Consider the following 115,343-nt stretch of genomic DNA (forward strand, 5'->3'; position numbering starts at 1 on the left):
TTATTTCAGGATAAAGCTTTGTATGATCTGGCACGCAACACTTCCCAGATCATGCAAAAACAATCCCAATACCTCAGTATTACACAGGAAGAAAATAAACGCCTTTACGAACAGTTGCAACAACTCCTGCAAGCCAGTCAAACAACCAATGAAAATCTCACGACCCTGCTCGAAAAAGGAGTCAGTAACGGAGAAAACCGTTCTCTCAGCGAACCGCCTACACCGGTAATGAAAGAAATCCTGCAGCAATTAATTGCCATCAAAGAGAATATTCACAAAACCGGGACGATACTCCACCCCGACGGAACCGTACAGGCAACGGAATTATTTCAGGATAAGGCTTTGTATGATCTGGCACGCAACACTTCCCAGATCATGCAAAAACAATCTCAATATTTAAGTATTTCCCAGGAAGAAAACCGACGCTTATACGAACGGCTAGAGACCTTGTTAACGGTGACAGAAGCTACCAATAAAAACCTCGAAACACTTTTAGAAAAAGGTATTAACCGTGGAAATAAAAAAATTACAGCACAGGTGGACGAACTTTCCCAGCTCGTAAAATCTACCGGGGAACAGGTTACGGTTCAAATTAAACAGATAAACGAAAAACGGGCCAAAGAAGCCAAAGAATTAATGCAATTCACCCAAACCCTGCAAAATATCATAAAAAAACTCAACCAAAGCCACAATGCTCTATACAAATCACCTGAAGAACAATAAAAATCATCAAAATTTGTAAGCCATGAACTCCTTTCAGAACAATGAAGAATCTTCTTGGGCAGTCGTTGCCGGAGTCACATTCGTGCTTATGCTAATTTTTTTATTTATCTCCGTTGGATATATGTCCAACGCCATACAGGATAAAAATAAAATTACAGCAGTTGCCAATAGTTATGAAAAAATTCAGGTCGAGCTGACAAACGACTTACGGGAAGAGTTTTCAGAAAATTTAAAAGAATGGAATGCCAGTTTTGATCCTTCCAATCTTTCCATCCGATTCGAATATCCAGAAATTTTATTCAAAGTGGGAAGTGCCGAATTGAACGATAAATTCAAAAACATTCTAACCAGTTTTTTCCCTCGCTTTCTACAAATCATAAACGATCCTAAATATAAAAACGATATCGAGGAAATCCGGATTGAAGGGCACACTTCCAGTGAGTGGGAAGGAGAATCCTCTCCCCGACAGGCTTATTTTAAGAATATGGAACTTTCACAGAACCGGACCCGGAATGTGTTGGAATATCTGCTTTCGAATATCCAGGATGAAGACCTGTTCAATTGGACTAAAAAATATGTGACAGCCAATGGGCTCTCTTCCAGCAAACCGATTTTAAACCCTGATGGACAAGAGGATAAAATTCATTCCCGACGCGTAGAATTCCGTATCAAAACCAATGCAGAAAAGCAAATTATTAAAATTATTGAACAAACACATCAGTAGCCATGCTTGTCCGTTTAAAAGAAAAAATTAAAAATAACCCTCCGTTAAAAACCTTTATCCACCGTCTGTTGGTTCATCCTATTAAAACACGCCCTCGTTTCTGGTTACGGTGCTGCCGTTTTTTGTATATCAAACGGGGCAAGGGCACTGTCATCTACCGGAATACGCGCAAAGATATCGTTCCCTTCAACGATTTCTATTTAGGCGATCATTCTGTTATCGAAAGTTTTTCTACCCTAAACAATATGGTTGGTGAAATCCGGATTGGCTCACGTAGCCGGATTGGCTTGGGAAACACAATTATAGGTCCCGTTCACATTGGCAATGATGTCAATCTGGCCCAAGGAGTTGTCGTCTCCGGCCTCAATCACAATTATGAAGATCCATGCCAAACCATTATTTCTCAAGGAATTGTCACCTCCCTCATTACAATCGAGGATGACGTATGGGTCGGTGCTAATGCCGTCCTCCTGTCCGGCGTTACAATCGGTCACCATTCTGTCGTGGCTGGAGGAAGCATTGTCACGCATAATTTTCCTCCTTACAGTGTCGTGGCCGGCAATCCGGCCAAGGTCATCAAATATTACGACCCCCAGCAAAACAAATGGGTAAAACCAAAAGCTTAAAGACTTTCTGTTCACCCTTTTTTCAATTGCTTAAAAAGAAATAGAGCAAAATTCCGGAATCGTATCTGTTTTACATATCTTTTCCGAAAACAGAATAACAAAAAAATCATCTTTTCCTGAAAGGATAAAGGCCATGCTATACTTAAAAACGCATTTAAAGTGATAGCCCGATGCTTATCTATCAAAGCTTTGATATCATCTTTCTGAGTCAAGGCAAATAAAGACAATTGCTCAAAAACAGTTTGATAACCGATACGATTTTTTCGGCTTATCTTTTTAGTCATTGTCGAAGCAGGACGAATACGACGTCTAAAAAATGAATTCTTGATATATCCCATTTGGATAGCATGGAGATAGACCATTACTGTAAACAATTGATCCTCATGTATAATACCACTGTAAAAAACAGGGCTCCATCGTTTTAATAAAGAAGCACGCAGCAACAACATACAGGGAGAAACACAAAATTGATTTGTATCCAACAAAAAATTCATCAATTCTATTCCCCCGTATACCCGGTCTTCCAAATCCTTATAATGATAATTAAAAGAAAAACGGGTTTCCTTGTCTTCGGTCAGCACCTCAGCTTCAAATATAACGGCATTCAAATCTTCCTCTTCGCACTTACGGTAACAACATTCTAAAGCATCAGCAGCTAATACATCATCACTATCCATAAAATAAACATATTTGCCTGTGATATATCGAAGACCTATATTACGAGCAACAGCTTGTCCCTCATTCGAGGCTTGCTTATAAAATTTTATACGGGAATCAGTTGAAGCCAATTGTGAGACGATTTCGCAACTATTGTCAGTCGACCCGTCATCCACAACAATAATTTCGATATCACGCAAAGTCTGATTTAGAATGCTATTCAATGCTTCTGCCACATATAATCCGGTATTATATACCGGCATAACTACACTCACCTTCGTCATCTCAAAAATTTCAAAAAGGACAAACAGCCAACAATTTCTCGGAATCGAACAAAATGGGAGACCAGTTTTTACGGAATTCCAATAATTCTTCCAAAGGATAAAAACGTTCTAACTTTATTGGCTTACTCCTCTCCTTTCCTACAGAAAGATAATAATCATTAAACTTAAAACTTTTATCGATATCGTCGCTAAACTCTACCCAACAATTGGGAATGCCGTAAGCATCAGAAAGAATAATTCCATGTAAAGAGCTGGATAATATAAATTCACATTCATTTACCCGATCGATAAAGGAAGACCAGCTCCCATAATTCTGGATATCGAACACATATACTTCCTTCATTTTTCTGTAATTATCCAGCCAAGTTTTCGCTTTATCGCAATAATGAGGAATAATCCCCAATTTATATTTCTTTTCCACTAAAGGTTTATAAAATCTGGGAAACAATAAAGCCGGATCACCGTAAATTTCAGGACAGTCAACCCCTTGTTCCAATAAAAATTTTCTCGTCAATGGTCCCCGGACAGCACATACCTTCATGGGCTTTTCCTGCAACTTCATCTTCGGCGAAATAGCCCCGCTTCCCCAAATTATTCCTTGTTTATTACTCAATTGGGCCACAATACTTCCAATACATAAATAATTTATCCGCTTTCCCGAGAAAAGGGTAAAACGCCTCGGTACAACTTTTTTACCGGAAATGAGTTCCGGAAGAATGAGATTTACATCGTCTCCCCAATTATAACGTCCCAACAACGACTGAGGAGGACACCAAAAATGGACCAATACAATATTTTTACAAAATAAATCCCGACAGGTATATTTCCCTATATATAAAGGATTCGCAAACAAGCGTTTATAAACTTTAAATAGAATAGCTGCTACCTTCATTTCATTATTTTTTGCTTGATTTTATGGAAAGGCTGAGCGATTAACATCCGTTCTTCAGTATTTAAACTAAATTTATACAATATCCCCAAATAGAAAAGACTAAATACCGCCACTCCTGCCATGAGCCCTCCCCAGGACTGGACATCTCTTATATTTAATAAATAAAGAGTTGGAAAAGGCAGCCAGCAAATTGGCAACATCATCCGTAAAATTTCCTTCCAAAAACGGATCACGTCCAGATGAATAACTTTACAATAATAAACATTCATAACGATCCCATGTCCTAACAGTAAACACAAGGAAGTAACAATGGCGCATCCTATTCCCCCGTATTGTTTCGTGATCGGGATCGAAAAAACTAAGCTCAAAATAGCTATACCCAAATATAAGTAAGCCCGGAATTTCAATTGAGCCTTAGCTTGCAAAATAGTATATCCTAAACTCTGCAAAAGAGGAATACTTAAAGGTAGCATCAAAATCAAAGCTATACTATAAGAAGAAGAATAATCCTCCCCGGCCCAACAATAAATAAACAATTTTCCAAAGGCAATAAAGCCAAACATAATAAATCCCAATACAATAAATTGAATCCTTCCCACCCGAATAAATAAATCTGACAATCTGCTCTCCGGGATATCACAGGCAATCATGGAGGTCACCTTCGGTAAAAAAAGAGTCGAAAGAGTATTGGCAAAACTCATATAATATCCTTTTAGTTGTATGGCGACTGCATAAATCGCAACGGCTATAGTTCCCGTATAAATCCCCAATATAAATTGCCCCGTACTCCAGTAAAGTTTATCGATAATACTCCCTATAAAAATGAAAAAGGAATAACCACAAACTTCTTTGAATAACTTTTTGTCCCACTTATCAAAATGAATTTTAATTTTAAGCTTCGAAATACAAAACCAACAATTTATTCCCAATACACACAAATTCATTATCGTCATAATAACAATCATCGCCACAGCTTTGTACCCCAATAATAAAATAATAATCATAATGCACGGCTGTAATACAATCCGTACAATATTAATTAATTGCTGCCATACAAAACATTGATAAGCCGTAATAATTGAACCTGAAATCCCAAAAACAAAAGAAACAGCCAGATTTACAACCATTAGTAAAACCATAATCTGCATCTGGTGTAATTGTCCAATATCCATGGTTTTACTAAATAATGTATCCACATTAAAATATAAAACCGTACCTGCACTTAAAGTAATAAGCCCTATGATCCCATAAAACAGAACAAACATACCAAATAAAGCCCATTGCTTTTCTTCTTTATTTTCTGCACGGTATTGAGCGGTATAACGAACGATCGCATTTCCAAACCCCATATCCAGAATAGTCAAATAACCGACGACCGAAGCTGCCAAAGAAAACATCCCATATTCCGATTGGCCCAACATCCGCAACATGAAAGGAGTATATAATATACCTACAATATTAGATAAGCCTATAGACAGATAAGATAAAACTGCACCGGCCTTAATTTGATTAACAGCCATTAATATACTCCTTTTAATAAAAATATTAAGTTACAAAGGTATCATTTTTAAATAAAAAGAAGAGAGATGGCGGAAAATATATAACTTTGTTTCCTAATCCCTAAAGCAATGAAAGCACTTTTTCTGATCTTTCACGATTTCGATCCGGCAAATGGTATCAGTAAAAAAATACAGTCACAAATCCGTGCCTTACAAGCGAACGGACTGGAAACTGATCTTTGCTATCTACAGGAGAATACTTTCGTCAAGCGCCGTATCGTAAACAATCAAGTAATTGCCGACTACGGAACAACCCTTAAAGGAAAAATCAGGAAACGAGTGGAATACGATTCCATTACCGATTATGTCATCCGTCAGCATATAGACCTGGTCTATATGCGTTCAAATCACAATGCTAATCCATTTACAATTCGAATGCTTCGCCGGATGAAAAAAGCAGGTACTCGTGTCGTCATGGAAATTCCCACTTATCCCTACGATCAGGAATACATCGAGCCTTTTATGAAAGCGGAATTATTTATTGACCGTTGTTTCAGGAAAAGAATGGCTCGCTTCTTAGAAGCTATTGTGACTTTTTCGGATTATAAAATTATATTCGGAGTACCTACCATACAGATTTCCAATGGCATCGATTTTGCAGAAATTCCCCTCAAAACACATCTCAACGATACAACCCACGAACTGCACCTTATCGGGGTGGCCGAAATTCACTATTGGCACGGTTACGATCGACTCATCCGTGGACTAGCGGTATACTACGAGCATCCCCAAACTTATAAAATATATTTTCATATTGTGGGGGAAATGAGCGGCCAACGGGAACAAGACGAAATTCTGCCCCTGATCGCAACATACCATTTAGAACCCTATATCATTTTTCACGGCAAACAATCCGGCCAAACGCTTGATCAAGTGTTCAACCAATGTGATTTCGGAATTGGCAGCCTGGGCCGACATCGTTCCGGCATCGACAAAATCAAAACCCTGAAAAACCGGGAATATGCCGCCCGTGGTATCCCTTTTATTTATTCCGAAACAGATGAAGATTTTGAGCAAATGCCTTATGTACTTAAAGCACCAGCAGACGAATCTCCTATAGACATAAAAAAAATGATAGACTTTCATTCTACTTTAGAAATGTCTCCCCAAGAAATCCGCGATTCGGTCAGTTCCCTCTCTTGGAAAGAACAGATGCGGAAAGTAATTCAACAAATCTTTACTTAATTCGCTTTAATAAAGCTTCTTTTTGAGGAGAATTCTTTAATAATGCTGTAAAATATACCGCATCCCGGCGATTGATTTCCGTCGGAAATTTTTCATACTGCTCGACAAAATGCGTAGCATGTTCAACCAACTTTTTCCGGCAATCTATATGAAACATCGTTCCTTGCCCATAACTCGCATAAGACAAACCTTTTACATTATCGTCGGCAGATACCGATAAAATAGCCGATTCTGGCATGCCTTCCAAGTTCAAGGTTACCGAAGGATAATAAAAATTCTCTTCTGCCGGTAGTGTAACAATTAGCTTTAAAGTATGTTCATCAACGACAACTTTTTTAATAATTCCATGTATCCGATAATAATTGTATTCATAATACTCCTCCAAGCTGGTAAACCACAACGAATCATCTCCATCTTTTCCATATTGATCATTCAACCACAAAAAGAATTCAACCCACTCTGTACCTGTACCATGCACTCCAACACACACAGCTTCCCGCTCTTCTTTTGCTAATTTTAATTGTGATTCTATAAACTCCTTGGTAGCCGCAATCTCAGAAAAATTACGATTTAACACAACTCCCCTCAAATCCTTTTTAACTTGAAAAGGAAATAATTTCTCCGCTTGCGTTTGAGCCGTCATTATCTGTATCGGAGCATACCTTTGAGCAGCCGTAATATAAGTCTTATTACCATTAGGTTCCGCCAGCACTTTAGATCTTCGTCCAGATAAATATTTTAAAATACTATCCTGCGCAGAAGCATAATGTACAAGAACAGAATCTGCTACATTGACAGCTTCTGTATTAACATCATGAAAAGCGATGCCTGTTCCGTAATTTACCATTTCTCTCACATTGTCCCACACCAAACCAGATTTCATGAAAAAACGATAATAATTTTGAGAAAAACCAGATGATACAACCGTCTTGGCATTCATAAAATCCCATTCCGGTGCTAAGGTAGTTGTAAAATTAAATCTCACTTCATTCCCAGCACCATCCGTTGAACCGAGAGTTTTTCCCAGCGTATAAACATCAGGAGGGAGATCGTCATTCAAATATTGACGGACATCATAATAATATTTTTTAGACAATGGCCTTCCATTTAGGGCTGCCCAAGTACAACAATAAGCAGCCTGCTTACAATCGTCCTGAGATAAAATAAATAACCAGGATTTATTATATTTCAATGGAGGTATCTCAACTTTTACTTGTTCCATATTTATACCTGCCTTGGTTTGTATAACCATTTCAACCGTTACACCCTGGTTCTCACTTGAAAAGGGATATGTATATAAAGGTTCTTCTATTACATCTTTCTTCTCCTGATATAAATTCCTATGTTTTAAACACGAACTAAACAAGAAAACAACAACAATAAGCACAAGTATCTGAAACTTTTTCATATAAAAACATTTTATCTTCCTATTAAATGGAGGTTTATTTTTGAATCAAACCAACGTTACTAAATTTAAGCTAACGGATTCGGCTAAACAGGTAAATGCCTAAGCATAAAATGTTAAAAGAAATTTGAGAATTATTATTATTTTTCTTTCCTTTGTAAAAAATAACCAAAATAAACCTCCCTTTAAAAAGTCAGATGTTTTCTTTTTAAGGTTGAAAATACTTATTCCCTCTGCATATAACTATTCTTAAATAGTTATATTTGCACAATAGCCAGATTTAACTTTCATGAAAATAAAAATAGCATATTGTATTCCCGGCTTATACTACCCGAGTGGAATGGAAAGAGTATTGAGCCTTAAAGCCAATTACTTAGCTTCTCAAAAAGACAAATATGAAATCTATATTATCCTTACAGAAGGAAAGGATAAAACACCCTATTATCCTTTATTACCCGAAATTCAACTCATTCATCTGGATATTAATTTCGATGATTTATATACTGTCTCTCCAATAAAAAAAATTAGCGGCTATCTTCAAAAACAAAAACTGTTCCGAAAACGGCTCACAGAATGTTTACATCAGATCCGGCCTGATATTACAATATCATTGCTTCGCCGGGATATCAATTTTATCAATAAAATAAAAGATGGAAGTATTAAACTAGGTGAAATCCATTTCAGCCGGGCAAATTATCGGGATTTTAAAAATAATCGCCTTCCTAGCGTTTTACAAAAAATTGTTGCAAAATATTGGACAAAACAATTGATTCGGGAACTCAAAAAACTCAAACGTTTTATTGTGCTCAGCCAGGAAGACAAAGCGAAATGGAAAGAATTAAATAATGTCTCTGTCCTCTATAATCCCCTTTCTTTTTTTCCGGAAACTACTTCTAGGTGTGAGAATAAAAAAGTAATTGCTGTAGGAAGATATATGCCGCAAAAAGGATTTGATTTGCTGATTGATTGTTGGAAAATCGTATCTGAAAAACATCCCGACTGGATACTCTCCATCTACGGGGATGGGATGCGCCAGGAATTACAGGAACAAATCAATCGGTTGGGTTTACAACATCAGTGTAGACTCGAACATTCCGTTTCCAATATTACTGAAAAATATCTGGAAAGTTCTATTTTCGTCTTAAGTTCACGTTACGAAGGATTCGGGATGGTGATTATCGAGGCAATGGCTTGTGGATTACCTACCGTATCTTTTGCCTGCCCCTGCGGACCAAAAGATATTATCAAAGACGGTAAAGATGGATTTTTAGTTGAAAATAGCGATATTGAGCAAATGGCTGAAAAAATCTGCCACCTCATCGAACACGAAGACGAACGTAAATGTATGGGCAAGAATGCCCGCTTAAATGTCGAACGTTTTAAAATCGAAAATATTGGCCCACAATGGGAAAAATTATTCGAAGAAGTTTTAAAATAAAAAATGTCTGTAAAGACTAACTGTTAGGTGGATGATAAATTAAAAAAAATAACTCAACGATGACTTGGTATAAAAAATATCTTGCTGTATATGAAAAACCTTTCAATGAAGCTCCACAAGCTGTTATTGCAGTAATAAAAGAAAATATCCGACATTTACAAAGCGACCATCCCCTAGTATCCGTTGTTGTTATTGCTTACAATGAAGAGAAACATTTATTGGCGAACTTATGGTCTCTCAGTGACACTCAATGTAAATATCCACTGGAAATTATCGGCGTAGATAATGAATCTGCCGACCGGACGGCCGAAATCTTTCAGGCTTGTGGCGTTCCTTACTATACCGAACATCAGCATAGTTGCGGGTATGCCCGCCGTTGCGGACTGGCTCATGCGAAAGGGAAATATTATATCTGCATAGACTCCGACACCATGTACCCTCCCAAATATATAGAAACACTCGTTCGAAAATTAGAACAACCCGATATTGTGGCTGTTTCTTCCCTTTGGAGTTATATCCCAGATAAACAACATCCTTGGCTGGGAGTGAAACTCTATGAATTTTTCCGAGATTCTTATTTATTTCTCCAATCTTTTAAACGCCCGGAACTCAGCGTACGTGGTTTGGTATTTGCTTATAATATAGCCTACGGCAGGAAAGTCGGTTATCGGGTGGATATCGTTCGGGGAGAAGACGGGTCCATGGCCCTGGGATTAAAAAAATATGGAAAAATCGGATTTATACGGAAACGGAAAGCAAGAGCCGTTACAGGATACGGGACAGTCGGAGCAGATGGTTCTTTTTTTAATAGTTTCAAAACAAGAGCTGTAAAAGCTTTAAGAAATGCAGGTAATCTTTTTATCAAAAAAGAAATATACGAAGATGAAGATTCCAATTTAATAAAATAATCCCTACCCATGAAAACAAGAACGCCACTCGACCGAAATGACTTACAGATTCAAAAAAAAGATAAAGTCATTGAAATTGGTTCCGGTCACAATCCCTCCTTCCGGGCCAATGTCATTGTGGAAAAATATATATACGATAATACCCAGCGATGTGATAAGGCCAAAATTTATCCCCACCAAACCTTTATCAATGCAGACGGAGAAAATCTGCCCTTTAAAGATAAAGAGTTTGATTATGCCATTTGCTGCCAGGTACTGGAACATGTCGAACATCCGGATATCTTTATTGCAGAACAATGCCGTATAGCCAAACGAGGATATATTGAAACCCCCAGTATGATAGGAGAATTCCTGTTTCCTAAAAAATCCCACAAATGGGTAATCCTGGATATCGACCAAAAATTAGTACTATTTGAAAAATCCCAGATGCCAGGAAATTACCAGAAAGACTATGGAGAATTGTTTTTGAATTATCTGTCTTACCAATCACTTCCTTATAAATTACTGGGACTTACCGAAGGAGAAATGATGCTCAATCGATATGAATGGAAGGACAATGTGGATATTATGGTGAACCCCCAAGAAGAATACTACCGTTCTTTCTTTCTTTCAAAATGGACCCGGGAAATGACCGAAAAGATTTTCCCTCCACGTAATTTAAAAACCGAGTTATTGCGAACTTCTACAGCTTTAATGCATATATTAAAACAAAAAATAAATCAAAAATTCAAAAAATCAGCTTCCCCCATAGATTTAGAAGAATACTTAAAACGGAAAGGATAATAAAGTTCTTATTTTTTGTTTTTATATCCCCTGATTATTCCTACTTTTGCAGGCAATTAACCCCTCAAAATGAACTGTAAAAAATGGCTGCACTCAGGTTCTTCTTTTATCTCTTGATGAAACCAGTAGCCTTAGGGATGGCATTCTTAGGCATTGCAGGCATCAATGCCCCCTATATCAGTCCGGTAAGTTGGTGGGTTCCGGCTTTCGCAGGACTTTTTATGCCCCTCATTATCCTGATCAATATTTTTTTACTTCTATTTTGGGGATTCCAGAAAAAATGGTGGGTTATTTTCCCGTTGATAACTATTTTAGGAAATTATAATTACTTTGTTTCAACTTTCCAGTGGCCCTGGAAAGAGTCCCTAAGGTATGCCAAAAACCAGACGTTAACTATCGGCAGCTATAACGTAGAAGGTTTTTACTGGATTGCAAGGAATGAAGAACAAAAACCTATTATAACGCTGGTAAAGGAATATCATATCGATATTTTGTGTATTCAAGAACATTGTGAAGAAAGTAATATCGATTCCATAACTTTGAAAAAAAGAATCGGCCTTCCGTTTCGGAAGGTATTCTTCAACCGACATACCAATTGGGCTAATTTCGGTATCAGTATTTACAGCCGTTATCCCATTCTCCGGTCCGGAGAAATAGATTTTAACTCTCAGAAAAATTGTAGCATGTGGGCTGATATTTTAGTCGGTCAGGACACCATTCGTATTATCAACAACCACCTCCAAACGACAGATGTCAACCCGAACAGAGCAAAATACGAGGCATACCGAAGCGTTAAAAACTGGAGCGGACAAGCGAGAACACTGGTCTCTATACTCGAACAATTAAAAAATAATTTTCAAATCCGGGCCCAACAAGCAGCACAAGTCCGGACTATCATAGATACCACCCGCTATCCGGTGATTGTATGCGGAGATTTTAACGATACGCCGATTTCTTTTGCCTATAATTATATTAAAGGGGATCGTTTACTGGATGGTTTTGAAAAATGCGGCAAAGGCTACGGACATACCTTCAACGGAATTAAAAGCCTTTTACGAATCGATTTTATTGCCTATGATTCCCTTATTACCGGTATAAATTACAGATCTCCTCATCTCCCCTGGAGCGATCATAATCCCATTATCATGAATTTATCTCTCCCTTAAAATGCAGATCTCTACACCTGTCATAAGTCGGCGGACTTCTTATCTTACCCGCATATCTGCCAAATAAGAATTGGCATTCCTCAAAAAATATTATACTTTTGTTCCTCCTAAGAGAAAGATATCCTGAATCTAAAAATTTAAACAATTAACGATGGTAGCCTATAACCAAAATAAAAATAAACGATTCCAGATGTACGGAACTTAAACAAAATCAGATAATCGTACAATCTTATAGCTCCATAAAAATCATTCATTTTACCCAATATTCAGCAAAAAGCTTAGCAATGGCAGCTCTCAGATATTTTTTCTCTTTACTTATGATTCCTGTCACCTTTGTGGCAGCAATAGCCAGTGGGCTGGCTTTTTTAGCCGCTTATATCCCGCCGGAAGAATCCGGAACTATAGCTTTCGCCGGCCTGGCCATGCCAGCCATCTTATTGGTTAATGTTCTCATTTTAGTGTATTGGGCCATACAAAAAAGAAAATGGGCTTTCCTTCCAGCAGCCGCTATTTTATGGAATATTTCCTTTCTGTTATCTATTTTTCAATTCCATTTTTCCACACCAGCTTCTCCGGAAAATACCTCTTTCCGTATAGCTACTTATAATGTAAGAGGATTCAGGGGCTGGGACAAACAGAATACACAATTTCCGATAACAGACTATCTTGCCGAACAATCAGCAGATATAGTGTGCTTCCAAGAATACTGGAATAGTCCCAAAATGCCCAGCGACTCCTTATGTCAATTATTACATCTGCCCTACTATAAGGCAAAATATCTGCCCGGATATCCCCATTCAGGATCTGTTATATTCAGTAAATATCCGATCATTCATTCCGGACAGATTCCGTTGGGCGTTACACAAAACGACGCCATGTGGGCCGACATCCAAATTGAGAATCAAACCTTCCGGGTGATCAGTTGTCACCTGCAAACGACCAATTTCAGCCAGAAACGAAAGGAATTGGTTCCTTCTGAATTATACAACAACGACCTGAATCAAATCCATAGTACGTTTCGGGATGTCCTGTCTACGTTGGAAAAAAATTTTAAAATACGGGCACAACAAGCTGACCTGATCCGGCATGTGATCGATACCACAACTTATCCGGTAATCGTATGCGGGGATTTTAACGACACCCCCGCTTCTTACACCTATCATCGTATTAAAGGCGACCTCACGGATGGCTTCCGGAAATGTGGCAATGGCTACGGATATACTTTCCGCGGCCTGAGAAACTTGCTCCGAATCGACTTTATCCTCTATTCTGCTCCCTTTTATGGCTTACAATATCAATCTCCGGATTTGCCCTGGAGCGATCATAAACCCGTTCTCATGGAACTGGAAATAAAACCGACTCATTAAACATTATGCTATGCACTTTGTAAACGCATTTGAAATTTTATTCTGGATTTGTATTTTTTTAGTCTTTTATACCTTTATCGGTTATGGTCTATTTCTTTACTTTTTGGTAAAAATAAAAGAAATCTTCCGTAAACCTCTCCCCCGGACCGAACCGAAAGACTGGCCTGAAGTGACGTTATTTATTGCCGCCTACAACGAAGAAGCTATTGTAGAGGCAAAAATGGACAATTGCCTCCAGCTGAATTATCCACCACATCAATTAAAGATCCTTTGGATCACAGACGGAAGTAACGACAAAACAAATGAAAAATTAGCTCAGTATCCGCAAGTAACGGTCTATCATATCCCTCAACGAAAGGGCAAAACAGCTGCCCTCAACCGGGGCATTCAATTTGTAAAAACGCCGTTCGTCATTTACACGGATGCCAATACAATGCTCAACAAAGAAGCCGTACGGGAAATGGTGAAAGAATTTTCGGACTCCCGCGTTGGTTGTGTGGCAGGAGAAAAGAGAATAGCCGTAGACGAAAAAGACCAGGCCGCTGCAGGGGGAGAAGGATTCTACTGGACGTACGAATCTAAGTTGAAAGAATGGGATTCCCGCCTTTACAGCGCTGTCGGAGCCGCAGGTGAACTTTTCGCTATACGGACTTCCTTGTTCGAAAAGATGCCAGAAGATACTTTACTGGACGACTTTATACTCTCGATGCGGATTGCTCAAAAAGGATATAAAATCGCCTATTGTAAATCGGCCTATGCCCTGGAAAAAGGATCTGCCGATATTCAAAATGAAGAAAAAAGGAAAATACGTATTGCTGCCGGAGGACTCCAATCGATAAAAAGGCTGGGAAATCTATTAATTCCCAATCCTTTCCATCTGGGGACATTGCGCTTTCAATATATATCTCACCGGGTATTGCGCTGGTCCGTTACTCCTGTAGCCCTTTTCCTCCTGCCTTTTCTGAACATCGCATTGGTAGTAGTATACCCCAAACCGATCTATATTATTCTTTTGATATTACAAATGCTATTTTATCTAGCAGCTTTCAGCGGCGCTCTGCTACAACAAAAAAAGATTAAAATCAAAGTGTTATTTATACCTTATTATTTTCTTTTTATGAATATAAATGTCTTGAAAGCTTTCTTTTCACAACACAAATACAAAGGAAAAGGAACTTGGGAAAAAGCCCAAAGAATACAAGGCTGATTTTTTCACAACTATACGCATCCGGGACCTGCACATTTCAGGTCTTTACCCTATTCTCCCGATTATTCCTTCGGGTAGCGGTCTGTCCTGCCTCATGCCAGCAAAGTACATTAGTTGTTACACCATTCTCTAAAGTGTTTATTTACAACCTTTTTACCTTCTTCATATTATCTTTCATTTTTTATCCTTATCTTTGTTCGAAAACAGCTAAATGATATGCACTCATACGAGCATTATTCCCGCCAGGAATTATTGGAAAAGATTGAAGAATTAGAAACGACTATAAAGCAACTTTCATCCGGTTCTCCTTTACAAAAAGAAGAGGATTTTTCCCTAACCCTGCATGTTGCTCAAGAAAAAAATATACATCTTTATAAAAAAGAAAACAGCTACAAGCTTTTGGATGCTCTTCCTGATATGTTATCCGTACTGGATCGGGAGGGAAATTATATAGACTTGGTTTCCGCCGAAAAAACAGTACATGTAGGAGAATCGTCCGCCCACATGATTGGCAAAAATATACGGGAAATCCTCCCTCCGGATGCTTACTCAATTATTAAAGCGAATTTAGAACAGGCAATAGCTACCCAAGCCCCTTCTGTTTCCCACCACACATTGAATATAAATAACGAAAACCATTTTTTTGAAAATCGGATGCTTCCTCTGGAAGACCGTAACGTACTTTGTATCTGCCGGGACATTACCGAAGCTATTAAAACGCAGGATGAGCTACAGATGCTAAAGTCAGTTATCAACAATTCTGTCGAAGAGATTTACGCTTCTACGACCGAAGGGGAACTTATTTTCGCCAACAGCCAGTTTCGTAAACACTATTCTTTAAAGGAAGAATTCTATTCTTACAAAATATATGAAATATACCCTGGAAGCAATAAGGCCCAATGGGAAAGATTTGTCTCCCAGCTCAAACGTCTTCAGCGTCCCTTTACTTATCATTCGACCCACCTAAACAAAGAGAATAAAATTGTTTCTTTAGAAATTACGAGTTATATCATTAAAAATCTGGCAGGTAAAGAAATCGTATGGACTTTTGCTCACGATACCTCGGAAACCAAACAACAACAAAAGAGGATAAGAGAATTGAATTATATCATGGACACGATTCTCAATAATATCCCCGTTTATCTGTTTGTAAAAGACACCGGAAATGAATTCCGTTATCTATACTGGAACAAAGCTTTTGAAGAACATTCTCATATTCCGGCAAGTAAAGTACTCGGGAAAACGGACGAAGAAATTTTTCCCTGTAAAGAAGATGCCCTTAAATTTAAAAAAGACGATTTACGCTTATTAAAAGAAGGCCAAAAAATTGAATTTCAGGAAGAATATTTATCAGCTTCCGGGGAAAAGAGAATTGTAAATACGATCAAAACTTTAGTACCTTCCGAGGACAAACCTCCTTTAATTATCGGTATCTCCTGGGATATCACAGATCTGAAAAATACGGAAAAGGAACTCATTGAAGCCCGTATCAAAGCAGAAGAATCGGATAAGTTAAAATCCGCATTCTTAGCCAATATGAGTCACGAAATCCGCACCCCTTTAAATGCAATTGTTGGTTTTTCCAAATTAATTGCGGAATCAGACGACCCGGCTGATAAACAACAGTATTATGATATTATTGATAAAAATACAGATTTATTGTTGCAACTGATTAATGATATTCTCGATTTATCCAAAATTGAAGCCGGGACACTGGAATTCGTACAAAAACCCGTCAATTTAAGGGAATTATGCCTCAATCTTTACGACATACATCATCCCCGCACCTCCCCCGATGTACAACTCATATACGAAGACAATTTCTCCGATATCCTGACGATTAGTGATAACAACCGTTTATCACAGGTATTATCCAATTTACTGACAAATGCCCAGAAATTCACCCGTAAAGGGGAAATACGGTTCGGTTTCGAGGTAAAAGAAAAAAATATCGAATTTTATGTAAAAGATACCGGGATAGGGATTTCCCAGGAAAATATAAAAAACATTTTCAACCGGTTTATAAAACTCAATACTTTTGTACAGGGAAGCGGTCTGGGATTAGCTATATGTAATACGATTATAGAAAATCTGGGGGGACGGATCTGGGTGGAATCAACGGAAGGAAAAGGATCCGTGTTCCGTTTTCTTATTCCTTACCATAGTATTCCGGGAAAAGAAGAAAAAACAAAGGAAAATACAGATTTCCGGCAAAAAGAGACCGCAGGGAATCAGAAAACCATACTGATAGCTGAGGATGTCGACAGTAATTACCTGTTACTGCAGGCATTATTACAGAAGAAATTCCGGTTGATCCGGGCCATAAACGGCTTAGAAGTTATCGATATGTTCCAACGTCAATCTCCTGATCTGATTCTCATGGATATTAAAATGCCCGAAATGGATGGGTTGGAAGCGACCCGCAGAATCCGGCAACAATCGACAATCGTTCCCATCATTGCGTTGACAGCCTTTGCTTTTGAATCCGATAAAAACGAGGCGATAAAAGCCGGCTGTGACGACTTTTTAACAAAGCCCTTGTCTTCTGAAAATTTGAAACAAGTACTGGAAAAATATATCTGATGTCTTTTATGAAGAAGTTTTGTTTAAATATAGGTGTTCCCGCTTTCTATCCGGCTTTGCGCCCCTTTTCTATTTTGATTGTATGCTTGGGGGCTATTTTATTTTCGGCACAGGCACAACAGTCAAAGATAGCAACGCCGGAAATAGTACAATTAAAAGTAGTCGATACTCATTCCAATCCCTTGTTTGGGGTATATGTGGTTAATAAAAATAAAAGTTATCTGCTGACAACGACTGATATTGACGGAGAATGTACCCTTCATACTCACTTAATAAATTCCTCTGACTCTATACAGTTTCAAGGGATGGGATATAAAACTGAAAGTTATACCCTGAAAGAGCTAAAAAACATCCGCCAGGTAGTTTTAGAATCTCTCCACTATGAATTGGAAGAAACAGTTATACAAGGCATATCGACAGAAGAACTTTTAGACAAAGTAAGTTCAAAACTCAAAAAACTTCCCCAGAATACACCTTCTTACTGCAATTTTTACGGAAAAGCCCAATACGAAAAAATAACAGAATACAGGGATTCCGTTGTCGAATACAGAAGAGAATACGGTTACTATTTCACTTCCGGGGATATACAGCCTAAAAACCATTGGGACAACAAATTCAAATCTTATTTTGTACCTGCATACAGTGCCAGAAGTTATAATCTCACCAATGACGGTACGGATACATTGGCTCTGATGTACATTACTACAGAAGGAATTCGCTTTGATGCCGGTAGCCGTAAAATTTTTACTTTACTCCGGACGGTCCAATTGTATGGTCCTCTCTTTTCCGGAACCGAATGCTACGATTTTACCCCTATCGATTCCGATAGCCTGGATTATGTATATACCTTCAAAACAAAGGCAACAGCCTATCCGGAACAAACCAAAATTTCCTGCAAAGGTACATTGGTCATTGATTTTCACCGCCACGTTCTCAAACGGATTACTTTCGAATATATCGATTACCAATTGTACAGACAAGTATTACTTACCAATCAGCGAAAGGCAAGCTCCCCTTTTTCAACCCAAGCGGAAATCGTATTGGACTACGATGAGGAAGGACATACATATATCAAATCCTGTAAACAAGAAAGCCGTTGGAAATACGATTTAGGAGATAATTTTGTAGTTATTGAACAACCTTCCCGTATGCATCCTGAAAAAGGAAATCTTCTCGAAAAAGAAGCCTTTTATTGCTACAATTACCAAGATATCAAAAAATCATTCCGTACTCCAGGAATCAGTACTAAGATCCACGTAGCCCAACGGAATCCAACCGGGCGTTACGATTCACTTCTTTTTGAAAAATTACCTCTTTTATTAGACCCTACCAAAGCCTTAAAAGACCTGAGCCGTTATGAGGATATTTATAAACAATACCGGGAGAATAGTAATAAAACGTATTACCCGGATAATTTTTTAAACGGATTTAACGGTTTTGTAGGTGCCGGAAGAGACGACAGAGCCTTCAGAAGCAATACACAGGCTGTACGTTTACAGGTTTTTGAACTCTTTTCCATACCGGTATTTCCTTAAAGGTAGCCTGGAAAAAGAAAGGATCAACGGTCTTTTAAACCTGTATGTCATTTTTTACGCTTTATAATATTTTAATCTTTATCCCTTAAGCGTAGTATCTCATTTAATTTTTTATAAATTTGTAAACATATAAAAATACAAATGTAAAAATGTAAAAATATCCTAACACTTCACGTGGTAACTATATTATTATCAAATTGTTGTAAGTGAGAAATTTATAAATTTTCTTCATCTTATTACGTTTAAACATTTTTATATTGGAAGGAATTCATCCCTTTATGGCAAAAATATGTAAAAATTGCGGAACAGAATTCTCAGGTAATTACTGCAATAACTGTGGACAAAAAGCAAAAGTAGGAAGGTTAACTTTCCGGTCCGTAATAGACAACTGGGCCTACGGCCTAACGAATTGCGATACAGGTATTCTTTATACCTGTAAAGAATTATTCACCCGTCCGGGACATATGGTGGCTGATTACATTCGGGGAAAGAGGGTTATTTATTTTCAACCTTTCCCCATGCTGTTTATTACAGCCGGACTTTACGGTTTAATTTCACAAATCTTTCTACCGGAAAAAGAGATCGAAGTGGCACCGATTGCAACCGAACTTACATTCTGGGGAAGATTTTTCCAATTACTAGCCCATTGGGCAAGCACCAGTATGTCTTTTGTGGCTATTGCAACCCTCCCTATTTTTGCCTGGGCAGCCCGCTATACCTTTTACACGCCTTATTTTCATCCTTTCAGACCGAGCTATAAGAAAAGTATCTCGGATTGGTTTTATTGTCATCTGGTCTCTCTGAAAATAAAGAAAAACTATACGCCTGTGCTATCGGATTATTGGTTCGTCTCCACCTATATCGACCGAATGAAATGTTTGGCTAAACTACAAAAGTATCCCTTTAATTTTACAGAATATATCTTCATTTTTGCCTATATAGCCTGTCAACGATTGATTATCGCCTTATTTATCGGCATTCCTCTAACTTTATATATGAGTGCAGATCAACCTCAAGTGAAAACAAATTTGCTTCAGATCGACAAAGAGGGCGGAGCAGGAATAAGTCTGTATTTACTCTATTTTGCTGTTATGGTGTGGGATATAAAACAACTTTTCAGACTGCGCTTCTTAAAAGCCTTCTGGAAAACTTTCCTTTTGTTACTTTATGGGGCCTTAATCATGCTTTTATTAACCCTGCTGCTTTCAGGAATTATAATAGGAATTATTTATATTTTAGGTACATTCGGTTTCATCCCCATGGAGCTTGTAAAAGATATTCTAAATTAGGTATTCCGTTTTAAAGCCGGAATTTCAAATGTATCTCCGTCGGTACAAATAAACGTATTGGGGAAAATAGCCCGAGCTTCCGCCAACAGACAAGTAGGATCCGGATAACGAGCAGAGAAATGCCCCAGCAACAGTTTTTTTACCCCCGCCAGGCAAGCTATACAAGCGGCCTGTTCGGCAGTACTATGAAAATTCTCTTTGGCCACCGCCTCTAATTCTTTTCCATAGGTAGCTTCATGATACAACAGATCTACTCCCCTCACCACATCAGCAAAACGTTCCCGGAAAAGAGTATCCGTCATATAAGCATATGACCGGGCCGGTGGAGGAGATACCGTAAGCCGGGAATTGGATACTATTTCTCCCTCCGGTGAAATAAAATCCGCTCCTTTTTTCAGGTATTGCATAAAAGCAATCGGTACTTTCCAAGCTTCCGCTTCTTTTTTTAAAACGGTCCTTTCCCGCTCTTTTTCCTGAAATAAAAAACCACATACCGGAGCATCTTTACGGTGCAACAAAGGAAAAGCCGTAACTGTCACTGACCGGTCTTCATAAATCCGCTCTTCCTTACGACTCAAATAATGAAAGAACAGAGGATAAGTGAACCGAGTTTTCATGATTTGGAGCTGGCCTTCTATAATCTTCTGCAAACGTTCGTCTGCATAGATATGCATCTCTCCTCTACGGTTTTGCATCGAAAGACTGGATAGCAAACCCATCAATCCAAAATAATGGTCCCCATGTAAATGAGAAATAAAAATATGGTTGATTTTATTATAAGGAATGTGAAAACGCCTTAATTGGTGCTGAGTTGCTTCAGCACAATCTATAAGAAAGTACCGCTCAAGTATATTCAATACTTGAGCGGCAGAATTTCTTTTGGAAGTGGGAACGGCAGAGCCGCTCCCCAATATAGTCAATTCAAATTTCACTGAATTTCCCGATAATATTTTCCAATTATTCTTCGGTTTTTACTTCTGGAGTTTCTTCCGGAGCCTCAGCAACTTCTTTTGCTTTCGGAGTCGCTTTTTCAGCTTTAGCCGTCATCTGATCCCTCAACGCTGCCAATTCAGAAATATCCCCTAAAGTTGTCTTTTCCAGTTTTTCTTTCACCTGTTTAACAGCTTTTTTGGTTGACTTTTCCTCGGCTGTCTTTTTGGCTTTTTCTTCCGATTTCTGAGCATCTTCGAAAATACGGGAATGAGACAATATAATCCGCTTAGCAGCTTTATTAAACTCAATTACCTTGAAATCCAGTTTTTCATCTACTTTTGCCTGAGTTCCGTCTTCCTTCACCAAATGACGAGGAGTTGCAAACCCTTCAACGCCATAAGGTAATGCAATGACAGCTCCCTTATCAAAGATTTCAGTGATCGTACCTTCGTGTACAGAATCTACGGTAAAGATCGTTTCGAAAACATCCCATGGATTCTCTTCCAATTGTTTGTGTCCCAAGCTCAAACGACGGTTCTCCTTATCGATTTCCAAAACCACTACGTCGATTTCAGCACCGATTTGAGTAAATTCTGCCGGATGTTTTACTTTCTTTGTCCAAGACAAATCAGAGATATGAATTAATCCGTCAACCCCTTCTTCTATCTCAACAAATACTCCAAAGTTGGTAAAATTACGTACAATAGCTTTGTGTTTGCTGCCTACACCATATTTTTCTTCAATATTCTGCCAAGGATCAGCTTTCAACTGTTTAATACCCAATGACATCTTTCTTTCTTCCCGGTCCAAAGTGAGAATGACAGCTTCTACTTCATCTCCTACTTTCATGAAATCCTGAGCAGAACGTAAATGCTGCGACCAAGACATTTCAGATACATGGATCAAACCTTCTACCCCCGGAGCGATTTCTACGAAAGCACCGTAATCAGCCATCACCACAACTTTACCTTTTACTTTATCCCCTACCTTCAACTCGGCATCCAAAGCATCCCACGGATGAGGCGTCAATTGTTTCAAACCTAAAGCGATCCGCTTTTTCTCATCGTCGAAATCCAAAATAACAACATTCAGTTTCTGATCCAACTGTACAATTTCATTCGGATGATTTACACGGCCCCAAGAAAGGTCAGTAATATGAATCAATCCATCTACACCGCCCAAATCAATGAATACACCGTAAGAGGTAATATTTTTGACTGTACCTTCCAGTACCTGTCCTTTTTCCAATTTAGATATAATGTCTTTCTTCTGTTGTTCCAATTCAGCTTCAATAAGAGCTTTGTGGGATACAACCACGTTTTTGAATTCCTGATTGATCTTTACGACCTTGAATTCCATAGTCTTCCCGACATAAATATCATAATCCCGGATCGGTTTTACGTCAATTTGAGAACCCGGTAAGAAAGCTTCTATACCGAATACGTCGACGATCATACCACCTTTCGTGCGGCATTTTACAAATCCTTTGATAATTTCATCTTTTTCCAATGCTTCGTTTACACGATCCCAACTCCGCATAGCACGAGCTTTTTTGTGTGAAAGGGTTAACTGTCCCTTTTTGTCTTCCTGTGTTTCCACATATACTTCAACCGTATCCCCTACTTTCAAATCCGGATTGTAACGGAATTCGTTCAAGGAAATGATACCGTCTGACTTGTAGCCAATGTTTACGACTACCTCTCTCTTGTTCATAGAGATAACTTTGCCGTCAACTACTTCACGCTCAGCGATCTGCGATAAGGTTCCAGCATACTTTTCTTCCAGTTCTTTTTTCTGGGATACAGGAGTTACATCATCATTCTCGTAAGCTTCCCAATCAAAATTATCATCTGCTTCTGCACTGGTTACAGGAGCAACTTTCTGAGTTTCTTTTTCAGCAGATTCAACCTGCATTTCTTTTTGTTCTTCTGACATAAAAATGAATTGTTTCTTACTTAATAAGTTAGACATTATATTAAAATACGGCTGCAAAAGTAGAAATAATTATCCGGACTACCATGTTTTTTCTAATAAAATTTAACAAAATGAATCCCCCAAACGAAGAGACATCTGTAAGCGATATAAAAGGAAGTTTTTAACCAGCTTTTTTATTTGTCCATTCAATTGTCCATCTCTCTGTTACAAAAAAGAGGTGGTTTTAAAATACCTTTATCTAATCAATTAGGGGAGCAAAAGATTTTGTGATGATTGCATGAGAGTACTCGGGGAAAAAAGGTTCTGTAAGAATGTCAAACCTCCTCTCTAACAAAAATACAAATTGACTTTTAATGTTTATACTATTTTATTATGAAGACCGTATTTATAACTGGTGGAGCTACCGGAATAGGAGCTGCGTCTGTAGAAAAATTTGCTACGGAAGGATGGCAGGTTTTATTTTTGGACACCGAGGAAGAGGCTGCTTTAAATTTATGCCGTAAGTTTAACGAAAATAGAGTAATTTTCCGGAAAGGGGATACACGGAATCGGGTAGAAATCCGGGAAGCTGTGAGTACAGCAATACTGATGTTCGGAGGAGTGGATGCTGTAATAGCCAATGCCGGAATATACCAGAAAAGTTCTCTATTTGATATACGGGATGAAGTGTTGGATGAAATGATAGACGTTAATATAAAAGGAACGATTCACACTTTACAGGTAACGATACCTTTTTTGAAAGAACGTTCCGGTAGTATTGTAATCAATGCGTCAAGTCAGAATTTTATAGGAAAACCCAATAGTTTTGTTTACGGCCTTACAAAAGGAGCTTTGGAAGAAATAACCAAAAGTTTGGCGGTAGAATTGGGCCCCTGCGGTGTAAGGGTAAACTCTGTCTGTCCGGGGACTATTCGTACACAATTGGCAAACAAGGCAATTTCCAACTGGGCAGAAATGACTGGTAAAACAGAGACTGAATGTTGGCAGGAAGAAGCTGCCTTGTTTCCTCTGGGAAGGATTGGTAAACCGAAAGAAGTGGCGGAATTGATTTATTTTTTAGCCAGTGATGCCGCTTCTTTTTGCACAGGAGGATTATTTCCGGTAGATGGCGGAATAAAGGCAAAATGAGAAATAAAAACGTTAAATGTATACCTTCAGCGTTCCAAGTGCTCCTCAATGAACCAAGAAGCTCCTTATCGTTTTCAGAGAAAATCGGAAAAACCTAGATTTCATTTGTTTCTTTACTTTTTCTTAAGTATTCCTCCGCCTTGTTTCGGGAAAGAGCTGGAGACTCCGTTCGCTATTTTGTATCGTCAGTCTCCCCTAAAACGCAGATGCTTCCTCCTTTTAGTCACACTTCGTGTGCCTAACGTCGGCGGACAACCCTGCGTTTTTTAACGGTACGTCTTCCTGACAAAATTACGCTCTCTCCCGTCATATCTCTTTCCCGAAACAAGGCTCCGGCTTCAAACACAGGAACTTTGAGAAAACATTTAAAGAAGCGACGAGGAGAGGGTTTAGCGGGCATCGGAGGTCATTTGTGTTTTTCAGTCATTGCGGGAAGGAGCGTCTTTCTGTGCGAAAGCGGAGTGTAAAAAACACCATTTGTCCGCCGACGTTAGGCAGGCAAAGCCTGTCTAAAAGGAGGAAGTTTTGGTGTTTTAACGGAGCTTGAGCTTACAGAAAAGCGAGTGAAGCACGACTGAAAAACACAAATGACCGGAGAAGGGGTACATATTAAATCTACCCTTTAACTTGTAATTTCCTTTACCCAATCATCCAAAGTGGTTTCTTTGGATAAGTTCAGTTTTTTCCGAATCCGATAGCGGGCTTTATTCACGCTCTCCCTGGAGATTCCCAAAGCAAAAGCAATCTCTTCGGAAGAAGAACCCCTATAAATCAACATACAAATTAATTCTTCATTTTTCGAAACAGCAGGAAAACGCTTTCTGAGCATTCTCATAAAATCAGGATATATTCCATTGAACGACTGACGGAATTTTATTTCCTCCTGCTCTGTCAATAAACGCGGATTTAAACTCCCTAACACCGACAGAATACCCGGTTTGACCCCTTCCTCTGTCGTAATCCTGTTTAAAGCCGACTCAATTTCTGCTCTCAATTCCTCATTTTTACGATTTAACTCCCATTGTGACTTCAAGAGATTATGCAATTCTTCCTCCTGAGCCTTAATCCGCATTCTATCTATCGTTCGTTTTAATTGCAAAGCCCGCTGCCGCATCCATAGCCAGATCAACAGGGCAACAGCCAAACAGATAAAGAACAATCCAAAAGCAATATAATATTGTATAGTCCGTTTATGTAAAGCCAACTCAGCAACCAAGATCCGATTCTGTTTTTCTTTTTTTTCTGTTTCAAATTTCACATTCGCTGCCACCATAAACCGGACTTTTTCCCGTTTGAAAAGAGTGTCCCGCACATTACGGTATAAAGGAAAACAATTTGCCAATTCCCGGTCAAATCCATTCCGGGCATAGTAATCTGTCAGAAAAGCATACACATAATCCTGCATTTCTACATCTTCCTGCTGTTCATACCAGGCCGCTGCTTCCCGTACCAAAGATAAGCCTTCTTTCCTATGCCCAGCCATCAATAATCCCCGCCCTAATTCAAATTGAGTGCTATATTGGTGTCTGAGAGGCAAAGCTTTAAACTGGTTGTCACCCATTACAGTTTGCAATATTTCTATTCCCCTCGCCAGGGAATCTGGAACATTCAAACGATATAATGCCCCATTCATTCGGGCAAATAAGCGGGCCCTCTCATTTCCCACTATTTTATAACAACTATCCGCTAATCTCAAACATTCCATCGCTTCCGAAAGTCGTTCCGATTCATTCAACCAGTTGGAACGCGCCCGGTATAAATCGGCCAAAACACTCGCCATCTCCCGTTTCTCTTTACAAACTTGAATAGCCTGACCGCTCCATTCCAAAGCTTTTTCAACCTCTCCCAACACTCCATAAAAATAAGCCAACTCGCTAGAAGCACGCGCTATGCTTTCTGTATTACCGGAATATTTTCCTGCCTCTAAAATTTTATAACACATTTCTATCCCTTCATCATATCTTCCCTCGGCACGATATATAGAGGCCAAACGTCCCATACACTGCATTCCCATACCCTCGGTATCCCCGTATTTTTCCATTGTTTCGATGGCTTTCTGAAAAGTTGCAATACTCCGTTCTTTCTCTTTATCACAAAACATATAAATTCCACCGGCAATGCGATAAAAAAAGAGAAGCCGCTCCGGGACCTCCTTGGCCGGATAAAGCTGGGCTTCCCTCAACAACTTCAAAGCCACACTGTCCCGATCCGCCTCAAAAGCCAACTGTGCCGCCGCAATCAACAACTCCCGCCGGTATTCGTTTCCTTGTTTTTCACTTCTACTCCTTTCTAAAAAATATTCCTCTCCCTTCTCCCTTTGCCCGGATAAAGTATATAAGGCCATCATCTGTCGTATTGCCGGAAAAACAAAGCTACCCTCCCCCGCTCTTACCAATGTATCCAAAACCCTTAATGCCTCTGTATACTTCTGTTCTTTACGCCATTGTAATCCCTGTTCCCAACGAAGACTATCCGTTCCCGATTCCGCAAATCCAACCTGTCTCTCCTGCTTATCACAGGCTATTAACAGTAAGGATACTGCTACCATAAGACCATAAAATTTTCTCATACTCTTCGTTTAAAACAAAACCCTCCTCGCGCGCTCGTAGAATACACTCTTTTGAGTATCCTGAAAGACAAACCTATTCTTCCAATAAATCCGGACGCAACAAACGCGTCCGTTCATAGGCTTGCTGCTCCTGCCATTCCCGTATCTTCGCATGATTTCCGGACAATAACACCTCCGGAACCCCCCAACCGTTGAATTCTGCCGGACGCGTATAGACAGGAGGCGCCAGTAAATTATCCTGAAAAGAATCACTTAAAGCCGAACTCTCATCACTCATAGCTCCCGGTATCAAACGCACAATAGCATCCGTCATAATACAAGCCGGAAGTTCTCCTCCGGTCAATACATAATCGCCTATCGAGATTTCGCGAGTAATCAGATTATCCCGTATACGCTGATCGATTCCTTTGTAATGCCCGCACAGTATCATGATGTTCTCTTTTAAAGACAATTCATTAGCCATCTGTTGATTGAATACAGGGGCATCCGGAGAAGTATAGATGATTTCATCGTAATTCCGCTGGGCCATCAATTCCCGGATACAATCGAAAACCGGCTGAATCATCAGTACCATCCCCGCTTCTCCTCCAAAAGGATAATCATCGACTTTTCTATATTTATCTTTCGACCAGTTCCGGATATTATGGATGTAAATCTCCACAATCTTTTTCTCTCGCGCCCGCTTAATAATCGAATGGTTTAACGGACTCTCCAATAACTCCGGAACCACACTTAAAATATCTATACGCATACTTTAATCAATCTTTACGGTATCTTTTACTGTCTACAGCTCCTCCACAAACATTTTCTTCTATGCCGTTCCATTAACCGACACAATCTTCTCTTCTTCAAGGGAAGAAAAATTATTCAAACGCCTGTTTTTCAGCTTTCCTGCAAAAAGAACAGGAATTTTCTATTTTAAATAATCTTCAAAATAATCCGTAACTTTCTGCATCAAATGAATCCGGTCTCTCCCAAATACATTATGCTTTGCACAAGGATAAGGGAAATAATCTACCTGTACCTGATTTTTTATACATTCCCGGATAAAACTCAGGCTATGCTGCCATAAAACCGTATCGTCGATAGCTCCCTGACAGATCAACAATTTTCCTTTTAAATCTTTCGCTTTGGAAAGTAAACTGACTTTAGCATATCCTTCCGGATTTTGTTGGGGGGTACTCATATAACGCTCTCCATACATCACCTCATACCATTTCCAGTCTATTACCGGTCCACCAGCCACCGCCACTTTAAATACCTCCGGATAATTGGTGATCAAGGAGATCGTCATGAACCCGCCATAACTCCATCCATGTACACCTATCCGGTCAGCATCTACCCAAGGCTGAGATTTCAGAAATTCAATGCCTTTCATCTGATCTGCCATTTCTGCCTGCCCACATTGTTTATAGATCGCTTTTTCATAGGCCGCTCCGCGATTTGATGTACCCCGGTTATCCATAACAAATACGACATATCCCTGCTGAGCCATGTACATCTCCCAACGTCTCAACTCCCCTTGCCAGGTATTTTTCACCATCTGCGAATGAGGCCCTCCATACACATAAAGGATCACAGGGTATTTTTTCGCAGGATCGAAATTCATCGGTTTGATCAACCGGTAATAATTATCAAACTGACCGTCGGCACTCTTGACTGTTCCTAAACTGATTTCTCCGAAATTATAAGTACGGGTCGGGTTTTCTGCTTTCAGGATTTCCTTTACCGGTTTCCCGTTTGTCTGCCGCAATTCGATCCTACGGGGAACATTCAGACTGCTATAATTATCTACAAAATAACGTCCGTCTTCACTCACCATTATAGTATGCCAACCTTCTGCTTCCGTCAACCGGCTCTTTTTTCCGGTTTTCAAATCCACCCGGAATAAATGATTCTCAATAGGGCTTACTTCTGCTGAAGTGTAATAGATATATTTTCCATCCTGTGCAATATAAGCCACATCAGCATCAGTGTCCGTCAAACGCCTCAGTTGTTTACCTTCCGTATCGCACAAATAAAGATTCCGGTAATTATCCCGGTTGTCCGTACGATAGATAAAACGGGAAGGATCACTTTTCAAAAATACCAATGGATCACTAGGCTCTACATAACGTTCATTTTTTTCCTCTACTAACGTCTTTATAAAGACCCCTGTCTTAGCACAATATTTATTCAGATGAACCTGATTTTGATCCCGGTTTACAACTTGGATATAGAGTACCTCAGATGCAGGTCCCCAGGTAATATTCGTCAGATATTGTTCCCGTCCGAAATCTGTCACCTCCATAAAAACGGTCTGTTGGGAAGCCAAATCGTATACCCCCAGACTGACTTGTTCCGAAGGCATACCTGCCATAGGATATTTTATTTCCTGTAAACTGCCGGTACGGGTAGTTATATCAAGTAAAGGGAAAGAACTCACAGCACTTTCGTCTTTCCGGTAAAAAGCCAGTTTTTTTCCATCCGGCGACCAGAAGATTCCCGTAGAAATACCCATTTCCCTTCGGCTGACCGTCTGACCATTGACAATATTCGGATCTTCGTCAGCTGTGACAGCAAATTCATTTCCCCTCTCGTCACAATAATACAAATTATTTCCCCGGGTAAAAGCAAAAGCATCTTTCCCATTAAAAGTGAGATCCATCGCTTTTTCAGGTAAAGAAATAGTCCGTTTCAACTGTTTACTTCCTACCTCTATCTCATAATATTTTCCTTTCCGGATCAAAGACAATGTTTGTCCGTCTTTCCAGGAATACTTCGGCCAACCTTTTAAATCGGCCTGAATCAAAGGATTTAATTCCTCTATCGTCATTATTACTTTTTTCTCACCTGTTTCTACCGCTTCCGCCCATAATTCTGTTCCCTCCGTCCAGGTCAAAATATTCCGGTCTCCCTGCCATTGCATATTCCGGGACTCAGGCCTGAGCTCATACCCCAATACAGCCTCTTCCATCGTTAAAATTTTGTCCCCTTTTTGAATCTCTTCTCCCTTTTTCATAGCCATTGCATGCTGAGTCTCAGACGTTAATACAGCCCCTAAACTCAAACAAGTAAATAATAAGTAATTCATAGATAATAAAATAGTTATTTATAAATATATCACTTTAATCCAGGTTCTCAGAAATAAGATTTATCTCGCACAATGAGCGGAATACGGGCTCACAATCTCCCAGACCCGACCGATAAACCCGCGGTTCTGCAATCTACTTTTTCCCCTCCGAAATGTTATCCTTCAAATTGAAACAGATCCCGATCGTCCAACACAGCGAACTTCTGCCGGAAAAGATTCAATTCTGCTTTATCCAGCTCTGTGAGAATCGTTTGCTCTTCAAAAGCCTTTGCTGTTCCGATCGTTTCTCCCCGGGCATTTATTACAACAGAATCTCCGGCATAATGCAAACCACCCTCGTCCGTTCCCACACAATTTACGCCAGCTACATAAGCTTGATTTTCAATGGCCCTGGCAACCAGTAAATTTTGCCATACTTTTCTCCGCGATTCAGGCCAATTAGCTATATATACAGCTAAATCGTAATGATCGGTGTTCCGGCTCCACACCGGAAAACGTAAATCATAACAAATAAATGTAGCTATTTTCCATTTCCGAAAGACAATACTCAAGTGTCTGTTTCCCGGAGTAAAATGTTCATTTTCGCCTCCCATCCGGAAACAATGCCTTTTGTCATAATACTGATATTTTCCATCGGGAAAAGCAGCTATCAGACGATTATAGAAACGTCCGTTTTCCTCATAAATAGTACTTCCCATCACAAGTGCGTCCTGAAAGACTGCCCATGCCGACATCCGTCGACATACTTCCGTATAATAAGAAGCTACCCTTATCTTTTCTGCATCCGCCTGTTCCTTCTCCTTTTTTACCATCATACAACCACAAGTAAACATCTCCGGCAAAAGCATAACATCGCAGCCGACACGTTCCGTCAGTTTCAAATCAAAACGCCTTAAATTCTCCTCTACATCCCCCCATACCAAAGCTGATTGTAATAACGCGACTTTCATTGGATATTGGTTTTTGAAAAAGATTTTTCCGTTCTGTCAGTCTTCTCCCCAAGAAAATTGTTCCGGATGTTTCGGGTGAGCATCCTTATAAGTTTGCATGATATAATTCAAGTCTGCCTCCACATCCTCTGTCGGATAAAAAAGAGGACCTATTTCGCAAAATTTCTCTTTATAATCAATACGCCCTAAATATACCGGTACGCCGGCCGCTTTAGCAATCACCAAAAAACCTTTTTTCCATTTTTTCCTTTTTTTCCGGCTTCCTTCCGGAGTGATACAAAGATACATGGAATCCCGCTTATTAAATTCCGCTATCATCTGCTGAACCAAATGACTGTCTTTTTTCCCCCGATCTACCGGAATGACACGCAGAGCCCTTAACAACAATCCCAAGGGAAAAAAGAAAAATTCTTTTTTCATCAAGATATAGGCTGGAATTCCCTGACTTAAAAAAGCCAGCTCCCCCCACACAAAATCCCAATTAGAAGTATGGGGTACGGAAATAATTACCGCCTTCTTCACCTGAGGTAGTTCTCCCTTATACCGCCATCCAGCTAACCACATAATAAAACGTGCCAAATATTTCATCTGTTTCCTATTTTCTTTTTAGTGGTTTTACGAAATCCTCCCCTTTTTCCAGACAGTAGCGGAGGACTTCCTCTTGTATCTGTTTTTCGGTTCAAATTTACGAAAAAGTATGGGAATTCTTGCATTCTCCTCTTTTAATGTCATTTGCCCTTCCTCTACTCTGTTCATTTAGTATATTCCTGAAATATTTTTTTGAACTCTTTTACCTGAAGCGGCAAAGCCATTCTCACTTTAATTTCCTGATAACCGTGACGGTTAAAACCTACAAATACGCCCAAACGACTGTACTCCTGTAATCCGATCGAATAACCACACTCCATGTAATTTCCGATTTCTGGCGTCCACAAATAACGCCCATGAATTCCCTCGTCAAACGTCATATTTTGCATAAAAGGCAACCGCTTTAAAAGCAAAAATGCCGAATTATAATTTATAGCTCCCCTCAACCATTTATCCTTGGTATGCCAGGCATAGTATTCTCCCAAGAAAAAATCCTCCGAAAAACGATCTGTACTATACACCCAACCGATGGTCGTAAAATGCATATAATCGGGGAAATAAATCTCTTTACGGGATAAAAATTGCCCTGCATTCACACTATAAGAGAAAGAATCGAATAACCCTAATTTTATGTTTTGCTTTATCCCTATATCCAATCGTTCAAAACGACTTGTATAGGTAGCATCTGTCGGTAAACCTCTGACATAACCGATAGAGAAAGTCGGCCAGGCTGACCGCTCGTATTGTTTCTGATGATTTTTTACAGTAAAGAAATAACAGGGAGTATACGTCAAACGAATGCCTGCAATTAAAGAAGTATTTTCAGGCATATCGACTCCTCCTTCCAATACAGGATCGTTGGGCTCAATATTTTTCCTGGAAATATGATTTCTCAGTAGATCCCGTCTCTCATACTGCCCCTCTACGGCAAAAGTAAGACCATTCGCAATATCAATCGAATGCTTCAAGTGAATAAAACGCCTTTCATAAAAACGAATAAAATTCTTCCTCAATTTTTGAAAGAAAAAAGAAGAAATGGAATTTTCAAACAAAGCCCCTTCTCCGGCATGTCCGTAATCTTCCGACATCTCACCAAAATCTAACTCCCATTGTCCCCTACTCATAGGAGCATAAAGCCAATTTGCATTCATTTTCCACAATAGCGTCTTACGAGCCGTTCCATAATAAAGGGAAGGACCAAAACTGATTTTCTTACCTTTATTCATATAGATATGCAATTGCACATTTTGTCCTATCCAAAGCCCGTCGACAACATTATATTGAGGAAAAATTTCCCATAATCCCCCCACTTCCAATCCCACTCTTTTTCTATTGTCTAAAGCAAAAGTATCTCCAAGCATTATTTTAGAAAAAATCATATCTGCCTTATTCGGAACGGTATCCGGCGGCCCGAATACTTTTTCCATAAATTTTCGCAAACTGTCCCTGCCCTCGTAACTTTTTATTTCTTCCTCCAATAAAGGTACAGTTCTTATCTTCTGCCAATACAGCGAATCTCTCTTTGTGACCATAGTATCCACTGTTACAGAATCTTTCAAACGCCGCAAAGGTATCTGGTAAGGCGAAACAGAATCAGACGAAGACCATTCCTGTAATCGTTGGGATAAACGGGCTAATTCATAAGCCTGCCGATTGGTTAAATCTTCTTTTTCGGATAATTCCTGTATTTTATGACGTATTTTTTGCTCCTTTTTACTTACGGCTCTCTTTCTTATACTCGTATCTTCTGTTGCCAAAGTTAATTGAATGGTGTCTATTTGTAATTCTTTATATTTTACGGAAGAAAAATATTTCGCTTCTCCCTCCAAACCCATCATATCCATACCGATTGCAATATTATAAGATGTCGGAAGAAAAATAGCAGCCGCTATCTCATTAAATCCCACTTGCATTTGAGCAGAAAAACCTTTCACATTATAACTAAAATCAAACCCAACCACACACCACTCCTCGTCTGCAATATAAATCCAGCCATTCCATAACCGATTATTATTAATCTTCGATTGTACTTCGATCTTATTGATCATTCGTTCTCCTTCCCGATAAGAATCTTCCAGACGAAATTTGTAAGAAGAAAATGCTCCCGGTGACAAAGGCGATAAGATACCCAAAATATCAGGGTCATAGATAGAAGAAGTGACAACATTCAATGCCTTTTCAGGCCCTATCTCTTCCGGAATAGTCGTATTAAAAGCCAAAATATTACGCTTATATCTATTGGGCGACTGGAATTTAATATCCATAACAGACTCCATTAACAAGGTCTTTCCCTTGATTGTATCGAACACCTCCCGCCCGGTTTTGCCCCATTTCAATATCCGGGGAAGATTGTCTATCCGGAAATTCCCCCTGCTATAAACTTCAGAAAAATATTCCTTCACTTTCCGTCGGTGATAAGGAGCTCTGGCTATGGCATTCCGCATAATGTAGTAGGCCGGATCTTCCCCTTTCCCGATTACCCTTACTTCTTTCAACATATACCTTATCGGCTTCAAACGAACGGATAAAGAAGCTTCCTTTTCGGTAATCTCCCATTCAATCAATTGTTTCTCATAGCCCAGGGCACTTATTTCTAAACTGTAATCTCCCGCCGCCAGATGAATCCGGAAATTTCCATTCTCATCCGCTACAGTTCCTTGCATAGTCTCTCTGATATATATCGTCGCTCCCTCTATTGCTCTTCCTTCTTCATCCGTTATTTGCCCGATCAATACTTGAGCTTTCCCCTGCATAATCAATGCTATAAAAAGCCCTATACTCAACCAAAATGATTTCATTCTATAAGATATTTAACGCTACTAAATAGGACACCATTCTTCTTTTCCTCTGCCTCCCTCTCCTTTATCTAAAATTGAAAACAAAATTAATTTTTTTAAACTGCCTTTTTCTTAATTTTTTTATAAATTAACGAACTTATCTTTATATTTCTAAAAAGAATTCGGACTAACTTTCCGGCTCCCGGGCATTCGTTTTCAGTTTTTATAAATATATTTGTTTCTCTGTAATTTTCCCCTGTAAGAGAATAAAGCCCTGAAACACGATGAAAACAATAAGGATAATGCTCGCGATTCTGTTATCGGTCAGCTGCAGCATACAACATCCCGTAAACAACAAGATAGTGGGAAGAGTCTACGGTGAAGATTTTGAGCGGACATTTCCTTATAAATCAATTCCAGTCCTTTTGGCCGGGGCCTATATTCAAATCATTCCCTCAAACAAAACGGGCTATCTCACAGATTCTCTAGGGTATTTTAAAATAGAAAATCTAACAAAAAAGAAATATCACCTGAGAGTCTCTTTTGTCGGTTGGGAAAGCCGTGATACTACGATAGTGCTACGAGTCCATTCAACCGATTCGTTAAATATTTTACTTCCTTTTTCCTATAATAAGGAAGCCTATTCTCTCCAACAGGCTCAAAAAGAGATCCGATCCGGACATCCCCTCTTGTTTGGCATAACGGAAACAATTCAATTAGATCAATTTACAACAGCTGTTTTTTGGAAAAAATACAAGGTCAATTTTGTTGTTTATGAAAAAGAGCTGATTCAAAAAGGTGTTCAAAACTTAGAGGCTCCCCTCGATATACTGCTTCGGTTTAATGAGGAAATTTTTAACTATTTAGACCAAACGTTTGGGGAAGAATGGCAGAAAGAAGCCCCTGCAGGTATCCTCGGTTTAGAAGATTGGGAAAAAGGACCGACAGCCGTGAAAATCAAAGAAAAATAAAGGAGAAAATCCTCCAAAATTAAGAATCAAACTCTTTGGTAATTAAAAAATATATACTACTTTTGCACCACGAATTTTCCTTAGGGGTACAATAAGCGGACAAGAGCCCACCCCATGGTACTAACATTAAAACAATTTAGAATGTACGCAATTGTTGAAATCGCAGGACAGCAGTTTAAAGTAGAGAAAGACCGTAAAGTGTATGTCCACAGACTTGATGCAGAAGAAGGTGCTCAGGTTGAATTTGAAAATGTACTTCTTGTAGAAGACGGAAGTGACATCAAGATCGGTACGCCGAAAGTAGAAGGCGCAAAAGTTACCGCAAAAGTACTGGCTCATGTAAAAGCCGATAAAGTGATTATCTTCAAAAAGAAAAGAAGAAAAACGTTCAAAAGAAAGAACGGACATCGTCAATGCATGACGCAAATCCAGATCGAAGCGATCAACGCTTAATTTTATTGATTCCGTTAAGGAATGGTTATCAAACAATTTGTAAACTTTAAAATTTTCAAAATATGGCACACAAGAAAGGTGTCGGTAGTTCCAAGAACGGCCGTGAATCCGAAAGTAAACGATTAGGAATCAAAATCTGGGGCGGACAAATAGCCAAAGCAGGCAATATTCTGGTTCGCCAGAGAGGTACTGTACACAATCCCGGACAAAATGTAGGTATGGGTAAAGATCACACCTTATATGCATTGGTTGACGGAGAAGTAGTCTTTACTAAAAAACAAAAAGATAGATCCTATGTTTCTGTTAAGCCTATTGCTTCTGCAGAAGTAGCTGAATAAGCAGGGATAAAGATTAAAAACTCCTGTATTCTGCATGAATACAGGAGTTTTTTTATATATTTACATTCTCAAAATAAGGGGCAATTTTTCGACCTTTTAAAGTTTGAATGTTTTATTCGGACAGAACCAGGAGAAAGAAAAGTTAAATTGTCCAGGACTTGAATGTTTCGGAATCGGAAGTACCCGAACGACAGTATTTACAGGACCGGGAAGTACCCCAGCCGGAAAGTCGTTTTTCGAGGACTCCTAACAAAATCTAAATAGTTATGTTGAATCTCAAATTTATCCAGGAAAACAAAGAAACTGTCATCGAACGCCTGGCCGTAAAAAATTTCGATGCCCGCCATCTCGTAGAAAAAATCATTACCCTCGACGGGGAACGGAAAAAAATACAACAATTATCGGAATCGAAACAAGCCCAAATGAACAGTATCGCCCGGGAAATCGGAGCGCTAATGAAAAACGGAAAAAAAGAAGAAGCGGAAAAAGCCCGTTTGGAAACAACAGAATTAAAAGAAGAAATCGCAGCTTTGGTTCCGCAACTCAATGCCATCACCGACGAGCTGACGGAAGTATTACTGCGACTTCCAAATATGCCACACAGCTCCGTACCCCGAGGAAAATCAGAAGCTGATAATCAAATCGCAAAAATTGTCGAAAGCATTCCCCAACGGCATGAAAACGATTTACCCCATTGGGAACTGGCAAAAAAATACAATTTAATCGATTTTGAAGCCGGAGTAAAAATTACAGGAGCTGGCTTCCCCGTATACAAAGGTCTGGGAGCCCGGCTGCAACGGGCTTTGATTCATTTCTTCCTAGAAGAAAATATAAAAGCCGGTTATGAAGAAATAATGCCTCCCCTTATGGTCAATGCAGATTCCGGTTATGGCACCGGACAGCTTCCGGATAAAGACGGACAAATGTACTATGTGAACGAAGATAAACTCTATCTGATCCCGACCGCAGAAGTTCCTGTAACCAATTTGTACCGGGATATGATCCTAGAGGGAGAACAATTACCGATTAAAAACACGGCCTATACCGCTTGTTTCAGAAGAGAAGCCGGTTCCTACGGAAAAGACGTACGCGGCCTGAACCGCCTGCACCAATTTGATAAAGTAGAAATCGTACAAATCACCAAGCCCGAAATTTCTTATGAAGCTTTGGACGGTATGGTAAAGCATGTGGAAAGTCTGCTGGTTAAACTCGGTTTACCTTATCGCATTGTGCGTTTGTGCGGAGGAGATATCAGTTTTACTTCAGCCTTGACTTATGATTTTGAAGTATTCTCCAAAGCCCAGGAAAAATGGTTGGAAGTAAGTTCTGTATCCAATTTTGAAGATTTTCAAGCCAACCGTCTGAAATTACGCTACCGGACCAAAGGAGAGAAAAAAACCAATATGGTACATACCTTAAACGGTAGCTCTCTGGCCCTTCCCCGGATCGTGGCGGCCTTACTTGAAAATTACCAATGCGCTGAAGGCATTCGTGTACCCGAAGTTTTACAACCTTTCATGGGCACCGAATTGATCAAATAGAATAAATTCTTTCCGGAGTTAGCCGACTCCGATCTATCTCCGGAAAGCAATTTTCTCCTTCCGTAAATCTATGCGACAATAATCATTGAAGAATATGCGTATTATTTTCAATACAACCTTTATCGTAAACGAATCGATAGAAACGGAATGGATTTCTTTCATCCGGAAATATTATCTTGCTTATCTGCGCCAAAACAGACTCACTCAAGACATTTTATTTACAAAAGTCTCTATCGATCAGCCCGAGGGAAAAACCTATTCTTTACAACTGGTTTTCGACAGTTCGGAAGCTTTGGATTGTTTCCTGAAAATTCATCTTCCTTTGATGGAAGAGAAAATCAGCGAAAAATACAAAAATTATTACCTTTGCTTCAGTAGTATATTGACAGAAATAGGAGAATCCCAATACTAAAAAATTATCCTCCAAACGCTCTGTTATCGTAAATCGAATACGAATCAGTAGTGTGCTCTCTTTAAGTCGGATAAAATGGAAAAATTAATCATGGGCATCGACCCAGGTACAAACTTTATGGGGTATGCCGTTATCAGTACCCAAGGTAAAATCCTGAAACCCCGGCTGATCGTATCGGGAGTACTTGACATGGACAAAATCCACGATCCTTACCTCAAACTCCAGCATATTTTTCAGCGTAGTTTACAGGTAATTGATAGTTATCATCCCGACGAACTGGCTATAGAATCGCAATTTTATGGCAAAAACGTACAATCCATGCTTAAATTGGGGAGAGCCCAAGGAGTAGCTATTGCCGCTGCCCTTCAGCGCAATATTCCCATTTTTGAATATGCTCCCAAAAAAATCAAAATGAGCATTACCGGCAACGGTATGGCCTCTAAAGAACAAATCGCTATTTTTCTGAGCAAATTTATGGACATCCGCACTACTTCCGAAAACCTGGATGAAACGGATGCCATCGCTATTGCTTTCTGCCACCATTTACAAGGAAATCTTCCCACTACTGGGGGTTCCAAATGTAAAAACTGGAGTGATTACATCAAAAAAAATCCGGATAAACTACTTTGAAAAATGGAAAATCCCGTCATTCAAATTCAAAATCTAAAGAAAAGCTTCAACCATCAGGAAGTTTTAAAAGGAATTGACTTAGAAGTAAATGCCGGAGAAGTAATCGGTTATTTGGGAAGTAACGGAGCCGGTAAATCCACAACAGTAAAAATATTATGCGGAGTTATACGCGATTTCGAAGGAGATATCCGGATTCTAGGTCATGATCTTAGGCAGGAAGACATTACGATCAAGAAACGCATCGGTTACATCCCGGAAAATGCAATTATGTATGAACAACTTACTCCCTTGGAATATCTCGAATTTACAGCCAGTCTCTACGGGATCACTCCGGATATTGCCCGCCAGAAAAGCACTGACTTATTAGAATTATTCGAAATGAAAAATTTTCGCAACGATCGTATGCTCCATTTTTCAAAAGGAATGAAACAAAAAATCCATATTCTTTCCGGGCTTTTACACAATCCTGATATTCTCTTTATGGACGAACCCCTGAATGGATTGGATGCCAATGCTGTCATTATGGTAAAGGAAATGATCTCCCAACTTTCCAAAGAGGGGAAAACGATTTTCTACTGTTCTCATCTGATGGATATTGTCGAACGAATTTCCACCCGGATTATCTTGCTTAATGAAGGTCAGATTATTGCAAACGGAGCTGTTGAAATCCTGAAACAACAATCCGGGTCTTCCTCCCTGGAAAATTTATTTTCTAAATTAACCGGACAGACAGATTCTACGGAAAAAGCTGAAAAAATTATTCATGTATTTGAGAAAAAGAACCAATGATCCGCTTTTTACTGTTTCTAATAATTCCTTTCCGCTCTTTTTTCAACAGCAGGGGTGTCAACTTTGAACAGCTCACCACTGTCATCCGTCTGAAATTGATGGTAGATAACAGAACTTCGAGAAGAATAAGTGGAAAAAATTCGGAAAAAATAAATTCTGCCCTTCTCCAACAAGGTTTCAGCCTACTATTTTTCGGTACGGCATCTTTCCTTATTTCCTATTCTAAAAGCGATATACAGACCGCAATCCTTTTATTCCATTCTATGATTCTAGTGATGCTGGTCCTTTCTCTCTTATCGGAATATACTCAAATGTTATTCGACCCGAGGGATATACACATTTTATCCCGCATGCCGGTAAATGCACTCACGCTCTCTGTGGCCAAACTGATTACCCTGGGTTATTATATATTCTTTTTAACCTTATGCGCAGCTATCATTCCCCTGTTTATTGTGGGGATCCGGCAAGGAAGCATTTCCGGTCTTCTTTTTCTTCTCTCTGCCTTGAGTAATAGCCTATTTGCTTTATTAATCACCAACTTAGTTTATAGGGGATGCCTTCATTTCCTATCAAAAGAAAAATTCCAGAATATTCTGAGCTATATACAAATCGGAATGGTGGTCTTGGTTGTCTGCAGCTATCAGATTCTCCTGCATACAGCGGATTTCTCCATCGGACTTTTCTCTTCTTTTTCTCTGGGGGCAATCCTATTACCTCCCGCCTGGTTTACTTCTATAAGCCTACTCGCTATTTCCGACCATCCTTGTATTTGGTATTACACCGGAATCGGAATTATTATTCCCCTACTTTCGGCCTATGTTTCTTTTAAATGGTTTACTCCTTATTTCTCCACTCCTCTGAATCCTTTGGAAAGCCAGCCCTCGACAAAACAGGAAAAGGCAAAAAAAGAAAAAATAGCTCAGTTTCTGACTTCTCTTTTCGCCCGCCACCCGCTGCAAAAATCGGGATTTATGCTTAGCTGGCGACTGACTTCCGGTAACCGGAAATTCAAAGAAGCCATTGTGCCTGCCATCACTTATATGCTGGCAATTATCATCATTCAGCTTATCTCTTTCTTCCAGGAAGGGAAGGATACCCCCTTTCTCTATATGCCTCTCTATTTTTCGCTGATGGTAGCCTACATGATTACCGACAATATGAAGTATAATGAACAAGGCAATCAGCTTTGGATTTATCAGGCACGTCCCCTTATTTACCCGGGACAATTCATCCTAGGAGCCTTTAAAGCCGTTTATATAAAGTATTTTATTCCTTTGTACTGCGGGATCGGCCTACTCCTTCTCTGCCTGGGAGGAATAAGACTTTTGGATGATATTGTATTTATATTCACCCTAATTACGTTGATAACCTTAGGAACGACACTGGGTATTTTCCCTTTTTTCCCTTTTGCTCAGGAAAGAAACAGTTTTGGGAAAGGGAAAATACTTCTTTACTCTTTTTTAGCTACCCTCCTCAGTTTCGCATTTATTTTCCTTCACTGGGGACTTCAAAATCTTCCCTACGGAATTCCTGTAGCGATTCTTCTTTTGTGGGGTTGCCTGTTGCAATTGTCTCGTCGTATGAAACGAATAAGCTGGGAGAAATTAGAAAAAAACTTCTGAAAAGTTATTCCTCTTCTTTTTTCTTCCGGAAAAGATTTCCAATCTTTCGGAAAAAACCTTTCTTTTCCTTCTTCACGACAGTATCAGTAGGATGAACCAAAGCTCTTTTTTTCAATTTTTTATTTCCGATCCGTTCAAATAAATTCATCTTTTCCTGAAAAATAGGGATATCCAGTTCCTTTTGTTCCGCCACAGGTACAAGTGGAAAAGAGAGGCTCTCCCAACGGGCATAGGCAGGATCTTTCAGACATTCCCGCATAAACAGGCCGAATATAGGCAAGGCCATATGAGCTCCTTGTCCCAAACGTATAGAATTAAAATGTATATTCCGATCGTTTGCTCCTACCCGTATGCCGACTACGATGCGGGAATTATACCCGATAAACCAGCCATCGGCCTGATTCTGGGTTGTTCCCGTCTTTCCGGCCAGTTCATTTTTTAAACCGTAAGTCGTCCGTAACCTCCTCCCGGTTCCTTCGTTGATCACCGCCGATAAAATGTTGCTCATCACGTATGCTTCCTGGGAGGGCAACACTTCTTTTGACTCCGGAACAGGAGCCTGATACAAAACCGTTCCCGACTGATCTCTGATTTCCAATAAATAATAAGGAGTCATTAATTTTCCGGCATTGGCAAAACACATATACGGCAGAATCATTTCTGATAGAGGGATATCCGCACTCCCAAGAGCAAGGGAAGGATACTGAGGCAACTCAGACTTAATCCCCAAATTCCGGGCATGCACAATGGTCTTCTCTATTCCCGTTTGCAACAAAACTTCCACTGCAATGGTATTGATGGATTTGCTCAAAGCTCCTTTCAGCGTATAATAACCGGTATAATCATTATCCGAATTCCGGGGCGTCCAATCCTCATATTCTTTATAGGTTTTCTGTTCGTTTTTATAATAAGCATCTAACTGTGCCCCGTTATGAATAGCCGCACTATATACCACCGGCTTAAAAACAGAACCAACTTGCCGGGGAGCTTCAACCTGATCGTATTGAAAATATTTATAATCCAAATCGCCTATCCATACTCGTATTTTACCGGAATTCGGCTCTACAGCTATCATTCCGGGATGTAAAATTTTCAAATAATGTTTGATAGAATCGATAGAAGACATTTCGGCCGAAGCTTCTCCCTGATAAGCACTATAAACCATCATCGCTTTTTTACGATTCATGATTTCAGCAATCTGTTTTTCATTGTATCCTTGTCCTTTTAAGCTAAGGTAAACAGGACTGTTTTGGATAGCCTGTTCCAACACCTGAGGTTTATTATACCAAGGTTCTCTATTTTCCCAATGACTATAAAACTCATGCTGGAGTTTTTTCATATGTTCCTTTACGGCCGCCTCTGCGTATCGTTGCATATCGGCATTTAAAGTCGTCGTCAGTATCAGACGGTCTTTGTATAAATTGTATGCCGTACCGTGAGTCGTATTATAGGCTGCAATAATCTCCGAAGCATCCCGTCGTATCTTTTCCCTTAAATAAGGAGCTAAACCCGTATAGTGATTGACAGCCTTATAATTCAATTCCAACGCAGTTTCCTTCGCCCTCTCTCCTTCTTCCTCATGGAGGAAATCATATTTTACCATCTGATGAATCACCGTATTACGGCGCTGTATAGCTCTCTCCGGATGCAAACGCGGATTATACCAGGATGGCCCTTTTAACATCCCGATTAAAGTAGCGGCCTGAGGAATGGTTAAATCGGAAGCAGAAACTGAAAAATATTTTTGAGCCGCACTTTCAATGCCATAAGTACGTTCTCCGAAAGAAACCGTATTCAAATAAAGTGTCAGAATCTCTGGCTTCGAATAAATCTGCTCTAAACGGTGAGCGGTAAATATCTCTTTCAGTTTGATTACAGGCATAAAAGAAACCTGTTGTTCTTCCCGGGGATATAAATTCTTAGCTAATTGCTGACTGAGCGTACTCCCTCCGCCGGAACTCCTGTCCCCCAATAGGAGCGTCTTGAAAAAAACCCGTAAAAGACTGATTTTATCCACTCCCTGATGCTCGTAAAAACGAACGTCTTCCGTTGCAATCAACGCATTTATAGCATTCGTAGAAATATTATTAAACTTGACATTCGTACGGTTTTCAATAAAATATTTACCTAATAACTCCCCGTCCTCACTGTAAAGTTCAGAAGCTTCATAATTCCGTATTTCTTTCAGCTCCTGATAATCCGGAAGAGGCCCCCACAGGCCGACATAAACAGAATAAACAAATAATCCGCACAAAAAACCTCCCAGCAAAATACTCCCCAATATATATTTTAATACACGTCTTTTACGTCCTTTTTTTGCCTTCTTTCTACGTGTGACCGATTTTCCTGACATAACTTTTGAATTGAATTTCAAAGATATAGAATTGTCTTAACAATTAAAATGTTTGAACGCTTTCCCCTTTAAACAGTTTCACATTCAAACATTTATACTTTTCAAACAGTTTCCTATCCGAATAGTTGAATAGTTAACTTCTTCTATTCCTTTACGCCATATACGTGTTGAGATATCTTCTTAACAGCGACTACGAAAAATCCGGTTAATATAAGATTCAGTACCAAACTGAGAATGGACACAATTACTGCAATTCCTCCCAATTGATAACTCAGCGCAATGACAATAATTCCGGCTCCTACCTCTCCACGGGTAAACATACCGATTGAAAGTGCCAAACGTTCCAATATATTCCGGTCCCGATAAAAAAACAAAGGAAACATTTTTCCGAGATTAGAAAGCAAGGTTACCATAAACACGTGAAAAGCTATAGTACCCCAACCGGGCATCTGGAAGCCGGAAGTAGCCGTATCGATCCCGATAAAGAGAGGAGTACTCAAACCGACCAAGAACATAAATAAATAAGAGATGAAACTGGCTACATTTTCTTCTGTCTTACCTGTTTTGTGGACAGTTTTCATTACCATTCCCAAGACAAAAGCCGGCAATAACACTTCAATATGTATAGCTCCTTCTCTTCCCATCAACGACTTGGTCAGTATATAAATACTTTCACACATAGCCACCAGACAAACGGCATAGAGGAGAATCGCTTTCCAGGATTGAGGTAATTCCAAACGACTCAGTTTCTTCCACCCAAATATCAATAACAGGCAAACGACCAATACGATAATAAACAACTGCCATTTAAAACCTATCATCAGTATCTGTAACGGAATCATCAATAAAATGGTATCCAAATCGTCAAAAATAGCCAATACCTGAGTTTTCTGGTATATCCATTCTTTTTTCAATCCGGCAGCAGCCAACATGGTAAAGAGAATCCCGGCAGAAGTAGGAGCAGCAAACCGGCTGACCAGCAGATTTTTATCCCAGGACAAGTCATTCGCCGGCAGGATATAGATATAATAAAAAGCAATTAACAACCAAGGAACGGCCGCTGTAGCCATTGCTATAAAATAATCCTGTGCATAAGATTTCCATCGGCTTTTGTCCAATTCAAACTCCCGCCCCACATTAATCATAATAAAGGCCAAGCAAACAAACATCAAATTTTTAAAAACCAATTCAAAATTAGAATAGGAACTTTCGAAAACTGAAGGTAATAATTGGGAAAGGAATAAACCGCATAATAAAAACAGGGAAAATAATAGAACTTTTTTCATTCGCTCATTGCTTTTAAGGTACTTATTCAGGACTCATCCGTTATTAAATAGCCTCATACAGTAAACGTACAGCTAACTATGATCTTGATTATTACCCGACTAAAAAGTAAAACTACGGTTAACTTAAATTCAAAATCATTACTGATTAGCCGACTTTCAGGAAGTAAAGGGCTAGCTTTTATTCGTCAGTCCTGTTTTATACGACAAAAATAGAATAATTACCGTCATTTTTGCAAAAAATCTCTCCTCTTTCCTTCTATTTTTTATTTTTCTTTAGAGAGATTCGTTTAAATGCGGAAAAAGTAAAAATAGATAAAGATCCGAACATCACTCATAAGGTATCACTCTGGGCTTATCTACCTGATAATCGTAAAAACCATTCTGCAGATTTCCGGACATGGAAGCCTGAAAACTTCTTACATCTCCGGGAACCCGGGGATAAAAAGATAAGCGGAGGGTAATATTTTTGAATACAATATTATCGTTCCTCAACGTTACAGCAGCTCCAAATCCCCAGTAAGTCTCACTTTTGAATATAGACTTTTTTTCCGGGGCTAAGACACCCACATCTATAAAACCTGTTAAGGACATACGAAATCCTTTTTTAATATAAGGCAGAAAAAAAGTAGCCGACAGGGAAGTAGAAAGCTTCTGATTCCCACCCAAAGTGTCGGAATCAAACCCTAAAATATCATAATCCTGAAAATGCAAGTAATCGGAAGGATATCGGCGAATTCCCGTAATATAATTCACATCGTTATAGAAACGGAAACGCCAGTTTCCGATAGTTTGCAAATTACTGATATGATGCAGTCCCACTTTAAAGAGTCCCCTTTCGAAACCTCCTTCATTGAGATAAGCCCCAAGTGCAGCATCCGCAGCGTAAAAACGTTCCGTATGGGAATTAAAATGAGAATAGCGGGCTTCATAACCGATATAACCCGAGTTTTGAAACTCATTCTTCTCAAATCCGAAAGTCAAAGCGGAATAAAATCCGGTAGGCACATCCTCGGTACGTCCGAAATCGTAAATAAGATTAGCTTTATAATATTTCAATTTCCGGTAAGTGAAAGCCCAAAAGATATTTTTCCGATTGTAATAAAACTGGTTTGTATCGGAAGATACGACAGGACGCTTATTGAATATAGTATTTAAAAAACGGGTCGTAAAATAGATATTCCGTGTGTACCGATGTCGTGTTTTCAACAAAAGAGATCTCCCTAACCAAATATCCTGAGAGTGATAATTAAAAGGTACTTTCTGGTGTTCTATGTTAATATCCGGTAACTCATCGGAACGAAAAATCCGGCTGAGGGTTATTCCCCCTGCCCATTTCACCCGGGAAGTCAGAAATTGTCGGTTTATTTCCCCCCAAATCTGTTTGGAAATATAATCGTTCTGATAATAACCCGTCACATCAAAGTGAGTCCCGAATATACTGTTTACTCTATATTCCAACATATTTCCCCACTTCTGTTCCTTTGTACCCCGGTAGCTAATCTGATATTCTACAATATGCCCTAACTTCATAAAATTCTTATTGATTAATTTCACCCGGGCATTATTCAAGAAATTAGAAGAAACTTCCGCTCCCCAAGAAAAATCGTCTTTGCAGATAATAGTCAAAATAACTTCCTGTGGATTTTGCGGATCTTCGTCCACCATGATCGTAACGTCATCGATATAATCCAGTTGCCGAAGCAGGATTTCATTTTGCACTAATTCGAAAGGGATCAAAACCATTCCGGGTTTTATCGTCAACTGCCTTTGCAGGGTTCGCTCCGAAGATTTCATATGAATTTTATTGGCAGCGTTTTTTAACCAGCCCAAATCCATCTCAGCATAAGTAGTATCATATACACTGGTTCCATAGGGAGGCAATACTTTTATATTGATTTTTTGGATGATCTTCCCCGCATAAGCTTCAAAACGGGCCTCACTGTTTTGAGTACGCATTACATTTACCCGGTTGCGTTTAGGATTGACAAAAATTAATTTGTAAAGTTCTTTTGTAAAAGAAGATTTATAGGCCGCATTTTTAATCCGGGTATACTCATAAGCCAAAGTATCCCGGATCAGGCTATCCGGACGATACACCACAGGCACAGAGAGGATGTTTTCTTTTTTTACAGAAATAGTATCCTGGGCGGGAACCGCAAAAAGGCCGGTAGAAAAAAACAATTCTACCAATAAAAATATTATCGTTCCGAATCTGCTTGCTCCCTTAGCCATCTCTATTTCTTCTCTCTTAACGCCTTCATTTTTTCTACTCTTCTTTAACAACCAAGTCTTTAAATTTTTCTGTCATCCAGACCTTGTTTTCCCCCTCCTGCTCGTATACGAAACAAACTTCTATTTCTGCATTGTTTTCCACAATTTTTTTACTTTCTTCCAATCCTAAGACCATAAAAGCTGTCGCATAGGCATCCGCTTCCATACAAGTCGGAGCGTAAACACTCGAACTGAGAATATCCCGCTGCACCGGATAACCGGTACGCGGATTAATGGTATGAGCATACTTTTTCCCTTCGTGTATATAATAATTACGATAGTTTCCGGAAGTGGCAATAGCACCTCCGGTAAACTGAATAATCATTTGTAATTCTCTCCCCGAGGCGGCTACATCGCCAATGGGTTTATCAATCCCGATTCTCCAGGGTCTTTCTTTATCGCTTTCTCCTTTGGCCCGTATCTCTCCGCCAATATCGACCATATAATTCCGTACTTTATGGCCCTCCAGAAATTCGGCCACCAGATCCACGCCCAAACCTTTGGCTATGGAACTGGCATCGATCTCCATCTCCTTCTTTTCTTTCAGCAAATGACATCCTGCTATTTTCAATTTCTCCATACCGATATATTGTAATAGAGAATCGATTTCTTCGGGCAAGGGGAAACGGTTTTGCTTATATCCAAATCCCCAGGCGTTCGCCAATGGAGCCACCGTAATATCAAAAGCACCCTTCGTCTCCCGGTTTATTTTTTCTGCTGCTTGAAACATCCGCATAAACAGGGAATCCACCTCCTCACTCTCTCCCCGATTCCATCTGGCAACGACAGAACGGGGATTAAACATCGATAGGGAAGCATTCACTTTCTCCATCTCAGCCTTCAGCTTTTCCGAAAAATCCTCTTTAGCTTCGTAAGTAATCCGATAATAGGTTCCGTATATCTTTCCTTCTATACGCCTGTATTGCTCGCGCACGCAGGCACTGAATAAACAGATCATCCCTATAAAAACAAAAAATCTCATCATTTTTTCATTAAATTATAGAATAGCACTTAAAAAACACCCATAAATTTATTTCTAGAAATAATATCCCAGATTAAAATAAAAGCCTAATTTTTTATCCCAGTTCGACAAACTAAACACCACATCTATCGGTCCGATCAAACTATCGTACGAATAAGACAATCCTCCTCCCCATAAATCCGTTCCTCCCAAAATATCGAAAAAACGGTCATCATCCTTGGCATAATTCACCATAGCTATGGCATAATGATTTGAACCTATGCGATATCTGAATTTCGCCTTCCACACCAATACGGTATTATCGAAAGTCTCCAAATGCTGAATACCCACAAAAGGCAGTTGCTGACTCCTATACCTTCCTCCGACAACCCCTCCCATGTAATTTAAATAAGCAAAAGGAATATCCCGGCCGATCAGTACCCTCCCATAAAAAGAAGGAAGTATAGAAAAACGGTTTGTAACCGGTACCACAGCAGCAAAACTACCGTCAAGAGCAGAGAAAGGAGCTCCGTGATCGTAATGTAATCCATTCGTTGTATAAAGAGAGTATTCTCCTTTCACAGAAATACCTCTTGTAGGATAATACCTCTTGTCAAAAGTTTCATAATGCGCCAAAGCATGATAACTGAAAAAGCCTTCCGGACGAGCTTTCACTGCATCATTGGCGGAAGCATATAAAAAAGAATTATAGTCAAAATACTCATAACGTAGCCCCAATACAAACTTGCAATTTTGAATATAAATATCCGAGAAATTCAATTCCGCCGTATGCTGGGAAAAAGTAATATTATCCAATTTATGCCCCTTCCGGTAAATGTCAATATCATTGTATTTATACATATAAACCAGACTGGCTCTCCTCAAAAAAGTATTTCCAAAGGAATATTCTACCCGGGCATACGGATTCTGACTTAAACGTCCAGTCAGAGACAATTGGAATCCCCGCAAATGCTTGTGAGAAAAAGTAGTATTCAATAAAATCGCAGCCATCTCCTCCGAATCGAAACGGAAACCGAAATTCAAAGAACTCATTGACCTTTCCTTCAGTATCAATGTCAGATCGTAAACGTCTGTCCCGCTTAGCGCATAATTTACGTAAGAAAAAGCCCCTGTACCGTATAGAACAGCAATTGCCCGATGCAAATCCTGGATTGAAATATAAGAATAATCCGATAAACCGGCTTTTTTCCTCACCCATTTTTCCTCCCGACTTCCCACTCCATGAATATAAATACGTCCAATCACCAACGAATCTGTCCGGATAAATTTATTATCTATTACTTTCTCCCCATCTTCTGTAGGAGTCAGCCCTATTTTTTCCTTTAACTGCATGAATTCATCCCATTGTGCCCGAGCCGCTCTTTCTCCTCTTAAAATCAACGTATCAATATCCACAGCGCTAAAACTAGCTGCTGAATAAGGCACGATATCCGGCTTAATATATATATCACATAATTTGATATTGTCCTCATATTTCGCCATTCCCATAAAAGAAGTCAACTGATCGACGATCTCAATAGCAGTATTCAGTTCATTCATTTTGCGAAGCTCTGAAGAGACATCTACCCCTATAATGATATCTGCCCCCATCGCCTTTCCCACATCTGTCGGAAAATTATTGGCTATTCCCCCGTCTACCAGCAGCATAGTATCCATGACAACAGGTGAAAATACACCCGGGATAGCCATACTGGAACGCATAGCCATAGCTAAATTTCCCTGATCTAAAATGACTTCCTTCCCATTTACCAAATTAGCCGCTACACAGGAAAAAGGAATCGGTAAATTTAAAAAGGAAACAGAATCGTGATAGCCTATAGTCAATTCGGAAAAAAGACTATATATATTTTGTCCACTGATAAAACCAGAAGGTACCTGAATCCCTTTTCCGCCGATCATGGGAATAGAAACCAGATATTTTTCGTCTTTTTCCTTTTCAGAAAACGGCAAATCATACCGATATACCCGGTTACTCAACAGAAAAGGCCATTGCTGTTTCCGGACCAAGGTGTCCAACATACCCGCATCGTATCCGATGGCATATAAACCTCCGACAATAGATCCCATACTCGTCCCTGCAATATAATCGATAGGAATACCAGCCTCTTCCAATACTTTCAGGACACCGATATGAGCAGCCCCTTTCGCCCCCCCGCCACTCAATACTAACCCGACTTTTTTCCGTTCTGCCTGAAGTCCCCCTCCTACTAAAAACAAAGCAACTAAAACCAACAAAACTTTCTTCATCGGGTTTTTATTAAAAATGAAACAATAGAACAAATTTAATTCTATTTTAAGAAATAATTTCAGCCTATAACGTTAAAAAAGGTAAGAAACTCTCTAAAATGTACATTCCTCGTACAATTTTTTGTATGATTCCTTTCTTTTTACTTCGTTCCGGAAATTTTAGCAATTTGAACCGGTAAATTAGCAGAATATTTCATTATTTTTGCCAATAAATGAAATAAAATTTCAATTTTTCACGATCTAAGAAAACTATTTTCTTTCAAAATGAAAATCACAAAAAACGACTATGGCAAAAATTTTAGTCATCGATGATGAAAGGAGTATCCGGAATTCGATGAAAGATATACTTACTTTTGAAAAACACGAGGTTCTCGTAGCTGAAAACGGTATGGAAGGTTTAATCGCCGTAAAAACAGAAAAACCGGATTTGGTTTTTTGTGATATCAAAATGCCGAATATGGAAGGAATCGAAGTACTGGAACGGATAAAAGAATTTTCCCGGGACACGCCTGTTGTCATGATTTCCGGCCACGGTACTATAGATACAGCCATTGAAGCCATCAAAAAAGGAGCTTACGATTTTATCGAAAAACCTTTAGACTTGAACCGAATTCTGATTACGATCAAGAATGCGACGGACAAAACACAACTTATCCAGGAAACTCAGACCTTAAAAAATAAAGTCAGCAAAAAATACGAGATGATCGGACACTCTGAAGCTTTGGAAAAAGTAAAAGAGATGATTGACAAAGTAGCGATTTCCGATGCCCGTGTCCTGATTACGGGACCGAATGGTTGTGGCAAAGAATTAGTATCCAGACAATTACATGAAAAAAGTAATCGCCGGGAAAATGCATTTATAGAAGTCAACTGCGCCGCTATTCCTTCTGAATTGATTGAAAGCGAATTGTTCGGACATGAAAAAGGTTCTTTTACTTCGGCTATCAAACAAAAAAAAGGAAAATTTGAACTGGCCAACGGAGGAACTATTTTTCTGGACGAAATCGGAGACATGAGCCTAAACGCTCAGGCCAAAGTACTGAGGGTACTGCAAGAAAACAAAATCAGCAGAATCGGAGGAGACGGAGATATACAAGTTGATGTACGAATCATTGCCGCTACCAATAAAAACCTGAAAGAAGAAATTACAAAAGGGAACTTCCGGGAAGATCTTTACCACCGTTTGAGTGTAATCATCATAAACGTTCCCTCTTTGCGGGAACGAAAAGAAGACATTGAAGACCTGATTGCGTATTTTATAAGCGAAATTTGTACGGAAATGCGCATTTCTCCCAAAACCATGACTCCGGAAGCCATAGAATTGATGAAAAGTTATGAATGGTCAGGTAATATACGGGAATTACGCAACGTAGTTGAGCGTCTGATTATCCTTTGCGGACCTGTCATTACTGCAGAAGATTTAAAACAATATAAATAACCAGAGTATGGAAAAACTACACATTGCTATTGTAGGCCGTCGTAATAGCGGAAAAAGTTCCCTCATCAATGTCCTTACCGGTCAAAAAGTGGCAATTGTATCCGATGTTCCCGGTACTACTACCGATCCGGTAAAACGGAGTTACGAAATTCCGGGGTTCGCTTCCGTTGTATTTATAGATACGGCCGGAATAGACGATACGGGAGAACTAGGCCGCCAAAGAATTGCTAAAACAACGGAAATCCTCCCCCAGTCGGATTTTATACTCCTCCTCATTACGGAAAATCGTTTTGAAGCCATGGAGGAAAATCTGGTTCGTCAAATTCAAAACCTGCATATTCCTTTTCTTATTCTACACAATAAATCCGATATTCTTTCTTTACATCCGGATGTAAAAAATACATTAGAAAGCCGGTATAAAACCCAAGTTATCGACTTTTGTTGTCGTCGTCCCGAAAATATTTCCGAATTATTCGAAGCCATTCGGAAATTAAAACAAATATCGACTTCCCCTTCTTTATTGGGGAAAATCATTCGTCCCCGGGACATTTTGCTACTGGTGACGCCGATAGATTCGGAAGTTCCGGTCGGACGTCTTATCTTACCCCAGGTACAAATGATACGGGATATTCTGGATAACCATAGTGTGAGTATTGTTTTACAACCGGAAGAGATTTCGTCTTTCCTGCTGACAACCGGCATCCGGCCTCGATTGGTAATCACAGACAGCCAAGTGTTCAAAAAAGTAGCAGAACAAATTCCTGCAAATATACCCCTCACCAGTTTCAGCATTGTTCTGGCCCACCGGAAAGGCTATTTTCAAGAATACATAAAAGGTACCCGGACGATAGACCGTTTACAGGACGGGGATACGATACTCCTGTTAGAATCCTGTTCCCACCATACGACCTGTGAAGATATCGGAAGAGTAAAAATTCCAGCTCTACTGAAAAAATATACCGGGAAACAATTGAATTTTGAATTTATTCCAGCCTTAGACCCTCTGGAAAAGTCACCCTCAGCCTATGCCCTGGTGATTCAATGCGGGGGATGTATGGTCACCTCCCAGCAACTACAAACCCGTCTCCGTCCCTTTATCGAATCAGGGATTCCCGTAAGTAACTACGGGATGACACTGGCTTTCCTAAACGGTATATTCGAACGTTCCATTCAGGAATGGGAAAAGGAATAAACAAATACTTATCCGGCTCCTACCTACAAAACAGTTGCCAAAAGTTCAAAGCAGATTTTTCCCGACCAATCTGCTTTTCCTTTATTCCATCGTTTTAAATCCTTCTCCCAGAATCTCTTTTGCTTCCATAATCGTCGTGAAAGCTTTGGGATCAATTTTAAAAATAGCCCGTTGCAAAGTAACGACTTCCTTCCGGTTGACAACCGTCATAATCATTTCCTTCTCGGAGCGATTAAACATTCCGTTCACAGGTACAATAGAACCTCCCCGATGCAACTCTGTCAAAATATAATGCCGGATTTCTTCTGTTTTTTCAGAAACGATAAAAAACGTCTTATCACTGGAATACCCCTGGATTACAATATCAATGACCTTACCCATTAAGAAAATGGTCAACCAGGAATAAAAAGGCACCTTCCAATCCTGAAATACGATCAGACCACACATCACAATAACAGAGTCAATCGTCATCTGCAACATGCCGATCGGTTTCCGTGTCAACTTATTCAAGATAGAGGATAACACATCCGTACCTCCGCTGGAAGAACGGGTTTTCAATATCAATCCAGCCCCGATTCCGATCACTACTCCTCCGAATATACTGGCTAACAAAACCTCATCCTGCAATTGAAAAGGGTCGTAAGGATGAGGATGTCCCAAAGCTTTTAATACAAGAGGCATACCATCCGCAAACATAGCCACCAATAAAAAACAAATAAAAGTTTTCACCCCGAATTGCTTTCCCAATACTTTTACCCCCCACAAACTCAGTGGCAAATTAAAACACAAAGCGGCCAAACCAATGGGAAAGCCCAACTGATAATGTAAAATAGTAGAAATACCATAAATACCACCCGGTACAATCTTATAAGGGGTCATAAAAAAAGTATATCCAATAGAAATGACAAAAGCACCTAACAGAAGGGTAGCATAGGTTTGAAACCAATGGGCAGAAAAAATTTTTTCCTTATAAAAGGAAATATTCATTACATTCATTTTGTAGATTATTTAATTCATTTGAATTATCGGGCACGCCCCTTTTTATTTCCGCGCGCAAAGATACTCCCCCCCCTTACAAAAAAATATGACATTTGTCATATTTTCAATTCTTCCCGAAATAGAATAAATTTAAGAGAAATACCACTTTTTACAGAAAAAAATGCGTATCATTGTGTAAAATTACCGGAAAAATCCGGTGATTTTTTTGAAAAATCCTGAACCCAATTGTTTACATTCTTTGTAAGTCATTACAGAATGAACAATTCTGTATAATACTTATAAATTTATAAACAATCCGAATGAGTAAAACAAAAAACAAAATTATCTCTGTAGCGAAAAACTTATTTCGTGAAATCAGTGTCTACAAAGCAACTATGAGTGACATCGCCTCTGCAGCTAAAATGAGCCGGCGTACCTTGTATACTCATTTCAAAAGTAAAGATGAACTTTATAAATATGTCATAGAAGACGAAGTAAATACAATCAATCAAATCCTTCAAAAAGCGGCCGATTCAAAACTCCCGCCAGAAAGAAAACTCAAGCTCTATATTTTACAACATTTCGGAGTTATCGACAGTCTCGTACGGAACAATCGTTACATACGTTACGATTTTCTTTTCAATAATATGCGTATCGAACATTTACGCAAAGACATCGATCGGAAAGAAATAGACCTGCTGACCGGAATCGTGCGGGAAGGAAAAGAAAAAGGAATATTCCGCGTAAGCGACCCGGTTATCTTTTCTCAAAACCTCCTACTGATGTTTAAAAGTCTCGAACAGGCCTTTATTCTGGCCAACCGAAAAGATAAAAATTCCCGTACTATTTTAGAATACATAGACCTCATGTTCTACGGTATCATTACACATTAGGGACGTGCCCTAATGTGTAATTTTTCCTTTTTCTTCCAACACATACAACTGTCCGGCCTGATATTTCACCACCTTTATTGTACTGCCTTTTTGAATATATTCCCCTTGCTCTGTCATGGCATCGTACACTTCCTCGTTGATTATAACCTTACCGGACGGTCTTAAATCCGTTAAAGCCACGCCTATTTTTTCAATCTCTCTGGCTGCCGTCATATCTACACCCACATATCCTTCTTCGGGCCGTTGTTCAGCCTGTAGTGCAAAAGCCCATCGACGGGAAGCAAACAATTTCCCTCCCAGCCATAAACTCAATCCCAAACCCAATAATGAACTGACCACTACCACCAATAAGGATTTCAGCAAAGCTCCTACAAAATCTCCCATAAACTCAAAAGAAAACTCGTCAATTCCGGCCATTACCAGTGCCATTATGATACAAATAATTCCGGCTATACCTGTCACACCAAAACCCGGTATCACAAATATCTCCAAGAGTAACAGCAAAACTCCTATAACAAAAAGAATAATTTCCCAATAACCGGCAAATCCTTCCAAATACAATGGGGCAAAATACAGCAGACATGCAACAGCCGCAGCCGCCAGAGGAAAACCAATTCCCGGAGTCTGCAATTCAAAATAAATACCTCCTATAATCACCATAATGAACAATCCCCTTACAAAAGGATTAATCAAAAAACCGATGATCTTATCCATAGCTGTAGGCGTGTACGTTGAAATCGTATAATGCTCTACCCCTTCCTCCTGCAGCACCTCTTCCACCTTATCCGCTATACCATCGCAAAATCCGTATTTCACGGCTTCATGCGGTGTAAAAGTTACCACCTTTCCGCTATCCGATACTCCGGCTATTGTAATAGTCTGATCTACCATAGCTTCAGCAATATGCGGATCCCGTTTCCAGCGGTAAATCGTATCTCTCCCCTCCACTATCGTATCTTTTCCATGGGCCTGAGCAGTCGATCGGATCATAGAACGCATATAAGACTGATATTTATCCGGCATAGCTTCGCCTGTTTGATTTACAACTGTAGCTGCTCCGATATTCGCCCCTTCTCTCATATAAATCTTATCACAGGCAATCGCAATCAATGCTCCTGCCGAAGCTGCATTATTATTGATAAATACCCAAACCGGTCGGGAGGAATTTAAAATCAGACTCCGTAAAGAATCGGCATACACCACCATTCCTCCATACGTATTCATATCGATCAATATATAATCTGCTTTTTCCTGCTCCGCTTTTTCAAAAGACTTCTTCACTAGTCTCCATATTTCAGGTCCGATTTCATCTTTCACATCGACCTTAAACACCAAAGACCGCTTTTCTTCGGCCATTCCTTTCAAAACAGTAAAGCCCAAAAGCATTATTAAAAAACACCATTTCCACCTCATTGCAATATACTTTAATATCTACAAATCTATAAAATTATCTTTATAAAAACAGAAAAAGAAAGACTTATCTGCCCGGAATAAAAAGAGACAAAATTTAAAAACAAAAGTCTAAACGATAAGATAATTACGGCCAGCCCGATACATTCTTCTTATTTTTTAAGTTCTATCTTTTCCGTTTCCTTTTGTGTAACTTGATGTACGGCCACCGTTCCCGCTATAACAGAAAGAATGGAAACAAAACTGCAAGCGATAATACTAAACCAGGGAACCATTAAAGAAAAAGCAAAAATCACTCCTACCCCTGTTACTATCCCCACATTTTTATTCACATAGCGAACACTTTGTTTTACATTAAAACGCTTCCGTTCGATGGCATAATCCACAAAAGAAAAACCATAAAAATAAGCAGACACCAAAAACAAAGCCACAGGCGACAGCAAACCAATTAGGGGAATAAAAGAACAAAAAAATAAAAATACGGTAAACAACAATTGAAAAATCATATTCCGAAACGCAATCAATATACCCCTAAAAATTTCCCAAATTAATTGGCGTAAACTAAAGGGATATTCTTTCCCGGAAAGATAGACTTCCGTACGTTCGGAAAGCCAGGAATACACCGGAGACATAATAATCAACACAATATATCCCCCAAAAGTAATAAACAGAAAAAAATAAGTTATTTTCAGAACGATCCTCACCAAAAAACCCAGCGTACTATTCAACCATTGTAACCAAGATATCCCTTCCACCCACTCAGCGATCTTTGCCTGAACGATTTCTGCCAGCCCGTCTCCAGCAAAAGACACCAGCCAACTGCCTCCCCAAAATAATAATACCAATGCCAAAGCCGGAAAGAAAAGAAATCCAAAAAATTTCCGGGTAAAGAGAATTTGGAAAGCTTTGCCATAAACTCCGATTCCTGCAAAAAATCCCTCGAAGATACTCATTTTACAAATTTCAAATGTTTAAAAATACAAATATTCCTAGGATCAACAGTCCTTCAAACCGAAACTATTCTTTGCCGGACCTAAATTTTATTCTTTCTGTCTTTGTCGGCAAACATTCGTTAACCCCTCATAAGAGTGTCAAAGATAAAATATTTTCCTTTTAACACAATTTTCAAATTTCAATTTTCAAATTTCAATTTCTTAATCCTATTTTTTGTACTTTTGTAAACCAGTAAAAAAGGGTGTATTTTTATTCTCTCGGTTATATAAATTAAAACAAGATAGTATGCAAGCATTAACTGCAATCTCACCTATAGACGGTCGTTATCGGGACAAAGTCGAAAGTCTTGCCCATTATTTTTCTGAAAGTGCGTTAATCCGTTACCGGGTAATGGTAGAAATTGAGTATTTTATTGCTCTTTGCGAACTTCCTTTACCGCAATTAAAAGATTTTACGCCTTCTCTTTATGCTTCATTGCGGGAAATATATTTAGATTTTACCTTGGAAGATGCTCAAAAAATAAAAGATATTGAGAAAATAACCAATCACGATGTCAAAGCTGTAGAGTATTTTATCAAAGAAAAATTCGATACCTTAAACTTACACCCCTATAAAGAATTCATTCATTTCGGATTAACTTCCCAAGATATCAACAACACGGCTGTTCCCTGCTCTTTCCGGGATGCCGTGCATCATGTATATTACCCGGTTATCGATGAATTAATTGCCAAGCTGGAAGAATTGGCAGAAGAATGGAAAGATGTTCCGATGTTAGCGAAAACTCACGGACAGCCGGCTTCTCCTACCCGTTTGGGAAAAGAATTAAAAGTCTTCACCTATCGTTTAAGCCGGCAGCTGGAATTATTGAAAAAAGTAGCAATTTCTGGAAAATTCGGAGGAGCCACAGGTAATTTCAATGCTCACCACATTGCCTTTCCCGAATACAATTGGGCTGAATTCGGCAACAGCTTTCTCACTCAAAAGCTGAAAATAGAACGGGAAACATATACAACCCAAATCTCCAATTACGATAACTTTGCCGCCTTATTCGACAATTTACGCCGCATAAATACAATTGTCATCGATTTAGACCGGGATTTCTGGACCTATATTTCTATGACTTATTTCAAACAAAAAATTAAAGCAGGCGAAGTAGGCTCTTCTGCCATGCCACATAAAGTAAATCCCATCGATTTTGAAAATTCAGAAGGAAATCTGGGCCTAGCGAATGCTCTTTTCGAACATCTGAGCAATAAGCTTCCCATTTCCCGTCTGCAAAGAGATCTGACAGACTCTACCGTATTGCGTAATATCGGAGTCCCGCTAGCTCACACCATCATCGCTTTTAAATCTACATTAAAAGGATTAAATAAACTGATTATCAACAAAGAAGCAATCGAAAACGACTTAGAGAAAAATTGGGCTGTCGTAGCGGAAGCCATACAAACTATTCTACGTAGAGAAGGTTATCCCAATCCTTATGAAGCGTTAAAAGCACTGACCAGAACAAACAATAAAATTACGCAGGAATCCATAGCAGAATTCATTGACACTTTAGAAGTTTCTGAGGAGTTAAAACATACATTAAAACAAATTACCCCGTCGAATTATACGGGTATTTAATAATAATTGTCCTTTCCGGCAGGATGTTTCACAAACATTCACCCGAAAGGGCAATTTTGACAGACTATTTATGCACGATTTACTGATCATTTTAAAACGATTTATCCCTCCTTATAAGTTTCGGGTAACTAAAAGTATCCTTTATAATTTTCTACATGCTATTTTTGGAAGTATCTCCATAGCTATGTTAATTCCCGTATTGGGTATTATTTTCGATAATCAAAGGGAAGTGACGACTTCCGTTCCTTTTGCTTTTGATACCAAAACACTCAGTCATCTGTTTAATTACTATATCACAGAGATCAAAGTAAATTACGGACAATCCGCGACCCTGGTTTTCGTAGGCTTAATTGCCGTCATAGCCACGGCTTTTAAAACGGGATTTGCTTATTTGGCTGCTTATGAACTGATATACATCCGAAACGGAGTAGTAAGGGATATCCGCCGCAAAATTTATGCGAAAATTCTCTCTCTTCCATTACCTTTTTTCTCAGAAGAACGAAAAGGAGATATCATTTCCCGTATGACAGGAGATGTACAGGAAGTAGAAGCCTCCGTCATGAGTTCTTTGGATATGTTTTTCCAAAGTCCGATACTCATTATCGTATACCTGGCTACGATGTTGATCATGAGTTGGCAGCTTACCCTATTTGTGTTTATCCTGCTTCCGCTCATGGGAGCTTTAATCGGCAAAGTCGGCAAAAACTTGAAGCGGCATTCCTGGGAAGGACAAACCAAAATGGGAGAAATATTGTCCCTGATGGAAGAGACATTATCGGGATTGAGAATTATCAAAGCTTTCAACGCAGAGAAAAAAATGACGCAAAAATTCTCGGAAGAAAATGAAGAATACCGGCGTATTCAGAATCGGCTGATGCGTCGTCGTTCCCTGGCTCACCCGATGAGTGAATTTTTAGGAACCATCGTCATTGTCATTATCCTCTGGTTTGGAGGTACGCTGGTACTCAAACACCAAGGCTCCCTATCTGCGGAACAATTCATTGCCTATATCGCTCTCTTTTATTGTATCATCAATCCGGCTAAAAATTTAACCAATGCGTATTACAGTATCCAAAAGGGATTGGCAGCCATGGACCGGATCGATGTAATCTTATCGGCAGAATCTTCTATTCAGGAAATTGTCCAACCGGTAAAAATCAAAGAATTCAAGCATCAGGTAGAATATAAACACGTTCATTTCTCTTATAATGAAAGCAAGCAAGTGCTGAAAGATATTAACCTGACGATTCCCAAAGGCAAGACCATTGCTTTAGTCGGCCAATCCGGCTCCGGGAAAAGTACATTTGTCGACTTACTCCCTCGTTTTTACGATGTCAACGAAGGGAGTATCTGCATAGATGGGACCAATATACGGGATATTTCCCTATACGATCTCCGGGGATTAATGGGAAATGTCAACCAAGATCCGATTTTATTTAACGATACGATATACAACAATATTGCCTTCGGAGTGGAAACTGCAACCCCGGAGGAAATTGAGAACGCAGCGAAGATCGCCAATGCCCACGATTTTATCATGCAAACAGAACACGGTTATCAAACGGTGATCGGAGACCGGGGAGGCAAACTCAGCGGAGGTCAGCGTCAACGGCTTAGTATTGCACGAGCTGTTTTGAAGAATCCTCCTATCCTGATTCTGGACGAAGCCACTTCTGCTTTGGATACAGAATCAGAAAAACTGGTACAACAAGCTTTAGACAATTTGATGAGAAACCGAACTTCTATTGTCATTGCTCACCGGCTTTCCACCATCCGGAATGCCGATCTGATTTGTGTGTTTCATGAAGGCGAGATTGTCGAAAGAGGAACCCATGAAGAATTACTCAAACAGAATGGAATTTACACCAAACTGTACAATATGCAAAACTTTTAACCCGCACCCAGAAAATCTCCCAAGGAATATACACAAACTTATGGAAGAAGAAAAACTTCTCGGTAAATCTATAGCATATCCTAAGACCTATTGTCCGGATATATTGGTTGCTGTCCCCCGGCACTTAAACCGGGAAATCTATCAAATAGACCCGGCGACTTCCTTTTTTTATGGTTATGACAGCTGGCATTGTTACGAAGCCAGCTTCCTCACTTCCAACGGATTACCAGTAAGCGGTATATTAAAACTGGTATACCCTGCCGAGAGTGAATATCTTGTCGAAAGTAAGTCTTTAAAACTATACTTAGGTTCTTTTCAGATGTATCGTTTAGAGGATACAGTAGAAGAAAGCATTTCCCTCTTTTGCCGTAAGGTTGCAGAGGATCTGGGAAAATGCTTACATACGTCAGTCGGTATACATTTTTATTCCAATAGCCCGGCAAATCTTCCCTTTGATTTTTCAGACTATGAAATCCTGGAAAATTTACCCGGTATATCCCAATGTATTTTCGCAGATTACCAAGAAAATCCAGTCCTTTTAAAAGAAAACTGCAGTCTTTCTCCGGGAGAAATAAAAGTTGGAAGTCATTTGCTGAAAAGCAATTGCAAGATCACTCGCCAACCGGATTGGGGAAGCATTTATATCCGTATGAAAGCCTCTTCTTTACCGGACCGGTTTTCTCTTTTAAAATACATTGTTTCTCTACGGGACGAAAATCATTTTCATGAAGAAGTCTGTGAAATGGTTTTCAAGCGTCTCACAGATTTCTTTTACCCTGAGATTTTATCTGTCGGTTGTTTGTATACCCGCCGCGGAGGCATAGACATCTGTCCGGTCCGGGCAAACCGGCCGGAATATCTTCCTCTTTATTTACCCTGTCCGGACATTCTTACCCAAAAAGAATTCAGACAATAAATTCTCCTCTTTCTCTTTATTTCCGAATTATCGGGAATTCTGTAATCCGTAAAGTAGTACATCCGTAAGGAATTAAGGTAATTTCCGTATCCGGTAATGCATCCGGATATACCGAATACATACGACTATAAGGCTGAGGTCCTGCCGTCTCATTATACAACTGCCACTGAGGAATTTTCCGCGCTTTTACCTTTATTTCTATAGCTGCATTTTCCAATTTCCAGGGAAATACCAGTTTTTGCTTTTCCGGGTCGATCTCCACTCGAAATACCTTTTCCGTTTCTGCAGGATTAAAATCGATCAAACCGTAATTCCAATCAGTTGTAGGATACACTTCATAATAAAATTTCCCGAATTTTTCCTGATGTTCCTCCACCTTCTTCTTCTCCCATTTCTCTCCTATCTTCAAGGCATACACCAGAGGTCCTCTTTCTACGGCAATTGAATTCTCATACCAAGTATCGGTTGTCACCTGCATAGGTAAAACCAGGGTGAGCTGGTCTTCTTCTTTCCAATGCCGGGTGATTACTTCAATCCGGTTTCCGCCGGCCGTTTTCAGCAACTTTCCGTTTATCTCAATGCGGGCTTCCCGGCACCAAGCCGGAATACGTAAATGCAAAGGAAAAGTCACTCCTTTTTTCTTATTTTCCAACAGATGGAAGCTAAAATTGATCCGGTCGTCCATCGGGTAAAAAGTTTCTTCCCGAATCTCCACCGTTTGTCCGTCGGCAACCTTGGCCCTCACGACTGAGGGGGAATAGACCAGAGCCGCCATCCCTTTGTCGGCGGTTGCATACCATAAATTCTGTGTAAACTTAGGCCATCCCTGATGCATATTGGAAGAACAACAAGGATAACCGCTCAACAACCCGTAAACCAGATCCGTCTCCCCGTGATCGATGTCAAAATTACGTTTATGGCGGGTAATCATGACCTGATTAGGCTGTTGAAAATACTGACGGGCCATAAAATCGTCCGTAATCTGGGTAGGTAAAGCATTAAAAGCGATCTTTTCCAGATGATCGGCAAACTGTACATCAGCAGTAATTTCCAGCATTTTCTCTAAAGAATACATGAGCTCGACAGCGGAACACAGTTCAGATCCCTGAGTAGGGTTATTCCCGTGTAAAGCTTCATCTCCTCCATACATTCCCTGAGGTTGTCCGTGAAATTGCCGGATATCTTTAAAAGCCTTTTTTACAGCCTGAAGATACCGCTCATCTGTTTCCTGCTGATAATAAATAACCGGTTCTTTTATCCCTTGCGCCAAATTTACGCAATGTATTGTATTGATGCGTGTCAGATCGTCCCGGTACAGGAACATATCGAGATAATCGTATCCCTGTCGATGAAGCAACTTACCCAAATCCAGCAAAAACGCATCCCCGGTAATGTTGTATAACCAATATACGGCCTGTAAATTATCGCAAGCCCGGTACTCTGCCCAAAAAGTCCAGTTGCCCAAAGGAACAGTCGGTAAAGTATTCCATTGATAACGGAAATACTGTGTCATAAACGCGATAACCCGTTCATCTCCCGTTGCAGAATAATACTGTTGCAGAATTTTCAGCACCACCATACGGGGCCACCAATCTTTCGAATTTGTCCGTTGTAGTCCGGGTTCCGGGCCGTAATCCCGGTCGGGACCGAAAAAACCGTTTTTCTGCTGGCTCGCCAACGTCCACTCAATCCAAGGCTGTACTTTTGCCTTCAATTCATCATCCTCCAGTAAATAAGCTAAAGGAAGTAATCCGTCGATCCAATATGGTCCCCTTTCCCACTGATCGCCGTCTCCCCCCAGCCAACCATTTCGTTTTCCCATCACTTCGGGATAGAGTACGTCCATCTGGGAAGTGGCTCCTTTTCGCTGTCGTTCGAGCATTTCCTGCAACCATCCCCGGGCTTTTATACTTCCCAGAGGCAACTCCATATATTCCTTTTGAAACAAAGGCGGGCGATTATTCCGGTAATTTTCTGTATTTTCGTTTTCTTTCCCTAGCATTGATATCGACAACACGCACATACACAACAAACTTAAAAATTTTAGACACATCATTCCGATTGTTTTTCTGTTTTATTATAAAAGAAATTTTATTCTCACTTTTCTACTTTAGTCCCGGTAATCTACCCATACTTTCATTTTTCCGGCATCCCGGTTATCCCAGGCGTAATAAGGAATAAATTTTATTCGCTCCTTTCCTTCTAAAGCCGTAATAGTAACCACACCGCCTAACAGTTCTTTTTCAAAAGCAGTTGTATAAGTAGTTGCTGAACTCAATCCCAGTTGATCAAAACCGGGATTATCCGTTTCTTCCATACAATACACCAAAGGCCCCCTTTGCAAAGCCCGCTTCCCGGCATTTGCTTTCACCCGAGGATCTGCAGCCACAACCTTTACAGTCATATTCATGTTCAATTCCATCACATCCCCCGCTGCCCAGAGCCGATCTATCACCACATATCCTTTTTCCTTTTTTCCTTCCTCTATTTGTCCGTTTACTTTTACCACATACTTTTCACACCAAGCGGGTATACGCAATTTCATTTTGAAATCTTTAGATTCCCGGGGATTTACATAAAATGTAACATTCCCATCCCACGGATAAAGAGTTTCCTGTTTTAAAGCCACTGTGACACCGGAAGTTTCCACTTCCGTTTCGCTACCGATATACAAATTAACCCATACCGTATTTTCCGAAAGAGCATAAATATAATTTCCGACAGAAGGCAAAAAACGGGAAATCTGACTGGGACAACAAGCCGTCCCATACCAGGCTTTCCGATGATGTTTACCGGATGAAGCCAAAGGATTCACGTAAAAAAAACGGTCCCCGGATAAAGAAATTCCAGCCAATGCTCCGTTATACATAGCTCTTTCCAACACATCTTCGTAGCGGGATTCCCCTTTCAACATATTCATCCGCTGATTCCAAAACACCATTCCGACAGAAGCACAAGTCTCACAATACGCCTCTTCATTCGGCAAATCATAATCCTCCGAAAAGCCCTCATTATGCCGGGAAGAACCAATACCGCCGGTAAGATACATTTTCTTTTCCACTACATCTTCCCAAAGCCGGTCCAAAGCTATTCTATAACCGCTATCCTGGGTAATAGCAGCGACATCTGCCATACCTGTAAACATATACATGGCCCGAACAGCATGCCCGCTGATCTTTGATAACTCCCTCACCGGTTTCAAATCCTGATAATAATCCTTTGCTTTCCAATCTCCTTTATGGTGCCCTCTCTGATCTAACAACCATTGAGCCAATTTCAAATAAGCAGAATTCTGAGTCGTGCGATACAATTTTACTAAAGCCAATTCTATCTCCTGATGCCCGGGTACCCATTCCTTCTTTCCTTCTCCAAAAGTACGGTTAATATGATCGGCATACCTTATTGCCACATCCAATAAAGCACGTTTTCCCGTAGCTCTGTAATAAGCAATCGCAGCTTCAATCAAATGTCCGCAACAATACATTTCATGCTTATCCATATTCGTCCAACGATCCGCCAGATTCCCTAATATGAAATAAGTCATCAGATAACCATCTTCCAACTGAGCTCCCTCGATTTTAGCAATCATTTCATCCAGTTTCTTTTCCAAAACCGGATTCGGATTATTCATCAGAGAATAAGAAGCCCCTTCTATCATTTTATATACATCAGAATCATCGTAAACAAAACCCCTGAATTCTCCCTTTTCCATACCCGCTGCTACGGCAAAATTCTTCATTCGGTTCGTTTCCTGTTCACATTGATTAATGCAGGCAGATAAAGTTACCTCTGCATGAGTCTTTAAACGAGGCTGCCAAAAAGAATCTGTAATCCTAACCTTTGAAAAATCCACCGGCTCATTTTTTTGAAAAATCATCTCCTCTTTTTCCCCCGTACAACTAATCAGTCCTACAAAAAAAAGTAATAGAATCTTATTTTTAAACACTTCGTTCATACGCTATCCTGTTCTATTTTACAAAATATTTATTATTCTCCTTTACTCAGGTTACACACGCTACAGAAACCAATGTATACAAATATATTTAATATTTTACAATTCAAAACATTTTTTATCCCTTAATTTGAACTAAAAACAGATACCCATCTTTCAGCTATTCCGATTTAAACATTGTCAAACGACTCCATTCAAACACATTGCATATCAGAAATTTAATTGTTCTACCAGATAATAGATTAAACCTGTTCTCAGCCGAATGCAATGCATTGATCTATTCTTTCGCAGGTTTCTAGGTAGGTCTCAACAGGAATAGGGGGGCATTAAGACAATTGAAGAGCTCCCTTACTTGAAGTGCATGCGGCAGTCCCCGTTTCATACGGGGACTGTACTCCAGGGTTACTTTGTGCGTTCCGGCAAGAATAGCCGTACAAGCGCAGGCTTTTTTCCAGTAACGACAGGAACGGTCCGAAGGTTTATCCAGACAAGGGACCGGTAAATTACATACCCGGTCGCCGTTCGTATAGTTTTTCGTCTTGTATTTGTGTTTAAGAAGCAGTTTCATTCTTTGACGCCATCATGTCACACCAAAGAACAGGGGCTAAGTCCGGTTTACAGTTTATATAACCGTACAAAAAATATCCCCTGAATAGTGCCGGCATATAACCATACGACTATTGATTTCTTTTGAACCGCATCATTCGTCGTTTTTCTTTTTCTGTCAATGCTCTCTGCACTGCAATATACTTTCTTCTGAATTGAGCGAAGGTATCCCGGGAGACTTCGAAATGTTTACAGACATCCGTTATCGACTTGTCATCTTTCAACATACTGATAACAATACTTTTATTGTTGACAAGTATATTCATTTTGGTATAAGAGCCTTTTTTACGTCCGAGCACCATTCCCTCGGCTTTGCGCAAGGCTAAGGCTTCTTTCGTGCGCATGGAAATCAGGTTGCGTTCGATTTCCGCCACCAAACCGAAAGCGAAGCAAAGTACCTTACTGTTAATAGAGTTATCAAAAGAATACTTTTCCTTAGTGGTGTAGAGATTGATCTCCTTGGCAAGGCACTTACCCATGATAGCCATCACATCGGTAAGCGTACGGCTCAGCCGAGAGATTTCCGTCACGATAAGCGTATCTCCGCTCTTCATACGACGGAGCAGGTAGGTGAGTTTCCGATCCCGTCCGTTTTTCTTTCCGCTGACAACCTCTGTTACCCAACTGTCTATGGCAAATTGTTTACTCTCTGCGAAACGCAGAATTTCGTCTTGTTGGTTAGCGAGATTTTGTTTACTCGTACTAACTCTCAAATAACCTATAATCATTTTCTTGAATATTAAATGAAAGCAACGTTGCCTTCACTTACTAAAAGATACAGGCTACATGAATTAAACGGTATATAATTATTAAAATTTTCTTAATTAACTGGTTTCTGTCACTCGGACAATATACTAAAATGTGAATTACACTCTCGGATAAAACCGCCACACGAGACCTCGCAACGAAGGCATATCACGCGGCAGGAACGATGTGTCGAAACGTACAGGAAAAGGGCTTGACTGTATTTCTTTTCAGTTTTCGGGCATAACCCTCTCTTTCAACTATATTTTTTCACATCAGACGGCGGGACGGGCATTTTTGGGGGTTCAACAACCCGAATTCGGCGAACTTTACCGGTTCGCGTTCCTCTAGCATACGGAATCATGTTTTTTATAAGTTCCCGATTTTCGCAACGCATCAGCCAACACTCCGTCTTCGTATCGCTTTCCGTTTACATACAGAAGTCCTTCCATTGCTCCGCTAATCGAGCCGCCTTCGCCCAATCTCACGTTGTATCCCTGCCCCACGAATACGAAGTCATCGGGAATGATCAGTTCAGTGGTTACCATGCTCCAGTCGATGTTCGTGAAGAGGCGGATGACCTTTTTCCCGTTCTCCTCCTTATAAAAACGTTCCGGAATGACCTTCCCCGATTGCAGGACAGCGAACAACTCTTGTGCATCCTCGGCCGTATAGATACCCGGCAGAGGGTAATGGGGTACCTCCTGTTCTGCTGCAATACTCCACTCGGCTATGGCAGAGCCGTCTCCGCCACCTCCTGCCGGACCGTCCTGCAACGTGACAATTACCCTCAGACAATCGCCAGGCCACAAACGTATGTAATCGTTCGTTCCTAACGTTTTCACGTTGAGATTCCCGGTATAAGTTCTATCCTTATATTGGATAATAAAAAATCCGGATTGATTTTCGGGCTTATTGTCCTTGCCGTCCCAGAACATGAACGTTGGCAAATAGATCGCTTGCGTTTTACTATTATGTTCATCTTCAGTCAAATGAGTCGGTTTTGGATACAAAGCCTTTTTCCAGGTCATTTTAATGCCTTTCTCATCACTATCAGTCAGACACAAGTAGTTACGGCCATTCATTCCCAGTGGTTGAGGATCCATGGTCACTTGGTTAACTCGATACATACGATCCAGATCAAACGTGGCCTTAGTCGGCAGGTTGGGAAATATGATTCTGCACTCTTCTACATTCTCGTTTTCCACGTCAGATGCATTTTTATACTTTATAGTCTTGAAGATAATCTTGCCTATCTGCCTCGCCATCGACATTGTCACCGTCTGGCCATTGGACAGTTTTTGCGGGCCGACAGTGACTCCCACAAAATACTCCAACCCGTTATCATAGCCCCCGAATGTTACCTCACCCTGTCCTCCACTCTCATATGGCATTTCATCGGTAAAAGTCACGCCTCCAGACCGTTCAATATCATTCCCATTGACCGGCACGGATATCGCCTCAAAAAAATATTCGGTTTCACTGTCCAACCAATATAAATGTTCTTTATCTTCCAAAGTCAATGAACCACTTTGGCCCTCCGTAACCCTGTAATGTCCCCACATATGCGTATTCTGGTCCTCCTTAGGGGTCTGCCGTATATAAATCGTACCGTACTGGGGACCGGTACCGTCTTTCCCAATAAGATCCGCACGTGTTTGAACGAAGGAGTCTTCAGCAACGGAAAAACGAACTGCAACAGGATTCTCCCGGTAGGGAATCTCCTCCTTCCCGCTGTCGCATCCACCGAAAAGGAGTGCCGGCAGGCAAAAGCACCATACTGTTTTATTCAAGTATTTCATAGACTTTTCTGTTTATCGTTATCGATCCGAACCGACGAACTTACCCATACCAACAGCAGTATTACCTTCCGCCTGCAATTCGGTTGTCGATCCGCCGCCACCGCAGAATGTTCCGGCGGTATAACCTGTTAGGATATAATCATTGGCATTGAAAAAGATACAGCCCTCATTTTTACGGATATTGGCGGCATTCGTCATGGAGCCAATCACCCCGCCCACAGTATAATGAGAGTATTCATTCAACCCCTCCTGTTTTCCGACAGACACCTTACTCAAAACGATTCCACCCGTTACCGAAGCATTCTGCACATGGCCTACAATGCCTCCGGTAGAGGAATGAGTCGTCGTTGTTCCCGACTCCGATGTCGATTCGCCCCCGGGTACGATATTGCCTCCTTTTACACTTCCGGTTACGGTTACATCTACGATGGCAGCAGAGCCTGATCCACCACTCGTTGTCCTCACCGCTCCCGCGATTCCTCCGGCATAGTTCCATGTTCCCGAGGATTCGCCAGCATCGACAATGGTGTTCACATTGCAATGATCCATGATCGCCTCGTTGAAAGCACCTGCCAACCCGCCTGTGTAGCGTGAAGAATACCCCCGGCACTTGTTCGTTACGTGGATCGTGGAGTGGCTGCCCAAGTTGTCGATATGTTCCATCGAACCACTGCATTGTCCTACTACTCCTCCGGCGAAAACGATATAATCCCCCGTGTATTCGGAATCCACGATAACGGAAACGTCGCCCGCCAGCGTGATTTCGGACAAACTGCCAGATTTTACCCAACCAACCAAAGCTCCAATGTTATAGGTTTTGCCCTGTGTAGTCAGGACATTCGGAATAGTAAATTCCACGGACATACCCTCCAAACGTATATTACTGATTGTCCCTTTATCAGAGATCCGCGCCAGCATACCCCATTCGGTATTGTTTTCCCAAACCTCTATTTTCTTCCGGTTTGCGTATATATTAAGTTGTGTTACCGTACCGTACAAGGTGTTGAACATCGGATACGCTACGTTTAAGATGCTGTGTCCCCCGCCGTCGAAAGTAACCATGTTAGGCAGATCTACCGCTGTAAAATCCGCTCCCTCAAAATCGACATCCTGCATAAGGAGCATCTCATTTCGCCAATCGTCTTTTTTCAAAACAACAACCGAGTCCCCATCTTTTAATTTACAGATATAATCCTTTTTGCAGTCGCGTATGGCTCTCAGGAAGGCATTTATATCGAAATCGTCGTATTGTGGCACTTCCGGTAAATCGGGCTCGTCAATCCATGCATCATCATCGGGAGTGATATTCCCCTGCAGGTTTGCCAGGGAGATGGAGTACGCTTTGTTCGCTTCCAGCTCTCTCAAGGCATCCACATTGGAGATCGTGATGTAGGCATAGTTGTTGCGTCGGGTCAGCGAGAACCTGCTGTAATCGCCCGGCGCTAAGTGAAACGTCACAGCTCTCTTGCCGTCTCCTTTCACGAATACCTGTGAGGAAACTTTGCCGCTCTGTTCCGTCACGAAATCAAATTGCAGCGTCTTGTCATCGTTGAGCGTCAATTGGCAAGCATTTTTCACGAATCGAGGGTTTTCCACTCCAGGTGAATACCTGAATCTAAGCCAGTATTCCTCCTCATCGCCCACATCCTCGACGGTAAGCCGGGTACAAAGATGTTCGAACCGGAGATGCACCGCCTGTCCATACCCCTCGACCTTGGCTTCAGCTTTCAATGGATCGGGGTTCATACTTTGTCCCTGAAACTCGAAACGATCCAGTACCACAGGCTCTACGGGACGTCCGGGCGTAGTAATCGGACCGTTCCAGTTCTCCAGGTAGTAGGCCGTGAACTCAGCACCGGTAGCATTCCAGGGCCAGCCCATGTCGAAGATCGTTTCATTGTTCCACTCCCCGTGCTCGTCCAACGTCAGGGTGGCATATTTGATAACGATATTCCCATCATCAAGTGTAAACTTGGCAGAGACATGTATCACGTCGCCCGCACTAAATTCTTCTTTGTCCACGATGGCACGTGTTAACACATCACCCTGCGGACGTTCGGCCGTAAACCGTACCGGCATCTCTTCCCGTGCGTTCCGTCCCGGCAATTCGTCGAGCTCTTTGCGGCAGCCACACAATACCAACAACAATATGCTGTATATTATTCCTATTCTTCTGTTCATACTATTATTCTCCTTTCTGGTTGAAATCCGATTCTAATTCTATGAACTTCACGCTATTGATTATCGTGCCAAAAGTACCTCCGGACCACTTGCCTACAACTCCCAAATACTCCGGCACCAATCCGGCAGGGACTGCTGCTTGTACCACGCCGTGAAACTTACAATCATCTACCGCACCATCGGTTATCTCACCAACCAATACGCCCACGGTTTCCCGGCATAGCATCGCCGCTTCCCGGACCGTACAGTTCGTAATCTGCCCGCCGCTGATGACGGCAGCAATGCATCCAGAAGGTTTCACTCCTTGGTAACGAACCGTCGGAAAGTACAGCCGCAGATTCCACAATCTGCCACCTGTGATTTCGCCGATCAACCCCATGCCTACTATCGGTTCCTCGCCCTTCAGATCGAGCATGATGTTCTTGATTTGATGCCGGCCGCCATCAATAGTTACGCCGTCTACCAACTTGGTAATCAACGTCCCGGTCGTGCTCTCGATCCTCGAGCAGTCTATGCTGTCGCGTATATAAAAAATCCACCCCTCGCCGGCATCGTATGTCCCGTATTTTTCCAACTCGGTGAAGTCGGCTCCTGTTATCGTGTGAAGAACATCGACATTCTTATTGTACAACCCGAGCCACTTCTCGAACTCTTCGGACGAATAGATACCTGGCAACTTGTCTACCTTTATCTCAATAGGATCCCCCCACGGAATGATTTCATGCGGGTATAACGTCGGCACCAATCCATCACTCATCCGGATGGTCGCCGGATAGATCCATCCCGATTCCAACTCGGGCAGCGTCGTGGCTTTTACTTTCTGTAGATTACCGTTTTTGTCCATTACCTGAATGTAGTCAATCTCCGTACCGTATGGCAAAATCACGGAGTAAGCGATTCTGGATTCCGTTGTCCCCGGCAAAATATACTCTCCCCTCTTGAAAGCCTTGAATGAAGAATACCCTATATCCAACGAATAATCCAAAGGTATCCTATCTACGGTGAATGTAAATCGGTCCGGAGGAACTGACTCCCTCCATTCCCGGGTCACGTGAGCGCCGATGATGTGCTCCGTGAGGTATACGGTCAACGACTCTTCATTCTGCTCCGGGCTGAATCCATCTCCCAGAAATAGCAACACCATCGAAAACTGATGTCCGAACATATAGTTCACGTTGGAATACTGTCGCTTAGTAGCCGTGAGCAGATCCTTTACCTGATTATTGCTGTCAAAGATGTGAATATAATGGTCGTGTTTTCCCAAGGGCTCGTAATTCGCACCGTTCTGCTTCACATAACCGTCCTCCGGCATCTCTTCGTCGGAATAGGGATAGTAGGCAAACGTAAGGCCCAGGGTATTCATGACTACATTTTCAATCTCTGTAGATATGAATTTTTTCGTCCCCGCAATGTCGGAATAGGTCAAACGAACATTCCGCATATACTCAACAGGGTCCCCTGCAGCGAAATGGTCATTCCTTGACATATTGCATCCATTTTCATGAAACGAATAGAAACCGATTTCGTCACCTACTTCAAAGGAACGACAGGAGCCAAGAACATCGGTTAGGGCCCGGGTAGACAGATTCGTTCCCACAATCTCCCCCTCAATTGCCAGGTAATTGTTGTCTGTTCGCAGCGCATCGTCCCGGCCATATTCTTTGTTACAACCCGTGAGAAGTCTGAGAAGCAATAGGCCCATAATGCAAATATCTATGATTTTTATCTTCATCTTACGTGTGTTTTAGGGTATTACTTTTTTACAAGATAGGATTTGTAATTCCCGGAATTTATTACTTTGTCTCCGACCGTTATCTTGCGTAAACCAAAATCGATCTCGAAATTCCCGTTATCAAACTGCGGAAGTTCGAAATCTCCGGATACCGTTATATCGTTCCAAAGTTTGAATCCCCACATTTCTTTACCTGCATTCCACTGCCCGTATTTCATCAGTCGGTAATTCTTCTCCGAATAGTCTTCGTTGAACACCTTCGCCAAGGCCGTAAAATCGTCCCATGTGTTTATCCCGCTTTCGGACATCGTAAATTCATCGTTGTACTTAAAAACCCAAGCCCCAACCGTAATATCTTGGAATAATATTTCTCTTTCGCCTAAATTATCGACCAACTTTACATCAAATATGAAATGGTATCCAGACTTAAAAAATAACTTAGTCGTCATCAACACCGATTCCCCCGTCTTGTTATCAGTCATCCAATATTGGATCGTCTGCGGTAAAGTTCCCGAATATTTAGAGCCGTCGTTTAATTCAATCGTCAGTTTCGGGAGATTTCCTGCCGTCGAGTATTCATATGTACGGGGCGGCATCACCAACGTATGGGTTGAGTAATAAGTCACAGGGGCTTCATTCTCTATCTTTTTCAACGACTCTTTGTTTGAAAACAAAACAGCCTTTTCAAAAGGATTCACTCCTTGAGCCTGATCTATAGTACCATTGCTACGACAGAATGCCGGTAATCTGTCCGGCCTCGGATGATTCATAGCCCATCTAAACACCGATTTTCTGATTTTATCCAACGAAACCGTTATTCCGTCACCCTCTAAGGCCTCTCGAATATTCTCGTTTTCGCTGTAAAACCGAAATGTCACCTGACTCATCTTGTGTTCCAATACGAAATGTAACGATTTGCCGGATTCCGCTTTGCCGATCTTTCCCCACACGATGTCTATCCCGTTTTCCGCCTCCTTGCTGCCCGCCTCGGCCACCATCACCTTTTCACCATGAATATCATCACCAGGGCCGAACTCTATCTGTATGAAATTATCGTAGTACTTTTTTAATACGTCGTCGCTCTCCGGGTCCGGAACTTGCACAGGGTAATCCAACAAATTGTCCAGATACACATCGCATCCCCCCGGCTTTTCGGTATATACATCCTTCCATTTCAACGGATCCCCTTCTTCCGACCCGGCATATACATATCCGTATCCATCCGCGTCGAATTTGCATAATGCGCTTTTCATCTCCCCGAAGGGCGTGGAGGGGTAAGTGAACAACATCTTCCGGTTCTTTACCTGCGTGTTTTCCATATCGTTCGCCCGAGTGGCATTTCCCATCACTTCTTCGAAAGCTCTGATGACGACCGACATATCCCCGTTTCCGTTCGTACCGGAAGTTTCTGTCTCATGCACGATACAGCCCCCCGCCAGCACGAGGGCTGCGAGCGGTAGGAAACCCAACAAAATGGAATATATTTTTACTTTCATATTTATACTGATATCAATCATTTTTCCGGTCCTATCTCCATATCGTTTCTGGCTTTTCCCCACGGCCTGATCTCCGCCGTAAGCACCACTACGTCCTGAAGGTCTGTGTTAATTTCCAACGACAAATGGAGCACGTGCGACGAAATCAACGATAAGGTCGATTTCTCCGGCACATACTTGAAAAGCTTGGGCTCACCACCGTCATGTTTCTTTACCTTGAAATACAAGAACTCGTTGCCTTGGTTCAGGAATTTCTGCGCAGGAACAATTCCCTGGAACACATATTCCTGGAATCGAATCGACTTTCCGTCAACGTCTTCTATCATTTCTCTGGTGGATATTTGCCGCATATGAACATCCTTCCTCAGACCTGGTGTATCAGAAGGAAGAGCTTCGTCCGCGGCAGGAGCGCCCACTGTGCGGAGCCCATCATTGTCGATCACTTGCGAATAATTCACCTCATAACCAGTCAGCATCGCCCTCATATAGACATCCTCTATGGCATTTTTCGGGAAAGGACCTTCTGTCGGCAAGTCACTGACCGGAAGTTTCACCTTGACCTGCACCATGGCGAACGCGTGATGAAAAGTGAGTTGTACGGCTTTTCCCCGCAAATCCAGACTTTGCCGGTGGTGCGCAATCAATATATCGGCCTTTTCGAGCATATCTAGCTCGTTTTGATTGGCCGGCACCTCCTTCAAGTATTCTTTTCCGGGGAAATACATCGCCTCGAATACATAGTAAATAGAGGTAGGAACCAAAGTGCGCCAATCGAAACCCTTTCCCTCTTCCGCTTGGAATTTATAAGGCCAATTATCCGTACCTCCCTCTGTATTGCTATAAGTATAGATATAGGTTCCTGGAGCACCGTCCCCAAAATTCGGGGTAGAATAACTGATGGGGCAGTAGATGCGAATCTCGTCTCCCTTCTCGAAATAATTGGACTCGAACTCTGCGTTTTCCCCTATGCCCACAGTAGTGCGGAACTGTATCGGCAATGGCTCTCCGTCCTGTAACGACAGCGGGTCCCGCCTGTCGTCCAAAGAGCAGGCCCCGAACAGCAGGAACAGTAGCGGTATGATGTATTTCAGCTTATCCATCGTAATCCTTGTTTATTCGTTGTTACTACTGCGTTATTTCTTCCCAGCTTCCGTTTACAGGCTCATCGTTAATCCAGGTCTTGACCCGTACCTCAAGGGTGTTGTCTCCCTTATCTGGCATATTCTTGAGCCTTGCCTGTACCACGACGTGCGTACCCCGTACCAGTGATTTCAGATTGGGGAATTTACCGCCGGATAAAATGATCGGAGGATTGTTTTCATCCCATCCTTTCGGTTTGATTCTTAATGTAAAAAAGTATTCCTGATCCGTCGCCGAACCGAACTCTCCAAAGTATCTGCTCTCGTGCAGACAGTAAGTCGTCAAGTCTTCTTTCGTCTCTCCATAATTCAAAAGCAGGGGTTGCGGATAAGTTTGGCTGTACCCGCCATATTCCGTATTCCTCGGGACGGTATAATCGGTAACCCAATCGTCATCGTCAACCGTTCCGCCCAGATTGATCAACATATTCCATGCGTCTACATCCATGTGAGGGACCAAGTAAGACTTCTTCGCCACCTTGTCGATCTGCCAGCCCACGATATTGACATCCTCATTGGAACTCAGGGCATTGATAAACGTGAAATCGAACTTCGTCGCGGTATATGCCATCACGATCTCCACCCTCTGCATGGACACAGCCCTCCCCTTAGAGGATTGCGCTCCCAGCTGCACCTCATATCTCCTTGAAACGATAGGAATGAGCCCGTTCGCGTTGAGTGAGTCGATTTCTCCTGTCAATTCGAATTTCTCCAATCCCTCCATGAGTTCTGCTCCCAGCGTCTCGGTCACAACATTCCCGATCAAGCTTTCCGCATTGGCAAGAGCGTACAGGAATTTAGTGCCTGCCGTCGATTCGATTTTGACGCTGTAGGAATACCTGTATCGGTCGCTTTTCGATATTGACGGGGTCGGATTTTCGAACAGCTTGTTGTATTCCACCTTTCCGCTTTTCGCATCTATCATGATCAGACGTAATTCCTTTACCTTCTCGCGCTCGGGTATACCGCTTTCGTCAGTCCGGGTAGGCAGTGCGATATCCAGTTCGAGCAGCACCGGATCGGACGACTGCAGGGCCAGTGATTCGTCCCCGCTGCCTCTGCTGCAACCGGACAGACCGAACAGCAGCAGACTGCATACGGCTATATGGATTATTTTTTCTTTCATCATTCCCTGTCGAATATATATCGTGTAAAAATTTTAGAGATCGGTACTCTGGTTGCGTACCTGCCAACTCAACACGCCTACGGTCACGTTTATATACTGCCACGTATCGCCTACCAGGAAAAAATCGAGCTTGTAGTCGTGCTCCCGGTCGAGATACTCCTGCTTGGAGAATCCCTGCTCGGCCGTATTGCGGTCCGAAATGAGAATTTCGGGCAGATTGATCCGAGCCACCTCGGTATGGGTCTCTTTATTATAGATCGTAAGGATCGCGTTCTGCGTCCACTCTTCGGAATACATCAGGCGTGCAAGACTCATGTCCGCATGGGCCGCACGTTGCACCTCACCACGAGTTCCGTCGGAATATTCAGAGGTCCACTGTGCGTGAGGGGTATAGGTCAGTAACTCGTCATCCGTTTTCAGCGAGCAGTCGTGGCGCACGCAGCCGTTGTCGTCCACAACACTGATGTCGAAGTCGGCGCAGTCGATGTTCGCCGGATCATCCACCTGCCTCAGGGTGACGGTAAGATTTTTGGTATGTCGCATCAAATCGACCATCGCACGGGTTGTCTGCTGGAATGCTGTCTCGACAACATTCTCCCTGCGGTTCATCCACAAGGTGTCGAGCGGTGTGTTTTCGTGTACGACGTAACTGCGTCCGTCGTCCGTATTTCTTTGTCGGTCGAGTGTAACCTCTAATTTCTCCACGGGATCACCTACCCGCATTTCCGCCATGCGAAACTTAGCTCCCGCACATCCGTACATGTCTTCACAACTCTTCTGGTAAGCCACTGTTACCAAGCGATAACGATCTGGTTCCAAGTCATTGAAGACCATCTCGTAGCCGTAGGTTCCCAGCGCTGCCGGGTCGGTTTCCGTGCGCAGGAACAGGAATTTGTCCTCCCTGTCGAACACGTAGACATAAAGAGCACCCACATGGTCCTTGAACACATCCCCGCCAAGCATGTGGTAATCATATTTGAAGCTTACACGTAATTCAGTTGGGGGACATTCGGGCAGGTCGTCCTTTACCCACTCGCAGGAAGCCGCACTGAATGCCATTGCAACCAACAACAAATATCTGATCGTATGATGTAAACAGACCTGCATAACTTATTCGGTTTGAAAATGATTTCGATGTTAGGAAAGATTCTCCCGAAGGCGATTTCCCCCGGGAGAACTGTAAATGTTATTTTGTTAGAGTTCAACCTCCTGGTTTCTTATATTCCAAGAGAGAACCTGAATATCGACATCAATGTAATAACTTTCGTAGTCGTCCTTCTCTGTAGTCGGAATCGGTTTGCCCGTAATCGGTTTGCCCGGAGTATTGATAGCTTTGACCGTAAGCACATAGTAGTTATTGCGCACGATACCGTAACGTCCCAGATGCTTCGGTTCATACGCTCCTCCACCGCCTTCGAACTCAGCGACCTCACTGTCGTTGAAATGACGTAGGGGTACTTCGTAATAGCAGTAACCGCCTACATACACGGTAACGGGGTTATTGGCGGCATCGATCGCAGCGGTAATGGCATCTGCAATGGCAGTTCTTGCATTCTCGACTTTGCTCTTCTCCCACTCTTCGTTATCATCCGTTTTAGCCGGCAAGGTGTAAAGATCGCCAGTAATATCACTTTTCAATACGACATTTGCCGTAATGTTCTTTTTGCCGATGACCTTTTCGCCGAACATAATGTCTTCACTGTTCTCTCCACAAGAAAATTCAAAATTAGCTGTTCCGAGCGGGTAATATATGTAATCACCAACTTTGTATCCGTTTCCGAAATCCTCTCCTGCATCCGGATTAACCACACGATAGTAATATTTTGTGATATTATGGTCCTTGCCATCGGCATCCGCCACTACCGTATTAACGAAATCTGCATCGGAGAAGTTCTGCTGTTTCCAATTTACCCAGGTGCCCTCCGTACCGTTGTCCGTTCCCGCCGGATTGAACTTAGCTACGATGATTGCCGTAGTAGTAGCGTTACGGTTCTGCATTGCCTCGTTGAAAGTGTTTTCGAAACAATATGCCGATTTTCCTGCGTCGATAAGACCGGCGTAATCCAGCAGAGCAAATTCGGTAGAAGTACCGTCCATCTCTACAATACCCGAAGTGTAGTTCGGGTCTACGGCCCAGTGCGAACGTTTGTCAGTCAGGTTACTCCAAGTAGTTTTCTGCTCCCAGTCGCCATATCTCGTATCCAGCACATCGAGGAATCCGGTAGTAAATTTCTTCACCGGGAAAAACTTGTTATTGGTAACATTCAGACCCCATCCGAGAATTTCAACATTTGCTCCGGTCAGGACTTTTACCTTAGCAGCGACACGTTCCACAGCAATTTCCACTTTTTCCGGTTCTTTCGAAACGCTATTGCTCTTGACACCGACATTTTCCTTGGTAATCTTAACGAGTGCCTGTTCCTTGCCATTCACATCGACATAGTTAGAGCTGGTCATCAGAAAATTGTCAGCCTCTGTAATGTCTGTAATAGCCATACTGCTAATAACGGCATTAAAGTCATCGTAAGTTGAGGTCTCTTTGGTAAGAGTCGGGGCGAACTTACCTTTGTTGAGCACAGCCACAACATACGCTTCGGTCATGGGGTCCTCGTTGCCGTAAAAAGACGACACGACCTCTGCGGGAACTTCTACCGCGATAACGTTTCTCTCAATATTATGACCATCTCCAGGCAGTTCAGTGAGTTTAGGAGCCTCACCTTTCCCCAGATATTTCTCGTCTTTATCGAAGAAGTAAACGGTAAGGTCCCTAACTTTCGATTCCGATTCGGTACCATCTTCGTAATCGCCATTGGCACGAGTCCCCACGGCATACTTCAGGGAGATGTTCATCGTTCCCGCCCCTTCCGCAACGATTGGGTTGTCGGGATTTCCCTGCATTTCATTCTCGTCTTTGGCGCATCCGGCCAGTGAGAGGGCAGCGATGGACGCTGCGAATAAGAAAAATTTGACTTTCATACTTTTCATTTATTAAAGGTTTATCAACTGATTATATTACCTCTTTATTGTAGTTTTCTCAATCTAAGGAATATAGCGGATAAATTCGAGGTTCGCTTCCGCCTCAGCCATTCCGGCGGCCTTCGCCTCTTCGAAGCGTTCCACTGCTGTATCTCTATCGCCTTCATACAAGGCCAACGCACCTTCCGCCAACAATTTTTCAGCACAGGCAGGTACTCGGTCAAGGTATCTACGAGCAGCAATCGTATCGCGGCGTATCAGTGCCGCATTGGCGGCATTGAGATTGGCAGCCGCGTCGTTCGGGTACATGCGTACGGCGATGTCGAACACGTCGTTGAACTCCTCACTGCCCCGCTCGTAAGTTTCGGCGATGCGGTACATCTCTTCGAGACTCAACTGCTTCGGGTCGGTATAAAGAATTTCCTTGGCCTCTTCAGTAGCGAACGGACGAATCGTATAAGTTACCACATACTCAGAACGGCGCAAGGCCGGATAGAATGTATCAAGCAGATAACGATAAGGCAGGCTACCGTGCAACTCTTTCAATCGGCGGTCGCGCACGTCGGGATCGGTTATACTCTCATCACGAATCACGGCCAAGACTTCGTCACGATAAGGCATACCGGAAGCCTTTACCATCTTTTCCAGTCCTTTCCAGTCTTCAGGCTCGAAACTCTCTGTGAACTCGGCGTCGCTGAAGTGGTATAAGTCGCGGACGTATTGTAGCAATGCCTCAGTACGATGCTCGGCCAGATAAGCATTGTGACGGTACGAACCTTCGGGCGACGCGTAGCCGCGAATCGCAACCGTGGTGATCGTTGCATACTGGTCGTTACGCACAGAGTCTATCGTGGCCTGTATTTTGGCCAACTCCTGCGAATTGTTGCGGTAATTCGGGTAGATTTTGATTTTATCGACCGGAAAATCGAGAAAAGCAGCGCCTGATTTGCTGCGCACTTTCACCTCTTTGGCTGGAACCATATAAGCCAGAACGGGAACATAGTCCGCCGGATCGTTGATGACGATATTCCTAAGATCCATCTGTTTGCTCCCCAGATCATCCCAGCCGCAACCGCAAAGATCAAGTACCACGGAAAGAGACGAGTGTCCCATCCATTTCTCATAAGGAATACTTGCTGTGTAATCGGCGTATTGTTCCTCTTTATTGCGACGGCGCACTTCGAACAGACCGCCAGCTTCCTTTCGGGGCATACGCTGAAAAACGATATGGCGGTTACGTCCTGTAACGAGTAATTTGGGGAGAAGGGTGCTCTGTCCGTTTTCACCGGTCAGAACCGGAATGATATCCACCGCGAGATTCGATTTCACGCTAAGGTCCGTCAAACATATTTTAAGATCCACCTGTAATAAACTGTCCACCTTGCGCACCGACTGTTCCGTAACCTGCACGTCGCCCGTGTTTCCCCACTGGGCCAAAAGTTTGCCCGGTACACAACACATCATCAGACAAGCTATGAGAATAGAGATATTTTTTTTCATGTCGTAATCGGTTTAGAGAAGGTAAATTAAACTGATAGCGGCTTTCGTGGGACCGAAATAGTGTTTGGTAGCGGACTCTATTTTCTTGCCGCAGTTTGTACAGGGAAAACGGTCGTACTCACTGTAAATATATCCCACACCGATGGTCGCCTCCAATCCCCAGTGTTTCGACAGCAGCCACTGATAACCATAGGCGATACCACCCCCTATGCCCCAGCCCTGGTAGCGAGTGTCGCGCAAACCCTTGTAAAGCCCGAAAGGCATTCTTACCTTCGCCAGGTTATACTCACCGCCGAGCACATGAAAACCGAGAAAGTGTCCGTTGAACTTCTCGCAGAACCAATAGCGGTACTCCGGTTGCACGAGCCAGTATTTCCTCTGTTTGCCATCACTGAACCGGAACGGGTTGAACGATCCGGAAATATTCAGCGTGGCCTTTTTGCCAATGCCCCATTCCAAACTCAGGTTAGGACTCGCCGTCGTCCATCCGAGCAGGTTCGTCTTGATGCCGACCTGTGCTATTGCAGTCGAAGCCCTACCACAAAGCAAAGACAGAAACACGATAATGAAAATTTTCTTCATCCGTAATATGTTTTGTTTTTTAATACATATACTTACGTCTATTGAAATCTCCTATAAAAAGGGAATTTCTGAGGGTTGCTCGCAGATCTTACCTAACGCCTCCTAGATAAAATCGTTCCTTATTTTGTATCATATGAAAAAAGCAATCTATATTTCTAATAACTAACAGTTTATTGAATATATAATAATTTGGTTAGCAAAATTTTAGGATTTCGATTTGTCAAATAACATTTAATTTTCTATCTTTGTTGGGGAAAATCAACGTTTTAACCAACAATAAAAGCCACGAGATGATCGTGGCTTTTATACATAAATTCCTTTTTTATATTATTGCCGGACGGCCAGATACTCCGAATGCCGGATATTGACAAAAGAGCCATCGCTCGAAAGCGTCTACTGATAATTAACGCTTTATATTAAACAAGTCTGTCTATCTTCGTACTTGAAACAAATTCTACCAATAACCGGCTCATGTATGACTGTAAGTTAGGAATAAACCGTTCCGCTCCAATTATCCATGGATACGCAAGGAGTGGATATTGACATTAGCCTATCTTTTAGCTATTTCCGGAAAACAATTATTCATTTCTTCCGTCTCCGAACTTTCCGGAAGCCCAAACAGCTTACACCCTGTTAATCTTTTGTAAAGAAAAGTTTTACGGGAAAGGCATAAAAAACCTTCTTTCAGTAGGAAAATAATGTTTAAACAAATGCCGGATGCAGAAAAACGAATAACTTTTAGAAAGTTTATTCCTCACGACAAAGACATTTTATTTTCCCTATGAAAGAAGGCCGAATTTTCGATTAAGATCCGATGATTCTTTTAATCATCGATTTTACAATATTCCTATTTTCTACTTTCCCGTTTTAAATTTAGGAACAGTTCTCATTTTAAAGTTATTTCTTCCCTCTCCTTCTGATTTTACGGACATTTTCTATTTTAAAAGGCTGTATTTCATCTTCCGACCCGGCTTTACGAACGTTTTCTATTTCAATTTTTTCTCATATGTTCCGTCTTGTAAAGCTTCCAAAGCAGCCTGCAAAATCTTATTGTCTTCGTTAAAAACCCGGTACATTTCGCTCATTTCCCACATATCGCGGGCCATCAGAGCCTTTACCGTCAGTTTTATAGAAGGAACTACCGGAGGTAATAATTTTTCATCCTTTGGAATACCGGCTTTTTCTCCTTTTGCCACAATTTCATTTACCATAGCATCTGTCACCTGAAAATTTTTCAAAAACTTTTCAAACGTCGGATATTCTTTATTGAGTTTTTCCCGGTTTTGATCAATATATCCCACCACATATTCCCCTATGACATTCTTAGCATTTAAACGATTAAAATACAAATAATTAATAGAGGTATCAATAGGTACATAGACATCCGGAATAATACCACCACCTCCGTATACCGGCCTTTTTTTCAGTTTGGTATAATATTTCAGGGAATCGTTTACCACAATACTATCGGCATTCAGCAATTCTCCGCTTTCATAGCGGTGATATAGCTCCTCCCGGTAATCTTCCTCCTTACTATAGGGTTTCTGAATACAACGCCCCGAAGGAGTATAATAATGAGCAATGGTCAGCCGAATCATAGAACCGTCTGTAAGCGGATACTGCCGCTGCACCAATCCTTTTCCAAAAGAACGGCGACCGACAATCAGCCCCCTATCCCAATCTTGTATCGCTCCGGCAACAATTTCACTGGCGGAAGCAGAATTTCCGTCAATTAAAAGCACGACTCTCCCGTTTTCCAGTAAACCTCCGGAAGTAGCATATTCTTCCCTTCTCGGGGATGCCAGTCCTTCCGTATAGACAATCATTTCTTTATTTCCCAGCATATGATCGCTGATTCCGATAGCAGCTCCCATATAACCTCCGACATTTGCCTGTAAATCCAAAACCAGATCCCGCATCCCTTCCGATTGTAATTGCTTTACAGCATCCTCAAATTCCTCAATCGTGTTGGCAGCAAACCTGGATATCTTTATATATCCTGTGGTTTTATCCAGCATATAAGCTGCGTCGATACTATGCAATGGAATTTTATCCCGGATAATATCAAATTCCAAAGGTTCATTGTCCCGCAATACTTTTATCCGTACCAATGTCCCCTTCTCACCTTTTAAGCGCTTGCGGACATCCAAATTTGTCAATTTCACCCCTGCAATATTTTCTCCCTCTACCTCAATAATCCGGTCGCCAGGTAATAATCCGACCTTTTCGGAAGGTCCTCCCGGTACCACAGAAACCACCATCAACGTATCCTGATAAATTGTAAACTGTATGCCGATTCCAAAAAAACTTCCCTCCAGAGGTTCATTCATTTCTTCTACTTCTTCCCTGGAAATATATACAGAATGAGGGTCCAAATCGGACAACACTTTTACGACAGCATCTTCCGTTAATTTCTCTAAATTTACAGAATCGACATAAAATGCATTCACCAATGCCAGCAAACGCTGGTATTTCATGCTCTGACGCCTCAACTGTCCTTCATCCCATTGAGCTGTTGCCGTACAACACACTCCAAACAATAAAATTCCCCAAATAATAATTTTCTTCATGTCTACTAATTTATATATCCCGTTTTTATTTATTTTTTTCATATTCAACAACTTCCAAATCCCGAATGGACTCCTTTTCGATGACAAAACGAATTGCCGTTCTCACTTGATGAAAGCCATACCGCCCGGCTGCCCCCGGATTAACATGCAGGCAGTCTAATTTCTTATCATACATAACTTTCAGTATGTGAGAATGTCCGCAAACAAATAATTGAGGCCTTTCTTTCTCCAATAATGCTTTTATACGGAAATCGTACCGTCCGGGATACCCTCCGATATGAGTCATTAATACTTTTACCCCTTCACAGTTAAACAACTGAATTTCCGGATAAATTTGTCGTACCAACCCCCCATCGATGTTTCCGTATACCGCCCTGAAATTAAAATGTTTTCCCAACTCATCAGCCACTTCGATACTGCCGATGTCTCCGCAATGCCACACCTCATCACAGTTTTTAAAAAAATCCAATAACTTTGGGTCCAACCATCCGTGAGTGTCTGATAACAATCCTATTTTCATTCCACCATAAATTTAATGTCCTAAGAATTCCGTCATCCTTTTTCTGCCATACGACACAACAGTTTTATATCCTCCTCCCATACCGTTTCATCAGGTGTCTCCAGGATCAAAGGAATATTGTCAAACCTTTTATCTTCCATAATCCTACGGAAAGTCTCCCAGCCCAGCTCTCCTTTTCCGATACTCTCGTGTCGGTCTACCCGGGATCCTAATCCTTTTTTAGAATCATTTAAATGCATCCCTTTTAAATAACGAAAACCGACCACTTCCTCAAAATGCTCAAACGTCTCTTCAAAACCGGAAGGGGTACGGATATCATAACCAGCCGCAAAAGCATGACAAGTATCCAAACAAACCCCAACTCGTTTTTTATCCTCGACTCGCTCTATAATATAAGCCAAATGTTCGAATCTATATCCTAAGTCTGAGCCTTGTCCCGCCGTATTTTCCAGCACGGCACATACTCCTTTTGTTTGTTCCAACGTTTCGTTAATCGACTCTGCAATTCGCTCCAGGCAAGCTTCCTCGCCGATTTTTTTCAGGCTATTACCCGGATGAAAATTCAACAAAACCAGCCCCAACTGTTCACAACGTCTCATTTCATCTAAAAAAGCCTCCCGGGATTTCTTCAGTCCATCGGGCTCCGGATGCCCCAAATTAATTAAAAAGCTGTCATGCGGTAAGATATGAGCAGGCGAAAAACCATATTCCCGGCAACGCTGTTTAAATCTCTCTATACTTTCGGGTTTTAGAGGAGCAGCCCGCCACTGCCTCTCGCTCTTTGTAAACATGGCAAAAGCACTTGCCCCCCATCGATAAGCTTCTTCCGGTGCATTTTCTACACCTCCCTTTATATGAGCGTGAGCCCCTATATATTTCATATGATTCCAGAATTTGTAAATTTTAAATCTATTTTTTATAACGATTGTTTCCCTTTGTAAGCATGTCCTCCCTGCCTACTATTTCTCTTTCAGAAGAGATCTGGGTTCTCCTTTTAACGTTATTTGAATAAACAAGGATATCAAATCCACAGAAAACATTTCAAATCACAATTGCAACCCGAGCTGAAAAAACGCTAGCCGGGAAAAGGATATCCTTTTCGATTTTCTACACTACCACATACAATACCTTTCAAAAATAAGAAACTTAATTTACATCCGAGAATCTTTAAAATGTTTTTTTTAATTCCCCTTAAAAATTGATCCTTGTAAACCTTCCTCTCTTCTGAAAGTCTTATAAACGGAAACTAGTTGTTTCGAGAGATTTTTGTTATCTTTGCACTCATTTAATCGATAAAATTCAGGGAATTATTATACTCTACATTTAATTCTATCAACATTAACCCTATGGGATATAAAGAAGAAATAGCCAGAAGAAGGACTTTTGGGATTATCAGTCATCCGGATGCCGGAAAAACAACCCTTACTGAAAAATTATTATTGTTCGGGGGGGCTATCCACGTAGCCGGAGCCGTAAAATCCAATAAGATAAAAAAAACGGCCACCTCCGATTTTATGGAAATTGAACGGCAAAGAGGTATCTCGGTTGCTACTTCTGTTATGGGATTTGAATATAACGGTATAAAAATCAACATCCTCGACACACCCGGTCACCAGGATTTTGCTGAAGATACTTTCCGTACTCTTACCGCCTGCGACAGTGTGATCATTGTCATTGACGCTGCTAAAGGGGTAGAAACCCAAACCAGAAAACTCATGCAAGTATGCCGGATGCGTAAAACGCCTGTTATTGTATTTATCAACAAACTCGACAGGCCGGCTCATGATCCTTTTGATCTTTTAGACGAAATTGAAAAGGAATTACAAATTCATGTCAATCCTCTTAGCTGGCCTATCGGTAGCGGAGACACATTTAAAGGAGTTTATAATATTTATCGCGGAGGTCTCTATTTATTTAACCCGGGAGGACAAACCCTGCCAGAAGGTATCGAAATCCAAGATTTAAACTCAGACGAACTGGTCCGGCATATTGGAGAACGGGATGCTCATACGCTCTGCGAAAATCTGGAGCTGATCCAGGGGGTATATCCTACGCTGGAACAAAATGATTACCTGAATGCAGAAGTGGCTCCTGTATTTTTCGGCTCTGCTTTAAATAACTTCGGGATCAAAGAACTGCTGGATTGCTTTATCGAGCTCGCACCTTCTCCTCTCCCCCGGGAGACAGAAGAACGAATCGTAAAAGCAGACGAAGATAAATTTACCGGTTTTGTATTTAAAATCCATGCTAATATGGATCCAAATCACCGGGATCGTATCGCTTTCGTCAAAGTATGTTCCGGAATTTTCAAACGAAATACCAATTATTTGCATGTACGAAACGGAAAGATGTTGAAATTTTCGACTCCGACAGCGTTTATGGCTTCTAAAAAATCCATTATCGACGAGGCTTATCCGGGAGACATTATCGGTTTACACGATACCGGCACTTTTAAGATAGGGGATACGCTGACCGAAGGGGAAAAATTACATTTTAAAGGAATTCCCAGTTTTTCTCCGGAACTATTCAAATATATTGAAAATGCCGATCCCATGAAATCCAAACAACTGGCAAAAGGAATTGACCAATTAATGGACGAAGGAGTGGCTCAGTTGTTTGTCAACCAGTTTAACGGACGCAAAATAATCGGTACCGTAGGAGCTCTTCAATTTGAAGTGATCGAATACCGCTTATTGCATGAATACGGGGCTTCCTGTCGCTGGGAAAGTTTGAATCTTTATAAAGCCTGCTGGATTGAAGCTTTGGACAATAACGAATTAATCGATTTCAAAAAACACAAGGCCCAATATATGGCAAAAGATAAGCAAGGACGGGATGTCTTTTTAGCAGATTCTCAATATATGCTGCATATGGCGCAGGAAAATTACAAAAAACTGGTTTTCCATTTTACTTCAGAATTCTGATTATTAACGATTAGACAATACAAAATCATGGTACAAGTAGGAAAATCCTTTACGCAAAAAATGACAGTGCAACTAAAAGACACGGCAGCCGTATACGGATCAGGCCATCTGGAAGTATTCGCCACTCCGGCTATGGTAGCATTGATGGAAAATACCGCTGTCAAATGCCTGGAAGGTGAACTGGAAAAAGGTTCCGATACTGTCGGCATTGAAATCGACGTTCAGCACCTAAAAGCAACAGCTATAGGCAGGCAAATTTCTTGCCAAGCAACAATTACTCAGGTTGAAGGGAGAAAAATTAGTCTTGAAATAGAAGCATGGGACGAAAAAGGCAAAATAGGTTCAGCCCGTCACGATCGGTTTATCATAGATCCGGAGCGGTTTATGGCAAAACTTTAAACGAACCTTTCTATGGAAAAAGAATTTTTTATACCCGATTGGTCAGGTAAAACGATCTTAGTTGCAGAAGATGTAGACAGCAATTACATGGTTTTATCGGCCCTCTTGAGAAAGACAAAGGTATCGGTTCTACGGGCGACAAATGGACAGGAAGCTTTGGAAATGATCCAGCAACATCCGCAGATAATTGCTATATTGATGGACATCAGTATGCCGGGTATGGACGGCATAGAAGCCACTCGTCTGATCAAAGAAAATTTTCCGGATAAGATTATCATTGTCCAGACAGCTCATGCCCGGGATATGTACCGGGATAAAATGAACGCAGAAGGTTGTAACGATTATTTACTAAAACCTCTCCGACAAAAAATGTTGATAGAAACACTCAGTAAATATCTTTCATAAAATGCAGTTTAAACTGACTTCAGAATTTCAACCCACCGGAGATCAGCCGGAGGCAATAGAGCAACTGAGCCAAGGGGTCCTTAGGAATACCGAATCCCAGGTATTACAAGGAGTTACCGGTTCCGGAAAAACGTTCACGATTGCCAATGTTATCAACCGGATAAATCGTCCGACCCTCATTCTAAGTCACAACAAAACTTTGGCAGCACAATTATACGGAGAATTTAAAACTTTTTTCCCCGAGAATGCTGTAGAATATTTCGTTTCTTATTACGATTATTATCAACCGGAAGCATATCTTCCGACGACAGATACCTATATAGAAAAAGACCTGGCCATTAATGAAGAAATTGATAAATTAAGGCTGCGCACCACAGCTTCACTCCTCTCCGGCCGTAAAGATATTATCGTTGTTTCTTCTGTATCCTGCCTCTACGGTATGGCAGACCCCCGGGCTTTTGGTTCCAATGTCATCCATCTGACCAAAGGTATGAAAATTAACCGGAATCAGCTGCTCCGCCGCCTGGTAGATGCTTTATACGCCAATAACGAACTGGAATTTAAACGAGGATGTTTCCGGGCAAAAGGAGAGACTGTCGATATTTTCCCGGCTATAGAAACATTCGACGGACTGGCCTACCGCATTGAATTCTGGGATAACGAAATCGACCGCATCCATTCTTTCGATCCGACAAGCGGCAGAAGTATAGCAGAATTTGATGATCTGGATATTTATCCGGCTAATTTGTTTGTTACCGATAAAGCTACAGTTGCTCATGCCATTATCGAAATTGAAAAAGACATGCATTTACAGGTAGCTTATCTGAAAGAAATAGGGAAATTACTTGAATCCAAACGCTTGGAAGAAAGGGTCCGTTACGACCTGGAAATGATACGGGAACTGGGATATTGTCCCGGTATTGAAAACTATTCCCGCTATTTTGATGGCAGGGCTGCCGGGGTTCGTCCGTTTTGTCTGCTGGATTATTTTCCAGAAGATTTCCTGATGGTGATAGACGAATCCCACGTAACCGTCCCTCAAATACGAGCCATGTACGGAGGTGATCATGCCCGCAAACAAACTTTGATTGAATACGGATTCCGCTTGCCGGCAGCCTTCGATAACCGTCCTTTAACTTTTGAGGAATTTGAAAATAAAACCCGGCAAACCATCTATATTAGTGCGACCCCCGCTGATTATGAACTGGAAAAAAGCGGAGGCATTGTCGTCGAACAAATTATCCGCCCGACAGGCATACCCGACCCTTCTATAGAAGTTGTCCCCAGTCTCAATCAAATTGACCACCTGGTGAACGAAATCCAAAAACGGATTGTAAAACAGGAAAGAACTTTAGTGACAACGTTAACCAAAAAAATGGCCGAACGACTTAGTGAATATTTCGACCAAATTGGTATAAAATGTCAATACATTCATTCCGATATCGATACCCTGGAAAGGGTAAAGATTTTAGAAAATCTCAGGAAAGGAGTGATCGACGTACTGGTAGGTGTAAATTTGCTCAGGGAAGGCCTCGATCTCCCGGAGGTTTCTCTGGTGGCGATTCTCGATGCAGATAAAGAAGGATTTCTGCGTTCCACCCGTTCCCTTGTACAAACAGCCGGACGAGCTGCCCGGAATACAGAAGGTAAAGTCATCATGTATGCCGATCGCATCACCCGATCGATGCAGGAAACCATAGAGGAAACAAACTATCGTCGGGAGAAACAATTGAAATATAACGAAGATCATCATATTACTCCCCGGCAAATCCGGAAATCGACAGATTCTGTATTGACGCAAACCGCCAAAGCTTATATAGAAGAAGAACATATCTCTACAGTAGCCGATCCGGTTACAGCCTATATGAGCAAACCGGAATTGGAAAAAATGCTCCAAAAAACCAAGGCAGCCATGCAAAAAGCCGCTAAGGAACTGGACTTTATCGAAGCTGCCCGGCTGAGAGACGAAATGTTTAAACTGGAAAAACTGGTCAATCCGAATAAAGAATAAACCCATCCCCTTAAATCCGCCCAGCAGCAAACGATTTACCCCTTTTCCGAAGGGATCAACGGTCCCCTAATCAAATAAAATCTGAACTTCTATATACTCGAAAATTCCGAACTTTTCCTAATTTTTACAATATAAATTTTAAAAAGTTACTTTTTGTAATTACCAGTTATTATTTCTAATATTGCGACCGATTTAAAATAAGTTTGTGATTTTTATAACGCCATCCAATAATTATACACTACAATATTAACATCACCTAGGTATGAAACCACATTTATTTTCTTATTTTATCAGACTTCTCCTCTTTATTTATTGTTGTACAATTTTGGGAGCCTGCGGAAGCGATGAGCATTCCCCTATTCCGTCACCGGAAACGGCTCTTTCTTCTTTAAATGGCCATAGTATAAATTTCTATTACGAATACGAAGGAAAACTATACCGTGCGATGTCGATTAATGTATCGGAAACCGGCGTTCTCAAAGCGCTTTGTTACGATGCTAAAGAAATGTTAGGCGGGGACACATATAGCTATACCAAACACAGTGAAAATACCGCTTATCTGGAGTTACTGATTCATTACATTTCCGCTTCCGAAAGGGAATGGGAACCCGAGCATCGCTATCAAATGGATTTAATTTTTGCTTCCGCAAATCAGGGATATGCAGAAGGGAAAGATTATTACACCACACTTTATAACGGGCTGATCACGAAAGTTTTCAGTAGGCTTAAATGGTATTTTATGATAGATTCTTCTGACTTGCCCGATAAAGCAGCTATCGACAGATTTTTAAATCAGGGAGGATCAAACGAAGGAGCAACAGAGTATTCGAATGCCTTAAAAGCAAAGGTTACTTCGATTAACAATTACTACCCCCGGCCCAGCATTGTAGTCGGAGTTACCAAAAACAGTACCACCGGCCTCCCTCCCTCCATCGGTTTCTGCATAGGAACCTCCCCTCATCCCACTGTAAATAATGCTATTATTTGCAGAGAAGAAGCCAGCACCCTCCTCCAGGATAATTTTGTAACCTACTTAGGAGCATATACCACAGATCCTATCCTAAGCAATGGAACGACTTACTACATTCGACCCTATCACCGGGAAGGCGATAAAACAATTTATTACGAAGAAACTGTTGCAGAAACAATGGGTAACAATTATAATCTCATGCTGATACCCAGCCTTTCTAAAATTTATACCATCAGTTATAATATAAAACCGAAAGGTTCCTATACCTTACAAATAGTTTACAGAATTCACAAAGGCAATCAACAGGATGATTTTTATACGCAAACTTTACAAACCATAAACGGAGGTAGCGGAAACCTGACCTGGAAGATAGCCGATGGTCCATACGCCTGGGAAGATATTCATGTCATCTGGGCCGAATTCAAAGACAATAACACCGGTATCATTTATTCTGCAGACAGTTGCCCTGGAGGAGCCGGAGATTCCTGCCTATAACACAAGAACCGAAATAAAGGATATTCAATAAATCATAGAAAAATAATCTCCGGCTCAAACCGGAGATTATTTTTCTATCCACTATCAAAAAACGGGTATATTAAAATAAACAAGACATAGAAAAAGGAGTTACTTTTATCTGTAACTCCTTGATTTTCAGTTGAGCGATAAACGGGACTCGAACCCGCGACCTTCGGCTTGGGAAGCCAACGCTCTACCAACTGAGCTATTATCGCAAACTTGTATAATAAAATAAACCAAATAAGGTATTTGGTTTCTGAGCGAAAAACGGGACTCGAACCCGCGACCCCGACCTTGGCAAGGTCGTGCTCTACCAACTGAGCTATTTTCGCATTTCAATATAGCCAGTTTTAGAATCGTCTCCTTGCCAAGGTCGGAAATTTGGATTTCTGGGGCAAGGTCGTGCTCTACCAACTGAGCTATTTTCGCATTTCAATATAGCCAGTTTTAGAATCGTCTCCTTGCCAAGGTCGGAAATTTGGATTTCTGGGGCAAGGTCGTGCTCTACCAACTGAGCTATTTTCGCATTTCAATATAGCCAGTTTTAGAATCGTCTCCTTGCCAAGGTCGGAAATTTGTATTTCTGGGGCAAGGTCGTGCTCTACCAACTGAGCTATTTTCGCATGATTTCAAAACAACACGTTTTCTTTGTTGCGGTGCAAATATAACACGTTTTTGAGTAAATTTCCAAATAAAAGATAAAAAAAATCGGCCGGTTCTGCAAAACCGACCGACCACTAAAATCAAACTACCTACTTCACTTCAATTGTTTTTTGCAATTTCTCCGTCTCTGCATTCTTGGGCATTGTAATCTCAAGAATTCCGTCTTTGTAGGAAGCCTCAGCTTCAGCTACATTGTACTTCTCCTCCGGTAGTTCGATTGTTCGGTGAAAAGAATAGGAAGAAAATTCCCTCCGAAGATATTTTCCTTTTTCTCCCTCCTCTTCTTTCTCTTCCCTACTCTCACCTGATATGTTCAGAAATCCATCCTTGTACTCTAACTTTATATTTTCCTTATCCATGCCGGGAATCCGAAGATCTAAGATCAAGTTCTGATCGTCTTCTTTAACATTTAAAGCCGGGACCCCGCTTCTTTCTTCTGTCGACTGATAAGGCATTACGGTATTAAAAAACTCATCCAATAAACTGGAATAGAAAGGCCGTAATTCAGTATTTTTCTTGACTAAGCTCATAATCGAATAATTTGATAGTAATACATCTAAATTTCAGAGGATTTTACGGCCTATCTGAAAGGACAGTTTCAGAACATTCATTAAATAATCCAAAATAAAAATATGAATAGTAAAACCCTCTGCATCTTCTTTTTTCTTTAAGCAGCCTTTACCCCTCTATTTATCTTATACAGAAAAAATACTTCCGGAAGTTTAAGTTTTAAATGATGGTTATCTCCCATTTATTTTCTATTTTAGATGTCCGAAAACAAAAGACTGTTTCTCAGGAATCAAAATTTTTATTTAATTTGTTTTATTATTTGTACTATGGCTATTATAAAAAAATTGAACGGACATACCCCAAAATTTGGAAAGAACTGTTTTTTAGCTGATAATGCAGTTATTGTAGGCGATGTAGAAATGGGCGACGATTGTAGCATTTGGTTCGGCGCTGTTTTAAGGGGAGACGTACATTATATAAAAATTGGGAATAAGGTAAATATCCAGGATAATGCTACTATCCATGCCACGTATCAGAAATCCCCTACCAATATTGGCAACAATGTTTCAATTGCTCACAACGCTGTCATCCACGGTTGTACGATAAAAGACAATGTCTTGATTGGAATGGGAGCTATTGTACTGGATAATGCCGTTATCGAAAGTAACTCTATTATTGCTGCCGGTAGTGTGGTAACAAAAGGTACTGTCGTAGAATCAGGCTGGGTATACGCCGGAATACCTGCTAAGAAAATAAAGCAAATGGGACCCGAATTACTGAAAGGTGAGGTAGAACGAATCGTAAATGCCTATTCCATGTATGCCAGTTGGTATAAAGAGGAATAGAAAAACGCCTCAAACCTTATAGAATGTTTTAAAACAAACGAGACAAAAAAGTATTGAAAATAGGCTTCTAAAAATTAAATCTTTATTTTTGCTTTAAATATCCACCCCCCGAAGATCAGAAAAACATTTTCTGAATACTCGGGTCTATATTCAGAACAGTATGAGTGTAATTATTTCACCGTCTCTTTTATCCGCCGATTTTTTAAATCTCGGACAAGACATTGACATGGTTAACAAGAGTAAAGCGGATTGGTTTCATCTGGATGTAATGGACGGCGTATTTGTACCGAACATTTCTTATGGATTACCCGTCATTTCCCAAATCAATAAAAAAGCGACCAAACCCTTGGACGTACATCTGATGATCGTACAGCCGGAACGTTATATCGAACAATTTTTTAAAGCCGGAGCAGATATTTTAACAGTACATTTGGAAGCCTGTACTCATTTACACCGTACGCTACAATGTATTAAATCTTTTGGCATGAAAGCCGGAGTTGCCTTAAATCCCCATACAGCCATTCATAATCTGGATGACATCATCACCGACATCGATTTGGTGTTGATCATGAGTGTTAACCCGGGATTCGGCGGACAATCCTTTATCGAAACCTCCCTGAATAAGGTAAAAAAACTCAAAAAACTTATCCGGGAAAGCGGAAGTGAAACGCTGATAGAAGTAGACGGAGGTGTCAACACAGAAACCGGACAAGCCCTGGTAGAAGCCGGAGCAGATGCTCTCGTGGCAGGAAGTTTCGTTTTCAATTCCCCAGATCCTCAGGAAACCATACGTGCCTTAAAAGAACTGAAATAAACTGAAATTCTAGTATGTCCGAAACGATTATAAAAGCTGATAAAGCCGTCATCCGCCAACAGAAAGTAACTATATTGAAAGATGTCACTTTAGAAATAGAAAGCGGAGAATTTATTTATATTATCGGTAAAGTAGGAAGTGGCAAAAGCTCTTTTCTGAAAACCTTATATGCCGAACTTCCTTTGGAATACGGGAACCTGGAAGTAGCCGGATTTCAGTTGAAAAAAATTAAAAAATCCCAGATCCCTTTACTGCGGAGAAAATGTGGAATTGTTTTTCAGGATTTCAAATTACTTACCGACCGGAATGTATACGCGAACTTGGAATTTGTATTGAAAGCAACCGGCTGGAAAAATAAAAAAGCAATCGAAGAACGGATAGATACCGTATTGAATAAAGTGGAAATGCCCGATAAGAAATTTAAAATGCCCCATGAATTATCCGGAGGAGAACAGCAACGTATTGTATTGGCACGGGCACTTTTAAATGCCCCCCCTATCATTCTCGCAGACGAACCAACGGGCAATATCGATCCGGAAACCTCTTACCGTTTGGTAGAATTATTAAAAGATCTCAGCGAAAGCGGAAAAACGATTCTTATCGCCACCCACCAATACGACCTGATCAAACGCTACCCGGGACGTGTCATGCGTTGTGAAAACGGGACGCTGACAGAAGACGAACAACTTACCGTTCGTCCTCATACTTTGGCACCGGCAGATATTGAAAGTATCGAGAATACACCTCTAGCAGAAGAAGCAATACCTGCCGAAGAAGGGCTGGTGAGCGAACCGATAGATACCGAGGCTTACCCGGCCGTTCCAACAGAGGAAAAAGCAAATTCCGACCAGACCATCCTTCCGGAGGAGACGACGGAAACACCATTTTATTTTATAGAAGAGGAAAAAATTCCGGAAGTAAACCCTGGCAATCATTCGGAAAAGCAAAAGCCCGATACCCCCACTTCCACAGAAAAACCTTTCGGTTTCGAGTTAATAGACTAAACTAGAAAACACCCTAAAGCCAGACTGAAAGGTGAAATACAGGTTTCGAAAATGTTATTCCCGGAATGTATCTTTCTGCCTGTAAGAGAAAGAAATATCCCCGCAAACAACTGAATATCAAATATAAACCAGGAGTTATTTCCCCCTGAGTATTTTAAGGAAATAAAATAGTTAAAACAAAGACCCACACAAAGGAAACCCATGACAATTTAAATCGATAAGAAAAGAATTTTTCCCAAAAAATGATTCAGTCGGATATTCATTCTAAAACGTTTACTTTTATCTTATAATCAGATCCATAATTGACAATGTATAATCCTTGATTTTCCCATCCGCAGTCGGGACACATTTTTTCAAACCGGAAAACCGAAAAAATACCTTGCGGATCCGCCTGATAAAAAGCTTGCGGGAAACGGACTCCGAAACGGGCAGCCAACGGTATAAAATACAACCCCAAATCGTAAGCCTTATTCGTCAAAGTATGGGGTTCTGAATCAAAATATTCCCGGTATTTCATTGCAAAGTTTTTCGCATCTTCGGAATAATTATCCACATAACTATAGGTAAAAAGCTTTACGTTCAATTTATAAAAATTCTCGTGATCTATGGAAGTAAAATTCTGCCAGTCCGGAAAACCGATTACGGTAATTTTATAAGTATCTTTTAAAAGAGATAATACGGGCAGTATTTTACTTAAATCCGTTTCCCGGGAAGTTGGCAATATTAAAATATTCTCCTGTTCCTCACTCAGCATCAATTTTAATCCTTCCAGTGTTTCTCCTTGAAAATCCCAATTATAAAACCGTACTCCGGGCAAAGTTTCCAATCTTTCTATCCATATTTTTTTCTCGGCCCTGTCTTTTCGGGTTTGTTCGTCATCCACGGCATTCTGTAAAAATTTGAGACAAATAATATTTGCAGAAGCCCTTTGATCTCCCACCCAGTAAGTCATTTTTTCTATCAATGAAGCAAAAGAAATATTGACCTGCAAAAAATTCGGATGCTGTCCGAAATTCTCATTCCGTGCAGAAAGAGGGTATACAACCGGTATTTGTTTATTACTGAGATTTTCCATCAATATGCGATATTCGGAACTATATACCGGTCCTAAGATTAAATCCGGATTCAATTTATTCAGTTCCGGAACGATTTCATTCATTTTAGAGTTGCTCTTTTCCGTATCGAAAACATGCATCTCTATTTTATAACCCGCTTGTTTCAGACTATCTATGGCCAGCAAAATTCCTTCATAAAAATATATAAACTGCTCTGATTTATGTAAAACTGAAACCGAAGACGGAATCCTTCCTCCCGTAGTATCCGTCGCTATCGTCGCAATATCTACATTCTGTTGGGCATATAAGGGCAACAAAAGAGCTACCTTTACGTATTTGTTTTCCGGTACGGAAGGATCTATAACCAATGGAAGCGTATCAATTCCCAAAGTATCGCTGATACCTGTTTCATTCTCTCGTCCCTCCTCTTCCTCTGTCTGTCCTGAGAACGGAGTTTCTTTTTCCACCTCTCCCCCGGGAATTGTTTCCGTTTCCTTTCCGATCTGAGTTCTATCGATCGCCCGCAAAGGTAAACGTACAATAGCACCGATAGACAACGGGACGTTTTCGTATTCTTTGTTTTCCCTCAGAATGCGCTTTACTTTAATACCAAATTTCCGGGAAATCGAATACAATGTTTCTCCTTTCACCACCTTATGATAATAATATTCCCCGTCCTGTTGAATATAAGGAGCTACATAAGGTATTTTCAATACCTCAAATACAGACAATTCATTTCCTTGCTTTTTATTCAATGCTTTTACCTCTTCTATATCCACCCCATAGGCTTTACAAATAGAAAACAACGTCTGTCCCTGATCCACCACATGCAGGTAATAGCTCTTTCCTTTAATAACTATAATGTCAGTCGACTTACGTATTTCCGATGTTTGTCCGCACAACTGATATCCGATCAATAACAAAAAAAATAAGAGAATGAATTTCGACATATATCGATTTATTTAGCTATATAACAATTATAAATAGGCTTAGTTGGGCAAAAATACGAAAAAGTAATAGATAATTTAAAAATCTAAGCTAATTTTGCAATGCGAAAAAAAGATAGCCATTAAAAGAGTATTTTCCGGAATATCCGAATTTTCCATTGAGGCGACAGCGAAAAACAAAACCCGATAAAGCATACAAGTATGACATTAAAATATCCGAAATTAACTTTTTTCTTGTTGAATTTATTGATAGCTCTTCTATTGTTGACCGGCATTGGATATTTTGTACTCCATTATCTGGATAATTATACCCGACACGGTTACTCAATATCTGTACCCTCATTCCGGGATCTTACTCCAAAACAAGCGGAGGAATTGGCTGCTCACCACAAACTACAGGTAATTGTCATCGATTCTATATACGATGAAAATGCCCTCCCCGGCACTATACAGGAACAATATCCGCTGGAAGGTTCCAAAGTTAAAAATAACCGGACGATTCAATTGATCATGAATGCACGGGATCCGGAACAGATAGCTCTGCCCTCTTTGGCAAACATTCCTTACCGCCAAACATTGAAAACCCTAAAATTGAAAGGATTCGAAATTGGCCACATTGTATACACCCCCTCGGAATTTAAAAATCTGGTTCTGCAATTAAAACACCAGGGAGAGGTAGTAGAACCGGGCACTCTTTTAATGAAAGGAGATACTATAGATATTGTCCTTGGAGAAGGAAATGACGGAAACAATAAAGTATTGATACCCCGTTTATATAAACTGAAAATTGAAGAAGCAAGTCGTTTGCTGAAAGAAAATTACCTGAACCTGGGAGAAATCGTAAAGGATTCTCTCATGGAAGCCGACAAGGATATCAAAGAGGCTATGATTTATTTACAGGATCCTCCGTATATTAAAAACTTCCGCATCACCGCCGGGACACCTGTGAATATCCATGTCACTTTCGATACCCTAAAATTCCAGGCATTGGATTCTCTGCAGATGATGGAATAAACACGGACAGTCTTATATGATAGAATACTTGGAAGATATAGAAGAACCGGAAGAAATATCGGAAGAAGGGACCGAAGTCCGGGAAATGTACGAACATCACCGTATAGAAGCCGATAAAGGCCAACTTCCTCTACGGATAGATAAATTTCTAATGACCCGGCTTCCGAACGCTTCCCGGACCAAAATACAAGAAGCTGCGGATGCCGGCTGTATCTTGGTCAACGACAAAGCCGTAAAATCCAACTACAAGGTTAAGCCCAACGACACCATATCTGTTATAATGTCGTATCCTAAAAGGGATATCGAAATTATTCCCGAAAATATCCCGCTGGATATTGTGTATGAAGACGAACAAGTAATGGTGATCAATAAGCCGGCAGGAATGGTGGTACATCCGGCTTTCGGACATTTCAGCGGTACACTGGTAAATGCTCTGGTCTGGCATTTGAAAGACAACCCTCTTTTTACAACCAACGACATACGTCCCGGTTTGGTTCACCGCATCGACAAAGACACTTCCGGCTTACTTGTTATTGCCAAAACGGAACAAGCCAAAGCCCATTTAGCCTTACAGTTCTTCAATAAAACTTCCGACCGCAAATACGTTGCCCTGTGTTGGGGAAATCTGAAAGAAGATACAGCAACCATTACAGGTCATATCGGGCGACATCCGGTCAACCGTAAGATTATGTCCGTATACCCGGACGGAAGCCACGGAAAACAGGCGGTTACTCATTATAAAGTAATAGAACGGCTGGGGTATGTAAATCTGGTAGAATGTATTTTAGAAACCGGCCGGACACATCAAATCCGCGCCCATTTCAAATACATCGGACATCCGCTTTTTAATGACGCGGAATACGGAGGAGCTGAAATATTAAAAGGTACTACTTTCAGTAAATACAAGCAATTTGTCAACAATTGTTTTCAAATTTGTCCGCGCCAGGCCTTGCATGCTAAAACCCTCGGATTCACCCATCCCGTAACGGGAGAACGCCTTTCCTTCGATTCACCCCTTCCGGAAGATATGGAACAACTTATTGAAAAATGGCGCAGTTATACCAGTGAACGCTAAAGACAAAACCTAAGAATTGAATTATTGAGCCGCCCTCATCTGACCACTGATAAGCAAAAGAGAAAGTTCTGATACTTTTGCCTGATAAATAGCCGATAACTTCCGGTCCACAGCGTCTATATAACTGCGTTGAAATTCCCGGAATTCAATACCCGACAATGTACCGAGCTTGTATTTCTCCAGGGCAGCATCCAGATTTTCGAAGGCTACTTCCGCACTTTCATTTTCAAAATTGACAATCTGCAAATTATTTTCGTAGGTATTATACAACTGGGCTAAATCGGCTAAGGTCTGCAACTCGATATCCCGGTAAGACCATTCGGCATTTTCCTGCTCCAGTTTTGCATTCCGGATTTTACGGATATTTTCCGTCCGGTCAAACACATTCATCCTCAAAGCAACTCCCCAATAAAACCCGTTCGATCGGTTTAAAGAAGTATTAGCCGCAGGCGTCGTCGTACGACTGTAATTATAACCGGTATTAAAATCCAAGGTCGGGAAAAGGGCCGAACGGGCTAATTTCACATCCAAAGCCGAAATCTTCTGATCCTTACGGGCAATCAATAAAGTCGTATTCATGGCCAGGGTATTGTCATATAATTCCCCATACACCAAAGGAGCCTGCAAAAGAATAGTGTCCTGCACATACATAGCCTTTTGCAAATCAGAATTCATGATCATATTCAATGAGATATAGGCGCTTTTCAACAACTCCTTTTGTTTCATATACTTGGAGCTATCCGCATTTAAATCGATTTTAGCCTGTTGCAATTCCAAACCGGACAATACTCCCAGCACATATTTATCGTGAGCCTCGGTATAGCGCTCGCTGGAAAGCGTCAGTGAATGTTTTGCGGCATCGAGCTTACTGTGCTGGACAATCACGTTGTAATACGCTTCACTGACATTTACGATCAGATTTTCCATAGACATCTGTGTATTGAGTTCTCCGATAGCCAACATTTCCTGGTATTTTGCATAAGTCGTAAACATCGACAGGCCATCAAATAAACGCCAATTTAGGGAAACTCCCGCAGAATAGGCATCAGAAGCCACTCCATTCATTTTATTTACCTCCCCTCCCACTTTTGTCTTGCTGTCATTCACCCGTTGGTTTTGCTCCGCATTCAAGGCAACAGTAGGTAAAAAAGGAGCATAATTGGTATTGTTATCCGCTATTTTTTCCTGATTCCGAACCATCTTAATGCTGTAATTCGCCTCCAATGCTTTCCCAATACAATCATTCAAAGTAATCTTTTCCTGCGCTTGCAAGGAATGGATAGCAACTGTAAACATAAACAAGATATAAAAAACGAATCCCAATCGTCTCATCTTTTTCTATTTCTTAAATCATTAATCTTCTATTCCCTGTGTTCTTCTTTTACCACCGGTTTATCCGTAGACAAATAAGAATAAATAGCAGGTATGATAAATAAAGAAAGGAAGGTGGCACACACCATTCCGCCGACTACCGCTATTCCCATAGCCACCCGGCTTTCTGCTCCTGCCCCCGTCGCCATAGCCATCGGTAAGATTCCCAATACCGTCGATAAACTCGTCATCAGAATCGGCCGGAAACGAGCAACAGCAGCATTCTTTACAGCTTCCATCAAGGGTTCTCCCATCGCCTTACGCTGATTGGCAAACTCAACAATCAAAATACCATTTTTCGATACCAAACCAATCAACATAATAATTCCGATCTGACTGAAAATATTCATGGTCTGTTCAAAATACCAAAGGGATATCATCGCTCCGATCAATGCCAACGGCACGGTCAGCATAATAATCAACGGATCGCGGAAGCTTTCAAATTGAGCGGCCAAAACCAGATATATAAATATCAAAGCCAGCACAAAAGCAAACATTAAACTGGAAGAACTTTCTACAAAATCCTTTGAACTTCCGGACAGTGTCGTTTTAAAATTATCATCCAGTACTTCTTCCGCAATCCGGTCCATTTCTTCCAACCCCTGCGATAAAGTCTTACGCCTTGCCAACCCGGCTGAAACGGTAGCAGCCACAAAACGATCATAACGGTACAACTGAGGAGGCATAGAACTTTCCGAAGTGGTGACCAAGTTATCCAAGGCAATCAAATCCCCGGCCTCGTTTCGCACATAGATGTTTTGCAAATCGGAAGGTTTGCTCCGATTTTCCCGGTCCAACTCACTCAATATCTGATATTGTTTTCCGTTTAAAATAAAGTATCCCACTCTTTGTTCACTCATCGTCAATTGTAAGGTCTGGGCAATATTTTGCATCGATACTCCCATTACAGCCGCCTTGTCCCGGTTAATGTTAATCGTCAATTCGGGTTTCGTAAATTTCAGATTCAAATCCGCCACGGAAAACACAGGACTTTTATTTACTTCCTCCATAAAACGGGGCAATACCCGTTTCAAATCGTCCAAATTCTTAGCCTGTATTACATATTCTACCGGCAATCCTCCCCGCCGGCCCCCAAAAGTCTGCTGCTGAGAAACCATCGTACGGGCACCCGTAAACCGACGTACTTTTACCCCCAGTTCGTCGGCAATTTCCTGCTGTGTCCGCTCCCGGTCCTCCGGATCCTTCAACCATAAATTTAAATTAGAACGATTGGTATTTCCTCCTCCAATCATTTCAATGATCTTTTCCTGCTCGGGAACTTCCTCTTCCAGATAAGTCGATAATTCAGAAGCATATCGGTTCATGTATTCAAAAGTAGCTCCCTCGGGCGCCGTCGATGTAATACGGATATTGGAACGGTCCTCCAAGGGCGCCATTTCCGAAGGAGTGGCCTTCCACAATACATAAATCAATACCGCCGTCCCGACCAAAATAAGGGGAGCAACAAAACGCCATCGCATAAATCCGTCTAACCAACGGCGGTACAGATGGGACAATCCGTTAAAAAAAGGCTCTGTCTTCCGATAAAACCAATTATCCGTCACGTTGCGGGTCAGTAGTTTCGTCGATATCATCGGTGTAAAAGTAAGAGCCACAAAAGAAGAAATAATCACAGCCCCCGTGATGACGATACTGAATTCCCGGAACAAACGCCCCGTCGTTCCCTGTAAAAAGACGATGGGAAAAAATACGGCAACCAAAGCCACTGTCGTCGCAATAACCGCAAAAAATATTTCTTCCGATCCTTTATAACCAGCTTCCTTAGGCGACATTCCCTGTTCAATCTTGGTATAGATATTTTCCATGACCACAATTGCATCGTCGACGACCAATCCGATAGCCAAGACAATAGCCAACAATGTCAGGATATTGATTGTAAATTCGGCTAAATACATGATGAAAAACGCCCCTACCAAAGAGATCGGAATAGCCAATACCGGTATTAAAGTCGTACGCCAATTCCGCAAGAACAAAAAGATAATCAGCACAACCAGTATAAAAGCTTCCACTATGGTGCTCTTCACTTCATTGATCGAATTCCGTATAAAAATAGTATTGTCGAAAGCGATTCCCGCTTCCACATCTGCCGGCAAATCTTTCTCCAGATCTTCCATAACAGCATATGCCCGATCTACAATATCAATATAATTAGCTCCCGGCTGAGGAATAATCACGCAGGCCACCATCGGGACTCCGTTTCTTTTCATAACGGAACGCACATCCTCGGCATCCACTTCCGCAATTCCAATATCCCGGAACCGGATGACCTTACTATTATCTTCCCGGATCACCAGGTTATTAAAATCGTCTATCGTCATCAAGCGGCCCAGCGTACGTATCGTCAACTCGGTATTTTCTCCTTCGATACGTCCGGAAGGTAATTCCACGTTCTCCCGGCTTACTGCGTCTCTGACGTCCATAGGGGTTATGCGGTAAGCAGCCAGTAGAGCCGGATCCATACGCAAACGTACAGAATAACGTTTATCTCCCCATATCGTCACACTACTTACGCCACTGATCGTCTGCAATCGCTCTTTGTAATATTGTTCTGCATACATACTGAGATCAATCAAAGAACGTTGATCGCTTCGAAGAGAAACCCCGAAGATGGGTTGTGCGTCCGCATCCGCCTTGGTCACCGTCGGAGGATCTACATCTTTCGGCAATTTGCGCATAGCCCCCGACACCTTATCCCTTACATCGTTGGCGGCTGTTTCCAAATCTACTTCCAACTCGAATTCCACGGTAATAAAGCTTCTTCCGTCTCTACTCGTACTGGTCAGCGACCGGATTCCCGGTATACCGTTGATAGAAGCTTCCAGAGGCTCCGTAATCTGCGTCTCTATCACATCTGCATTAGCTCCCGGGAAACTTGTGGATACGGATATAATCGGCGGATCTACACTCGGATAATCCCGAACCCCTAAAAATACCAATCCGATACATCCTACCAACATCAGGATTATATTCATTACAGTAGCGAACACAGGTCGCTTTATACAGGTAGATGATAAACTCATTTGACAAGAATATTACAAAAACAGCCTGATAGCCTGATCACTTTAAAATTTTATACTCACCTTATCTCCGTTACCTTTTCTATTTTCCCAAGGTCACCGCCACCTTCATCCCTTCCCTCAACTGCATTAATCCTCCGATTAGAACCGTATCTCCCGACTGTACCCCGGAAGTTACCTCCACATATTTCTCATCCCGACTTTCGGTTTCCACCGGAATACTCATAGCTTTTCCATTTTTCACCACCCACATCCGCTTTCCGTCCATCTCCGGAACGACAGCTTCCGTAGGAATTGCAATATATTCGTTTTTCCCATCGACTATCAGATTGCCTTTAGCAAACATCCCAGGCATTAATTCATTCGCCCGGTTATCAAAACGGGCCCGTAACAAAATCATACGGGTTTTCACGTCAATCAACGGATCAACGGCATACACCTGAGCAGTGTATATTTTTTCACTACCTGTCGTACGGAATTTAATTTTCTGGCCTTGCAAACGATGTGCAGCATATTTTTCCGGAACAGAAAACTCAAATTTTAATATAGAGTTATCCACTATTGTCGTAATCTTGGAACTGGGCTGTACATAACTTCCCTCACTCACATAGCGGAATCCCATCACCCCCTCAAAAGGAGCCCGGATCTCCGTCCGGCTGATTTTCACTTTTAAAAGTTCAATATCCGCCTCTAATACATTGTAGTCAGTCTGCAACTGATCAAAAGATTCTCTACTGATAGACTCTCTCTTCAATAAAATCCGCTGACGTTCCAATTTCTCACTCAACAATTTCCGCTGAAACTCCGCCCGGGTCAACTGAGCCTGTAAATCAGCATCGTCCACTTTCAACAACAACTGCCCTTGCTGAACACGACTTCCCTCCTGAAAATAAATTTTCCGCACTTTTCCGACAATTTCTGCCACCAACTCCACTTCCTCATTCGCGAGCATTGTCCCTACTGCAATGATGCCATTATTCGCTTCCGAACGCTCGGCAATAATTCCTTTCACGGGCAAAGCCCCTTCCGTGTTCCGTCCCCCCGAAACCACCGGTGTTTCCGATGTAACATTAAACCAATCGAGACGAGGAATAAAAATAATCCCCAGGATAACCAAAACAATAACAATAAGCAATCCTCTTTTTACCAGTTTATTCATACTATCCGAACATTAGATCACATCCTGTCAACCTCCACTTCCGTCCCCCAAACTTCTTTTTTCTTTTTGTTAAAATCTGAATTTATTACCCATTCCGCACTTTTTACTCACCTCTGTATTTTCCCTGTCTATTGGACAAAAAATACTCCTTTCCGTTTATGTCCAATTTTGTTAATAAAATCTTAAAATACGTTATTTTTAAAACCAACGTCTCCTTTTTAAAAACCAAAAAGCCACCAAAGAAAACGCCATACATACAACAAAAATAATTACAAAACCATGCCGGTTTTCCGATAAGGAATTCGGAACATTCATACCGTATAAACTCGCTACCAGTGTCGGGATCATCAGCAGCATCGAGATACTGGTCATCCGTTTCATGATGACGTTCAAATTATTAGAAATCACCGAAGCATAAGCATCCATTGTTCCACTGAGAATATCACTATAAATGCGGGCAGAATCCAGCGCTTGCCGTAATTCAATTTCTACATCTTCCACCAAATCATCGTCATAATACTTGCGTTGCGACTTCAGATTCTTCAATTTCACTAATAAATTATCATTTCCCCGCATGGAGGTAATAAAAAATACCAAAGATTTCTCTATCTTTAACAGACGTTGCAATTCTTCGTTTTCAATCGACTTTTCCAACTCTTTTTCCACTTGTCGGCTTTGATAATTAATCTGCTTCAAGTATTTCAGATACCAAACAGAAGAAGAAAGAAAAAGCCGGAACAATAAATCCCAATTTCCCTCTAATGTCAATCGTTTCCGGTTACCATAACGGATAAAATCCGGCAACATATCCGTATTGTAATGACAAACCGTAACAAAATAGGGAGCTTTCATAATAAATCCCAAAGGAACGGTAATATAGGGGATATCGTTTCCCTTGTCCCGGTAAGGAATACGTAAAATAATCAATGTCCATCCGTCTTCTTCTTCAATACGGGGTCTTTCGTCCGCATCTTCAATATCCGACAAAAAGGAATCGGGAACATTCAAATCTTCGATAAGATACTTGATATCTGCCGGAGTAGGCACCTCGACATTGATCCAGCAGTCAGCCTGCCATACTTCTTTTTCGGTGAAACCTTCATCACACCAAAGGAATCTTCTCATATAAAATCCTCCATTCATTACAAACAAAGGCCTTTGAGAAAAACCTTTGTCCAGATTAATACTGTTGATGATAATCGTCCATAGTTTTCATTGTGAATTTTGCGTCTGCAAAAGTAATTTTAAAAAACGAAAAAGTATTATAAACCGACGAAAAATTGGTAGAAAAGCATCGATTTTTTCGCACAAGATCACTTATTTACAACCACAAAAATAAAAGTCATCACAAGTTCTGTGATCCACCAATATGTTAAATAAAACAGCGCAAGGCTTACGTAAATCTTCTTGGAGGTTTTAATGTTCAGAATTTCCGGAAGAAAAGATCCAGATATAAAGGTAAATGATCGCTATAACCACCGACATAACGGGGTCCGGAATAAGTACGAAAAGGTTTATAGCCATAGTATGTTTTATCCTCTTCCAGTAAAAAAAGAGGAGCAAAAACCTGAAGACGCCGGCCGGCTTGTAAACGACATTGACCATTTAATAAATTTCCGGAAACCAGAATATGATCAATCGTCTGCCATTGTCCCTTGTATTTATAGCTGCCTTTATTGCGGTGTAACAGGTAATATCCCGTATTATACAAACGACTGTTTTCAATCTGTCGGGAATCAGAAGAAAGCGTACGCAAAACAAAAGCCTGAGCCGGACGATTTGCCTTTCCATTCAGGTCTCCCAAAATCAAAAGAGCCGTGTTTGGGGAATATTTCAAAAGGGTATCTACCCGATTTTTGACGACGAGAGCAGCCTTTTCCCGTTTCCATTCGCTTTCAGCTTCTCCACCCGACATAGAAGGGAAATGACAAACAAAAAAATGAAGCGTATCCCGGAAAAGGGAATCCTGTCCCTGTAAAATCCCCGTCACCTGTAATACATCGCGACTATAGCTCTTTTTCTCCCCAGACAAAGCCACAGGTAAAAATACTTCTTTTAAAACCCGGAAATACTTTTTCCGATACAACAAAGCGACATCTATTCCCCGGGGATCCGGAGAATCCTGATGTACAATCCCATAATCAGCTTCCGCCAGTTGTGTTTTCGAAACAAGATCCGATAATACTTTGCGGTTTTCTACCTCACATAATCCTACAAAGGCCGGAAAATCTCCTTCTCCCACCGCTTCAATGACTCCGGCAATCTTTAACAATTTAGCTGTATAACGCTCTGTATTCCAATGTAATCTACCTCCGGGCGTAAAATCTCTATCTTGTGTTAAAGTATCAGGTTTTGTATCAAAAAAATTCTCCACATTATAAGAGACAACCCTATAATGCTCCTGCCCCTGAATTTCGAAAAAAAAGAACAGGCTTATTCCTAAAAGAATACACAAACGTAACATCTTCAATAAACAGCCTCCTCAAAACAGGCGTCATTTTACTTTCCCTCGCTTTCCAGCAGTATCTCCCAATATTCTACAGCTCTTCGCATATGAGGAATCACAATCGTTCCTCCCACTAAATTAGCTACAGAAAAAATTTCAAACATCTCCGGCGTCGTCACTCCCAGTTCGTAACATTTTTCCAAATGATATTTAATACAATCATCACAGCGAAGTACCATAGAAGTCGCCAGCCCCAGCATCTCTTTCACTTTAGCGGGAAGAGCCCCATCCATATAAGTATTTGTATCAATATTAAAAATCCGCTTAATCACCTTATTATCGGCTTTCAGGATCTTCTCATTCATTCTTTCCCGATATTCCCGGAATTCTTTCAGTTGCTCATTCATTGTTTTTAATTTTTAATGCTATCCGAAAAAGCGGACAATGTCGTTTACATTGGCCAAAATAAAAAGTCCCAATAAGATCATCATTCCTGTTATCTGTGCATATTCCATAAACTTTTCACCGGGTTTCCGCCGGGTTATCACTTCATACAGCAGAAATAAAACATGTCCTCCGTCCAATGCAGGAATCGGCAAAATATTTACCACCGCCAGCATAATCGAAATAAACGCCGTCAATTCCCAAAAGATCTGCCAATCCCAAACACCAGGGAAAATACTTCCCATCATCATCACTCCTCCCACCGATTTATAAGCTTCTACGCTGGGCGAAAATATCAATTTCAATTGTTTAAGGTATGACGATATCGTCTGCGCACCCTTCGCTATTCCTGCCGGAATGGCTTCCCCAAAACTATACTTCCGGAAAGCAAGCTCCAGTCTTTCTGTAGAACCAAAATAAATCCCGAATTTCCCGTCATTTCCCAAATCAAAAGCAAATTGTAAAGTATCTTTTCCCCTCAACACTTTCGTCTCTACCCGGGAATCAGCATTTGCTGCCAGCATATCTGTAAATTCATCGTAAAAACGAAATGTACGTCCGTTCACCGCCAGAATCTTATCGCCTTTACGTATGCCAGCGTCATAAGCCGCAGAATAATCAGCAAATTCAGCCACGTATGTACTATCCATCAGCTGACGGGGCACCAATAAACGGACTCTGTTATTTTTAGAGGATAAGGCCAGTAAATCAGCGGTAAACGTTTCGGGAATATCTAAACTGATCAGTTTTCCCTCCCGTTCCACCTGAACTGTTTGGGAATGGTCCAAGGTCATATCAGCCAAGATATCTGAAAATCGTTCTACTTTTACGCTATCCAAAGAAACGACAATATCCCCCGTTTGCATCCCCATTTTTTCGAACAAAGGATCGCATACCACCCCGTATTTTACATTTTCTGCCGGCAAATAGGTTTCTCCCCAAGTATACAAGACCATGATATAAATCAAAAAAGCGAATACCACATTTACCATTACCCCTCCCAGCATGATCAATAAACGTTGCCAGGCCGGTTTGGAACGGAATTCCCAAGGTTGGGCCGGCTTTCGCATCTGAGCCGTATCCATCGACTCGTCAATCATACCGGCTATTTTTACATACCCCCCTAACGGAAGCCAGCCGATACCATATTCTGTTTCTCCTTTTTTAAATTTAAATAATGAAAACCAAGGATTAAAAAACATATAAAATTTTTCCACCCGGGTTTTAAACAGTTTCGCAAAAAGGAAATGCCCAAATTCATGGAATAACACCAGAATAGACAAACTCAATAACAACTGCACTATTTTTACAAAAACATCCATATATTCCCTCGTTTACTATTTACTTTTTAAATACCTTCACCCGTTCTTCAGCTTCTTGACGTATTTCCCGATCTGTCTGTATATAATCTTCTAAAGAAGGCTGAGCAACGAAATGTCCCTTATCCATACATTCTTCAATCAAATCCGACATGGCCGTAAAAGAAATCCTTTCCTGCAAAAAAGCTTCCACAGCCACCTCATTAGCCGCATTAAGTATACAAGGCATATTCCCGCCTTTCAGCATCGCCCGGTAAGCCAAATTTAAATTGCGGAATGTCTGACGATCCGGCTCCTCAAAGGTCAGCGACCGACAACTGCAAAAATCGACTCTTCCGAAATCCGACTGTATTCTGTCCGGATATGTCAAAGCATACTGTATGGGCAAACGCATGTCCGGAACTCCCAACTGTGCTTTGATGCTGCCGTCGGCAAATTCTACCATAGAATGAATGATAGACTGGGGATGCACCACTACCTCTATCTGCTGCGGAGCCAGCCCGAATAACCATTTGGCCTCTATGACCTCAAATCCCTTATTCATCAGAGAAGCAGAATCAATAGTCACTTTAGCTCCCATATTCCAGTTCGGATGTTTTAAAGCTGCCGCGGGAGTAACAGACTGTAAATAGGAATAATCCTTTCCCCGGAAAGGTCCCCCCGACGCGGTCAAAATAATTTTTTCTACCGGATTGTTCCCTTCTCCTGCCAAACACTGAAAAATAGCCGAATGTTCCGAATCTACCGGTAGAATAGGAGTTTTATGCCGAAGGGCCAATGTATGAATCAATTCACCCGCCACAACCAAAGTTTCTTTGTTCGCCAAAGCGATAACTTTTCCAGCCTGTATTGCATTTACTGTCGGCAGCAATCCGCTGTAGCCGACGGTAGCCGTCACGACCATATCGACTGTTCCGGCAGCCACTACCTGCGATAAGGCCTCCTTTCCGGCATATACTTTAATATCCTCTGCCTTCAAAGCTTCTTTTAACTCGGCATATTTATTTTCCTCCGCAATGACAACCATATTGGGCTTAAAACGAATAGCCTGCTCAGCCAGTAATTTTACATTCCGGTTTGCTGTCAAAACTTCAGCACAAAACAAATCGGGATGCGCTTCTATCACCTGTAATGTCTGTGTTCCTATCGAGCCCGTCGAACCTAATATGGCTAATCTTTTCATTTCTTTATTTTTTAAACAGCATACTCTATCGTTTATGCCAGGTATACCAAATATTATCTATCTGAATTTAATAAAATTTTCCGGATTTAACGGATTCCCTGCCCGCCATAATTCAAAATGCAAATGCGGCCCTGTTGTTTCCTCTCCCGTATTTCCGACGATGGCAATTACTTCCCCCGCACGTACGTAATCCCCTTGTTTTTTCAGCAAAGTGGAATTGTGTTTGTATACCGATACCAGATTATTTTCGTGCTGGACTTGTATGACATAACCGGTTTTGATGGTCCAATCCGTAAAGATTATGACTCCGTCAGCAATGGTCGACACTTTCGAATTAGCCTTGGCCACCACATCCGTACCGAAATGACCGCTTTTCTCATCGAAACTGCGACTCACAATTCCTTCCACCGGAGGAAAAAAATGATAATAATCCCTATTTTGTTCCTTGTTTAAACCCACCATAAGGTTAAACCGTTCCCGCTCTTCTACGGTAGAACGGAATTCGCTTTCCTCAGGACTGATACCAAATTGTATGGTATCGTAATTATTTTTTATACTATCATTTTTTTCCTCTTCGATCTGCGTATGATCTTCCCCTCGCAAAATCATCTGTATGGAAGCCAGAAAGCGGTCTCTCTTTTTCAGTTCCACTTCCAAAGAATCTACCCGTAAAGCATTTTCAGTGATAAGCTTCCGCATATTACCATCCGGATAGCCCGGAATAAATTCTTTTAAACCGGTAAAAGCGATTAATAAGGTAGTCAGGGTAATTAAAATAACAGCTATGACGCTTAAAGTCATAAGTACATGTAATCGAGACAACCGCATGCTAAAAACTTCTTCATAGGAAGTCTCATTCTGGATAGACAATTTATACTTATATTTTAACCTATCCCATAATCTTACTTTTTCTTTTGCCATAGCAATGATTTTAGCTTCCAAAATTACTACAACAATTTGAAAACCGGAAATATTTTCTCCTTTAATCCGGAATAGGTTGTTCTCCTATAGGTATAAAAGCAAAAAAAACTTTTTGGACAGATCAGCAGCTTTTAAAATCTGAGGGGGAAAATCTTTCAGGCTTTTGATTGACGAACCTATGGTTGTGATAAATAGTATTCGTCAGAATATTTCATCCCGCCCATCGCATCGTGCTGATTTGTTCCTGCCCGAAACATTTATTTTCAAAAAGGAAAAGTTTCCTCCAGGGAATCCACCCCGTTAAACATCGAAATATTGACAGACTTGAATTCTATTTTTCCTGGTATTTACTTTCCTTTTTGGTATCAACAGACAGGGAATTACAGATTTTCCGATTGATTTCTCTGATTTTATTTTCATCCAATTTTACTTTTTCCCGATCGTAAGTCATCAGGCCGTTTACTTCTATCTCCACATCTGTCGTCTGTGTATAAACAGCAGCCGAAAAACCGCAAGGTATCAATTGCAAAAGCATTCCGGCGTATTTCAGATATTCCGCCGTTGCTGCTTCTCCGCTCTTAAACTCAACATACCCCCAATTACGGGATGGCTCCCACAAATGTCCTTCACAAGCCAGACCGATTCCTCCGAACTCTCCCAATACGGTAGCCCGCTGAGCATCGTACAAATAAAGATCAGGAGCCGGATAGTTGTGAAGATCCAGCATATCCCCACAGGTATAATGATTTCCACCACTCGCAGGATTCACTAAACGGCTCGGATCGTAATTTTTCGTCCACCTTGCAATCTCTTCCGTCTTAAACTGGCCCCAAGCCTCATTGAAAGGAACCCAGACTCCAATACTGGGATAAGAATAAAGATAATCCATTATTGCCTGCCACTCGCTGCGGTAAAGGGTTTCGGAAAATTCACTGCGGTTCTTTTCAGTTCCCTTAAAGTAATCCCGGTTTTGCCACTCCGGACCGCGGTCCCCGTTTGGCATATCCTGCCAAACGATCATTCCCAGCCGGTCGCAATGATAATACCAACGGGCAGGCTCTACTTTCACATGCTTACGAATCATATTAAACCCCCAGGCTTTCGTCTTTGCAATATCGTAGCACAAGGCTGAATCGCTCGGAGCCGTATACAATCCGTCCGGCCACCACCCTTGATCCAAAAGACCGTATTGAAATAAATCCCGGTTGTTCAGTTGCATACGTACAATACCCCTCCCGTCCCGTTTGACCGAATACTTACGCATGGCCGCATAGCTCTTTACCCGGTCTACACAACGCCCTTCCTCCCATAAAGAAACGGATAAGTCGTAAAGGAAGGGACTTTCCGGACTCCACAACGACATATCGGAAGGCATAGGAACTTCCAAACGCTGACCTGTCAGAGAACGGGAGGAAGAAACCGACTTCCCAGCAGCACTCACATCCACCTGCAACACCCCTTTACCTTCCGTAGATACTTCCACGGAAAGAATATGTCGGTCTATATCAGGCGTAATCCGAAGAGATGAGATAAAATGCTCCGCTACCGGCTCCAACCAAACCGTCTGCCAAATCCCGCTCACTGAAGTATACCAGATTCCTCGAGGCCGGTTTACCTGCTTTCCCCGGGGCTGCACGCCCTGATCGGTAGGATCGCTTACCCTGACCGTCAACCGGTTATCACCTTTTACCAAAGCCGCCGTGATGTCAAAAGCAAAAGGAGTATAACCTCCCCTATGGCTCCCTACCTTCACCCCATTTACCCAAACATCTGTTTGCCAGTCCACAGCCCCGAAATGTAAGAGAATCCGCTTTTTCTTCCACGAAGGTTCCAGCTGAAAATCCCGTTTGTACCACAATTCTTCATTCGCTTTTAAAGCCCGCCCTACTCCCGAAAGAGCAGCTTCCAAAGCAAAAGGTACCAGTATCTGCCCCTCATAAGCCGAAGGCTCGCCACTACCCACAGGCAAAACAGCATACTCCCACAAGCCGTTCAGGTTTTTCCATTCCTCCCGTTCCATAATCGGACGGGGATATTCCTGCAACACCTGCGCCGGATCCAACTCTTTTCCCCAATGTGTCAGCAACCGATCGCCGGCAGGTTGCCACTGGCCCATACCCATAAAAGGATATCCCCAAATTAAAACGAGCAAATAAATCTTTTTCATAAACTCCGTTATTCTAGAAAATAATATACCCTATAAATTATTGTTCCGGATACTATTTAGCAAAAATAGCACCGGAAACAACTTTTTACAAATAATTTATTTACATTTTTTTACTTTTTACCGAAGCTTATTTTTTCAAAAACTATTTTTTCTTTTGTAAAAACTTCTCAGCCCTCCCGGGTGTCAACAACTCCCAAAGAGAAGCGACAGTCCAGCCAGGGGCAAAAATATTATTATAAAATCCCTTTCCATTTTTTCCATAATCCCAGCAGGTATGCTGTACCACCTCGGGATAATATCCTTCTTTAGCAATCCCGCACAGATGTTCTTTATAAGGAAGCAATTGAACCATTGAAGAAGAAATGACATCCGCAAAATTTTTAAAGCGGGGTTCTTCGTATTCCCGGGCAAGCCAACGTAATACATCCGCAAATTCAAATACAAACACGTCAATATGGTTATTCTCTACCGAAACATTTCCCCAGCCCCTGGATTTCAAACCGATATCCCCCAACATTTGTCCGCGGGCAAAGGGAACATCCCATAAATAGTACCACGAAAGGGCAAAATAGGCCGCCTGACGGGACAAATCCGCATAATGCCGACGCTCTTTTCCCCGGCTGACCAAAGCCATATACCAAGCTGCTGTGGAAGCATACAAAGAAGCTTCCTTATCTTCGCAATTGGCATCCAAAGTAGAAGAAAAATAATCGGAACGGGATATTAATTCCTTTTCCAGATAAACAAGGGAACGCTGAGCCGCCTTGAGATAGCGGGAATCTCCAAAATACCGATACCCCATAACCAACGGCAAGACAGCAGAAGGAGTACTTCCCCCGCTCTTATCCAAGAGTGAGCCGTCTTTCCGGAATTTCCGCGGAAAACTTCCGTCCGCATTTTGTAAATGTAAAAACCGGTCCAATAAAATACTCACCCGCTTCTCCCCTTCTTTACACTCTTTTCCCCTATCTTTTTCATGACGGAGATAATACAGCAAAGCATAAGCTCCTTCCGATTGACGACGGATGCTATAACAATCTTCTTCCGTTCCCTCTGAAAAATTTACAAATTCCCGCAACAGCCCCTCTGCCGTAAATCCCTCTGTCAGATAACTGTCAAATACCTTACGGGCATCTGTCTGTAATCCCCTATCGGACTGTTCTTCTCCATACTCCATAGCGTTATAAGCATTCAACAACGTACGACCGATAAAACCGACCTCCGCCACGCCGTTGGGTTGACAATCCGCCGTCCGTAGATGGGCGCCGGAATAATATTTCAGTGCATAATCCTCCACCAAGCTCTGCCTGAAATACTGGCTTAATACAGCCTTTACTTCCTGAACGGTATAGGAATTTTCTAAAGGTACAGGCTGATAAGTGTCATAACTGTACTCCCACAATTGTTTTATAAAATCAGAATAATCGCTGGCCTGCCCCTGGCAAATGATCCACTCCAACCGGACACTTTCTCCTTTCTGAAGATACTGAAAGGCCTTTACAGCAGGAGCAAGCGTCAATTTACGAAGATAGGTATAAGGACTTTCGGCAAAAGGAAATCCGAACACCACTGTAGTCCGTCCGTTGTCCTCTGCAAAGCCGGTATGTCCGACAGAGGTCTCCCCCGACAAAATAACTTCTCCTTCCTTATGCGTCGTCAACGCATCCTGCCCGAAATTCCCCGTTCGCAAAACGGCAGTATATCCCCCGCTCTGCTCATCCCATATACCGGTTAAAGGAG

The 115,343-nt window shown here is 41.2% G+C and carries 88 protein-coding genes and 2 tRNA genes (1 of these 90 only partly in view); 38 read left to right on the plus strand and 52 right to left on the minus strand.

The genetic code is table 11. From position 1 onward, the window contains the following. From HMPREF9449_RS05245 to HMPREF9449_RS05255, 3 genes are all read left to right on the plus strand, one after another. Positions 1 to 723, plus strand: a 723-nt coding sequence (locus HMPREF9449_RS05245) for a hypothetical protein (RefSeq protein WP_009136201.1), incomplete at its 5' end; no start/stop codon positions are given. 22 nt (positions 724 to 745) lie between these two features. Then, complete coding sequence (locus tag HMPREF9449_RS05250; RefSeq protein ID WP_009136202.1) at positions 746 to 1,447, plus strand: OmpA family protein; 702 nt, start codon at positions 746 to 748, stop codon at positions 1,445 to 1,447. Between the two features lie 2 nt (positions 1,448 to 1,449). Further along, positions 1,450 to 2,073, plus strand: a complete 624-nt coding sequence (locus HMPREF9449_RS05255; protein ID WP_009136203.1) for an acyltransferase — start codon at positions 1,450 to 1,452, stop codon at positions 2,071 to 2,073. Positions 2,074 to 2,084: 11 nt separating this feature from the next. On the opposite strand, the gene HMPREF9449_RS05260 is transcribed toward HMPREF9449_RS05255, so the two are convergent. From HMPREF9449_RS05260 to HMPREF9449_RS05270, 3 genes are read right to left on the minus strand one after another with little or no spacing between them, the layout of a single operon-like run. Beyond that, positions 2,085 to 3,014 (minus strand): glycosyltransferase family 2 protein, encoded by a 930-nt coding sequence (locus tag HMPREF9449_RS05260; RefSeq protein ID WP_009136204.1) that lies wholly within the window; start codon positions 3,012 to 3,014, stop codon positions 2,085 to 2,087. 10 nt (positions 3,015 to 3,024) lie between these two features. Beyond that, a complete protein-coding gene (locus HMPREF9449_RS05265; protein WP_009136205.1) occupies positions 3,025 to 3,906 on the minus strand; it encodes a polysaccharide pyruvyl transferase family protein in 882 nt (293 codons plus the stop codon). After that, entirely contained in the window at positions 3,903 to 5,426 is a 1,524-nt protein-coding gene (locus tag HMPREF9449_RS05270; RefSeq protein ID WP_009136206.1) for an oligosaccharide flippase family protein, read from the minus strand. The genes HMPREF9449_RS05265 and HMPREF9449_RS05270 overlap by 4 nt, the downstream gene beginning before the upstream one ends. A 108-nt stretch (positions 5,427 to 5,534) precedes the next feature. Here HMPREF9449_RS05270 and HMPREF9449_RS05275 point away from each other — a divergent pair, with 108 nt between their 5' ends. Beyond that, positions 5,535 to 6,650 carry a glycosyltransferase family protein gene (locus tag HMPREF9449_RS05275; RefSeq protein WP_009136207.1) on the plus strand — a complete coding sequence of 372 codons (1,116 nt, stop codon included), beginning with the start codon at positions 5,535 to 5,537 and terminating at the stop codon, positions 6,648 to 6,650. Here the strand turns inward: HMPREF9449_RS05275 and HMPREF9449_RS05280 are convergent. Then, positions 6,643 to 8,058 carry a hypothetical protein gene (locus HMPREF9449_RS05280; RefSeq protein ID WP_009136208.1) on the minus strand — a complete coding sequence of 472 codons (1,416 nt, stop codon included), beginning with the start codon at positions 8,056 to 8,058 and terminating at the stop codon, positions 6,643 to 6,645. The two genes, HMPREF9449_RS05275 and HMPREF9449_RS05280, sit on opposite strands and share 8 nt — an antisense overlap. Before the next feature lie 286 nt (positions 8,059 to 8,344). Between HMPREF9449_RS05280 and HMPREF9449_RS05285 the strand changes: the two genes are divergently transcribed. From HMPREF9449_RS05285 to HMPREF9449_RS15845, 9 genes are all read left to right on the plus strand, one after another. Continuing rightward, positions 8,345 to 9,493 (plus strand): glycosyltransferase family 4 protein, encoded by a 1,149-nt coding sequence (locus HMPREF9449_RS05285; protein ID WP_009136209.1) that lies wholly within the window; start codon positions 8,345 to 8,347, stop codon positions 9,491 to 9,493. Between the two features lie 59 nt (positions 9,494 to 9,552). Next, entirely contained in the window at positions 9,553 to 10,401 is an 849-nt protein-coding gene (locus HMPREF9449_RS05290; protein ID WP_009136210.1) for a glycosyltransferase family 2 protein, read from the plus strand. Positions 10,402 to 10,410: 9 nt separating this feature from the next. After that, positions 10,411 to 11,184: a class I SAM-dependent methyltransferase gene (locus tag HMPREF9449_RS05295; RefSeq protein WP_009136211.1), complete on the plus strand. Its 774-nt coding sequence runs from the start codon at positions 10,411 to 10,413 to the stop codon at positions 11,182 to 11,184. Positions 11,185 to 11,267: 83 nt separating this feature from the next. Next, a complete protein-coding gene (locus HMPREF9449_RS15840; protein ID WP_009136212.1) occupies positions 11,268 to 12,350 on the plus strand; it encodes an endonuclease/exonuclease/phosphatase family protein in 1,083 nt (360 codons plus the stop codon). A 284-nt stretch (positions 12,351 to 12,634) separates the two neighbouring features. Continuing rightward, the gene (locus HMPREF9449_RS05305; RefSeq protein ID WP_009136213.1) at positions 12,635 to 13,717 is read left to right on the plus strand and encodes an endonuclease/exonuclease/phosphatase family protein; all 1,083 of its coding nucleotides are present in this window, start codon (positions 12,635 to 12,637) and stop codon (positions 13,715 to 13,717) included. Between the two features lie 10 nt (positions 13,718 to 13,727). Then, positions 13,728 to 14,924 carry a glycosyltransferase family 2 protein gene (locus HMPREF9449_RS05310; RefSeq protein WP_009136214.1) on the plus strand — a complete coding sequence of 399 codons (1,197 nt, stop codon included), beginning with the start codon at positions 13,728 to 13,730 and terminating at the stop codon, positions 14,922 to 14,924. 216 nt (positions 14,925 to 15,140) lie between these two features. Next, on the plus strand, positions 15,141 to 17,507 hold the full coding sequence (locus HMPREF9449_RS05315; RefSeq protein ID WP_009136215.1) for a hybrid sensor histidine kinase/response regulator: 2,367 nt from the start codon (positions 15,141 to 15,143) through the stop codon (positions 17,505 to 17,507). 8 nt (positions 17,508 to 17,515) lie between these two features. Continuing rightward, positions 17,516 to 19,042 (plus strand): hypothetical protein, encoded by a 1,527-nt coding sequence (locus tag HMPREF9449_RS05320; protein WP_147640024.1) that lies wholly within the window; start codon positions 17,516 to 17,518, stop codon positions 19,040 to 19,042. Positions 19,043 to 19,320: 278 nt separating this feature from the next. After that, a complete protein-coding gene (locus HMPREF9449_RS15845; protein ID WP_050810396.1) occupies positions 19,321 to 20,331 on the plus strand; it encodes a DUF3667 domain-containing protein in 1,011 nt (336 codons plus the stop codon). On the opposite strand, the gene HMPREF9449_RS05330 is transcribed toward HMPREF9449_RS15845, so the two are convergent. Both HMPREF9449_RS05330 and rpsA read right to left on the minus strand, forming a co-directional pair. Next, positions 20,328 to 21,263: a ribonuclease Z gene (locus HMPREF9449_RS05330; protein ID WP_009136218.1), complete on the minus strand. Its 936-nt coding sequence runs from the start codon at positions 21,261 to 21,263 to the stop codon at positions 20,328 to 20,330. The two genes, HMPREF9449_RS15845 and HMPREF9449_RS05330, sit on opposite strands and share 4 nt — an antisense overlap. A gap of 25 nt (positions 21,264 to 21,288) precedes the next feature. After that, the gene (gene rpsA / locus HMPREF9449_RS05335; protein ID WP_083833174.1) at positions 21,289 to 23,178 is read right to left on the minus strand and encodes a 30S ribosomal protein S1; all 1,890 of its coding nucleotides are present in this window, start codon (positions 23,176 to 23,178) and stop codon (positions 21,289 to 21,291) included. Between the two features lie 393 nt (positions 23,179 to 23,571). On the opposite strand from rpsA, the gene HMPREF9449_RS05340 reads away from it, so the two are divergent. After that, positions 23,572 to 24,327 carry an SDR family NAD(P)-dependent oxidoreductase gene (locus tag HMPREF9449_RS05340; RefSeq protein WP_009136220.1) on the plus strand — a complete coding sequence of 252 codons (756 nt, stop codon included), beginning with the start codon at positions 23,572 to 23,574 and terminating at the stop codon, positions 24,325 to 24,327. Positions 24,328 to 24,949: 622 nt separating this feature from the next. Here the strand turns inward: HMPREF9449_RS05340 and HMPREF9449_RS05345 are convergent. From HMPREF9449_RS05345 to HMPREF9449_RS05370, 6 genes are all read right to left on the minus strand, one after another. Next, on the minus strand, positions 24,950 to 26,896 hold the full coding sequence (locus HMPREF9449_RS05345; protein ID WP_009136221.1) for a tetratricopeptide repeat protein: 1,947 nt from the start codon (positions 26,894 to 26,896) through the stop codon (positions 24,950 to 24,952). A 73-nt stretch (positions 26,897 to 26,969) separates the two neighbouring features. Beyond that, positions 26,970 to 27,647 carry a tRNA (guanosine(37)-N1)-methyltransferase TrmD gene (gene trmD / locus HMPREF9449_RS05350; RefSeq protein WP_009136222.1) on the minus strand — a complete coding sequence of 226 codons (678 nt, stop codon included), beginning with the start codon at positions 27,645 to 27,647 and terminating at the stop codon, positions 26,970 to 26,972. Between the two features lie 162 nt (positions 27,648 to 27,809). Further along, positions 27,810 to 29,969, minus strand: a complete 2,160-nt coding sequence (locus tag HMPREF9449_RS05355) for a S9 family peptidase (protein ID WP_009136223.1) — start codon at positions 29,967 to 29,969, stop codon at positions 27,810 to 27,812. A 155-nt stretch (positions 29,970 to 30,124) separates the two neighbouring features. Next, entirely contained in the window at positions 30,125 to 30,919 is a 795-nt protein-coding gene (locus tag HMPREF9449_RS05360; protein WP_009136224.1) for an amidohydrolase, read from the minus strand. A gap of 36 nt (positions 30,920 to 30,955) precedes the next feature. Beyond that, positions 30,956 to 31,507: a 1-acyl-sn-glycerol-3-phosphate acyltransferase gene (locus tag HMPREF9449_RS05365; protein WP_009136225.1), complete on the minus strand. Its 552-nt coding sequence runs from the start codon at positions 31,505 to 31,507 to the stop codon at positions 30,956 to 30,958. Between the two features lie 164 nt (positions 31,508 to 31,671). Beyond that, positions 31,672 to 34,305 carry a DUF5686 and carboxypeptidase regulatory-like domain-containing protein gene (locus tag HMPREF9449_RS05370; RefSeq protein WP_009136226.1) on the minus strand — a complete coding sequence of 878 codons (2,634 nt, stop codon included), beginning with the start codon at positions 34,303 to 34,305 and terminating at the stop codon, positions 31,672 to 31,674. 263 nt (positions 34,306 to 34,568) lie between these two features. Between HMPREF9449_RS05370 and HMPREF9449_RS05375 the strand changes: the two genes are divergently transcribed. The 8 genes from HMPREF9449_RS05375 (at position 34,569) to HMPREF9449_RS05410 (ending at position 41,040) form a co-directional block, all read left to right on the plus strand. Continuing rightward, entirely contained in the window at positions 34,569 to 35,255 is a 687-nt protein-coding gene (locus HMPREF9449_RS05375) for a carboxypeptidase-like regulatory domain-containing protein (protein ID WP_009136227.1), read from the plus strand. Positions 35,256 to 35,396: 141 nt separating this feature from the next. Beyond that, a complete protein-coding gene (rplU, locus tag HMPREF9449_RS05380) occupies positions 35,397 to 35,708 on the plus strand; it encodes a 50S ribosomal protein L21 (protein WP_009136228.1) in 312 nt (103 codons plus the stop codon). A gap of 62 nt (positions 35,709 to 35,770) precedes the next feature. Beyond that, a complete protein-coding gene (gene rpmA, locus HMPREF9449_RS05385; protein ID WP_009136229.1) occupies positions 35,771 to 36,046 on the plus strand; it encodes a 50S ribosomal protein L27 in 276 nt (91 codons plus the stop codon). Between the two features lie 266 nt (positions 36,047 to 36,312). Continuing rightward, entirely contained in the window at positions 36,313 to 37,587 is a 1,275-nt protein-coding gene (gene serS, locus HMPREF9449_RS05390) for a serine--tRNA ligase (RefSeq protein ID WP_009136230.1), read from the plus strand. 94 nt (positions 37,588 to 37,681) lie between these two features. Further along, positions 37,682 to 37,999, plus strand: a complete 318-nt coding sequence (locus tag HMPREF9449_RS05395) for a DUF4286 family protein (RefSeq protein ID WP_009136231.1) — start codon at positions 37,682 to 37,684, stop codon at positions 37,997 to 37,999. A 75-nt stretch (positions 38,000 to 38,074) separates the two neighbouring features. Beyond that, positions 38,075 to 38,629, plus strand: a complete 555-nt coding sequence (gene ruvC, locus HMPREF9449_RS05400; protein ID WP_040611229.1) for a crossover junction endodeoxyribonuclease RuvC — start codon at positions 38,075 to 38,077, stop codon at positions 38,627 to 38,629. 3 nt (positions 38,630 to 38,632) lie between these two features. Beyond that, positions 38,633 to 39,418 (plus strand): ABC transporter ATP-binding protein, encoded by a 786-nt coding sequence (locus tag HMPREF9449_RS05405; protein ID WP_009136233.1) that lies wholly within the window; start codon positions 38,633 to 38,635, stop codon positions 39,416 to 39,418. 263 nt (positions 39,419 to 39,681) lie between these two features. Continuing rightward, a complete protein-coding gene (locus HMPREF9449_RS05410; protein WP_147640025.1) occupies positions 39,682 to 41,040 on the plus strand; it encodes a hypothetical protein in 1,359 nt (452 codons plus the stop codon). 4 nt (positions 41,041 to 41,044) lie between these two features. Here HMPREF9449_RS05410 and HMPREF9449_RS05415 read toward each other — a convergent pair whose 3' ends face one another. The 5 genes from HMPREF9449_RS05415 to HMPREF9449_RS05435 all read right to left on the minus strand — a co-directional run bounded on the left by HMPREF9449_RS05415 (position 41,045) and on the right by HMPREF9449_RS05435 (position 50,179). Then, positions 41,045 to 43,393 carry a transglycosylase domain-containing protein gene (locus HMPREF9449_RS05415; protein ID WP_009136235.1) on the minus strand — a complete coding sequence of 783 codons (2,349 nt, stop codon included), beginning with the start codon at positions 43,391 to 43,393 and terminating at the stop codon, positions 41,045 to 41,047. 143 nt (positions 43,394 to 43,536) lie between these two features. Continuing rightward, the gene (locus HMPREF9449_RS05420; RefSeq protein WP_009136236.1) at positions 43,537 to 44,679 is read right to left on the minus strand and encodes a cation:proton antiporter family protein; all 1,143 of its coding nucleotides are present in this window, start codon (positions 44,677 to 44,679) and stop codon (positions 43,537 to 43,539) included. 327 nt (positions 44,680 to 45,006) lie between these two features. Beyond that, entirely contained in the window at positions 45,007 to 46,911 is a 1,905-nt protein-coding gene (locus HMPREF9449_RS05425) for a BamA/TamA family outer membrane protein (protein WP_009136237.1), read from the minus strand. A 34-nt stretch (positions 46,912 to 46,945) separates the two neighbouring features. Further along, complete coding sequence (locus HMPREF9449_RS05430; RefSeq protein ID WP_232211408.1) at positions 46,946 to 47,932, minus strand: FAD:protein FMN transferase; 987 nt, start codon at positions 47,930 to 47,932, stop codon at positions 46,946 to 46,948. Positions 47,933 to 47,986: 54 nt separating this feature from the next. Beyond that, positions 47,987 to 50,179 carry a patatin-like phospholipase family protein gene (locus HMPREF9449_RS05435; RefSeq protein ID WP_009136239.1) on the minus strand — a complete coding sequence of 731 codons (2,193 nt, stop codon included), beginning with the start codon at positions 50,177 to 50,179 and terminating at the stop codon, positions 47,987 to 47,989. A gap of 286 nt (positions 50,180 to 50,465) precedes the next feature. Here HMPREF9449_RS05435 and HMPREF9449_RS05440 point away from each other — a divergent pair, with 286 nt between their 5' ends. Beyond that, positions 50,466 to 51,617, plus strand: a complete 1,152-nt coding sequence (locus tag HMPREF9449_RS05440) for a sigma-54-dependent transcriptional regulator (protein ID WP_009136240.1) — start codon at positions 50,466 to 50,468, stop codon at positions 51,615 to 51,617. 7 nt (positions 51,618 to 51,624) lie between these two features. Continuing rightward, on the plus strand, positions 51,625 to 52,809 hold the full coding sequence (hydF, locus tag HMPREF9449_RS05445; RefSeq protein ID WP_009136241.1) for a [FeFe] hydrogenase H-cluster maturation GTPase HydF: 1,185 nt from the start codon (positions 51,625 to 51,627) through the stop codon (positions 52,807 to 52,809). Between the two features lie 81 nt (positions 52,810 to 52,890). Here the strand turns inward: hydF and HMPREF9449_RS05450 are convergent, their stop codons facing one another. Continuing rightward, positions 52,891 to 53,805 carry a YitT family protein gene (locus HMPREF9449_RS05450; protein ID WP_009136242.1) on the minus strand — a complete coding sequence of 305 codons (915 nt, stop codon included), beginning with the start codon at positions 53,803 to 53,805 and terminating at the stop codon, positions 52,891 to 52,893. 302 nt (positions 53,806 to 54,107) lie between these two features. On the opposite strand from HMPREF9449_RS05450, the gene HMPREF9449_RS05460 reads away from it, so the two are divergent. Beyond that, entirely contained in the window at positions 54,108 to 54,680 is a 573-nt protein-coding gene (locus HMPREF9449_RS05460) for a TetR/AcrR family transcriptional regulator (protein WP_009136243.1), read from the plus strand. A 9-nt stretch (positions 54,681 to 54,689) separates the two neighbouring features. On the opposite strand, the gene HMPREF9449_RS05465 is transcribed toward HMPREF9449_RS05460, so the two are convergent. Together HMPREF9449_RS05465 and HMPREF9449_RS05470 are read right to left on the minus strand one after the other, a co-directional pair. After that, on the minus strand, positions 54,690 to 56,093 hold the full coding sequence (locus HMPREF9449_RS05465) for an NfeD family protein (protein WP_009136244.1): 1,404 nt from the start codon (positions 56,091 to 56,093) through the stop codon (positions 54,690 to 54,692). 149 nt (positions 56,094 to 56,242) lie between these two features. After that, positions 56,243 to 57,043 carry an EI24 domain-containing protein gene (locus tag HMPREF9449_RS05470; protein WP_009136245.1) on the minus strand — a complete coding sequence of 267 codons (801 nt, stop codon included), beginning with the start codon at positions 57,041 to 57,043 and terminating at the stop codon, positions 56,243 to 56,245. A gap of 286 nt (positions 57,044 to 57,329) precedes the next feature. Between HMPREF9449_RS05470 and purB the strand changes: the two genes are divergently transcribed. The 3 genes from purB to HMPREF9449_RS05485 all read left to right on the plus strand — a co-directional run bounded on the left by purB (position 57,330) and on the right by HMPREF9449_RS05485 (position 61,477). Continuing rightward, a complete protein-coding gene (gene purB / locus HMPREF9449_RS05475; RefSeq protein ID WP_009136246.1) occupies positions 57,330 to 58,667 on the plus strand; it encodes an adenylosuccinate lyase in 1,338 nt (445 codons plus the stop codon). A 70-nt stretch (positions 58,668 to 58,737) separates the two neighbouring features. Then, positions 58,738 to 60,561, plus strand: a complete 1,824-nt coding sequence (locus HMPREF9449_RS05480) for an ABC transporter ATP-binding protein (RefSeq protein ID WP_009136247.1) — start codon at positions 58,738 to 58,740, stop codon at positions 60,559 to 60,561. A gap of 40 nt (positions 60,562 to 60,601) precedes the next feature. Then, the gene (locus HMPREF9449_RS05485) at positions 60,602 to 61,477 is read left to right on the plus strand and encodes an NADPH-dependent 7-cyano-7-deazaguanine reductase QueF (protein WP_009136248.1); all 876 of its coding nucleotides are present in this window, start codon (positions 60,602 to 60,604) and stop codon (positions 61,475 to 61,477) included. A 16-nt stretch (positions 61,478 to 61,493) separates the two neighbouring features. Here the strand turns inward: HMPREF9449_RS05485 and HMPREF9449_RS05490 are convergent, their stop codons facing one another. From HMPREF9449_RS05490 to nfo, 17 genes are all read right to left on the minus strand, one after another. Then, complete coding sequence (locus tag HMPREF9449_RS05490; protein WP_009136249.1) at positions 61,494 to 63,533, minus strand: beta-L-arabinofuranosidase domain-containing protein; 2,040 nt, start codon at positions 63,531 to 63,533, stop codon at positions 61,494 to 61,496. 54 nt (positions 63,534 to 63,587) lie between these two features. Then, a complete protein-coding gene (locus HMPREF9449_RS05495; protein ID WP_009136250.1) occupies positions 63,588 to 65,432 on the minus strand; it encodes a glycoside hydrolase family 127 protein in 1,845 nt (614 codons plus the stop codon). Positions 65,433 to 65,724: 292 nt separating this feature from the next. Beyond that, entirely contained in the window at positions 65,725 to 65,997 is a 273-nt protein-coding gene (locus HMPREF9449_RS05500) for a hypothetical protein (RefSeq protein WP_050810398.1), read from the minus strand. A gap of 109 nt (positions 65,998 to 66,106) precedes the next feature. Continuing rightward, positions 66,107 to 66,763, minus strand: a complete 657-nt coding sequence (locus tag HMPREF9449_RS05505) for a recombinase family protein (protein ID WP_009136251.1) — start codon at positions 66,761 to 66,763, stop codon at positions 66,107 to 66,109. Between the two features lie 363 nt (positions 66,764 to 67,126). Beyond that, positions 67,127 to 68,581 carry a fimbrillin family protein gene (locus tag HMPREF9449_RS05510; RefSeq protein WP_009136252.1) on the minus strand — a complete coding sequence of 485 codons (1,455 nt, stop codon included), beginning with the start codon at positions 68,579 to 68,581 and terminating at the stop codon, positions 67,127 to 67,129. An 18-nt stretch (positions 68,582 to 68,599) separates the two neighbouring features. After that, the gene (locus HMPREF9449_RS05515) at positions 68,600 to 70,762 is read right to left on the minus strand and encodes a fimbrillin family protein (RefSeq protein ID WP_040611231.1); all 2,163 of its coding nucleotides are present in this window, start codon (positions 70,760 to 70,762) and stop codon (positions 68,600 to 68,602) included. 4 nt (positions 70,763 to 70,766) lie between these two features. Next, a complete protein-coding gene (locus HMPREF9449_RS05520) occupies positions 70,767 to 72,494 on the minus strand; it encodes a fimbrillin family protein (protein ID WP_009136254.1) in 1,728 nt (575 codons plus the stop codon). A 20-nt stretch (positions 72,495 to 72,514) separates the two neighbouring features. After that, positions 72,515 to 73,990 (minus strand): fimbrillin family protein, encoded by a 1,476-nt coding sequence (locus tag HMPREF9449_RS05525; protein ID WP_187118590.1) that lies wholly within the window; start codon positions 73,988 to 73,990, stop codon positions 72,515 to 72,517. Positions 73,991 to 74,007: 17 nt separating this feature from the next. Next, positions 74,008 to 74,988: a fimbrillin family protein gene (locus HMPREF9449_RS05530; protein WP_232211409.1), complete on the minus strand. Its 981-nt coding sequence runs from the start codon at positions 74,986 to 74,988 to the stop codon at positions 74,008 to 74,010. A gap of 127 nt (positions 74,989 to 75,115) precedes the next feature. Further along, positions 75,116 to 75,880, minus strand: coding sequence for a hypothetical protein (locus HMPREF9449_RS05535; protein WP_147640026.1), 765 nt, complete (start codon positions 75,878 to 75,880; stop codon positions 75,116 to 75,118). A gap of 408 nt (positions 75,881 to 76,288) precedes the next feature. Then, the gene (locus tag HMPREF9449_RS05540) at positions 76,289 to 77,362 is read right to left on the minus strand and encodes a FimB/Mfa2 family fimbrial subunit (RefSeq protein WP_009136258.1); all 1,074 of its coding nucleotides are present in this window, start codon (positions 77,360 to 77,362) and stop codon (positions 76,289 to 76,291) included. An 87-nt stretch (positions 77,363 to 77,449) separates the two neighbouring features. Then, entirely contained in the window at positions 77,450 to 79,231 is a 1,782-nt protein-coding gene (locus HMPREF9449_RS05545) for an Mfa1 family fimbria major subunit (protein ID WP_040611232.1), read from the minus strand. Positions 79,232 to 79,294: 63 nt separating this feature from the next. Further along, entirely contained in the window at positions 79,295 to 80,731 is a 1,437-nt protein-coding gene (locus HMPREF9449_RS05550) for a DUF3868 domain-containing protein (protein WP_009136260.1), read from the minus strand. A 12-nt stretch (positions 80,732 to 80,743) separates the two neighbouring features. Then, positions 80,744 to 81,313, minus strand: coding sequence for a DUF3575 domain-containing protein (locus HMPREF9449_RS05555; protein WP_009136261.1), 570 nt, complete (start codon positions 81,311 to 81,313; stop codon positions 80,744 to 80,746). Positions 81,314 to 82,299: 986 nt separating this feature from the next. Then, entirely contained in the window at positions 82,300 to 83,883 is a 1,584-nt protein-coding gene (locus tag HMPREF9449_RS05560; RefSeq protein ID WP_009136262.1) for a S41 family peptidase, read from the minus strand. Between the two features lie 25 nt (positions 83,884 to 83,908). Next, entirely contained in the window at positions 83,909 to 84,403 is a 495-nt protein-coding gene (locus tag HMPREF9449_RS05565; RefSeq protein ID WP_009136263.1) for a metallophosphoesterase family protein, read from the minus strand. Between the two features lie 32 nt (positions 84,404 to 84,435). Beyond that, positions 84,436 to 85,284 (minus strand): deoxyribonuclease IV, encoded by an 849-nt coding sequence (gene nfo, locus HMPREF9449_RS05570; protein ID WP_009136264.1) that lies wholly within the window; start codon positions 85,282 to 85,284, stop codon positions 84,436 to 84,438. A 465-nt stretch (positions 85,285 to 85,749) separates the two neighbouring features. On the opposite strand from nfo, the gene HMPREF9449_RS05575 reads away from it, so the two are divergent. The 5 genes from HMPREF9449_RS05575 to HMPREF9449_RS05595 all read left to right on the plus strand — a co-directional run bounded on the left by HMPREF9449_RS05575 (position 85,750) and on the right by HMPREF9449_RS05595 (position 91,607). Then, complete coding sequence (locus tag HMPREF9449_RS05575) at positions 85,750 to 87,327, plus strand: peptide chain release factor 3 (protein WP_009136265.1); 1,578 nt, start codon at positions 85,750 to 85,752, stop codon at positions 87,325 to 87,327. A 27-nt stretch (positions 87,328 to 87,354) separates the two neighbouring features. After that, entirely contained in the window at positions 87,355 to 87,726 is a 372-nt protein-coding gene (locus tag HMPREF9449_RS05580) for a thioesterase family protein (RefSeq protein WP_009136266.1), read from the plus strand. A gap of 12 nt (positions 87,727 to 87,738) precedes the next feature. After that, complete coding sequence (locus HMPREF9449_RS05585) at positions 87,739 to 88,131, plus strand: response regulator (RefSeq protein ID WP_009136267.1); 393 nt, start codon at positions 87,739 to 87,741, stop codon at positions 88,129 to 88,131. A 1-nt stretch (position 88,132) separates the two neighbouring features. Then, entirely contained in the window at positions 88,133 to 90,142 is a 2,010-nt protein-coding gene (gene uvrB, locus HMPREF9449_RS05590) for an excinuclease ABC subunit UvrB (RefSeq protein ID WP_009136268.1), read from the plus strand. A 262-nt stretch (positions 90,143 to 90,404) separates the two neighbouring features. Continuing rightward, positions 90,405 to 91,607, plus strand: coding sequence for a hypothetical protein (locus HMPREF9449_RS05595; RefSeq protein ID WP_009136269.1), 1,203 nt, complete (start codon positions 90,405 to 90,407; stop codon positions 91,605 to 91,607). A 163-nt stretch (positions 91,608 to 91,770) separates the two neighbouring features. Here the strand turns inward: HMPREF9449_RS05595 and HMPREF9449_RS05600 are convergent. The 3 genes from HMPREF9449_RS05600 to HMPREF9449_RS05610 form a co-directional block, all read right to left on the minus strand. After that, positions 91,771 to 91,843 (minus strand) — tRNA-Gly (locus HMPREF9449_RS05600). 44 nt (positions 91,844 to 91,887) lie between these two features. Further along, positions 91,888 to 91,960, minus strand: a tRNA-Gly gene (locus HMPREF9449_RS05605). Between the two features lie 420 nt (positions 91,961 to 92,380). Beyond that, a complete protein-coding gene (locus HMPREF9449_RS05610; protein WP_009136270.1) occupies positions 92,381 to 92,821 on the minus strand; it encodes an Hsp20/alpha crystallin family protein in 441 nt (146 codons plus the stop codon). A gap of 306 nt (positions 92,822 to 93,127) precedes the next feature. On the opposite strand from HMPREF9449_RS05610, the gene HMPREF9449_RS05615 reads away from it, so the two are divergent. From HMPREF9449_RS05615 to HMPREF9449_RS16190, 3 genes are all read left to right on the plus strand, one after another. Further along, positions 93,128 to 93,646: a gamma carbonic anhydrase family protein gene (locus tag HMPREF9449_RS05615; protein WP_009136271.1), complete on the plus strand. Its 519-nt coding sequence runs from the start codon at positions 93,128 to 93,130 to the stop codon at positions 93,644 to 93,646. A 160-nt stretch (positions 93,647 to 93,806) separates the two neighbouring features. Further along, positions 93,807 to 94,460, plus strand: coding sequence for a ribulose-phosphate 3-epimerase (rpe, locus tag HMPREF9449_RS05620; RefSeq protein ID WP_009136272.1), 654 nt, complete (start codon positions 93,807 to 93,809; stop codon positions 94,458 to 94,460). A 14-nt stretch (positions 94,461 to 94,474) separates the two neighbouring features. After that, complete coding sequence (locus tag HMPREF9449_RS16190) at positions 94,475 to 95,464, plus strand: cell division ATP-binding protein FtsE (RefSeq protein WP_009136273.1); 990 nt, start codon at positions 94,475 to 94,477, stop codon at positions 95,462 to 95,464. Positions 95,465 to 95,723: 259 nt separating this feature from the next. Here HMPREF9449_RS16190 and HMPREF9449_RS05635 read toward each other — a convergent pair whose 3' ends face one another. Beyond that, positions 95,724 to 97,469 (minus strand): PBP1 and LysM peptidoglycan-binding domain-containing protein, encoded by a 1,746-nt coding sequence (locus HMPREF9449_RS05635; RefSeq protein WP_009136275.1) that lies wholly within the window; start codon positions 97,467 to 97,469, stop codon positions 95,724 to 95,726. A 198-nt stretch (positions 97,470 to 97,667) separates the two neighbouring features. Between HMPREF9449_RS05635 and HMPREF9449_RS05640 the strand changes: the two genes are divergently transcribed. Then, positions 97,668 to 98,480: a PASTA domain-containing protein gene (locus tag HMPREF9449_RS05640; RefSeq protein ID WP_009136277.1), complete on the plus strand. Its 813-nt coding sequence runs from the start codon at positions 97,668 to 97,670 to the stop codon at positions 98,478 to 98,480. Between the two features lie 16 nt (positions 98,481 to 98,496). Continuing rightward, positions 98,497 to 99,555 (plus strand): RluA family pseudouridine synthase, encoded by a 1,059-nt coding sequence (locus HMPREF9449_RS05645; protein WP_009136278.1) that lies wholly within the window; start codon positions 98,497 to 98,499, stop codon positions 99,553 to 99,555. A 21-nt stretch (positions 99,556 to 99,576) separates the two neighbouring features. Here HMPREF9449_RS05645 and HMPREF9449_RS05650 read toward each other — a convergent pair whose 3' ends face one another. The 11 genes from HMPREF9449_RS05650 to HMPREF9449_RS05700 all read right to left on the minus strand — a co-directional run. Then, entirely contained in the window at positions 99,577 to 100,887 is a 1,311-nt protein-coding gene (locus tag HMPREF9449_RS05650) for a TolC family protein (RefSeq protein ID WP_009136279.1), read from the minus strand. Positions 100,888 to 100,916: 29 nt separating this feature from the next. Beyond that, positions 100,917 to 103,967, minus strand: a complete 3,051-nt coding sequence (locus HMPREF9449_RS05655) for an efflux RND transporter permease subunit (RefSeq protein ID WP_009136280.1) — start codon at positions 103,965 to 103,967, stop codon at positions 100,917 to 100,919. Positions 103,968 to 104,046: 79 nt separating this feature from the next. Next, positions 104,047 to 105,123: an efflux RND transporter periplasmic adaptor subunit gene (locus tag HMPREF9449_RS05660; RefSeq protein WP_009136281.1), complete on the minus strand. Its 1,077-nt coding sequence runs from the start codon at positions 105,121 to 105,123 to the stop codon at positions 104,047 to 104,049. A 198-nt stretch (positions 105,124 to 105,321) separates the two neighbouring features. Continuing rightward, entirely contained in the window at positions 105,322 to 106,248 is a 927-nt protein-coding gene (locus HMPREF9449_RS05665) for a magnesium transporter CorA family protein (RefSeq protein WP_040611663.1), read from the minus strand. A gap of 298 nt (positions 106,249 to 106,546) precedes the next feature. Next, positions 106,547 to 107,587 (minus strand): endonuclease/exonuclease/phosphatase family protein, encoded by a 1,041-nt coding sequence (locus tag HMPREF9449_RS05670; RefSeq protein ID WP_009136283.1) that lies wholly within the window; start codon positions 107,585 to 107,587, stop codon positions 106,547 to 106,549. Positions 107,588 to 107,622: 35 nt separating this feature from the next. After that, the gene (locus HMPREF9449_RS05675; RefSeq protein ID WP_009136284.1) at positions 107,623 to 107,976 is read right to left on the minus strand and encodes a carboxymuconolactone decarboxylase family protein; all 354 of its coding nucleotides are present in this window, start codon (positions 107,974 to 107,976) and stop codon (positions 107,623 to 107,625) included. Positions 107,977 to 107,994: 18 nt separating this feature from the next. Next, positions 107,995 to 109,335: an RIP metalloprotease RseP gene (rseP, locus tag HMPREF9449_RS05680; RefSeq protein ID WP_009136285.1), complete on the minus strand. Its 1,341-nt coding sequence runs from the start codon at positions 109,333 to 109,335 to the stop codon at positions 107,995 to 107,997. Between the two features lie 19 nt (positions 109,336 to 109,354). Then, positions 109,355 to 110,515, minus strand: coding sequence for a 1-deoxy-D-xylulose-5-phosphate reductoisomerase (locus HMPREF9449_RS05685; protein WP_009136286.1), 1,161 nt, complete (start codon positions 110,513 to 110,515; stop codon positions 109,355 to 109,357). Positions 110,516 to 110,572: 57 nt separating this feature from the next. After that, on the minus strand, positions 110,573 to 111,436 hold the full coding sequence (locus tag HMPREF9449_RS05690; protein ID WP_009136287.1) for a M23 family metallopeptidase: 864 nt from the start codon (positions 111,434 to 111,436) through the stop codon (positions 110,573 to 110,575). Positions 111,437 to 111,767: 331 nt separating this feature from the next. Beyond that, on the minus strand, positions 111,768 to 113,603 hold the full coding sequence (locus tag HMPREF9449_RS05695) for a glycoside hydrolase family 2 protein (protein WP_009136288.1): 1,836 nt from the start codon (positions 113,601 to 113,603) through the stop codon (positions 111,768 to 111,770). 142 nt (positions 113,604 to 113,745) lie between these two features. Next, positions 113,746 to 115,343, minus strand: the 3' portion of a protein-coding gene (locus HMPREF9449_RS05700; RefSeq protein WP_009136289.1) for a hypothetical protein. Its footprint extends 439 nt past the window's final position; 1,598 of the gene's 2,037 nt are visible here — the last part of the coding sequence; its start codon lies beyond the right edge, outside the window — the gene reads right to left on this strand; its stop codon occupies positions 113,746 to 113,748.

This window comes from Odoribacter laneus YIT 12061 (assembly GCF_000243215.1).
In the GTDB taxonomy this organism is placed as follows: Bacteria; Bacteroidota; Bacteroidia; order Bacteroidales; family Marinifilaceae; genus Culturomica; species Culturomica lanea.

Coding starts and splice junctions, on each gene's coding strand:
- HMPREF9449_RS05250 (WP_009136202.1), top strand. CDS start 746: ATGAACTCCTTTCAGAACAATGAAGAATCTTCTTGGGCAGTCGTTGCC.
- HMPREF9449_RS05255 (WP_009136203.1), top strand. CDS start 1,450: ATGCTTGTCCGTTTAAAAGAAAAAATTAAAAATAACCCTCCGTTAAAA.
- HMPREF9449_RS05260 (WP_009136204.1), bottom strand. CDS start 3,014: ATGACGAAGGTGAGTGTAGTTATGCCGGTATATAATACCGGATTATAT.
- HMPREF9449_RS05265 (WP_009136205.1), bottom strand. CDS start 3,906: ATGAAGGTAGCAGCTATTCTATTTAAAGTTTATAAACGCTTGTTTGCG.
- HMPREF9449_RS05270 (WP_009136206.1), bottom strand. CDS start 5,426: ATGGCTGTTAATCAAATTAAGGCCGGTGCAGTTTTATCTTATCTGTCT.
- HMPREF9449_RS05275 (WP_009136207.1), top strand. CDS start 5,535: ATGAAAGCACTTTTTCTGATCTTTCACGATTTCGATCCGGCAAATGGT.
- HMPREF9449_RS05280 (WP_009136208.1), bottom strand. CDS start 8,058: ATGAAAAAGTTTCAGATACTTGTGCTTATTGTTGTTGTTTTCTTGTTT.
- HMPREF9449_RS05285 (WP_009136209.1), top strand. CDS start 8,345: ATGAAAATAAAAATAGCATATTGTATTCCCGGCTTATACTACCCGAGT.
- HMPREF9449_RS05290 (WP_009136210.1), top strand. CDS start 9,553: ATGACTTGGTATAAAAAATATCTTGCTGTATATGAAAAACCTTTCAAT.
- HMPREF9449_RS05295 (WP_009136211.1), top strand. CDS start 10,411: ATGAAAACAAGAACGCCACTCGACCGAAATGACTTACAGATTCAAAAA.
- HMPREF9449_RS15840 (WP_009136212.1), top strand. CDS start 11,268: ATGGCTGCACTCAGGTTCTTCTTTTATCTCTTGATGAAACCAGTAGCC.
- HMPREF9449_RS05305 (WP_009136213.1), top strand. CDS start 12,635: ATGGCAGCTCTCAGATATTTTTTCTCTTTACTTATGATTCCTGTCACC.
- HMPREF9449_RS05310 (WP_009136214.1), top strand. CDS start 13,728: ATGCACTTTGTAAACGCATTTGAAATTTTATTCTGGATTTGTATTTTT.
- HMPREF9449_RS05315 (WP_009136215.1), top strand. CDS start 15,141: ATGCACTCATACGAGCATTATTCCCGCCAGGAATTATTGGAAAAGATT.
- HMPREF9449_RS05320 (WP_147640024.1), top strand. CDS start 17,516: ATGAAGAAGTTTTGTTTAAATATAGGTGTTCCCGCTTTCTATCCGGCT.
- HMPREF9449_RS15845 (WP_050810396.1), top strand. CDS start 19,321: ATGGCAAAAATATGTAAAAATTGCGGAACAGAATTCTCAGGTAATTAC.
- rpsA (WP_083833174.1), bottom strand. CDS start 23,178: ATGCAGGTTGAATCTGCTGAAAAAGAAACTCAGAAAGTTGCTCCTGTA.
- HMPREF9449_RS05340 (WP_009136220.1), top strand. CDS start 23,572: ATGAAGACCGTATTTATAACTGGTGGAGCTACCGGAATAGGAGCTGCG.
- HMPREF9449_RS05345 (WP_009136221.1), bottom strand. CDS start 26,896: ATGAGAAAATTTTATGGTCTTATGGTAGCAGTATCCTTACTGTTAATA.
- trmD (WP_009136222.1), bottom strand. CDS start 27,647: ATGCGTATAGATATTTTAAGTGTGGTTCCGGAGTTATTGGAGAGTCCG.
- HMPREF9449_RS05355 (WP_009136223.1), bottom strand. CDS start 29,969: ATGAATTACTTATTATTTACTTGTTTGAGTTTAGGGGCTGTATTAACG.
- HMPREF9449_RS05360 (WP_009136224.1), bottom strand. CDS start 30,919: ATGAAAGTCGCGTTATTACAATCAGCTTTGGTATGGGGGGATGTAGAG.
- HMPREF9449_RS05365 (WP_009136225.1), bottom strand. CDS start 31,507: ATGAAATATTTGGCACGTTTTATTATGTGGTTAGCTGGATGGCGGTAT.
- HMPREF9449_RS05370 (WP_009136226.1), bottom strand. CDS start 34,305: ATGAAATCATTTTGGTTGAGTATAGGGCTTTTTATAGCATTGATTATG.
- HMPREF9449_RS05375 (WP_009136227.1), top strand. CDS start 34,569: ATGAAAACAATAAGGATAATGCTCGCGATTCTGTTATCGGTCAGCTGC.
- rplU (WP_009136228.1), top strand. CDS start 35,397: ATGTACGCAATTGTTGAAATCGCAGGACAGCAGTTTAAAGTAGAGAAA.
- rpmA (WP_009136229.1), top strand. CDS start 35,771: ATGGCACACAAGAAAGGTGTCGGTAGTTCCAAGAACGGCCGTGAATCC.
- serS (WP_009136230.1), top strand. CDS start 36,313: ATGTTGAATCTCAAATTTATCCAGGAAAACAAAGAAACTGTCATCGAA.
- HMPREF9449_RS05395 (WP_009136231.1), top strand. CDS start 37,682: ATGCGTATTATTTTCAATACAACCTTTATCGTAAACGAATCGATAGAA.
- ruvC (WP_040611229.1), top strand. CDS start 38,075: ATGGAAAAATTAATCATGGGCATCGACCCAGGTACAAACTTTATGGGG.
- HMPREF9449_RS05405 (WP_009136233.1), top strand. CDS start 38,633: ATGGAAAATCCCGTCATTCAAATTCAAAATCTAAAGAAAAGCTTCAAC.
- HMPREF9449_RS05410 (WP_147640025.1), top strand. CDS start 39,682: ATGATTCTAGTGATGCTGGTCCTTTCTCTCTTATCGGAATATACTCAA.
- HMPREF9449_RS05415 (WP_009136235.1), bottom strand. CDS start 43,393: ATGTCAGGAAAATCGGTCACACGTAGAAAGAAGGCAAAAAAAGGACGT.
- HMPREF9449_RS05420 (WP_009136236.1), bottom strand. CDS start 44,679: ATGAAAAAAGTTCTATTATTTTCCCTGTTTTTATTATGCGGTTTATTC.
- HMPREF9449_RS05425 (WP_009136237.1), bottom strand. CDS start 46,911: ATGGCTAAGGGAGCAAGCAGATTCGGAACGATAATATTTTTATTGGTA.
- HMPREF9449_RS05430 (WP_232211408.1), bottom strand. CDS start 47,932: ATGAGATTTTTTGTTTTTATAGGGATGATCTGTTTATTCAGTGCCTGC.
- HMPREF9449_RS05435 (WP_009136239.1), bottom strand. CDS start 50,179: ATGAAGAAAGTTTTGTTGGTTTTAGTTGCTTTGTTTTTAGTAGGAGGG.
- HMPREF9449_RS05440 (WP_009136240.1), top strand. CDS start 50,466: ATGGCAAAAATTTTAGTCATCGATGATGAAAGGAGTATCCGGAATTCG.
- hydF (WP_009136241.1), top strand. CDS start 51,625: ATGGAAAAACTACACATTGCTATTGTAGGCCGTCGTAATAGCGGAAAA.
- HMPREF9449_RS05450 (WP_009136242.1), bottom strand. CDS start 53,805: ATGAATGTAATGAATATTTCCTTTTATAAGGAAAAAATTTTTTCTGCC.
- HMPREF9449_RS05460 (WP_009136243.1), top strand. CDS start 54,108: ATGAGTAAAACAAAAAACAAAATTATCTCTGTAGCGAAAAACTTATTT.
- HMPREF9449_RS05465 (WP_009136244.1), bottom strand. CDS start 56,093: ATGAGGTGGAAATGGTGTTTTTTAATAATGCTTTTGGGCTTTACTGTT.
- HMPREF9449_RS05470 (WP_009136245.1), bottom strand. CDS start 57,043: ATGAGTATCTTCGAGGGATTTTTTGCAGGAATCGGAGTTTATGGCAAA.
- purB (WP_009136246.1), top strand. CDS start 57,330: ATGCAAGCATTAACTGCAATCTCACCTATAGACGGTCGTTATCGGGAC.
- HMPREF9449_RS05480 (WP_009136247.1), top strand. CDS start 58,738: ATGCACGATTTACTGATCATTTTAAAACGATTTATCCCTCCTTATAAG.
- HMPREF9449_RS05485 (WP_009136248.1), top strand. CDS start 60,602: ATGGAAGAAGAAAAACTTCTCGGTAAATCTATAGCATATCCTAAGACC.
- HMPREF9449_RS05490 (WP_009136249.1), bottom strand. CDS start 63,533: ATGATGTGTCTAAAATTTTTAAGTTTGTTGTGTATGTGCGTGTTGTCG.
- HMPREF9449_RS05495 (WP_009136250.1), bottom strand. CDS start 65,432: ATGAACGAAGTGTTTAAAAATAAGATTCTATTACTTTTTTTTGTAGGA.
- HMPREF9449_RS05500 (WP_050810398.1), bottom strand. CDS start 65,997: ATGAAACTGCTTCTTAAACACAAATACAAGACGAAAAACTATACGAAC.
- HMPREF9449_RS05505 (WP_009136251.1), bottom strand. CDS start 66,763: ATGATTATAGGTTATTTGAGAGTTAGTACGAGTAAACAAAATCTCGCT.
- HMPREF9449_RS05510 (WP_009136252.1), bottom strand. CDS start 68,581: ATGAAATACTTGAATAAAACAGTATGGTGCTTTTGCCTGCCGGCACTC.
- HMPREF9449_RS05515 (WP_040611231.1), bottom strand. CDS start 70,762: ATGAACAGAAGAATAGGAATAATATACAGCATATTGTTGTTGGTATTG.
- HMPREF9449_RS05520 (WP_009136254.1), bottom strand. CDS start 72,494: ATGAAGATAAAAATCATAGATATTTGCATTATGGGCCTATTGCTTCTC.
- HMPREF9449_RS05525 (WP_187118590.1), bottom strand. CDS start 73,990: ATGAAAGTAAAAATATATTCCATTTTGTTGGGTTTCCTACCGCTCGCA.
- HMPREF9449_RS05540 (WP_009136258.1), bottom strand. CDS start 77,362: ATGCAGGTCTGTTTACATCATACGATCAGATATTTGTTGTTGGTTGCA.
- HMPREF9449_RS05545 (WP_040611232.1), bottom strand. CDS start 79,231: ATGAAAGTCAAATTTTTCTTATTCGCAGCGTCCATCGCTGCCCTCTCA.
- HMPREF9449_RS05550 (WP_009136260.1), bottom strand. CDS start 80,731: ATGAAAAAAAATATCTCTATTCTCATAGCTTGTCTGATGATGTGTTGT.
- HMPREF9449_RS05555 (WP_009136261.1), bottom strand. CDS start 81,313: ATGAAGAAAATTTTCATTATCGTGTTTCTGTCTTTGCTTTGTGGTAGG.
- HMPREF9449_RS05560 (WP_009136262.1), bottom strand. CDS start 83,883: ATGAAGAAAATTATTATTTGGGGAATTTTATTGTTTGGAGTGTGTTGT.
- HMPREF9449_RS05565 (WP_009136263.1), bottom strand. CDS start 84,403: ATGAAAATAGGATTGTTATCAGACACTCACGGATGGTTGGACCCAAAG.
- nfo (WP_009136264.1), bottom strand. CDS start 85,284: ATGAAATATATAGGGGCTCACGCTCATATAAAGGGAGGTGTAGAAAAT.
- HMPREF9449_RS05575 (WP_009136265.1), top strand. CDS start 85,750: ATGGGATATAAAGAAGAAATAGCCAGAAGAAGGACTTTTGGGATTATC.
- HMPREF9449_RS05580 (WP_009136266.1), top strand. CDS start 87,355: ATGGTACAAGTAGGAAAATCCTTTACGCAAAAAATGACAGTGCAACTA.
- HMPREF9449_RS05585 (WP_009136267.1), top strand. CDS start 87,739: ATGGAAAAAGAATTTTTTATACCCGATTGGTCAGGTAAAACGATCTTA.
- uvrB (WP_009136268.1), top strand. CDS start 88,133: ATGCAGTTTAAACTGACTTCAGAATTTCAACCCACCGGAGATCAGCCG.
- HMPREF9449_RS05595 (WP_009136269.1), top strand. CDS start 90,405: ATGAAACCACATTTATTTTCTTATTTTATCAGACTTCTCCTCTTTATT.
- HMPREF9449_RS05610 (WP_009136270.1), bottom strand. CDS start 92,821: ATGAGCTTAGTCAAGAAAAATACTGAATTACGGCCTTTCTATTCCAGT.
- HMPREF9449_RS05615 (WP_009136271.1), top strand. CDS start 93,128: ATGGCTATTATAAAAAAATTGAACGGACATACCCCAAAATTTGGAAAG.
- rpe (WP_009136272.1), top strand. CDS start 93,807: ATGAGTGTAATTATTTCACCGTCTCTTTTATCCGCCGATTTTTTAAAT.
- HMPREF9449_RS16190 (WP_009136273.1), top strand. CDS start 94,475: ATGTCCGAAACGATTATAAAAGCTGATAAAGCCGTCATCCGCCAACAG.
- HMPREF9449_RS05635 (WP_009136275.1), bottom strand. CDS start 97,469: ATGTCGAAATTCATTCTCTTATTTTTTTTGTTATTGATCGGATATCAG.
- HMPREF9449_RS05640 (WP_009136277.1), top strand. CDS start 97,668: ATGACATTAAAATATCCGAAATTAACTTTTTTCTTGTTGAATTTATTG.
- HMPREF9449_RS05645 (WP_009136278.1), top strand. CDS start 98,497: ATGATAGAATACTTGGAAGATATAGAAGAACCGGAAGAAATATCGGAA.
- HMPREF9449_RS05650 (WP_009136279.1), bottom strand. CDS start 100,887: ATGAGACGATTGGGATTCGTTTTTTATATCTTGTTTATGTTTACAGTT.
- HMPREF9449_RS05655 (WP_009136280.1), bottom strand. CDS start 103,967: ATGAGTTTATCATCTACCTGTATAAAGCGACCTGTGTTCGCTACTGTA.
- HMPREF9449_RS05660 (WP_009136281.1), bottom strand. CDS start 105,123: ATGAATAAACTGGTAAAAAGAGGATTGCTTATTGTTATTGTTTTGGTT.
- HMPREF9449_RS05665 (WP_040611663.1), bottom strand. CDS start 106,248: ATGAGAAGATTCCTTTGGTGTGATGAAGGTTTCACCGAAAAAGAAGTA.
- HMPREF9449_RS05670 (WP_009136283.1), bottom strand. CDS start 107,587: ATGTTACGTTTGTGTATTCTTTTAGGAATAAGCCTGTTCTTTTTTTTC.
- HMPREF9449_RS05675 (WP_009136284.1), bottom strand. CDS start 107,976: ATGAATGAGCAACTGAAAGAATTCCGGGAATATCGGGAAAGAATGAAT.
- rseP (WP_009136285.1), bottom strand. CDS start 109,335: ATGGATGTTTTTGTAAAAATAGTGCAGTTGTTATTGAGTTTGTCTATT.
- HMPREF9449_RS05685 (WP_009136286.1), bottom strand. CDS start 110,515: ATGAAAAGATTAGCCATATTAGGTTCGACGGGCTCGATAGGAACACAG.
- HMPREF9449_RS05690 (WP_009136287.1), bottom strand. CDS start 111,436: ATGGCAAAAGAAAAAGTAAGATTATGGGATAGGTTAAAATATAAGTAT.
- HMPREF9449_RS05695 (WP_009136288.1), bottom strand. CDS start 113,603: ATGAAAAAGATTTATTTGCTCGTTTTAATTTGGGGATATCCTTTTATG.